Here is a 115343-nt window from a genome sequence, read left to right as displayed (position 1 = left end):
AGCTTAACTGATCGCTTATCGACACAATCCATCTCAGCAAGCCATCAGGGGGATTATGTATTAAAAATTGTAGCGCCTGCAGCAGGACAAACGCTGCGACGGGGTAGTCAATCAATTGAGGTTAGCGTTGCTTTGACGCCGAGTTTAAAAACAGGGGATAGAATCGTCTATCAACTCAATAACCAAACCTTAGCGACCATAAAAGAAACTAGCTATACTATTGCAACTACCACGCTCGATCCTAACCCTTATACCATTACTGTAAGTGTTGAAAACGTCTTAGGGGAAGTCATCGCGCAAGACACTCGCGCTATCACTCTCATCAGTAATAATGTACTGTATCAAAAAAAACGTAAAGCGATTGCGGAAGCACAAAAGAAGAAAGCCAATCAACCTTGGTATAAAAAAATACTTTAATACTTTAAGGTATCGTTAAATTTGCTTATACCATAAGGCACTACCATAACCGATGCAGCTTTATCCAATCGAAAACCATAGCTGGGTGGCTATTGATATTCACCGTAATTTGGGTGAACAGGCTACCTTATTAACCCATAAAGCAGGGTCGATGTCTTGTCGTCAATTGCTAAAAAACCTACAGCAAGCGCTCAATGTGACAGGCGAGTTAATGGATGCAAACTTTCCTTATTATTTTATAACCGCTGATGGTTATACTTGGTATGTCAGTTTTAGCCATAGCCGCCAACATGCCGCAGTATTGATTTCGCCCTATGGCAATATCGGTATTGATGTCGAAGACAGCGCAATTAGTCATCAGGTTGCTTCGCGCTTCTTTTCACCCCATGAATACCAATGGCTGAATCAAAAGCCTGCAGTCAATCAAGCAGTTTTACGAAACCTACTATGGCGACTTAAAGAATGTTCCATCAAAGTCCATCAGAATGCCGATAAGCAATTAACAAAAGAATTAAAACATGATGTGCTAGATGAATTGGGTGAGGAAGTTATCAGGCAACTTATTGGCGTCGATGAGATAAATGCTAAAGATAAGCCTAAAAATAAGTCCATACAATGTGTGCAAACCGACGCTAAAATAATTGGCAATTTTAATAGCAAACCTTGCAGTTTTATTATTGTAAACCGTTAAATAAGGCTAAAAAATCGCTGTTTAAAAAAATAACCAATTCTTACGAAATTACTTTTTTTTGTAAAAAACCCATGCTATGATTGCTATAAGAACAATTTACTATGTAAGCGAGATTGTAGAGAAATGTTTTAACAAACTATTACAAAAGCTTAACTAGTACATTATTTAGCAGGCGTAGGTAGCGAGTAAATAAACTTAACTAGGCTTAACTAGCCTTGGTTAAAAAACTACTTTAAAAACCTACCATTAATAGTGTTAAAGGAAGTTATAATATGTCAGTTCGTGAACAAGGCATTGTAAAATGGTTTAATGATTCAAAAGGTTTTGGATTTATTCAACGTAACAGCGGTGAAGATATTTTTGTTCATTTCCGCGCGATTCAAGGTGACGGCTACCGTTCACTTCAAGATGGTCAAAAAGTTGAATTCATCGTGGTTGAAGGTCAAAAAGGTCTTCAAGCTGAAGAAGTTACCAAAGTCGAATAAGTTGAGCCAAAAAGGGGTTGAAGTATTATTTTTGACCTTTTTGCAAACCAAGTTGATATGATTAACTTGGTTTTTGTTGTTTCTCATAGCCAATGATTGATTGGTCAAAATAGGTTAAATCTCTGTGTTTCAAACTTTCTCACAATTACCCCTTCATCCAGCGCTCAAACAAGCGATTGACCAACTAGGCTATCAAACGCTGACCCCTATCCAAGCGCAGATATTGCCCAATACACTTGCTGGGCAAGATGCCATTGGGCAGGCACAAACAGGTACAGGTAAGACAGCAACGTTTTTACTGACCATCATCAATGAATTGCTGAATAATCCTCTAAACCCTGAGGTTGATGGCGATCGTTTTTTGGGCGAAACCCGTGCGCTGGTGCTCGCGCCGACTCGAGAACTGGCTCAACAAATTTATCAAGATTGCCTAGAACTCACCAAGTTTACCAAACTTCATACCGTTTGTTTGCTCGGTGGCACAGACTATGACACGCAATCAAAGCAGCTTCATCAAAAGTTTGTCGATATCATCATCGCCACCCCAGGTCGTTTAATTGATTTTTGCTTTCAGCACCATGTGTATCTCGATCGTCTTGAAATTTTGGTATTGGATGAAGCGGATAGAATGCTGGATATGGGTTTTATACCTGATATCAAACGCTTGATTCGTATGATGCCTGCCAATACGCATCGGCAAACCCTACTTTTTTCCGCTACTTTTAACCAAGATGTGATGAATTTGGCTTATCGCTGGTTATATCAGCCGATTTTTGTAGAGATTGCGCCTGAACAAAAAACCAGTCAAAACATCGAGCAGCTGTTTTTTACCCTGATGGAATCGGATAAACTGACGGCGTTACAGCAAATTATTGAAAAAATTTCTCCCAATAAAATCATTGTGTTTGCCAATCGTAAAGACCAAGTCAAACGCCTGTATGACAAACTTAATCGTCAATATAAAGTAGTGATATTGTCAGGGGATGTTATACAAGCCAAACGCGAGAAGTATTTGGCACAATTTCGTCAAGGCGATGCTAATATTTTAGTGGCTACGGATGTCGCAGGGCGAGGTATTCATGTAGATGATGTGGCTTGTGTGGTTAATTATACCTTGCCAGACAGTCCTGATGATTACGTTCATCGTATCGGTCGTACAGGTCGGGCAGGCAATAAAGGCATGAGTATTAGCTTTATCAGTGAAAACGACGGATTTAACTTGCCGGCTATCGAGCAATATTTGGATGAAAGTATCAAAATGCAGCAATGGTCGAATGATACCCGTTTTTTAGAGGATTAAACTTTTTAAGTGATAAAATATTAAGGGCGCTATCAATCAATAGCGCCCTTTTTTACGGTAAAATACATTAATAAAAATAACGCTATAATCTAACGATATCGACTTTAGCAAGACCATTTGATAGATTAGCAATTCTGCTAAAAGCACCTTTTGACAAATCTAGCGTACGGCCGTATTTGCCGAACCCGCCTGTGTCAGTCACTCGTACTACCACACTTTTACCATTGGCTTTGTTGGTGACTTTAAGTAGGCTACCTAATTTGTGCACGTTGCTGGCGGCAGTCAGTGCATGTTGATTAAATTTCTCGCCAGATGCCGTGGTGCGACCATGATGCTTGCCACCATACCATGAAACAACAGCAGCATTGGCTTGCTGGGCGACTAAAGTAGTAACAAACAAACTGGCAATGATATATTTCATCGGATGTTCCTTTTATCAATTAAAGCGGTCAATAATCTGACTACTTAAAGGTATCAAGGGGCATTTCCCGTGATTTACATATTAAAAACAAAGTAATATTGTTTAATATCACTTAAGGGATGTGTATTCTAATTACAAAGTTATGTTATTTCAAACATTTTATTGTAAATAAAATCTTTAATATCCGATGTATTTTGCTAAACATATAAATTATGTAACCATATCAGCTAGTTTTTCTAACCTGTTGATTTTATGTAAAAATGCTATCTTGATTAGCTTGTTGGACATAAAAAATGCAAAAAAAAGAGAATACAGTAATCTGCATTCTCTTTTTTTATATATGGTGGAGATGGCGTTCTCTGAACAAATATCGCTAAGCCTTGATATAACTAAGGTTCGCTTATAATGTCCTAGACGGATATACAAATAGATATACAAAAAAATGATTGCTAGAATTTTATAAATAGTAGGTTTTTATCTATATGTAATGCTAAATTCTAGTTGTTTCATATCAGTCTGTCAAAAAACTAAATTCTTTAACGTGTTTAAAAAATGCCCTACGAAATTATTGTAGTGGTTCATCAGTCAAAAAAGCGACACGTTAAACCATAGCTAAAACCTCTAAGGCTATCTCTCTAAACTCATCTTTTTCCTGTTGTGTTACTGGTCTAGTGGGGTTTAAGTTAAATACTGGCGGCTCATTGTGTTTAATTGTCAATGTATCGCCTTTATCCAATCCAAGTAACTTAGCCTTTGCCATACTTGCCTGTATCATTGACGCTGGCTTTCTTTCCTCAATCGCCATTTGTCTAGCCGCTTCCAATTCCTGCAAAATATCATCTAATTTCATTGCATGACCTCAAAATAAAGTTTTGCTAGTTCAGTGGCTGATAATTCGGCTAGGTTGTCGGGTAGTGGTTGAACATAACTTACATTAACATCAATCTGCTGCGCTGGCTCTTTCGCTGGCTTATCTAGTCCAAGTAACTTAGCTTGGGCAAGGGTAGCAGCTACAAGGCTGTTGGCGTTCTCGTTTCTAATCGCTATATCTTTGGCAAGCTGTAAATCTGCGATAAGGTCGCTTAGGTTGGGTAATTTCATTTGCTCATTACTCCTATAATCTGCTGTATTAGCGTTTAAGTTTGCTTACCCATTCTAATTCAAGCCCTAGCAAGTGGTCGGCTATGCGGTCATGCTCACTGACTAATCTATCATAGGTTTTGCGGTGCATACCTTTGGGGCGGCTGCCATGTCCGTTTGCTATGCCTTGCTGCCACCCTAAGCGGTGGCGTATCTTTGCCACTTTGCGAAATAGTTTATCAATCGGCTGCATTAACTGGGTGGCATAGTTCGCACCAATGCAATGCCTGCATACATAAAGCCCTGCACAATACAAAACGCCTACTCGTTTATTGCAGTTAGGACAATTAAACCAATAGCGATAATTACCGTAATGACATGATGAAGTGGTAATTCCAACATCATAGGCGTATGGCTTGCCCTTAAATTGATAGTTCATGCTGATTGCTTTGGCGTGTTGTCCTAGCCTGTGCTTAACGCTGGTAATCGTCATCTTTGGATAATCGCTAAGGCTGGCGGTTGTGGCTAGTTTTCCCATATCTAAATCATTAAGCAAATTTAGTGTATTTTATCATACATCAGTGTTGCATATTTTGTTTGTTGAAGATTCATAAAGAATAAAAAAACCGCTTGTTAGGCGGCTTGGTGTTAATTTGAAAAGCTACTTATTTCTTTACCAATCTTTTGAATCATTATTTACTTTTAATACTTCTTGCTTGTAGTCAGCAAAAATTGAGTTAAATTTATCTCTTACTTCTTTTAAGTGGTCGTATTTTCCAAGTTGTTCAATGGTAGTATCGTATGGCTTACCACCGATAATAACTTTTGGGTTATGATGCACTAAATCGCTAAATGTAACTCGTGATTTCTCATCTTTAGCTTCAATTTTGACGGTAAAGTTAATCAAAGTGTCGGTATAGCCACCACATTGCCATGCAGTACCTTTACATGGGTAATCAATATTGCCCTTGCCTATCAATACGCCATTTTCTTTATCATCAAGTTGTATTACGTTATTTGCAGACTTAAATCTTGTGGCTATCCACTGCCTTGATGCGGCATAAATTGCGTCTTTTTTTAAGTCTTTAAAGTCCACAATCTGCTGGATTTCTGTAATCGTTTCACCTTTTTCAGCATTTGCACTGACCGCAACCAAAGACAACACACAACCTAATAATAGTTTTCTCATAATTACTCCTTTGTTTGTAAAAATTTTACTATAAATCAAACAAAGTTAAGGTTATGTTAAGTTATGTTTCTAAAAAATATCTATTGTCCATTAAGCATTAATCAAATTTTGAAGTCTTAAAATAAATAAAAATTTGAAAAGTTATGTTTTTTGGCGGAAACAATTACAACAGTTACAACACGCCAGTGCTGACAAGGGTTCGCGCTGTTGTAACGGACAAAAACGTCATTACAACAATTACAACAAAATTTGTTAATACTAACATTTGTTTATTAATTTGTTGTAACTGTTGTAACGGTGATTTTAGTGATTACAACACGGCAAGGCTAGATATATCAAGGGTTGTAGTAATTGTTGTAATTGTTTCCAAAGAAAGTTACAACATTTTATTTTTTTTCTAAAAAATACCCTCACCATTTGGCAAGGGTAGTTGACTAATAAAGCATAGGATTTAAGGTTCTAGCTCAAGAATTGCGCCTTTGATGCAGTAAAAATAACCTTTTTTGTCTCTGTCGCTAGAATTAACATTTAACTGATAGCCTTTGTTTTTATTCAATAGGTTAAGGCTGTCCAATGTTTCTGCGACTTGTTTTCTATTAAACGGTAAGCAAACTTCTTTTTCAAACAGGGACGCATAAATATAATAACAGTCATCATCTGCGCGATAAAATCCAACACGGTTTGGCAAGGTGCTGTTATATCCATCATATTTCCATTCAGAAAAACGGCTTTTACCGTTAGCATGAATAAACGCTTGCACCTGTTTAATAATTTGGCGTTGCTCGTGGTTGCCTGTGCTACCGTAATTGGATAACCAATTCTCAAAACACGCCTTTGCTGCGGCTATGGCTTGCCCTTGCTGCCAGCCTGTAATCTTGGCTTTAGATGCTAACTCGCCAGCGACTGCCACCAATGCAAAGCGATTAGCTACGCGCTTGGCTTGACCGTCTAAATCAGCATAATCAGCTAAAAAGACGCGCTTTAAATCATGCGCCTGCGCTATAACATTGTCTTTATTATCGGTTAAATACTCTAACCATGTAATGCCAGCGATACCGTAATAGCAGTCTGTGTTCTCGCGTAACAATTCGGCTTGCTTGGCTGGTGTATCTGCAAGCGTTAGACTATCAAAAATACCTAAGTTTTTACCTGCGTTCGCTTCGATACTGCAAAGCCTAACTTCTTGACCTGCTTTCACTGTTTCACCTGCTTGGCGTAAGTAGTTCTCAATAGTATATTCACCATTTGAAAGAACCATGACACGCCATGTCGCGGCTTGTTTGTTAACGCCTGTTTTAGTCATGCGGTTTTTAGCTTGACCGTTCGCCAGCATATAGATTGATTTTCCGACTATTCTAGGGTCACTTTCTCCAATTTCATCAAGGCATAACACGCTATCATTGTGAAGTAACGCGATATTCTCAAGCGCGTTATCGGTGCTACGCCATGATTTAATCATTTGGTTACCCCATACGCTGCCAGCGACTGCCAGTGTTATTGATTTACCCATACTAGACGCGCCCCAGTAATGAAAGCCGCCTCCGTGTCGTTCACCTAGTAAATGCAATAACTGACCTGCAAACGCACAAGACAAGGCAAACGCGACACGGTTTTGACCTGCTACTGGTATTGCTACATTATCGCGCCACTGTTGTAGCGTTCCTTTGGTTGAATAACCGTGTTCAATCGGTGTGGAGGTTTGCAAGACTATCGGCTCTTTAGGGTTTGCACCAATGATGTGATGCGGCAAAACATAGCTATCATCATGCCAGCCAGTTTTATTGACGCTCAAGGCGCGTCTATCGCTGTTGTAAGTCTGAATATATGCCGTTAATAAATCACGCGCTTTTCGGCTTGGTGCTATGTCTAGTCCTAAGTCGGCTAATATCTGACGATATTCTCTCGCATCACCTTGTAATAAAGATAACGGCATTGCCCATTCATGGTTATGCTGGTCTTTATCCTGCCATTGCATCAATACGCCCCATGATGTGCTGTCTTTGTTACGGATTGACGCTTTAATATGTAAGGGTGAGCATAGCTTAGTTGCGTATTGCTTGTGATACTCTGATTTTTCGCTGTCAAATTCGTAACGTACAAAATATAAGCCATCGGGATAGAGTTCAAAACGCCCATTTTCATATTTAACGGCTTTATCAAGTAAGGCATACTCATGCCATGTTTCGTAATTATCAAGTGAAGTGATAAAGGTTAGTTCAAAATCTTTCACCTGCTGCCAAGTGGTAAGGTCAAGTTCTCCAATATCACACAATGGGTAAGGCGTTTCTACCAAATCGACGTTACAACCTTTTAGCGCATTTTGGTGAACTTCTTTGTTAGTGCGACCGTGTTTGTCTTTGCTGCCGTTGGTTGTGACGGTAATAGGTCTTAACTTGGCAAACGGTCTTACGGTAGGCGCATAATAGTTAGCATTAAATGGCTGAATGATAGTGTAGTTATCAAAATCAAAATCTATCAAGGCTATGAGATAAAACGCATTTTCTTGGGTGTCTGCCGCGATAAATTCACCTGCACCAGTTCCAAAGACAAACGCACTCACGCGGCTGTCATCGTGTAGTAAAAACGGTTTCCCATTGTTGTTGTGTGCATCAAGCGGATAAAACGCTAAATTACTAGGGTATAGGTTTTCATCATACAAGATGACCGCTATTGTGTTTGCTGTTGAGCGACTGCCAGTGTCTGACGCGGTGTGACTTGTTGTTATATCGCTATTTACATATATAGGCTGGTCTAGCTGTTCAGTATTTAGTAAACTATTGACCGTCTGTAAGCTCGCTAGTTGTTTGTCGTTTAGAATGTCTGTAGCAAGCGGATAACTTGCTATTAGTTCGCGTAAGCTCATATCGTCATCGGTGTGAGCTTTCTTATTTTTCACTATCGCTAAATCAGTCATTATTCCCCCTTGCCAATGGCTTTAATTTTGCGTTGTAGGCGTTTTGCGGTATTGGTGGTATAACTGCACCACTTAAGCAAATAAAGCGCATGACGCGCCTTATTTTTACTGCTGTTATTGTTGGTTTTGTTCAAAATTTGCCCTCCCTTTCATACAGTGGGTGAGCTTCAATATCTGAATTAACATGATATTCAAATTCATCAATAAGATATTGAGCCATAAACAATGAACGCTTAACTTCACGCATCGCCCACTTGGGGTTATCCTCATGCTGGCTTAGGTCATTGATAGCGGTATTGATGATTTTTGATAGCCAATCTAAGTTACTGCTATGCAAGGTTAGCTTGTCGTAAACATCACCATTAAGGCTGTTTATCTGCTTTTGTAGTTCGGCTGGGGTGGTTGCCTGTGGGCGTGGTGAAAGGGTATTGATTGACTTAGCCATGACTGACTACTCCTATGTGATTAGTTAAATTTGTCACTTTTACCAATGGTAAAGGGTGACGGCTCTGAACTACCGCACATAAACGGCTGGGGCTATTCCCTTTCGGTCTTGTATTTACCCCCATCAAGCCGTCATAACTGATTACTTCCTCATTGTGAGAAAGTGAAAAGATATGACGTGTTTTTGCACCTGCGGCAATAGTCCGATTAGTAGTCGGATTTATTTTAGGCACAAAAATAGCCAATGAATGACGGCTTGGCTTTGCCGTTATGTGTTTAGTAGTGGTGCTATTATTATTCATGGCTGCCATATTTGGCAAGTTGTTTTTCGGATATGCTGACTGATAACTGCTAATGAGTAGCAGTAAACCAACTATGAAAAAAGCTATCAAAATGCTTTTTGCCACATCATGAAAGGTAACTTTAGTTTGGCTGTCAATTTGCCGTTTATTTTGCGCTTTTAGCGCGGTTGTCGTTTGGGTGGTGTCTTTATACTGGTTCATTTTAAAACCTCTAATTTAGGCTGTTTTGATAGCTGAATAGCATTGTCTCTAGCATCTTTTAACTGGCTGCTAAATTCTGCAAAGTAGGCTAAATGCTCATCAATGACGCTGACCGTTCTTTGAAAAATGGTAGGTGCTTCTGTCTGTATCATGGCTGGATTTGCCATTAAGAACTCAAGTAAACCTTTTCTCTTTGTCATCATGTCGCTAAAAGCATCTAGATAATTAATCATTGCCACAGTTTGCTCGCTATCCAAAATTACTATTTTTTGCTGACTAAACATTCTGATTACCTGCAATGTCATTGTGTAGCTGCTCAAGTATTTCGGCTAGTTCCTCCAACCGTTTAGCGTTCGCGCTTATGGCGTTAGCAAATACAGTCATCATGGCTTGCATAATACTAGGCTCGGTTTCGTTGTAGTTGGCTATAGCCATGCCCGTCTGCTCTAAATCTATACTTTGAAAGCCGACTTGCTCAAGCGCGTAACTTAGTGTGTTTAGTTGGTTTTGGGTGGTAGCATAGTTCATAACATAACCTCACATTTCAAACGGTGGTTTGATAATGCCAGCGTTAACGGCATCAATATAGCTTTGGTCTAACCAATGCTCTTTAACGGTTTTGCCTGTTGGCGTTTTGATATATTGGCTTTGAAGTGGTAAGCCATATTTCAGCCGTAAATCACTGAAACGCTGATTTGCGCTAAGACAATTAAATAACTTAAATACGTCTAGCGGTGTTGGTTTTGCGCCAGTCATTAAAAGATAGAAAATTCCTTTTACTTGGCTGGTGCTGTCGTCTGTACTGGTTGCGCTCAAGTTGATTTGTCGCTTTGTCATGTCGCTATACTCCCATCTGTGCGTTATGCCATTGCTTTAACGACTGGTAATCGAAATAAACAGCGCATTGACGGCTTGAACCTGCTTTATAAGGTTTTGGGAATGTAGGGTCAGTTTGGATAAGTTTGCGGATTGCTTCGCGACTGATTGATAGCAGTTCACAAGCCTGCTTTTGGGTGATGCGGATAGGTTCTAAAGTCATAGAGTAATAACTCCCATTTTCTGATTTGACAAAAAACCGCTACATAAGTAAATACATAGCTTGGGAGTTATGATAGTGATATATAAAATACTGAAAAATTGTCGTACGGCGTAACGACAATTATTTTTTTAATTCTTTTAAAGTTTCAAAGATTTCTAACTTGTAATCCCTTTTGTCGATGTTGCCTTTAGGTCTGCCTTTTTTGCCAGCTTTGATACCTTTTAGCCATTCCTTTCGTATTTGATTTGCATCTGATATTTTTTCGTTTGGATATAGATAGGATAGATAATCGTGAATGATTTCGCCGATATCTAACAGCGTTAAAATATTCTGTTTTTCTGAATCAACAATAACAATTTCTTTAGCTAATTCTATGCCTTCAGACTTAATATTATTTTTATGTACGTTGTCTGCTCTGTCACTTCTGCGCCAACCTTTTTCTTTTACTTCATCATTTGAAAAACCTTCATATACAATGATTTGACCTTTAACGAAAGTATAATTCTGATAAAATTCTAAAGATATATAGAATTGATTTTCTTGAAATGCTTTGTATGCAAGTTCAATATAGATGACTGCCTTTATAATAGTGTCTAATTTATATCTAGTTATTGGCAAGTTTTTTGATTTTTTAAATCTATCAAATTCTGAATTGTAAAAATCATAGTATGCTATCCTTGTGCTTTGGTAGTCCTTCTTATATAAAATTAAAAATTCTATCTTTTTTTGCATTTCTTCTTTAAAGAAAAAAACAAATTCCGTTGCTTCAATGCTATCTATTCCTTGTTGAAAAAATCCTAACCAATCAAGCCAGTAACTAATTCTAATATCTCTACTAATTCCAGAATGAAAATCTGTATTGATATCATCGAACATCATTCGCACCATACGCACCATTCAAGAAGGGTGCAAGGCGTTGGCTGGCTTGGTGCGACTGCCTGCCGTTCGGGTAATTACTCCTAGCCTTGCAAAACGGTTATTACTGCATCATTTACTCACTAAACTGTCTAACCAGTCTGAATACCACTGATTTAACTTTGTTCTATCGTCTAAATATTCGGCTTTGTTATAAACGCCTTTTACCCCAGCGACTTTGTGCGACAAGGCAAATTCAATCACGCGCTCATCAAATTTCTTGCCGTCATCATCGGTGAAGTTATTGAACTTGGTACTAGCAATATGTCTAAAACCGTGTAGCGTCTGTTTGCCGTCATAACCTTTACGCTTTAACGCTTGTCTAAATCGTGCGTGACGGTCTTTACCGTTTGAGCGGCTAGGGAATAGCATTTCATCATAGCCAGTGATTGCCTTAAGTTCTGTTAGCATCGCTATAACTTGGTCGGATAAAGGTACAAGGTGCGTTCTGCGCTTTTTCATGCGCTCGGCTGGTATCTCCCAAAGTCGGGCATCTAAATCAATCTCGCACCACTTACCGTCTAGCACTTCGTTGGGGCGCAAAAATAAATGGCTTAATAACTGTATGCCTAAGCGTGTAATATCGCTTGGAATAGTGGCAATGTCTTTTAATAGGGTAGGGAGTTCATTTTCACTAACGTGCGGCATCACTTGGCTTTCGTGTTTGTCTAATCGCTCGTGCAAGTGGTCTAATGGGTTTGCGGTAACGCCTGCGATACTTTCAGTAATAGCAAAGCGGTAAATGCGGTCACAGACTTGTAACGCGCGGTTAGATTGCTCAATGATAGGTTTACCAGTTTTAGGATTGACCGTTTGTTGTAGCTCGCGAAAAAAGGTAAGCCAAACTTGACGGCTGATTGTTGAAATATCTTTATTACCCATAGTTGGGAATATATGTTTTTCTAAAATACCTAAATATTTTGTTTTGGTGCTATCGTCTAGTTTTTGGATTGATGGCTCGTTATACCATTCAAGCGCAACCGTCTGAAAGGTTTTAGCGTTTGGGTCAAGCTGCTTCACTGTCAAAACATCTGCACCACTGGCAAGCTCTAAAAGTTTATCTTGATACTTCTTTCTAGCGACTGCGCCAGTTACAAGCGGATATGCGCCTAAACCATGCCAGCCCCATTGACCGCTAGACTTTTTGTAGCGCATCACCCAGCTTTTTGCCCCTGTCGGCTTGACCTGTAAATATAAGTTTTGACTATCCTTTTCACGGTAAAGCGTTGCTTCGGCTTCTAGGTTAGCAATAACGGTATCTGATAGTGGTCTTTTTTTGATATCTTGGCGTTTCATTTGTATATCTCAAAATCGAACTTGTATATCTGAAAGTCGAACTTGTATATCCGTTTTATCTAACAGCTAGATATACATATAGATATACAAAAATGAGTTTACTATAGGTATGCCAACATAGCAAATAATAGGCATAAAAAAAGCCTAAACTATTGAAGTTTAAGCCTTTTTAGTTGATGTATTGCGTTGTGTTGCAATGTGTTTTTAGGTAATTGGTGGAGATGGCGGGAGTTGAACCCGCGTCCGCCAGCACTACGCCCATGACTCTACATGTTTAGATTCTGTCTATGGCTTTAATGGTTGGCGAACCGACAGTCAGGATGCCAACCACGAGCCTCTTAAGTTTTGCTCAAATTGGCGAGACAACAATTTAAGCTATCCATCGTGCGTTCGCTTCAAGGAGAGCAACCAGACCAATGGCAATCTGTGCCGTCCCAAGCAGCCCTTAGGCTGCTAGAGCGTAAGTTTCGTCGTTTGCGACTAGTTTAAAATGTATATTTTATTTACGAGTGGACATACTCACTCGACATGCATCATTGAGTTTCATTACCAGCGTCGAAGCCAGAACATCCCCAAATGAACTGTGAATTATATAAGGTTAGTAGCTTAAAATACAAGGCTAAACGTCATAATAATTAGGTAAATTACTAAAAACACACACAGCAACCTAAAACCGTCCAAATTATCGTCATGCATTTGACGTATTGAGCTGATAAGTTAACGTGTTAAAGTGGTTAAAATTATTTTGATAAAATTATATTCATAAAACAATAGACTGGGTAAATTGAATAAGCTACAGGTAATTAATGGATGACAGGGAATAAAAAAAATTCGCCAAGCATCATGCGGATGTCACAAAATCAGCTCAAACGCCAGCGTGAATGGGTGTATTTGGCGCATTTTTTAGCCATGCTGCATTTACATCCTGCCAAAACCATCTCAGGTACGGATGATGGTAATGAGCCTGATTTTACCTGTATTTTTTATTGTGACAAAGGTGAATACGCAATTGGCATCGAATTAACCACGTTGCCAAGACTACGCGATGGACTTGGTAATGACAATTTAATGCTAAAACGTTGGTACTGGCAGTCGCTACTACAGGTGTCAACCAAATTGACACCAACACAGTTTAATGGTGCGGGCGAGATAGTAGGTACCAAAGCCAATTGGGCTAATTGGGCCAATTGGCAAAAGATTGATAACCGAAAGATTGTCAATGTGTCGCAGCAATTTATCGAGCCATCGAGTGATTGGCCACATCCTACGCTCAGTAGTAAATTACAAAACGGTATTGCCAAAACCATGCGTTGGTTACCCAGTGCGTTTTTTACGGATATGGCAGATGAAAATGAAGATTTACCGATTGATTCCTACATCAATCAAAGTGATATTGATGCGGTGATGAGCAAAAAAGCGCATAAAGTCCAAGCGTACCACAAAAAAAGAGCGTTGGATGAAGTGTGGTTATTGATTCATACCAATGAACAGCAAGAAAAGGGCGTATTAACTTTTGATACAAGTGAAGCCTTGCACCACGGTAGTGAATTTAATCGAGTATTTTTAACCTTATATCCCACCACGACACTGCTACAAATTGCTCAATAAAAAAGGCTAAATGTACATTTAGCCTTTTCTATGCTGAAAAATTTCATTTAATCATCGAGCTGTTCCATCACATCATCAGTAAAGTTGACATTGGTATAGACTTCTTGTACATCATCTAAATCTTCTAGCATATCAATCATTTTCATGATTTTTTTAGCATCTTCAACATCAGTGACATCCGCCATGGTTGAAGGGGACATGGTCACTTCTGCGTTGTCGGATTTTAAACCGGCTTTTTCTAAGGCATCCATCACGTCACCGAAATTCTCTGGCTCAGTGACCACGGTGATACTATCACCGTTATTTTCAATATCGGTTGCCCCTGCTTCAAGCGCGACTTCCATGATGGTGTCTTCTAGCGACACATCATCAAAGGTAATCTCACCGCGTTTGCTAAACATATAAGCCACTGAGCCTGATGTACCCAAATTGCCACCATTTTTGCTAAAAGCATGACGCACTTCGCCAACGGTACGGTTGAGGTTATCCGTCATGGTCTCGACAATCACCGCAACACCGCCCAAGCCATAGCCTTCATAGGTGATTTCTTGCATGTTATCATTGTCACCGCCGCCTGCACCACGTTCAATCGCCCGTTTTACAGTGTCTTTGGTCATATTAACTGAGTTGGCTTTTTCCACCGCCGCACGCAAACGCGGGTTACTCGCTGGGTCTGGGTCGCCTTGTTTGGCAGCAGAGACCAGCTCACGAATGATTTTGGTAAAGATTTTACCTTTTGCCGCATCTTGTTTGGCTTTACGGTGTTTGATGTTTGCCCACTTGGAATGTCCGGCCATGAGTGTATCCTTTATCTAACTATCTAACGTAACAATCTGATTTTCAAAATTTTGCGTGCGCTATTATAAACGAGCAACCCCGATTTTTGATAGGGGGTTGCACCTATGTCATCACAGGAAATGTTATTGAAAGTTAAAATCAAACCTAAGGGCGAGGCGAGTTGTCAGGTCGTGGCAATGTCGGCAAATCAATATAGCGGTGTATCAACTCACTTAAATCAATTTTTACCTTTAAATTTACCAAGTTCCAGTACTGTCCAGAAATAGTTCGATCAAGCATCATAGTAAGTGGGGCAGGTTGAAAGCTTTGCCAGTATTTAAGCGACTCTTTTGCTTTGGCAATCGCTTGAAAATGGGTCTGGCTGGTGGCAAAGTCATAAGGCGCATGTTTGGATAAATCAAACAACTGGGTAAAACCATACGGGGTCAAACCAATCTGCAACCAATCGTTATAAAAGTCTGTGGGCAGTGGTTCATCATTGTCTTTTTTGATGCCAATGCTGACCAAATCTTGCTCAAGCGCTGTCACATCGCCGCTCAGGCAATGAATGGCAAAGCGTTTGAATAACGCAACTTCGTCATGACTGTAAGATTTGATACCACCAAAGTCATAGGCAATGACCGAGCCATCAGGGCGAAACGCAAAGTTACCTGGATGGGGGTCACAATGCAGACGATACAGTTTGAACAATTGACCGGCACTAAAATCAAATAGGCGAGTGGCGATTTTTTGTTTGGTGTCATTGTCCCAAGTGGCAGCCACTTCGAGCTTTTCACCCAGTTCTTGTGATAGGGTTAAAATACGTTTGGTCGAATGGCTATGAAAAACTTTGGGAATAATCAGCCCATCATCATCACTGTGAAAACTGCCAAAAATTGCCAAATTATGGGCTTCTTTGCTGTAGTCAAGCTCGTCATACAGGCTATCACGGATTTCTGCAAAAATTTTATCTTGCAAAGTTTTATCCATATTGAGCACGCCAGTTATCTTAAGCGCTAAGCGAACGTGTTTTAAGTCACTATCGATACTGGTATCAACATCGGGGTATTGCACTTTGACCACGACCGCTTCACCGGTTGGCAACACCGCTTTATGGACTTGACCGATAGAGGCTGCCGCAAAAGGTGATTGATCAAACTGGGCAAATAACGCCTCAATCGGTTGCCCCAATTCTTTTTCAACCTGCTGTTTGATGACGGCAAACGGCATGGGCGGCGCGTCTTTTTGTAATTTCTCCAGCGCTTTTGAGACTTCAGGCGGGAACACATCTTTATACTGCGAGGCAATTTGACCCACTTTCATCACCGCGCCTTTCATTTCGCCTAAGGTGTCGGCGATTTGCAGCCCTACGGTTTGCAGCATTTCGCTACGGGCTGTGAGTTTATCTTCTTCAGAGCCTGCAAAAGACTTAATAGAATTTTTAGCTGCTTTCCCTGCGATACTGGCAGTCATACCGGCAAGTTTTAAAAAACGTTTTTTTGATGACATAGTGGTTGTCTTATAGCAGAATTTTTTAATTAATTTATCAGTGAAACTATCAGGTAAATTATCAAGTTTTAAGTATTGAGATTAGCAGAAAATGGCTATTTTTGCTATGTACCGTGCTGAAATTTAGCGAATTTTGTGCATACCTTGGCATAAAAAACTTGGCACAAAAAAAGGCGCCACGATGACACCTTTTTTATCCAAACCATTAAAAATTATTGTAAAAATAAGCGATAACCCAAGTTATCGGTGAGGTTTTCGCACTCATAGCCAATGTCTTGCAGCTTGGCAAGTAATTGCTCGGCGGTTTGCTCACCCATTTGAATGCCCGCTAAGATACGCCCTTCAGCCGCCCCATGATTGCGATAATGGAATAAAGAAATATTAAACTGTGAGCCCAATTTTTCAAGGAAGTTGAGCAGCGCGCCAGGACGCTCGGGAAATTCAATGCGAAATAGTTGCTCGTCTTTTAATCCCGCGTGCCCACCGATTAAATAGCGAATATGGGTCTTGGCAACTTCATCATCGGTTAAATCAATCGCGGCATCATCGGCTTCATTGAGTAACTGGTGGATTGCTTTGCGCTCTTTTTCCCCTTCTTTGAGGGCGATACCGACAAAAATATTGGCAGCGTGATGGGCGTAGTTGGGGTTGGTGTTGATGCGGTAGTTAAATTCGGTGATGTTGCGGCCTTTGAGTGAGCGGCAAAAATCCAAGAAGGCGCCTGTGCGCTCAGGAATGGTCACCCCAAAAATCGCTTCTTTTTTCTCACCAATTTCGGTACGTTCAGCGATATAGCGTAACCGGTCAAAATTCATGTTGGCACCACATAAAATCGCTACACAGTTTTTGCCCTGTAGATTATGATCTTCGATGTATTTTTTCATACCTGCGACAGCAAGCGCGCCTGCAGGCTCGACGATGGTGCGGGTTTCATCATACACGTCTTTAATCGCCGCACACACTTCGTCATTGCTACAAGTGACCACATCAGGCTCGACCACGGGACCTGAGTTATCGCTTTTTGGCATACGGCAGACGTCAAACGGTATTTCACCCAGCTGGGCGACTGCCACCCCATCGACGAACAACCCCACTTGGGGTAAGCGCTTGCGTTCACCGGTATCAAGCGCGACTTTGAGACACGCTGCTTCTTCTGGCTCGACTGCCACGACTTTGACATGCGGTGCAACTTCCCCCAAAAACGCCGCGACACCTGAAATTAAGCCACCGCCACCAACCGCAACAAACACATATTCCATTTTACGCCATTGTTGTACTAGTTCCATGGCAATGGTACCTTGACCTGCGATGACCAGTTCATCGTCATACGGCGGAATAAAGGTCAAGCCATCGGTTTGGGCGCGTTCAATGGCATAGCGGTTTGATTCATCAAAACTATCGCCATATAGCACCACATTGCCGCCCAAGGACTTGACGGCACTGACTTTGATATCGGGGGTGGTGGTCGGCATCACGATAATGTTATTGAGTCCCAAGCGGCTAGCCGAGAAGGCGACACCTTGCGCGTGGTTGCCGGCAGAGGCACAAATCACGCCTTTGGCTTTGTCTGCTTCGCTCAACTGGCTAATTCGATTGTAGGCACCCCGCAGCTTGAAAGAAAACACTGGCTGAAAATCTTCACGTTTAAAACGAATATCGTTGTTAAACCGTTCACTGAGTTTTTTGGCGGGTTCAAGCGGCGTTTGAATAGCAGCATCATACACGGTCGCTTGAAGGATAAGGCGTACCCAATCTGATAACATAATAATGACCTAAGTTTGAAAAATACGTTTGGAGATTTATTTTTACCCTCTATGTGCTTTCATAACCAAAACAAAGCAAATCGTTAGAGAAGTAAAAAATAAGTGATTAGATTAGGACTTTAGGGTTTAGCTTGCAAGTGCTTTTACGGTAAAATAAGTTGGGTAATTGATAGCATTAAGTTTTCTATCTGTTTTTTTGATAATTTCCTAACAAGGCTGGGTCTATGAGTACGATGAATGCAAGCACGCAACAACAACAAAAACAAGCCGTGGCAGCAGACGCGTTAAAATATATCGAATCAGGCATGATTTTGGGCGTGGGGACGGGCAGTACAGTCAACTGCCTCATTGAATTATTGCCAAAAGTTAACCTAAAGGGCGCTGTGGCAAGCTCAAAGGTCACCGAAGATAAGCTCAAAGCGCTCGGTATTGAGGTGATGGATTTAAATTTCACGGGTGAGTTAGACTTATATATTGATGGTGCCGATGAAGTGAACGAGCACTTACAGCTAGTCAAAGGCGGTGGTGGCGCTTTAACCCGTGAAAAAATTGTTGCCGCTGCTTCTAAGCAGTTTATTTGCATGGTTGATGAAAGTAAATGGGTGCAGCAATTAGGCGTTGGCTTTCCACTACCGATTGAAGTGTTGCCGCAAGCGCGCTCATATGTAGCGCGTGAGTTAGTGCAGCTTGGCGGTGAGCCGGTCTACCGTGAAGGGTTTGTCACCGATTATGGCAATTTAATTTTGGATGTTTATGGCTTAGATATCGGCTTGGACAGTGAGAAGGTAGCAGCGTTTGAAGCAAAGTTAAACAATATCGTTGGGGTGGTGTGTAATGGGCTATTTAGCGCACAGCGCGCTGATATCTTGCTGATGGCAACGGCAGATGGTGTAAAAAAATTGACAGCCAAGTAAGTTGCCAGTAAGTTAACGGTTGTCAGCAATGTTGTCATTCAACAAAAAAGACCAAGTCGCGATGACTGGTCTTTTTTAGTTCATAACCGATTTAGTTTATAAACGATAATGGCAAGCTTGATGGCAGGCTCATTAGTGCATGTATTGACCGCCGTTTACGTTGATGGTCTCACCTGTGATATAAGCAGCGCCATCGCTGACCAAATACATCACGGCAGCAGCAATCTCTTCCGGTTGGGCGATACGACCCATTGGAATGCCTGCTTTGATACTTTCCATCACTTTTTCAGGCACCGCCATCACCATTTTAGTACCTGTATAACCCGGTGCAACCACGTTAACGGTCACCCCAGATTTAGCGCCTTCTTGTGCCAACGCTTTACTAAAGCCGATAATACCCGCCTTGGTGGCTGAGTAGTTGGTTTGCCCAAACTGACCTTTTAAGCCATTGATTGAGCTGATACTCACAATACGCCCAGATTTTTGCTCAAGCATTTTGTTAAAAACAGGTTGGGTGACCGTGAATAGTGATTTTAAGTTGGTATCAATTACCTCTGACCATTGCTCATAAGTCATTTTTTTGAAAGTCGTATCACGGGTGATACCTGCGTTATTTACCAACACATCAATTTGACCTGCTTTTTCAATTGCATCAAGAATGGCTTTGGTGGCTGCTTCATGGTCGGTGAGATTCGTTTCAACAAAGGTGAAATCGCTGGCATTCATGCCTTCTTCTTTTAACCAAGCTTCGCCGCGGTTGACAGTGCTATCCGCTTTATGGGTGTAGGTTGCAATGATGTGATAGCCAGCTTGGATTAGCGCATGACAAATAGCAGTGCCAATACCACCTAGCGCACCTGTTACGAGGGCAATTTTTTTGTTTGCAGTTGGGTTGTCGGTTGTCATCACAGTACGCTCCTTGTTTGTTGTGATTGTTTGTTGTGATTGTTGGTTTTGATAAAAAAATTCAATGATTTAAATAGTTTATAATATAAATGTGTTGGTTTTTTTACAATGGAACATGCGGCTCAAAAATCAGTCACACGCGATTGATATCAGGGTCAAAAAAAACTATAGACCGAATATTCACATAAATTTATTGACTTTTACTTCCTTGTTTTTTTTCATCATATATGAAAATCTGATAACTACCAATATTTTTTACGTTTTTATTTCTATGACAAACATTTTGCTACGCGCAAACGAGTATTTATAGGTTTGTGTGCTAAAAAAATTTGCAACAATAGCGGTTTGTGCTAGGCTATAAGGATAACTTTAAGCAATGTAAGGTTGAGCAAAATACCCTGTATCAACTGCGCTTAATCCATGCTATTTGCAAAATATCCCGCTTGATGGTACAAACTTGGCTTAATTGTACAAACTTGATTGGACAAGTCTGATTGTATCGATACGCAAGCGTGAATGCTTAGTACTTTTATATACTACGATGAGATAGGTCTGTTTATTTAGTCTGTTTATTTATTTGCCACACGGAAATTAGAATGCCGCAACTCTTACCAACGATAGAACAAATCGCTGTATTACAGCAAGCTAGTAATTTTGGCTATCAGTATTGGCAGACTAAAACAAACGTTGCACAAAGCTTTTTAAAAAGCTATCCGCTTACCCAAACGCTCGATGTCCAACATATCAAAGATTTAATACGCGATTATACGCTTGATGAAGATTACCAATTGGCGGATGAAGCAAGCGTGATGCGGGGGCTGCGTCATCTACGCAATTTGTTGATGGTGCGCTGGATTTGGCAAGATGCATTAAATCTGATTAGCCTAGAGCAGCTGACATGGGAGTTGTCAAAATTTGCTGATTATTGTCTCATTTTTGCCAAAGACTATGTGTATCAAGATTTAATCAGTCGCTATGGCGAGCCGTATTTTTTTGATGAAAAAAATAAACCGCACAAGGATGATTTAGCCATCATCGCCATGGGTAAAATGGGGGCAGAAGAGCTCAACTTATCAAGCGATATCGATTTGATTTTTGTCCATCAGGGGCAAGGTGAGACGGTGGTTGACCCGTTAAAACAACCAGGGTCAAAAGCTGCTAAATCCATCGACAACAAGAAATTTTTTACCAAATGGGGTCAAGGCATCATCAATCTGCTTGATAAAAACACCCAAGATGGTTTTGTATTTCGCATTGATATGCGCCTTCGTCCTTGGGGTGATGGCAGTGATTTGGCAATTCATTTATCGGCACTGGAAAAATATTTTGCCCAACATGGACGGGCGTGGGAGCGATTTGCTTGGCTAAAAGCCAGAATCGTCAACCCTGTCACCTTTAGCGATAGCTTAAAAGCCCTTATCAAGCCGTTTGTATTTCGTTATTATGTTGATTATAGTGCCTTTGCCGCACTGCGTGAGATGAAATCGCTGATTCAAAACCAAGTCGAACAACGTCAAGATACCGACAATGTCAAGCTTGGGGCGGGTGGTATCCGTGATATTGAGTTTATCGTGCAGTCATTTCAGTTGATTTATGGCGGGCGTGTCAGTGATATCAAAGTAAAAAACTGCCTACAAGCGATGAGCCAATTGGAAAAACATGGCTTTATCGATGCTGTGACCCATGAGCAATTGGCACAAGCCTATCGTTTTTTACGCAGATTAGAGCATGGTATCCAAGCCATCAATGATGAACAAACCCAGCGACTGCCACAAGACGCCATGCAGCGACATCAGCTTGCCCAAGTATTGGGGTTTGCTGATTGGGCGGCATTGTTAGCCAAACTCAATGAATACCGCCAAACCGTAAAAGTGCCTTTTGACGAGCTGGTCAGTGATCGCCAACAGTCTGATGAACAGCTACAAGTGGATCATCAGCACAATTTATCTGAGCTTGAGCAAAAATTAAGCCCTGACAATAAAGATAAATTAAGCCAGTTTTGGCAAAGTAAACTCATCACAGGACTCAGTGAAGAAGCCAAGACTCGCTTAAATGCCGCCTATCCGATTCTAATCAATGGGTTGTTACATTCCGGTTTAAGCGAAGATGCAATCAATGTGGCATTACCTAGAATGTTGACATTGCTAGAGGCGGTAAGTCGTCGGTCAATTTATTTGGTCATGTTTGTCGAAAACCCAACCGCAGCCGCCAAATTGATTCCCATGTTGGCAGCAAGTCCTTGGATTGCGAGCGAATTGGTAAGTTATCCTGTTTTGCTAGATTCATTTATCCGTGAAAAATACCGTCATTTACCTGATAAGGCAGAACTTAGTGACATCTTGCGTCAGCAGTTGTTGCGGGTAGAACCTAATGATGAGGAAGGGCTACTCAATGCCTTTCGTTTTTTCAAAAAAACCCAAGTCTTGGCAGTGGCGGCGAGTGATGTGTTGGCGGATAGACCGTTGATGAAAGTCTCTGATTCACTCACCTTTATCGCTGAAGTGGTGCTTGAAAAAGCGTTGCAACGGGTATTTGGTGAATTGGTAAAAAAACATGGCTATCCTGTCAATGCCCAAGGCGAGCCTGTGAGTGAAGCGCATAATGGCTTTGCGATTATCGGTTATGGTAAGCTTGGCGGGCTTGAGATGAGTTATAGCTCAGATCTTGATCTTGTGTTCATTCATGACATTGATGAAGAAGCACAGACGCTCGGTGAAAAACCCATCAGCGGTATGAAGTTTGCCGCCCGCCTTGCCCAAAAACTGATGAATTATTTGACCACCCAAACGCGCGATGGCCGTGTCTATGAGATTGACATGCGCCTGCGTCCTTCGGGTCAAGCAGGTATGATGGTGGTATCTACCCATGCGTTTGAACTTTACCAAATGCACAAAGCTTGGGCGTGGGAACACCAAGCGTTGGTTCGCGCTCGTGCCATTTGCGGTGATAACCGCGTGATGATGCGATTTGACCAGATTCGTAAGGAAGTATTGTGTCTGCCACGTGATAAAGACAGTGTCCGTATCGAAGTATCCACCATGCGGCATAAGATGCAAGACCATTTGGGCAGCAAACCGCATACCAAGCAGCAAGGGTTATTTCATCTGAAACAAGATGCAGGCGGATTGGTTGATATTGAATTTATTGCCCAGTTTGCTGTCTTGGCGTATGCCAATAGTTATCCTGCGTTGGCCGTTTGGAGTGACAATGTGCGTATCTTTGAAGCGCTTGCCAAAACAGGTGTTATCGAAACCGAAATATGCCAACAGCTAACGCACGCTTATCTTCGCATCCGCAGTATGACGCATCGGTTGGCTTTGGCAGAGCAGCCGATACTGGTAGATGAAGCCCAGTGGCATGATCTACGTAATTTTGTTGATGCGCAATGGCATCGTTTAATCGGGCAGCGTCCAGAATAGATGTAACATCAATTTTTATTTCAAAAAAAGCACTTTTTATTTCAAACAAAAAATTTTTTATCTCAAACTAAACACTAGGAGTAATCAATGGCAACAATTCCCAGCATGGCAGACCGTGATGGTTTTATTTGGATGGATGGCAACATGGTAGACTGGCGTGATGCCAAAATCCACGTATTAACCCATACACTGCACTACGGGATGGGCGTATTTGAGGGGGTGCGAGCCTACAAAACCCATGATGGACGCACGGCGATTTTTCGTCTAGAAGACCATACCCAGCGCCTGCTAAATTCCGCTAAAATTTTCCAGCTTGCTGTGCCCTATTCGTATGAAGAAGTGTTACAAGCACAAAAAGCCGTGGTACGTGAAAATAACCTTGAATCGGCATACCTACGCCCATTGATTTGGGTCGGTTCTGAGAAATTGGGCATCGCTGCTAAAGATAATAGCATTCACACCATCGTTGCCGCTTGGGTTTGGGGTGCTTATCTGGGTGAAGAAGGCATGGCAAAAGGTATCCGGGTAAAAACCTCAAGTTTTACCCATCACCATCCAAACGTCACCATGTGTAAAGCCAAAGCCGTGAGCAACTACCCAGTATCTATCATGTCAAACCAAGAAGTCACCCGTCATGGCTATGATGAAGCGGTATTGATGGATACCCAAGGCTATGTTTGTCAAGGCTCAGGGGAAAACTTATTTTTGGTCAAAGACGGTGAGCTGCATACCCCAGATTTGTCAGGGGGTGCATTGGACGGCATTACCCGCCGTACGGTGATACAGTTTGCACAGGACTTGGGCATCAAAGTGCATGAGCGTAGAATCACCCGTGATGAGTTTTATATCGCGGACGAAATCTTTATGACAGGTACTGCCGCCGAGATTACCCCAATTCGTGAATATGATGACCATGTCATTGGCTGCGGCGCGCGTGGTAAAATCACCGAAAAACTGCAAAGTCTATTTTTTGACGTGGTACAAGGCAAAAATGATAAATATGCGCATTGGCTCAGCTACGTGGATGAATAATCGGTAAAATTGTAGATAAGTGAAAATAAGTAGATAAGTGAAAATAAAAGGATAGTTATGTTAAAATGACTATCCTTATTTTTTGAAAAATTATCGGTACTTTGGAAGTGACATGACAACATCGAGTGCAACCACCCCGCTTAAACAAATTATTTGTATCAAATGGGGCACCAAATATGGCGCAGATTACGTTAATAAACTCTATGGAATGGTAAGCCGTAATATCACCCCGCCGTTTCGCTTTGTCTGCTTTACCGACAATACCGATGGTATTCGTCCTGAAGTAGAATGTCAGGATTTGCCGCCCAGCGATATTGTGATGCCTACCAATACCCTTGGTAAATGGCCAAAGTCACGGCTTTGGAATGCACAGCTTGGCAATGTCACAGGAACGGTATTGTTTTTAGATCTTGATGTAGTCGTAGTGGGTAGCCTTGACGACTTTTTTAGTTTTGGCGATGACGATCAGACGGTGTTATCTTATAACCCAAGTAACCCTTTAGAGAAGCTAGGTCAAACCTCGTGTTTTCGCTTTAAAGTCGGTAGTTTGGTTAGTTTGCTAGAAAAATTCCGTGCCGATCCACAAGGCGTGGCGGATAAATATCGCTTTGAGCAGCGTTTTGTCACTCGCAATGCCCCTGGTGGGGTTAAGCTTTTTCCCAAAGAGTGGGTGGTGCATTTTCGCCGCAAATGCCGTCAGCCATTTCCGCTAAATTATTTTATCCCACCAAAACTGCCTCATGATGCACGCATTATTATTTTCCCTGGGGATTTGTATCCGCAAAATGCGATTGCAGGACAATACAACAAAAATTCTGCCGATAATGCTAAAGAACATTTAGGGCAGTTATTCACTGCTGAAAAAATCAAAAAACCGATTTCGCATTTACGCCATTTTATTTTGCCGACTGATTGGGTGGCAACGCATTGGCGAGAATAGAGGATAAACTATGGCGAACTTAGACCAACCTATCAAAATCTTTATCGGCTGTGACCCTAATAACAGCGACCTTGAGCAGATGATGGTGCTAGATTATAGCTTGCACAAACATACAAGCGAGCCTGTCGAGATTATCTGGATGCAGTTAAGCCGTGACCCAAGCAGCGTATGGTACTCTAATCCGCAAACAGGTGAGGGCTGGCATACCGAAAAATGGGCGACCCCGTTTTCGGGCTTTCGTTGGGCAATCCCCGAATATTGTGGCTTTAGCGGACGGGCAATTTATATGGATGCCGATATGGTAGTGTTGGACGATATCGCTAAATTGTGGCAGCACCCAATATCTGATGAGGCGATTCTTGCGGCTAAAGGCGATGGCGATTTGATGCGACTGTGCACCTGCGTGTGGGATTGCCAAAAAGCCAAGGATTATCTTGAGCCTGTCGCCCAGCTACAAGCCGATCCTGAGAGCCATAGCAAAATGATGGTAAAATTTAAAGCCAATCCGCAACTCATACAGATCTACCAAGACAGCTTTAATTGTGTGGATGGCGAAGATTTAGCGATTGAGGATATTCGGATTTTGCATTATTCGGACATGGGAACGCAGTTTAGCCATAAATATTCCTTACCGCGCTTACAAGCCGAGGGCAAAACGCATTGGTTTGATGGGCAGATTTTGCCGCACCCTCGTCAAGATTTGGTTGAGCTTTTCGATATCTATTATCAAGAGGCAATACAAGCGGGCTATAGTATTGAAAACTATCGCACTACGCCGTTTGGCGAGTTTCCAAAAAGAACTTATAAAAAAGGTTACAAGGGTAATGCGGTCACTCGCCCTGCGAAAAAACCTTCTTTATTGAGTCGTTGGTTTAAATAGTCAATAGAGTGTTAAATGGCATTGGTTCAGTCACAAAAAATCGTATTAGTGATTAATTCACTGCAAGGCGGTGGGGCAGAAAAATTTGTTTTGACCTTGGGGGAAGCCTTTTACCAGATGGGCTTTGAGGTGCATATTGTCCGATTTGACCCGATTGTCGAACATACATTAAGCGAAAATTTAATCTATCATCTTATTCCTTTTCGCAATTATCGACGCTTTCCGAAAGGTAAAATTCGGTATTTCTTTTTTGCTCGGGCAGTTGATGGCTATATCAATAAACATATTGGTCAGCCTGTGGCAATATTCGTGAACTTGTACCGTGAACATGAGGTATTTTATTATTCAAGGCAAAAAAAGGTGGCGTATGTCATCCATAATCAGCTCAGTGAAAAATTAAAACTTGCTACCTTGCCGCCCAAGCAGCTTTCTTACTTTCAACGAATTTATACCAAGTATCCTGCTATTTGTGTAAGTGGTGGGGTAGAGCAAGATTTTGTCTATCAATTTGGTGAACCGACCAAAACCACCACGATTTATAACCCCATCGACCGTGATAACATCCGTGTGTTAGCTGAGGTAGCTAACCCAGATTTACCCGCCATTACCCGACAGGGCTATCTTATTCATGTGGGCAGTTTTAAAGCCCAAAAAGGGCATGAAATTTTATTGCAAGCTTATGCCAATTCGGCACAGACATTGCCCTTGGTATTGGTGGGTAAGGGTAGTCTGCAAGCGCAAATTGAACAAAACATTATCGCGTTAAACTTGCAAGATAAAGTGATTTTAACTGGGTTTCAAAAGAATCCTTACCCATTGCTAAAGCACGCCACAGGGTTTGTGTTATCCTCGCATTTTGAGGGCTTTGCATTGGTATTGGCAGAGTCATTGGCATTGGGCGTGCCTGCGATTAGCACCGATTGTCCGTCAGGACCTAGTGAGATTTTGCCGCCGCAGAATTTGGTGGCAGTGGCAGATATCCCTGCGTTAACTGAAAAAATCAACCAATTAATGAGCCATTCTAGCCAGTTTAACGTGCCATTTAACGAAGCTTTTTTGCCGCAAAATGTTGCCCGTCAGTATTTGGCATTTATGGGGGTTAATTATGAATAAGTCCAAGCGAGAAAAGTGATGCTAAAAAATTATGTGATTAGTCTCGCTCATCATAGCAAGCGGCACAGCCATATCCAACAAGAGTTTGCTAAGCAGCACATACCTTTTACTTTTTTTTCGGCGGTCACCCCGGATGAAAATACCCAAGTCGCTCAGCGACTGGCGATTGATATCACAAAGTCGGTATCTAGTGACACCGAAATTGCCTGTTTTTTAAGTCATGCTAGCCTGTGGCAACGCTGTGTGGATGAAAATCTTGATTATATCGGTATTTATGAGGATGATGTTTTTTTAGGTCAGCAGTTCGAGCAGTTGATCCGTCAAACTGATGTTTTTCAAAGCCAAGCTATCGATATTTTAAAATTAGAAAAGGTAAGCCCAAGGGTGCATTTGGCTCATCCGATAGTCTTACCTCAGAGTAAACGGACGATTTATGAATTAAAGTCTCGCCATTTAGGTGGGGCAGGCTATCTGCTATCCCATCGCGCTTGTCAGTATCTATTACAATATATCAGAAACCTACCCCAGCTTGAGGCAGTCGATGTGATGCTATTTGATGTGGGGAAATACCCCAAAGCCCTGCCTGTATATCAGCTTGTGCCTGCGATTGTGATTCAGGAGCATCATCTATTACCGCAAGTTGCTTTGGCAAGTAGCCTACAGGCAACCAGAAGCCGAGAAATTAAACGACCTTTGACAGGGCTACAAAAAATCAAACGTGAAGTCCTGCGTGCGACACGCCCGCTATATATGACCAACCTTACCTTTGAATAAACCTAAGGAGCCACTTGTGAGCTGCAACCCCCCAAATATCATTGTGTTGGTTATCAACTGCTTGCAAGGGGGCGGGGCAGAAAAGTCAGTATTGACGCTCGCGGAAGGCTTTTATCAACTGGGCTATAAAGTCCATGTCATCCGATTTAAAGCCACGACAGAATATGAGCTTAGCCCACATATTGATTTTCATATTGTCAACTTTAAGTGGTTTAAACTAATCCCCAGTGATAGGGTGCGTTACCAACAATTTGCCAAACATTTAGATAACTATATTTTAACGCATATTGGTCAGCCATGTTTGACGATTGCAAATTTGGAACGGGCGGACAAGGTATTAAGCTATAGCCAATTACCCAATGTCATTCATGTGATTCGTAATACCCTTTCTCAAGAACTGAAATTAGCCCAAGCTCGCAACAAGCCTATGGATATAGCACAGCTAAAGACAACCTATCATGCACAGCCTTGTGTGGCGATTAGTGAAGGGGTGGCGGTGGATTTTAAGGCGACCTTAGGACTGACGAATATTACCACGATTTATAACCCGATTGATAACAAGCTTATTGAGGCAATGGCAGAGGCATACCCGCTAGAGATTGCGGAGTTTATTGTGCATGTGGGCAGCTTCAAGTACCAAAAAGCGCATGATATTCTGCTAAAAGCCTATGCCAAAACCTCGCAACGCTATCCGCTGTATTTGGTGGGTCAAGGCAAGCTGATGGCAGAAACCAAACAGCTTGCGGTTGATTTAGGGATTAGCGACAAGGTGGTATTTACTGGCTTTAAATCCAACCCCTATCCGTATATCAAACACGCTAAATGCTTAGTGTTAAGTTCCCGATTTGAGGGCTTTGGGCGAGTGATTGCCGAAGCCTTAGCCGTGGATACGCCTGTGATAAGCACTGACTGTCCGTATGGTCCTAGTGAGTTATTGCCAAGGCAAAATCTTGTCCCTGTCGATGATATTGACGCCTTAGCCCAATTATTAGAACAAGCAATGGCAAATCCATCGGCGTTTGCCGTACCGTTTGATGAGCGATTTTTACCCAAAAATATCGCTAATCAATACATTGAGCGATTCGTGACCTCTAATCTGCCCGATACGGAATAAATGTAAACAAATCCTTAGAAATGGGCGAGTGGTTATAAATTTGCACGCCTTTTTGCTGATAGTTGTGGGCTACCCAATCAAACGACGGTACGATACGGTGGGTGATAGCCTTATCAAGTTTGGTCGGGGCAGCATTTTCTTGGTTTTCATAAAACCGTGGCTGCTGGCTATTGATTAAATCAATGCCATACAGATGTATCACTTGAAATCCTAGAGAATAGGCAAGCTGTAACGCCACCAACGCTACCGTTCCCCCTTCAACAAAGCCGTAACGAATATCCCAAGACACCCCAATTTTTTTGTTGATGCTATGGTAAGGGCTATGTTTTAGGTGTTTTAGTCGGGTACGTTTATTGAGTGTGACAGCTATTTTGCCTAAAAGGCTAGTTTGCTGAAGGGCAATCAAACTATCATCAATCGGTCTATCGACTGGATAGATGATATAGATATGGTCAGCATATTGAACTAAAAAATCGGGCGCATCTTGCCATAGTTGTTCTGCCACTAAAGCACTGATATACAGCGGATAACCCCCCTGATAATACTGCAGCGGAATACTACAGTTATGTTTAATAAAGCGTGGGTCGGTGATGACATACGCCACAATCTTATCAAATTTATAGTGTTCGGTCAGGCTAATACTGCCATTTACAAATATAACCGACTCACAACCAAGCAGGTCAATGGCATTGGTTTGGATGCTTGGGCCTGACGCCAAAATATGTACCGTCGTATCAGAGACTTTTGGTAGCACAAATGCAGGATTGACAATATGTAGGGCGATTGTCTGAGTAGATCGGGTAAATATCAAAGAATGATTGGCTACCACCATGCTGATTTTTCATCCTTATGTAGTTGTTTTAATGTGGTGAATGCGCTAGGTTGGTCATGCAATCTAGCAAACACCTTGAGTAAGAGTGTGGTAGAAAAAGGGTCTTCAGCGTAAAAATGCTGATACCGCTCACGCATATGTTTTAGTGTATCGTCCTTACCTAGCCTAAAATAGGTCAAACCAGCATACAGCTGTTTATGATGCGCGTACAAAATAGCGGATTTTTCCTCATCTAGGCTGGCAGATGAACGACACAGATACTGCTGGGTTTCGTAGACTTTTACCGTATTAATCAAAGTAATAATATTGAGTAATATTGCCTTTCTAGTCGGTTTTGGATCAAAATCAATAAAGGTATCGCAGGTAGAGGCAATCCACCGTAAACTTAAATTATCCATCAAATAGTCAGTCTGCGTTTGCCAAAGGTGGGTAAAGATTTGAAAAGTTTTTTCAGGTTGAAACCGACGGCGTAATAATACAATCAGTATCGCATGGTAAAAACTAAGTTCAGATTGTCCTATAAACTCGCGTTGCAACGTGGTTAAATGCGTGTATAAATTGCGAATACGCCGTGGCTCATAGTCCTTAAGCGGGTCTATCGGTTCATCCACTTGGGTATCATCTAATAAATGGGGGTGAGCTTGAATAATCGTGTCAATGATAGAACAAGTATCACTATCAATCACACGACTTTTCATCGCCTCAATATTTTGCCCGGCATAGTGGTCAATAATTTGATTCGCCCCAAGGCGTTTTTCACTTTTAAATAATAAAATAAACTTACGATACCAGTTTGCCATTTTTTATTATTCCTAAAACCGCAAGCTTATGTGAAATTTCTTCTAAGTTTACTTATCCGATGCTCAATTATCCATTAACTATTTAAGGCTTAACTATCAAAGGTTGCATTATCGCCAATAATTCCTAATCCAGTCAGTTGGTAATACCTTACGATACCATTTACCGCTTTTACCCATGATGGCATCGGGTGGATTCACTTCCCCATGAAAAATCACCATTTTTGCCCCTTTAGGCAAAATCGGCGGTTTGACAAAACTTAAGGGAAATGGCTGCACGCATTGGTATTTAAAACTCACGCACCAAGACGCATCCCAATATTCAAGGTGATGATGTTCACGCAAATAATTGGATAGGTAAGCTTGCTCATGGCGTACTTGGCTACGAATCGTGTCAAAATTTTGCTCAAAGTTAGACAATAAATTTGGGTAGGTGTTTTGTCCAACCTTGAAACGATACACCGATGAATTACCCACCATGCGCCACGGTTTTTTCCAATCACGGATAATCACCACACTGTCATCGTGCTGCGCTTGATACGTAAAAAAGCAATCAATATTATCGACAATCACAATATCAATGTCCAAAAATAACGCCGTGCCTTTTAAATCATATAATTCAGGGCTAAAGGTGGTCAATTTTTTCCAGCCACGTTCAGGAATATTACTGGGTAAATTGAGCTCAGGAATTGGGTAGCATTTGACGTTGGCATCTATCCCTGTGCTATCATCGGTCAAACATACCATTTGAAACGGTAGTGTTAAATGTCTGTTAACCATATTGTACAGGCGATTAACGTACTCAGCACCATATTTGGTACCCCATTTCATACAAATAATGTAACGGTTTTCATCAGGCAGAGCAGGCGCTGAAGTATAATTTGGTAAAGTCATAAGTAAATGATTATCATATTAAGTAAGTGAATTGATAATATCATGATTGCCAAGTTTTGGATAACGCTGGCGAACCGCTACTGCGATGGATGGCTTGGCATTATAAATAACCGGAAATCCTGGCACACGTTTAAAGCGCTTATAGCCCCACATATATTGACTGGGGAAACGGTCAATCATTCGCTCGATGGCGTGGTTCATCGCAGTTGTCGCTGTCACCATGTTTTTATCATACAAGGTGGGGTCAGTTAACTCATCACAATAAATATCAAAGCCTTGTCCATCATCACGGCGTACACAGGTCAAACCTACCAAGCTACATTTGGTTTTACTGGCTAATTTGCTAGCAAGGGTACTGGTCAATGTCGGAATACCAAAAAACGGCACCACTTCACCGCCAGATGGGTCAGGGACATGGTCAGGCAATATGATACTAAAACCGCCTGCTTTTAGGGTTTTAAAAATCGCTTTGACCCCAGTCGCATCAGTTGGTACCAAAGTTGCATTTAGTCGCTGACGCCCTTGTAGCACAAACTGATTGGCTTGTTCACCTTTCACGGGTTTATACATGATGGTCGGTGCGCCGAACTGGTTGAGCCACGCATTCATGATTTCCCATGTTCCCAAATGCGGCACAATTGCAAGCATGCCATTGGGGTTTTGTAAGCCTTGCATTAAAACTTGTTGATGATGCACGGTATGGATTTGTTTGACCGACCACGCAGGTGGCATCGCCCAGCTTTTAGCCGATTCCACCATGTTTTTGCTTTGATTGGCAATACAGGCTCTAGCAAGCTGGTCACGCTGAGTTTCGGTGAGTTCAGGATAGACAAGTCGTAAGTTAGTATCAACGGTTTTTATGATACTTTTGTCACGACGAAGTGAAATGATAAAGCTTGCGATATGTGCCAATAGATACAGCATCCACATTGGCACATATTTGAGGAGAGTAAAGGCATTCATCTAATTAAAGGTGTGACCTTGATTAAGATTGTGGCGCTTTACTGTCTTTTTCGCGTATACGAATACCCAATTCACGCAGTTGTTTGCCATCCACAGGCGCAGGGGCTTCAGTCAGCGGACATTCAGCCGTTTTGGTTTTTGGGAAGGCGATGACGTCTCGAATCGATTGTGAGCCTGTCATTAGCATAATTAAACGGTCAAGACCGAATGCCAAACCACCGTGCGGTGGCGCACCGTATTTTAGCGCGTTAAGTAAGAATGAGAATTTCTCTTCGGCTTCGGCTTCAGAAATACCCAAGGCTTCAAATACCGCTTTTTGCATATCTAAGGTATTGATACGCAGTGAACCCCCACCGATTTCAGTACCGTTTAATACCATGTCATAAGCGATAGACAGCGCGGTTTCTGGGTTGTTTTTCATCGCTTCAACCGTGCCTTTTGGCTTGGTGAAGGGGTGATGCACCGACGTCCATTTACCGTCATCTGTTTCTTCAAACATTGGGAAATCCACGACCCAAAGCGGCGCCCACTCACAGGTCAGCATATTTAGGTCTAGACCCAATTTGACACGCAGCGCACCCATGGCATCATTGACGACTTTGGCTTTATCCGCGCCAAAGAAGATGATATCACCGGTTTGCGCCTCAGTACGTTTAATCAGCTCGACCAATACCTCATCAGTCATGTTTTTGATAATCGGTGATTGTAGACCTGATTCTTTATCGACACCGTTGTTGATGTTGCTCACATCGTTGACTTTGATATAAGCCAAACCTTTTGCGCCATAGATGCCGACAAATTTAGTATATTCGTCGATTTGTTTACGGGTAATTTCACTACCGTTTGGCACACGAAGCGCTACCACACGACCTTTTGGGTCTTGGGCAGGGGCTGAGAATACTTTAAATTCCACAGACTGCATGATGTCAGCCACGTCAATTAACTTCATAGGAATACGCAAGTCTGGTTTGTCAGACGCATAGTCACGCATTGCTTCGGCGTATGTCATACGCGGGAAGGTATCAAATTCAATGTTCATCATGGTTTTGAACAAGTCTTTTGTTAACCCTTCGGCAATGTTCATGATATCTTCATCACTTAAGAATGAGGTTTCGATATCGATTTGGGTAAATTCTGGCTGGCGGTCAGCACGTAAGTCTTCATCACGGAAACACTTAGCAATTTGATAATAACGGTCAAAACCCGCCACCATCAGCAGCTGTTTAAATAGCTGAGGCGACTGTGGCAGGGCATAAAACTCACCGTTTGATACACGGCTAGGCACCAAATAATCACGCGCGCCTTCTGGGGTGGCACGGGTCAAGATGGGGGTTTCTACATCCAAGAAACCTTGGTCATCTAGGTAACGGCGAATGGTCGAAGTGGCTTTGGCACGAAACTTCATACGCTCTTGCATCTCTGGACGGCGCATGTCTAAAAAGCGATATTTTAGGCGCAGTTCTTCAGAAACGTTGGTGAACTCATCATTGAGGGGAAATGGCGGTGTCTCAGAAGTGGCGATTGTTTCGATGTCTTTCGCTAATAATTCCACTTGACCACTGGTCATGTTTTTGTTTTCAGTACCGGCATAACGCTGACGCACACGACCGGTAATTTTGAGCACATATTCAGAACGCGCGCTATCTGCGGTAGCGAATGCTTCTGGGGTATCTGGGTCGATGACCACTTGCAGTAGGCCTTCACGATCACGCATATCCAAGAAAATGACCCCACCGTGGTCACGGCGACGATGCACCCAACCGCAAATAGTGATGGTTTGGTCGTTTAAGTTTTCGGTGACAAGCCCGCAATAGTGTGTACGCATCATAATGAAGCAATCCCAATATTTTTCGTAATGTAAGAAGTAGCAAAAATTTTTATAAACGAATATTATGCCTTGTTTACTCAAATTTCACAATATGAAACACGGTTTATCATGCATATCTACTAGCCATGCCTATCACAGACATTTCGCGAATATTGTGTGGATAAGCGATTGAAAACAGCAAAATAAACGCTATATAAAACCCATTGTGTGAATTTTTTCCTTAATTAGAGAATTATTATGCTATTTCAAAATGCCAAACATCCGGTTGAAATGAAAGTCACCCATTTAAATAAAGTCAAAGCCCAGCGCGAACAACAATTACAATTGCAAATGGTGAATGATAAAGGGTTAACCTCACTTATCAGCCGCGCATTTACAGACTTGACAAAAAAAGAAAATACCAAAAAAACCTCAAAATTTGGTCTGTTTAAAAATAAAATCGCCAACAAAAATTGTTTTGTGCTGGATTTTCATGGGGATATCAAAGCCACGGAAGTACAGCAACTGCGTGAAGAAATCAGCACGTTATTGACGGTCGCTAAAGCTGAAGATGAAGTCATTGTGCGCCTTGAATCCTCAGGTGGCATGGTACATGCATATGGCCTGGCTGCTGCCCAGTTGGCACGTATAAAAGAAGCAGGGCTACACTTAACGGTCTGTATTGATAAAGTCGCTGCCAGTGGTGGCTATATGATGGCGTGTGTGGCTGATAAAATTTTGGCGGCGCCATTTGCGGTGGTTGGCTCGATTGGTGTGGTGGCACAAGTGCCCAATTTTCATGATTTATTAGAAAAACATGACATCGATGTCGAAGTATTTACTGCAGGTAAATACAAACGCACGGTAACCGTTTTTGGTGAAAATACCGAAGAAGACAAACAAAAATTCCAACAAGAGCTGGAAGAAACGCACAAACTATTTAAAGACTTTGTGCATAAATACCGTTCAAGTTTGGATGTTGAACAAGTGGCAACCGGTGAGCATTGGTACGGTGAAGATGCGATAACACGCAATTTGGTCGATGTCCTGCAAACATCGGACAGTTATATCTTAGAAAAAATGACAGATAGCGAATTGTATGCCATTCAATCTCGCCAAAAACCGACCATCGCGCAAAAGCTAGGCATCTCACAAGCGGCACAAGCGGTGGTAGCGACAGCGATTGATAAACTACCAGATGCCTTGGCAAAGTTAGAAAGCGCTAAAATGCCGATGGTCAAAAAATAACCGTAAGATAAAATGATAAAAACCTGCGGTGATAAAACCTGTGACAAAAACCTATGATGGTTCGCAGGTTTTTAACTTTTTAATGGCGACACATTTGGGCGTATAACTATGAAACTATTTATGTTAAAAATCGGGGCACGTCCCCAAGGACGACTCATTGAACAGCATGATGTGATGTTTGTGATTGCAAATAGCCTAAGTGAAACAATTGAGAGTGTCAATCAGCACTGGCCGGCAGTCAAAAATAACTGGCACTTAGACGCATGGCGAGAAGTGAAGCGGGTGGGTGATTATCAAATTTTTTTGTCGCCAGAGAGCTTGTCAAAAGATGGATTATCAAAAGATAACGCGCTTGCAGATAATATATTGGCAGATGACAGGGTAGATAACAAATTAGATAGTCACGGCAAACAACTTTATTTTGTCAATTTAGGCGGTTATCTGCCGGGTCAATTTGAAGAATTTCATTATAAAACACTTGTGGTAGCCGAGACGCTAGGTAAAGCAACGGCGCAAGTTAAAAAAACGGCATTTTATCAAGACTATACATTTGATAATGTCGATACCGCCAAAAGCGGCGTGGCAACCAGTCATGTAGATGATAAGCATCAACTAGACTTGGATGATATTCACTGTGTGGCTGATTTACTGCCAAATGACGTGACATTAACCATTCAGCCATTAACCGAGCCTGAAAAGAATCAGCTACCTGACGATGCGCTGCATATTGGTTATTTAAGTCTCAAGCAAATCAGAACCATGATTGACTAAACGGTGAAGCATCTGATGGCGTATTTTGGTGCTGTCAATCATTGCCTTTACTCGGCTTTGCCTTTATAGTAGGCTCATTTTTAACTCGCTTTTTTTAACCCCTTCTTTTTATCTACAAAAGCTTTGTATAACCAATGAAACAAGCCACCGCCCTTGATATTCTTAAAACTGGTAAAAATGTGTTTTTAACAGGCTCAGCAGGGGCGGGCAAGACCTATACCATCAATCAGTATTTGCATTATCTGCGCGCAAGGGATGTGGCGGTCGCGGTGACGGCAAGCACAGGTATTGCTGCCACCCACATGAACGGCATGACCATTCACAGCTGGGCGGGCATCGGCATCAGTAACGAGCTAACCGCCAAAGACATCGCCCGAATCAAAAAACGCACGGTGGTTGCGGAGCGCATTGAGCGCACCAAAGTATTGGTGATTGATGAAATCTCGATGCTGCATCGACAGCAATTTGAGCTGATTAACCAAGTGCTACAAGCCATCAAAGAAAACACCTTGCCGTTTGGTGGGATACAGCTATTGGTCGCCGGGGATTTTTTTCAGTTGCCGCCGATTGGTGAGCCCCATGAGAGCAACCGCGATAAATTTGCCTTTATGGCGCAAGCTTGGCTGGATGCAGATTTTCAAATTTGCTATTTATCCGAGCAGCACCGTCAAAAAACTGACAAAACAGCGGTGGCAGGCAACAGCTATTATGGCTTGGATTTAAATGCGATTTTAAATCAGATTCGTAGCCAGCAGTTTACCCCCCATATCATGCCTGCTTTGACCGCTACGGCTGAGCATGTGCTAGCCGATAACCGTACCCGACTTTTTACCCATAATGTCAACGTGCAAGCCATCAATGAGCAGGAACTTGGCAAAATTACCACAGCGGCGCATACTTTTCGCGCTTGGGGAGAAGGCGATGAAAAGCTGGTCGAGACGCTAAAAAAATCCGTGCGCAATACCCCAGAACTGGTGCTCAAACTTGGCGCAAAAGTGATGTTTATCAAAAACAACGCCGAGCTTAATGTCTCAAATGGCACCATGGGCAAAGTAGTTGATTTTGTTGCCACAACTCTTAAACAACCAAATAAACAAACAGACGATAGTCCATCAAAAAACAGCCCATCAAACAATCACCCATCTGAGCCGCTGGATGAACAAGCGCTAGCAGCAGATGCAACTGCCTTGCTCGATGCCATCGAACAAGAACAACAAGCCGATATGGCAGACTTGCTCGATGAAGTCAATGGCGGTCAATCACAACAAACTCACCCCAGGGATGAGGAGAGGGATGAGGATGATACCACTTCGACAGACACGGCTGATGACAAACTCTCTGAGTTACTTTATCCCTTGGTTGAGCTCAATGACGGCCGCAAAGTCATCGCCGAATATGATTCATGGCGTATTGATGATGAAGACGGTGAAATACTGGCTGCCTATTACCACATCCCCTTGACGCTGGCGTGGGCGATTACCATTCACAAAAGCCAAGGCATGACGCTGGATGCGGCAGAAGTAGATTTGTCCAAAACCTTTGAAAAAGGGCAAGGCTATGTGGCTTTATCACGGTTAAAGCAGCTATCTGGGCTACAATTACTGGGCGTCAATGAATTAAGTTTACAGCTTGATCCCTTAGCGCGCGGCGCTGACCAGCGATTTCAGGCTATCAGTGCAGAGCAAGAGTGTGAATTTTTGACGCGCAGTAAAAAACAGCTCAATGACCTTCATCGTGAATTTATCATTCAATGCCGGGGTACGCTGGATAAAGAAAAAATCGCTGCGTATGAAAATCGCGCCAAACAACAGCAAAAACTGATTGAAAAACGTCGCCATGCTGTACAGCAGCTGCAATCTTTGGCGGATGATGCGGCAGGCGTTATCACCCCCACGGTGCTGGAAACTAAAGCCTTGTTGGATGAAAGTTTGACCATTGCAGAAATTGCGCAAGCCCGTAATCTAGCCCAATCAACCGTGATGGGACATATCGAGAAAATTGCTGAGCATTTTCCCCGCGCTAACATAGCGCATCTACGACCTGAGGACAAATGGCTACAGCCGATTGATAAGGCGTATCAAAAAATAGCCAAACGTGATGACAAACGCGATAAAGATAACGATGGCAAAATCAAAATTCGCGCGATTGTCGAAGAGTTAAGAAACGCCTATTCTTATAATGATGTCAAACTTGCCTTGTTGTTTTTAAAACTGCATGGCAATTGAGCACTTGTCTAGTAAGGAATATCCCTGATTGAATGCTTCTACCATCAAACCTTTTAACATTGCTATTAATGGCTTTGGTCGTATTGGGCGCAACGTGCTACGTGCTTATATCGAAAGGTTTTGTCAAAATCCTTTACAATTACAGCCGTTAAATATCGTTGCTATCAATGATATTGCTGAGCCAGCAACCCTGTTACATTTACTCAAATATGACAGTACCCATGGTCGATTATCGGCGGTCAGTAATATCCATATTGAATTAAAAACAGTAGATTTGGGTGAAAAACAACAGCATTTTTTGCTATTAAGCCAAGGGGAGTTTCGGCAAAAAATTGCATTGATACAGCAGCCCATTGCCACCAAATTACCTTGGGAAAAACTGGGCATCGACATGGTGCTTGAGAGCACCGGTCATTTTCGTAGCTATGAACAGGCGTCGCAGCATATTATCGCGGGCGCCAAGCAGGTGATGATTGGGGCTGCTCCGTTTGATTATGTCGATGCCAGTATCGTAGTGGGCGTCAATGACCATGAGCTTAGCCGTGATAAAAAGATTTTATCCAGTGTGTCGTGTACCACCCAAGCGCTCGTGCCTTTACTGTATATATTGCACCGAGCCTATGGTATCGAATCAGCAATGATGACCGAAATCCATGCGGTGACCGCTGACCAAACCGTGCTTGACCAAGTGCACCGTGATTTGCGCCGTGCACGGGCTTCTGGGCATAACATTATCCCAACCACATCAAGTAGTATCGCTGCGGTCAATCGGGTGATGCCGCATATGACAGGCAAGGTGAATGGGTATTCTATCCGCGTACCGACCATGGATGTCGCGGCAATTGATGTGACATTTACCTTTGACAAAGACACGGATGTTACCGCTATCAATCAGCTGTTAAGACATGCCAGTGAACAAGATTTATTGGGTATCATGGATTACAGCGATGAGCCATTGGTGTCCAGTGACTTTATCCATGATGCCCATTCGTTGGTGATTGATAGCTTACAAACTATGAGCGTGGGGCGGCAGTTTAAAGTGTTTGCTTGGTATGATAATGAATGGGGCTATGCCAATCGGATGCTCGATATTTGCCAAACCTTAGCCAAACTATAAGCCTTAGCTCAGCTATAAACACTAACGAAGCTATAAAAAGAAAAAAATTATCAATTAAAAAAGGCGAAACCTAGTCAGTTTCGCCTTTTTTATGTCTAACAAAAATTAATGTCTAAAATGACGCATACCGGTGAACACCATCGCAATGCCATGCTCATCGGCTGCAGCGATGGTTTCGTCATCGCGCATTGAGCCACCTGGCTGAATAATCGCCTTAATCCCCACCGCTGCGGCATTGTCAATACCGTCACGGAATGGGAAGAAGGCATCTGATGCCATCACCGCACCCACAGGCGATAGACCAGCGTGCTCAGCTTTAATCGCGGCAATACGGGCTGAGTTGACACGGCTCATTTGCCCTGCACCGACACCAATGGTACGCCCATCTTTGGCATACACAATTGCGTTGGATTTCACATATTTGGCGACTTGCCAAGTAAATAGTAAATCATCGAATTGTTGCTGAGTCGGCTGTACTTTTGTTACCACTTTTAAATCATCTAAGGTGATTAAGCCCAGATCTTGTTCTTGCACCAATAAACCCCCAGTGACGCGTTTAAAATCAAACTGGGCTTGGCGCTCACTTGGGTTTGGTAATTCACCGCAGACTAACACGCGCACATTTTTCTTAGCAGATGTGACATCGAGTACACCGTCGGCAACGCTTGGGGCGATGATGACTTCAACAAATTGCTGATCTACAATTGCTTTTGCTGTTTTGATATCCAGCTCACGGTTAAAGGCAATGATACCGCCAAACGCAGATTCTGGGTCAGTGGCAAAGGCTTTTTGATAAGCATGGGTTAAGTCGGCATCCACGGCCACACCACAAGGATTGGCGTGTTTAACAATGACACACGCAGGCATATCAAACGATTTCACGCATTCTAACGCCGCATCGGTATCTGCGATGTTATTGTAAGATAGTTCTTTACCTTGTAATTGCTTGGCGGTGGCAATACTGGCTTCTTTTTGACCATTTACCTGGGCTTTTTCGACATAAAAAGCGGCTTGTTGATGCGGGTTTTCACCATAGCGTAAGTCTTGCGCTTTATCCATTTGTACGTTAAAGGTACGCGGGAATTGGTCAGCCGATTCAAAGCTTTGCAGGCGGTTGCCTAAAAAGTTGGCAATCATACCGTCATAATGTGCGGTATGCTCAAATGCTTTTACCGCTAAATCAAATCGGGTGGTATCACTGATGCGGCCGTTTGCTGTTAGTTCGCCCAAGATTGCTGCATAATCGTTGGGGCTTGTCACAATGCTGACATGGTCATGATTTTTTGCCGCTGCACGCACCATGGTAGGACCACCAATATCAATGTTTTCGATAGCGTCTTCTTTGGTGACATTTGGGTTGGCAACGGTTTGGGCGAATGGATATAAATTGACAACCACCATATCAATGCGGTCGATACCATGTTCTTGCATAATGGCATCATCAGTGCCGCGGCGACCTAAAATACCGCCATGAATTTTTGGATGCAGGGTTTTTACCCGACCATCCATCATCTCTGCAAAACCTGTGTATTCTGCGACCTCAGTCACTGCTAAGTCATGTTGTTTGAGTAGTTTGTAGGTACCGCCCGTTGATAGCAGACGAAAACCGTGGATGATTAGACCTTTGGCAAAATCCACAATACCCGATTTATCAGAAACAGAGAGCAATGCATAAGATTGATTCATAATTGACTCGACTCGTTGACAAAAAAATACTGGGGGCAGAAAAAACAAAAAAGTCAGTTATGACGAACTGACTGATTGGCTTTCATATCCCAACTCTATAAATCCCAAAATATAGGGATATCTTACCATAAAAAAGCGGGTATTTTTATCAATTATAATAATTGGTGAGTTTTCAGTTTTTTCCGCAATGTACCGCGATTAAGTCCCAAAATCTCGGCGGTTTTGGTTTGATTGCCGCGGGTATGTTCAAGGACGACACTGATTAGCGGTTTTTCAAATTGTGACAACATAAGCTCGTAAAGCTGGGTCGGCTGTTGTTCTTTTAAATTATCGAAGTACTCTCGCACCACAAGCTCAATGTGATGAGCTAGGCTTGCGCTAGGAGAAGTTTGCGATGGGGTATGGGTAGTGTAGGGATTAGATGGGCTATCTGACATATTGGAATACTTGGCGCGATTTTGTAAAGCAACAGAATTGGGCATAACAGATTCTCAAACTAAATTTGCTGACAAATTTATTGAATAATTCGTTAGTTAATAGATTAAATAAAACTTAAATATCAAGACGAATAATAAAGTTATTGGTACTTATACTAAAACAATTATGAAAGCGATAGCAAGCTTAAGTTGTTTACAATATGTAAAATTCTGCGATAAATACTGGGTACTGGAGGCTTTTTTATCACTATTGGAATGAAGCTAAAAAGAAGCTCAATTGAATGAAGCTAAAAAAATTTAATAAATCAGCTCAATATTAGCGGCTTGAACTTTGGTTTTTGGAAAGTCAATACGCAATTTAATGGGTTTTATTTGATGCGGCATCAAATAGTTGTTACCCGCTTCTAGATAGTCTGTAGGGGTAAGTAGCGTCTGAGCGAGTATGGTGTTGCCACTGCGCAGCGAAACCTTAACACTCGGGTAGACAATATTATTATCCGTGGTATTGGTCAGAGTAAATATCATGTCAGTCTGCCCCGCTTGTTTGGGTGAATGGGCAAGCGCAAGCATCTGCACATCAATAAGCTCGGTATCAGCGATAGGCAATTGACAGGCAGGGATTTTATGGCAAATATTTGAGAGCACGGCCGCGTTTGCTTTTGAAGTGATTAGGGTGTCGATGTTAAAAATAATATATTGCGCGGCTAACAAAAAGACTAATAGTAAGCTACCTAATCCCCAAATAATGCTCATATTAAAAATTTTTGCATTCGCCAATTGCTGCGAGGAAACTTGTTGCGACAAGCGTTCATCAATCTTTTGTTGATAGGCTAACAAATCTGCTTGTTGCTCACTACGAGTATCAATCGGGATTTGGTCAAAAATATCTGTGTTAAACACCCCATCCATGCCTCGCTTGGCGCCGGCTGTGTCGTCTGCTGCTTCGTTGTCATCCGCTTGTGCCATTAAGCTTAGCAGCCAAGCCTGCTCATCGCCTAACGTCTCGTTATCTTGGGCGAGGTCTATCGCTTCAACGGCGTCCTCATCGCCAATCAATACTTTGGGATTGCTATTTTTGGCTATGGGTAGTTGGTCAAAATTGTCTATAATCTCTAAGTCATCTATGGTGCTGTTTGATTTAGCATAGGCTGATTTTGTATGAGATTGTGACAAGGGATAGGGTGAGATGGGTTTAACTGGTTCATCGACAATGAGATTGCCGGCTTCATCAATACCTGACTCATCGTCAAATAAAATCTCCTCAGATTTATCATCGATGAGCGCTGAGGGCGTCTGATTGCTTGGACTTGCCGGCGGATTGTTGTTAGTAATTTTTTGTTGTTCTAGCTGGTCGGTGGCGGAGAAAATGGTTTTGCAATGGGAACAACGAACGTACCCATGTCTAATGGCTAATTGTTCATCATTGATTTTAAATGCATGTTGGCAGTTTGGGCATTTAGCATTGTACAAATTCATCGCAACATCACTTCCCTTTTAGCATTTTTAGTTTGCGTCTTTGATTGTTAATAATGTCGTGTGTTAAATCATTTAATGACGAATAAAAAATAAAGTCAACAAATTTCCTAGCGTTTATGTTCACTATGCTGCTAGCTATGTTGTTAGGCTGTTACTAGGCTTCGACGGGGAAAAGACGACCTTACCGCCTTGTAAGGCTTTTTATACGAATTGCGACTTGTTCTACTCGCGGCGAAAACCCGAGAGGCGATGCCAATGTTTATCTTCCTGCGCGCTAAAGGTAAATTCGCCATCCATCTCAAAATAAGGCTGATAGGCAGCTTTTACATCTTCCACTTGGTTTTCAATCAGACCGGCCAACACAATGCTACCTTGAGATTTCAATAATGTCGCAAAATAAGGGGCAAGGCTCATTAGTGGTTTGGCTAGAATATTGGCGGTTATCAAGTCCACGGGCAAAATAGCCTGCTCTTTACAATAGTCACTAAATTGCTCAGGTAAAAATGCCTGAAGCTGATCGGCTACCTTGTTGCGCTCGGCATTTTGATGGGTGGCTAATACCGCTTGGGGATCAATATCAACCGCGTACACCTGTTTTGCGCCTAACAAAAGCGCCGCAATGCCCAAAATACCTGAGCCGCACCCATAGTCAATCACCACTTTATCTTGCAGCGGTTGTTCTGTTAGCCAATCGATACAAAGACGGGTGGTTGCATGGTAACCTGTGCCAAATGCCAAGCCTGGATCCATGATGATATTAATCGCATTGGGGTTAGGGGGTGACATCCATTTGGGCACAATCCAAAGTCCATTAGCACATTCAATGGGATGGTAGTTCTTCATCCACTCACGTTCCCAATCTTTATCATCCACTCGGCTGGTCCAAACTCGCGTCGCCACCACATCATTGGCGATACCTTGACTCAAAGTTTCCAAATTACAATCGCCATCAAATAGCCCAGTCACAATCACATCATCCCACAATGGCGATTCACCTGGCAATGGTTCAAATAGCGGTTGGTCACCTGCATCATCTAAACTGATACTGAGCGCATCGGCTTCTAGCATTAAGGTTTCCGCCAGTTCGGCTTGCGATTTATCGCATTGAATATGTAATTGCTGCCAAGGCATAAACAGTCCTTAAAAATAAAAAGTAAAATAAAAAGCTAAAGGGTATGGCTTGGTAGTATAAACGGATTAACCTAAAAATGCGATGTGACTCAAAAATGAAAACGCCCATGTTATTGCTTGGCGCACCCAAGCCAAAACACCTAACGGCAAGGGCAAATAACAAGGTTTGCCTGTTGTTATCCTTAAAACATTTCTTTAACCGATTTTTCTAACCAAGACTGCGAGCGCGGCGCCGCATTGAGTGGTTGGTTGGTATGGGTCGGGTCGCCGCCGTTATTAGGGGTATTGGGGTTGGTCTGGGTATTCCCCGTATTGGCACCCTCACTTTGATATGGATTGGCTGCAGGTGGGTTATTGCCAATGGTGTCTGTTTCGGTTTGTCTGCGCTCAATATTGTCATAGCGCTGTTGTTGGCTTTGTCCAAACTCACTCATTGCCTGTTGTTGCTGTGCCGCAAATCTTGCTTCTTGCTCACGTTGATAAATTTGCACCGCGCATTCACTACTATCTTGCGGTAGATTGTCGGTATCAACAGGTACATAGATGGCATTTGGACATTTTTCATGGGATAATTGTGATTTGCCGTTTTCCATCCATAGCCATTCGATATTGCCTGGCGCGATGAGATTAACCGGCGTAAGCTTTTGCTGCTTCATAAAATTCATCCACATCGGCAAAGCGCCATTACCGCCACTTAGACCTGTGGGTTTATTGTCATCTAAACCGACCCAAACAACGCTGACCACATTGCCACTATAGCCTGCAAACCACGCATCGCGATAATCATTGGTAGTCCCTGTTTTACCTGCAAGATTGAGATTGTCACCGAGCGATAGCGCCGCTTTGGCGGTACCTTGCTTGATGACCTGCTGCATCGCATAATTGGTGAGATAGGCAGCCGTGGGGTTAATGACTTGCTGATTTTTTTGTTCCATGCCTTGAACCACTCGTCCTTGGTCATCAATAATCGTGCGAATGGTATGAATCTCATGACGCAAGCCACCCGTTGCCAGTACTTGATAAATCCCCAACATATCCATGGGCGATAGATTTACTGCGCCAAGCAAGGTAGAGGGATAATTGGGCAATGGGCTACTGATACCCATACGGTATAATTGATTTAAAAAATTGGGAATACCGACTTCCATGCCCACACGCACCGCGGCTTGGTTATAGGAATTGGCTAAAGCGCTGGTGAGGGGGATAATACCATGACTGCCGCCACCGTAATTGCTGGGTGTCCATGTCTTACCATCGGTCATTTTTAGCACAATCGGGCTGTCATCGACACTACTAGATAAATTGTAACGACCCTGCTCAAATGCGGTTAAGTAAATAATCGGTTTGAGTAAAGAGCCAACTTGGCGCTTGGCATCGATGGCGCGATTGAAACCGGTAAAATCACGACTACTTCCCACCACAGCAAGCAGTTCACCGTTGTTGGGGTTGGCGCTGACTAGGGCGGCTTGCAAATTAGTGAGCTGTTTGGGATTGCTTTTTTTTAACTGATTGACGCTTTGAATGACTGCACTGGTAGCGGTTTTTTGAACATTGGGGTCAAAACTGGTAAATATTCTTAACCCCTCGTTTTTGAGATCGTTGGCATCATAGGTACGGGTAAGTTCTCGTTTGACCACATCGAGATAATCAGGAAAACGCGTTTTACCAATCACAGGATTGTAAGAAATGTTCAGTGGCTGTTGCACCGCTTCATCATATTGCTGTTGGCTGATTTTACCGGTTATCAGCATATTACTCAGTACCACGTTACGGCGTTTTAGGGCAGCATCGGGGTAGCGTAGCGGATTGTACTGAGTAGGACCTTTGGCAAGCCCTACGAGCATCGCCATTTGGTCGAGTCGAAGCTCTTTTAGCGGGCGGTTAAAGTAAAACTGCGAGGCAAGCCCAAACCCGTTAATGGAGTGATTGCCATTTTGACCTAAGTTAATCTCATTCATATAGGCTTGCAAAATCTCACTTTTGCTGTAATGCATTTCCAGCAAAATCGCCATCACCGCTTCATTGGCTTTACGTTTGATAGTACGGTCTGAGTTGAGATAGAAGTTTTTAACCAGTTGCTGGGTGATGGTCGAGCCGCCTTGGCGTGAACCGCCCATAAAATTGCTATAAATCGCACGTCCTATCCCGCGGATAGACACGCCGTGATGCTGATAAAAACTGCGGTCTTCCGTTGCCACCAGCGCATCAATTAATGGCTGCGGATAGTCATTGATAGTTAAAACGATGCGGTCTTCATTGTTGTCTGGATAGATACCGCCAATAAAAATTGGCTCAACCCGCGCCACACCCGATGGATTGGGACGGGTACTTTGTAGTTTTTCAATTTGGTTATCTTTAAGCGTGACCTTAATAATTTGCGATGGCTCAGTATCGTTGGCGGCAAATTTAAATTCGCGGGTATGAATATAGTACTCGCCATTTTTTTTAGTGAAAGTGCCGGCATTGTCATAGTTTTTGTCAGGGGCATAGGTGAGTAAATTTAACCAATTTTCCAATTCATCCGAGCGAAGTGGATTACCCACCGTCAACGTTAATGGTTGAGAGTACACTTTTGCAGGGATATTCCAGCGTTTGCCCTCAAATTTTTGGGTGATGACATTATCTTGGCGCATCAAATATAACCCGAGCAAGACCAAGCCGCCCAATACTGCCACCACAAAGATAAAGCTCAGGATAAACATCCCTTGTTGGTTTGAGCCATGCTGGAATTTAGGCGAGTTTTGGCGATTTTTAGCGGCAGAGATAACGGTTGAATTCATACAAAAATGCGTCACGATCAAGGGTATAAAAAAGTGCTTTATCATGACCCAAAATACGCCAAAATACAATGTTAACATCGTGCTATTTTGCCACGTTTATACAGGATTTTTGAACTTTAATAGACCGTTTTGGAGTACAATAACAGTCATTTTTGGGTGAGTTAGGGTTTTTGCCCTAGGGGTTTTGATGATGCCAAACAATAGCCAATTTGGGGCAAAACAATCGGATATTGAGCCGTCGGTTGTGACCGATGCGCCTAGCCGTACGCTTGTTGAAGCAGATAGCAAATTTACTACCACATATCAAGATGTGGAGCTGGTGTTGCCAGATGAAGGGCATTGTTTTCATTGTGGCGACCCGCTACCAAGCCCGCCATTTTTTACCCATGTATTGGGTGAAGATCGGGCGATGTGCTGTATGGGCTGTCAGCTTGCTTCGCAAAGTATCATCGAGGCGGGGCTTGAGCAATACTATCTTGACCGCAGTGAAATCAATCGTACTGCCAGTCTCCCTGATTCGTTATATCAGCTGCAAGCGTATGACCACGATGATATCAAATCGCAATTTATTTACCATCAGCAAGGGCACAGCGTTGCTGAGCTGTCAATCAGCAATTTGCGCTGTGCTGCCTGTAGTTGGCTGATTGAAACCCAGTTGTATCGGCTTGATGGCATGGACACTTGCCAAGTCAATCTCACCAATCAACGGATGCGCGTGGTATGGGATGACAAAAAACTGCCGATTAGCCAAATCTTGGCAAATGTGCAAGCCATTGGGTATGATGCCAAACCTTATCGCCAAGATACCCATGAGGCGATGCTCAAGCGAGATAATCGCCGTATGTTGTTTCAATTGGGCATTGCGGCATTGGGTGCCATGCAAGCGATGATGTTTGCAGTGGCGCTATATTTTGGGGAATATTCAGGTATCGGTGTCAACGATCGGCAATTTTTACGCTGGGTATCGCTGTTTGTTAGTATTCCTGTGTTTTTGATTGCAGGGTTGCCATTTTTTCAATCGGCGTGGTCAGCGATTAAAGCCCGCCAAGTCAATATGGATGTGCCGATTAGTATCGCCATTGTCATTACCTTTTTGGCAAGTTTATATGCGACATTGACTAGCACGGGCGAGACCTATTATGACTCGGTTAGTATGCTAATATTTTTCTTATTGGCGGGTAAATTTGTCGAGCACAATGCCAGGCTAAAAGCTGCCAATTTAGCCAATGATTTGGTGGTCGTCGAGCCTGTGTTGGTCGCAAAGCTGGGTCATGAAGCGCCGTTAGCGCTAGAGAATATGGATACCTCACAAGTGACGCTCTATGCCAGTCAATATAAAGACCTTTTTTATCAGTCACTTAGTGTAGACCCTGCCAATAGGGGCGATAATGAGCAAATGGTTTCGGCACAGTCGCTAAAAGTTGGTGATATTGTCCGCATTGATGCCGGTAGCAGTATCATCAGTGATGGTGTTTTGCTGTCGGATAGTGCCACGGTGTCCGAAAGTTTATTGACCGGGGAGAGTGATTTAATCGTCAAACGCTTGGGCGATAACATTGTGGGCGGTAGCCAAAATGACAGTCAGCCGTTTGTGATGCAAATCACCACATTACCCAATGACAGCCAAATGGGCGTGATTGATAGGCTAGTGAATCGCTCGCTCAGTGAAAAGCCGCAAATCGCCTTAAAAGCAGACAAACTGGCGCGCTGGTTTGTCGCGCGGGTACTGGTGATTGCCAGTATGGTGTTTTTGGCCTGGTATTTTATCGAGCCCAGTCATGCCATTTGGGCAACGGTTGCCGTATTGGTCGCTACTTGCCCCTGTGCCTTGTCATTGGCCACACCCATCGCATTAACCGTTTCTACCAATCGATTAGCGAGCCTAGGGTTTTTGGCGACGCGGGGGCATACCATTACCACACTCGCTGAAGTCACCCATGTGGCGTTTGATAAAACCGGTACATTGACGTACGGTCAACCCAATTTGATGGCGATTGAAACGCTGGATATGCCGTATGGTGTTAAACAAAATCCGTCAATGGATTTTACTGAAGATGACACCAAAAACGAAGACGAGATAAAAAACCATTTTTTAAGTATTGCAGCGAGCCTTGAAGTGGGTAGTCGTCACCCCATTGCTCATGCGTTATTGACAATGACTCGGCAAATGCATTTGCCCACTACCAGCGATTTGGTACACATTCCGGGGGGCGGTCTGCAAGCTACGATTGATGGGCTAAGTTACCGTCTAGGTCATCACGGTTTTGCAGTTCAATCAGGATTAGACGATGGGTTACTGCCAAATCTGAGCAAACACCAAGCCAGCACCAGTGTGACCTTATCAAGACAAGATAGCCTAAGCAAAAAATGGCAACCACTGGCGCATTTTTATTTTCATGATAAAGTCCGTGAAGGCGCCTTAGCTACCATTAAACATCTCAAAGACCAAGGCGCGCAGGTGCTGATGCTTACCGGTGACCCTAGTGCTCAGGCGCTTGAGGTAGCGCGCGAGCTTGGTATTGACACAGTTTATAAAGGTCTTACCCCGAATGATAAGGTACAACATTTAAAAGCCCTGCAGCAGCAAGGACACATCGTGCAAATGGTCGGGGATGGGGTAAATGATGCGCCGGTACTTGCCGCTGCCAATATCTCAACCGCCATGGCGGGTGCGGCAGATTTGGCGCAAGTCTCCAGTGACTCTTTGGTACTCAATGGTCAAATCCAAGCCGTGGCAAAAGCGCGTGAGGTGGCTTTCAAGACCGATCGCATTATTGCCCAAAACTTCAAATGGGCGCTAGGGTATAATTTTATCGTACTGATACCCGCTGCGTTAGGCTATGTGCCGCCTTGGTTGGCTGCGATTGGTATGTCATTGAGCTCACTGTTTGTGGTGCTCAATGCGTTACGTCTCAAACGCGCTTAACGGCGCAATTTATCAAAGCTTTATGCTTTTGGCTTACTAAAATCATACGCCGTGACTATTTGCGCGTTTTTGGCAAAATCGATGAAATAATAGAAGTATTTATCATTCTCATCAATCACCCGATCGCCGTTGGTATCGGCTTGGGTTGAGAAGTAAAAACGCTTGGTCTCAGGCAGCCATTTATAATGTTTAAAATATTGATTATTGGGCGTGAGTTTCAATAAATTTTTGCCATTTAAATCACTTAAATACAAGGTGAGCTGCTGATCAAGATTGGTTTTATTGTCATTATCATCAGCTATCTCTTTGACTTCATAGATAAAATAGCCTAAAAGTAAGGTATTGCCGACTTTGACTGCCAATGGGTTGATTGCTTCTTTAGCGGATTGCGGTTGGTTGGTTGGAGTTTGCGTGATGGCAGCTTTTTTCTGCGCTGTTTTGTCATCTTGGTTTAAATCTACCAAGGGCGTGTGCACCGCTCTTATCACAAAGTTATCCTGTGGAAACAGCCGGTGTACTTGCCCGGTTTTTAGCCCTTCAAACACAATATTGTAGACACTGCTTTGAAAATCATAGGGGGCAACTTCTTGAAAGTAGCTGACGGGTGATTTTTTAGCATCACTGCCATCGCTGTCATATTTGCGATTGATAGGCACTGACGGAATAATCGGATGCAGTAGGTTTGGCACACCTGCCAAATACACCGGAAAATCCATGCGTTTTAACCCGACTGTAGCAGGTGGGATACTGGCTGGGGTTTGGGCAATGATGACTTCAGGTACATTAGCGGTTGAAGGGGCAGTGTCGCTGGCTCGGGTATTTGTCTCAGGGGTGGGTTGGCAGGCGGTAAGTCCCAAGCCTAGCCCCATAGCGCTTAGGGTACTTATAGTAATATGTAATGGTCTAAAAAAATTCGCATCACGCCATTGGTTAACAAAAGACATAGAAGTCTCCATTACAAAGATAATCAAATATACTACTAAAATGATAAGACATGTACAATCTTTGGTTATATCATCGCATTCAGCGCCAAAACAGTATTGAGTGTTTTTGTCTTGACGGGTTTCAAAAGTAAACAAAAAAGATAAGTAAATTTGAAATAACCTGACATGGAGCAAAAATGGAGCAAAAGGCGCGTGAGTAGCTATTTCATAAATTTAGGTTATAATAGTCAAAATTTAGTTAGACGCTTGAATTTTTTGCTTTTAAACTTTCAAACATTGGGCGGCTAACTGGGCAGCACTATGTGTATAGTGGTTTATGATTTATTTTCAAAAAGGGATATCTTACCGATTGCGAGTGCATGAATGTCGGAACAATTAAGTCTAAACTTAAATATCAAGCAGTCCGCGAGTATCAGTGACTTTAGTGGTCCAGGCTGGGTATCAATCATCGATGTAGTGCGCCAAATGCATGTGGGGCTATTGACGCAGCTGTATCTATACGGCGAGCGCGATACAGGTAAAACCCATCTACTCAACGCTATCTGCGAATCCTTCCGTGATATCGACCAATCTGTTATTTATCTATCGCTGCGTGAACTGATAAACGCCAATATGGATGCCATGGTGTTGTCATCGCTAGAGAATACCACAGTGATTGCGCTTGATGATATGGATGAAATTCAAGGTTATCCTGAGTGGCAAGAAGCAGTTTTTCATCTGATTAATTTATCGCAAGAATACGGCAATAAAATTATTTTTGCCAGTCGTTTGCCTGTCAAAGCGTTAAATTTTGAGCTGCGAGATTTGCTATCAAGGCTTGCTCGAGCCGCGACTTTTCAATTGCCAACGGGCAGTGATAAGCTTGATAGACAGCTAATTTTGGAATCGGTATTACGCCGTCGTCATTGGCACTTTGACCCGCGCATCATTGACTATTTGCTCAATGAAGGTCCACACCGCATCGGTGCGATGTTGGCAGTGTTAAACGAATTGCAGCCATTGTTTTCTAACATGGAACGCACCCCATTAAACAAAGTGACCAAAGCCAAAATTCAAGATGCGATGAACATCATTGATAATTTAACGCTCAATTTTGAATTGGCGGACTTTGATGAAATTGCAGAAAATGAAAATTTTTTAGATTTTTGACCGGGTTTGTCATAGGAATTGCGTGATAAATGGGTTAGAATCCATTAACAGTTTGATGTAAAACAACAGGATATCCTATGAATAAACAGTACTTATGGACGGCTGCCGCGTTGACTGCTGGCGTGTTATCAATCACACAAACATTTGCCCAAGTCACCTTGAATGTTGCTGATAATACCGTCGTGACCGCTATTAATGGTCAAGAAGTCAAAAACGGCTTACTTTCAAAGCCGCAAAAAACCTACAAACTTGAGCCAGGCAAACATGTGATTACTGCCAAGTACAATCGATTGTACGAGCTGCGCGGTGACAATCACGATGTGTTACGTTCAAGCAATATTAGCGTTCCGGTAGAGCTTGCCGATAATCAAACGTATGTGTTGGATATGCTAGGCCAACCAGAAGACTATAATGCCGCCAAAGAATATGTCAAACAACCCACACTAGCGGTGCTACAAGGCAAGCAAATCATTGCAAGTCAGCAAGCTACGTCAAGCAGTAGTTCAAGCATTTTTAGCGGGTTGGGTAATGCGTTAGGCGGTGTGTTTGGTGGTAGCTCAAAAGCGGTTGAAGCCAATCAACAAACCATCAATGCCTTAGGACAATCAGGGGGCGCGATTCCCGCTATCAATCAACCTGTTGCGACCACAGTCAGTTCATCGGATAGTCTCGATCAATTTATGCAGTTATGGTTGAGAGCAACGCCAGCAGAGCGTGATAAAATTCGTCAGTGGGTGCAAAAATAATCACCCCATGCGCCCCCATGCGCCAAAATAACGATGCCAAGTGCATCGTTTTTTATGGTCTTTTACCATTAGTTAATAGATAAGACAGATTGTACTTCAAGTTTATCGAGGGCTGGCTGGTTGATTTGTAGTTGCTGGATGCGGATACCTTGTTGTTGAAACTGATTGAATATATTGGTGATTATGCTGGCCTGCGCGTGACTAAAAGCAACTTGGATAGTATTGCCATTCTCGACCACTTGCGCATTGACAATACCTGATTGGGTAAGTATTTGTTTGATAGCATCGGCTTGACTGACTGGTTGGGTTTGGTTGGGATTGATGTTACCTGCTTGACTGCGTAGCCAAAACACATCTGCCATGGTGTCATCGTATTTTTTTTGTGCTTGGTTGGCTTTGCTATGCAGCGTCCAACCACCGACACCGACCACGAAAAAAAGCAAGAACATTGCCAATATCAGCAGCGCAATCTGATCACGACGCGATAAATTTTGAAAGGCATGACCCAGAGGCGTGGTTAGTTTTTGTAGGGATTGGCTCAGTGAGGCTTGCGGTTTCATAAATTCATCTCAGTCGTAGGTTTAATCTGCCAATTCAACATCTATCATGGCAAGGGCACTGCCAGCAGAAGTTGACGCCACTGCACTGGAAACCGCACTGGCAGTATTCGAAGATATCGTAGCAGGCAGAGCGGCATCCACAGACCCCAGCTTGGCTTTTATCCCTTTGTTTACCATGTCATTGACGGCTTTGTTTAATGAATCGGCGCTTGATGATAAAAGCTGCAGTTGTAAGTGATTATTTTGAAAATTAAGCTGCTTGGCGGTCAGTTGGTATTGCTGCAATACCGGCTGTATGGACGATAATGTCTGAAGTACGCTTGGCGTGGCTGATTGCTGGGTGGTTAATTTGCCAGATAACTGTCGCTGCAGGGTAAGTTTGCTACTAAGCGGCTCATTGGGAAACCACTGGGCGTATTGCTGCGCCAGCAAAGTTGCGGCTTGTTTTTGTGCTTGGTTGTAATAATACCAACGAAGCGCATCGACCACAAAGGCTGTCAGTAGCGCACAAACCGTGATTAGGGCGATGACTTTAGCATAGGGCGCAAGCGTCGTTTTGCCTTTGATTGTCGCAAAGTTAAAAAAATGTCTGACCGGGTCTTTGATTGGGGTAGGCAACAACTCAGACGATTCTATGGATAAATTAGGCATACTGGCTAATTGCTGGGCAACGGTTTCATCGTGAAAACCCGTTAAATATAGCGTTTCTAGCATGGGTAATTTGGTGAGTACCAGCGGTAAAAAACTAACCGCCATGCCGTGATAAGTATGGAGTTTTAATAACTGGGTATCTGCATCTTGGTAGTAGACCGCGCTTGTGGTAGGCGTAACTCTCGTCTCTGTAGCCCTCGTGTTTGTGCCCGTAGCTATGCTTGTATCTATGGTCGGCAGCAATAAAAAATCTGGCACTAAAGCGCCTATCTCAATACCCGCCAACGAGGCAGCATTGATCCATGAATGAATATCGGCAGCATGAAGCCCAAATAATGCGGGTAACTCGCTGTTGGTTGAGGTTGGCTGGATTTTGACTTGTAAATCTTCTACCGACCCAATGCTGATATCTTCAAATAAATAGCGCCTGCCGGTGTCGCCCAGAGCGTTGAGCTGGCTTGTTGAAAGGTTAGGCTGGATTGTTAATAAATTGACACTAGGAAAATAGAGACAGGCTTGTAGCTTGGCTGATTGCGTGGTTTGCAGATTGGCAAGGGTCGCAAGCGTTGGCCAATCGTCAGCCGTTTGCCAAGTCTGGGTGGTTTGTTGCCATAAACGTAAGGCAGCATGCTGAGTTGGCAACCAAATATGAATCACAGAAGTGTCCTACACAAAATTGACAAATTAAATCACCTAACAGGTGGGAACAAAGCGTTTGATCTCAGCGGCAAGACTGGGTGCCAATATACCCATATCATATACACGCGCTTCAGCCAGTGCAAAACCTTCCAAGGGATCATCCGTGAGAATATGGGCAATTTTAGCAATGATATTCATATGACAAACCACCACCATGCAGTCGCCAACCAATTCGCCTAGCGCCTCCACTGCGATGTCTGCATCGTTATCAGGGGTGATGCCCTCATACGTGGTCACAGGCACATGGGGAAAAAATTGCTGGATTTGGGCAAGTGTTTGCTGGGCGCGGTTGTAAGGACTGACGATAAAATGATCGGGCTCAAAGTTTTCGGCAAGCCACGCCGCGGTCTGTGAAGCTTGGGCTTGACCCAGTGCTGATAAATTTCTTTCATGGTCTGGGAGGGTATAAGCGCCTGCATCGCCATGACGAACTAAAATTAATTGCATGTATTTACCTAAAAATATTTAAAGTTATGTTTGTCAGTTATGCATTGGCTGCACTTGATGCGGCATGACAAACTCCACATCACTTCTAAATCCTGCTTCCATTAAGTTTAACGCAACCCCAAGCGGCGCTTTGTCTTCATAGATAATATCGTGCAAGGCATGGGTAATCGGCATATAAATACCCTCTTTCATGGCTTTTTCATTCACCTGCTGGATGGTATTAATTCCTTCAGCGGTTTGCCCCAGTTTTTTGATGGCTTGGTCAAGGCTCATGCCACGCCCTAGCATATTACCAATCTGGTAGTTACGGCTTAAGGTCGATGAGCAAGTTGCATACAAATCACCCACGCCCGACAACCCCAAAAAGGTCAGCGGATTAGCCCCCGCTTGGACGCCAAATCGGCTCATCTCAGCCAATGCACGGGTTAATATCATGGCTTTGGTATTTTCCCCGATGTCATAGGCAGCGGCCATGCCCATGGCGATGGCATAAATATTTTTAAGCGCACCGCCGAGCTCCACGCCAATTAAATCATCACTGGCAAACACGCGAAAAAACGCACTGTGCAGCGCTGTCTGAACGGCAAGCCGTAGCGCTGCAGATTGGCTGGCAATCACGGTGGCAGACGGCATATTATTCATGATTTCTTTGGCGAGATTGGGACCACTCATCACGCCAAAAGCCACATTGGGCAATTCATCCGCGATCACATCACTCATTAGTGCAAAGGTATCTTTTTCCATACCTTTGGTTAAAGACACGATGGCTTGAGCGCTGATAAAAGGCGCAATTTTTTGTAAGGTTTCGCGAAAAGCAGCGCTAGGCACTGCCACAAAAATCAAATCTTTGCCTTTGACAGCTGCTTGCAAATCATGGGTAAATTGCAGGCGCTCGTCAAGCTTATGGTCTGGCAAATATTTTTTGTTGATATGGGTTTTTTGCATCGATTTGACGCTGCGCTTATCGCGTACCCAAAGTGTGACTTCGCAGCCATTTTTGGACGATAGATTTGCCATTGCCGTACCAAAACTGCCACCGCCCAGCACGGCAATTTTGAGGGGTGCAGGTTGGTTGGCGAGCTGATTGTCTAAGTCTGTCTCTAATACCGCTGGGGTGTCCGGCTTAGACTTTTTGACCGCTTTTTCAATGACGTCGGCAAACAGCTTGCTGGCTTTTTCACGATTGACATTCAGCTTTTCTAAATTTTCACTTAGATTGGTTGCTAACTGGGGTTTTTTCATTGAAAATCCTTGAATCCACTTGTCCTGCAAATACTGACAACAGGGCACCCTTTACATGAGCAAAATATAAAAACGGCTACTTTAGCCGTTAGTTTGTGCCATTATCATAAACAATAAATGGTGTGACGTCTATCTTAGAACGCGGTGGGATGGTCGACACCGCTGTGCCAACATAGACAAAGGCAATGACTTGGTTATCAGCGCTTACATTAAACAGTTGTTTGATTGCAGGTGCATTGGCAAGTGGACCGGTGCGCCATACGGTGGCAAACCCTTGTGCCATCAAGGCAAGCAGGAGATTTTGCACCGCGCAACTACTCGCCGCTATTTGTTCCCAATGGGGGACTTTATCATGGGGTTTAAAATCGGTCACACACGCGATAATCATCGGCGCACGCAGCGGCATATTTTCGGCTTTCTTGAGGGTTTTCTCATCGGTTTCACCTTGTGCTATCGCGGCATTTTTTAACGCTGTGCCTAAGGTGTTGAGCGCTTGGTTTTCAAGTACGATAAAACGGTACGGGTTTAAATCCTTGTGATCGGGGGCGGATAGGGCGACTTCAACCGCTTGTTCGACTTGTGCGTGGGTAGGCGCAGGGGCGACAAGATTGCCGATTGAACGGCGCGATTTGATAAAGTCTAAAATTTCTGAATTTGTCATTTTTCTTCCTTAAAGAGATTATTGATTAGCGTAGCCATATTATCCGCTGAAGCTGATTGCAGTTGTGTTAAACCGTCAATCACGCCTTGCTGATTATCCAGGGTTTTATTTTGGCTAAGTTTAAATTTGGCTTCAAAATTATGAATGGTCAACTTAACCCCCACAATCGCGCGGCACATGGCATTGATATAGTCACTTGGCGCATCACTTAAAGACCAAGGCTTATGACTGGGGTTAGTTTGTTTAAGCTGATGTTCAAAAAAATCCGTCATCGTCGCGACAATCTGCTGGATTTGAGTTGCGTCTGTGATTAGCTGCGGTGTCACCGAAAAAATCACCGATTGATAATTCCACGTCGGCACTTCTTTATGAGTAATCGCCTTGGTAGGATACCAATTTGGGCTGATATAATGACCTTGGCTAGTGAAAACAACTTTCCAGTTTTTAGCGTCAATCTTTACAATCGGATTTACTTTTGCTACATGCCCAATCAAATAGCCAAGCGGATTTTGTTCATCTACTTGCCAAAGTAGCGGAGCAGGGCAGATTTCAACCGAATCGCCTTTTGATGCCATTATATTTGCTAATGGCGACTGAGCAATAAAATCTTTAACGGCTTCAAAATCGGTTTGGGAAAAGTCTTTGGGAATATACATCATTAAAGCCACTCACCTGCATAACAATTAAGGCTTTGGATTATTTAAAGGGTCATATCTTCTTTATTTATCTCATCCAAACGATGTTCCGCTTTGAGATATTCTTCTGATTGCATCTCTAACAGCCGTGAGCGCGTGCGCTCAATTTCAAACGCCAATTTTTGCCCATCATACAGTTGTAAAATTGGCTGTTCTGCGCGTACCAAAAGCTTGACGCGGCGATCATAAAACTCATCGACAAGGTAAATAAAGCGCCTTGTCGGGTCAGCGATAATATCGTTGAGTATAGGCACATCATCCACTAGTACCGTGCTAAACTCATTGGCGATTTCAATAAAATCACTGGCTGAGCGCGGCTGCATACATAATGCTCGAAAATCAATGTACAAGGTGTTTTCGGTGCGACCTTTGATGGCGATATCACGACCATTGATATGAATGGGGTCTTGGATAATGTGCTGGTTGTTGCTTAGCGCGGTAAAGCGGTTGGCAAGCCAGTGGATGTTTTCTTTGGTCAACGGAGACACGTAAAGTTCGGCTTGCTGCAATACGCGCAGACGGTAGTCGATGCCACTGTCAATGTTCATGACCGTACAGTTTTTTTCGACTTCGGCAATGGCAGGTAAAAAACGGTCACGGTGAATACCATTTTTATACAAGCCATTTGGCGCGATATTTGATGTGGCAACCAAGGTGATGCCTTTTTTAAATAGCATGGTAAATAAATCACCCAAAATCATCGCATCGGAGACATTGGAGACAAAAAACTCATCAAAACAAATCACATCCGCTTCATTATGGATGATATCGGCGACCTTTTGTAGTGGGTCTTGTTGACCTTGTAGCTTGTTGAGCTCGGCGTGCACCCGCTTAATAAAGTGATGAAAGTGTTGGCGCATTTTGTTGTCGGCAGGCACCGACTCAAAAAACATATCCATCATCCAAGTCTTACCACGACCCACGCCGCCCCACATATATAGCCCTTTGGGCGGCTCAGTACGTCTTAAAAAGCTAAATAGCCCACGTTGTTTGGCGCGGTTGTCCATGATTTGTTCATAGACATTGTCCAAATAAGTCATCGCAGCCCGCTGCTGTGCATCTTCGCTAAACTCACCAGATTTTAGCGCAAGCTCATAGCGTTGTAAGGGTCGTAAATTTGAGTTGGGCATGTTATCTCTCAGCGTAAATTAAAAAGTTGTCAAAATTCCATTTCAACGTGCTTTGACGTAGGGGTATTAAATAAATAGATGCGATTAAATAGACGGCATTAAGGTGCCAAATAGCTCACGATGTCAAATACACCAAAAATCCGAATCAAAAACACAAATCAGGAACTAGGATAAAATAAAAACTGCGTTATTTGCTACTTAACGCTTCAAGCAGCTGTTTTAATTCCCCTAATTTACCATGAAAAAAATGCCCTGTATCGTCAATGATGTGCGTTTGAATACCAAAGTTTTCCCCAAATTGTTGTAGCGAGCTTGGCGCAATCACTTCATCATTCGCACCATAAATCATAAAGGTTTGTGCAGTGGGCAGTAGCAAATCTGAGGTGTCGTTTTTTTCAATAGAAGGGGCAATCAATGCCAAATCCGTGATGTCAAAATCATCGACTCCCAAAAATGCGCCTTGTTCATTGACAAGCTGAGCAAGCTTGGCGGCGACAAATCCGCCGAACGAAAATCCGCCAATCCATAGCTTGCGCGCCTCGGTTTGGCTATGAATCCATTGCAGCACGGTTAAGGCGTCTTCGATTTCACCTGTCACATTGCCGTACTCGCCCGTTGACTTGCCCACGCCGCGAAAATTAAAGCGTACCACGTGCATGTTTTGGTCGCGGGCAAAACGATACATGGTGGTCACCACCTTATTCATCATCGTGCCTTCTTGCAATGGGTTTGGGTGACAAAGAATGGCAACGCGCTCAACCGACGCGGCGTTTGGGTTAGCAACGCCCGTTGAGTCAGCTTGCCAAAGTGCGTCAACTTCAAGCTTACCGCAAGGGGCATCTATTAATTGCGAATGGGTTGATTGTGAGTGGGCAGGTGAGAGCATAATCGTCCTAATCTAAGCAAAAAACTTTAAAAAAACCACCCATCATGCTAACCAATTTCACCCAAAATAGCTAGGTTGAAAATCAATAAACCAGCCAATTGTTGCGCAGATTTTATGATTTGTAAGACCACTTGCGGCGGCTCACTTTTTACCACACACTAATACAAGCCATCAACCAGATTCTATTATGAAAATGGTGAGTTTGCATGGATTGTTGATAATTGATGAGAACTTTAACACCGCTATTGAAAAGGGACAGCCTGCAGATCATGAAATCATCTCTCAAACCGTCTTCATTAAAAATCACTACTATCGCGCTATTAGCAGCAATGAATTTATCTGCTTGTCAAAGCACACCAACTAATTTACCCGTGCTACAGCGCGCGAACAACACCCTAGAAACTACTGGGTTAGGCAAAAGTAAAAATAGCGCCAAACTAAATGCGTTACATATCGCAACCGAGCAGTGCCGCGGAAAATCGCCCATCGTGTTGACCGATAGCTACCAGTATAACGGCGTGTTGGATGAAAACATGGGACGCGCGGCTGACCAAGCCATAGGTATGATTGGCAGTGTGTTTGGTAGCAAAAAAACCCTTGCCCGCGATGATGATTACGAATATACCATGACGTTTAGATGTCCCTAATTTATACCTAAGCCCTTTATACAAGCAAAGAAGTACAAGCAAAGAAGCACAAACGTAAAAAAGCACAAATGTAAAAAGGACAGCGGTAACAACAGCACAGACATAAAAAAGGTTAGGAGTGTTCCTAACCTTTATTGTTTTGGTATCACTGACGATTTAACAAATGCTGATTAAGCTGTGCAATCACCGCTTTGTCGCCTAACTGATTGATACTGTCACGAATTTTTGGAATCGGCTCGGCAGCAATCGGTTGACTATCAAATAGCTTTAACAACCGCAGTTGTAATGCTGGCTCACCTTGCTCAATGACAATATCTACGAGGGTAGGCACGTCAAAGGGCAAATCCGAGGTTGACTGTGCCATTGCCACCGCATGATAAGCGCCATGTGGGTCTTGGTCGGTTATGATACGGGTATTTACGGCTCTATAAGCTTTTTCTGAGGTACCGCCTAAGACATTGATTTTGTGTAAACAGTTAAGCGCAGAATTATCTTGTAATTGTGCAATAGCAATGATGTCTTCAGCCTGCTCCTGCAAATAGGCACGTTTTTGTGCCAGTGCCTCTAATTGCTCCTCAGTCAGTGGCTCATCGCTTTCGGCTTTTTTTAAGTTGGCATTAAATTGAATTTCTGACATGGCTATCCCCTTGTTTATGTGGTTATTAGATAAGGGTTTTTTTTATAAAATCAAATCCACCGGTTAAACGAGCGCATTTTAATGACAATCAAGCTATTTAATCACAATCCAGTTATAATGAATCAAAATCACAAAAAGGCGTACTATGTTAGTGTTAACAGTAAATCCTGACCATATCAGTGTAACGTTGCAAGATAACCTATGGGACATTGGGCTAACTTTAAAAGTGATTGCAGAGACATTGTACGTATTGCCACCCACCGAATTGGCTTGGGAAACGGCAATTATGCGCATAGAAGATGCTATTTCACCGCTAAAACCTAGCTTGCCCAAAGATGAATTATTAAAGGTGATAGGGGCAGAGGATTTACGCTTGCTAGCGTTTGAGCAAGATGACAATGGCGGCTATATTCGGGCTGAGATACTAGAAAAAGCTTTTGCAGTGCTGGCGGGCTATCGCTCGCTGCAAGATTTGCCTGCTATGCCCAATGACCTAGCGTTTTATGCAAAGGTATTGCTATTACGAGAATGGATGCACCATTTGGATTTTGATAAGGTTTATTTGGGTTAATTTTCATCAATAAAACAATCGCCAATAAAAAACGTCAATAAAAAAATCGCCAGTACTCAACCAGCGATTTTTTAAAATAAGTAATTTAAGGCTGTTTTGAACGCTTACTAACCGGTATTTCTTAAGCCTTGGGCAATACCATTGATAGTTAAATGAACCAAGTTAAGCGCTGCGGTATAAGACGCTTCATTATCGCTAGTCGTTTCATTGGTGGTTTCAGTGGTAGAGCTTTCATCAGTAGTCGCCTCGTCAGTAGTCGCTTCGCGAAGTTGTTTTAGTAAGGCGACTTGCAACCAGTTCAACGCATTTAAATACGGCAAGCGTAGCGCAAGTGAGCGTGCCAATGTACGGTTGTCATCCAGTAGCGTTTCTTTATTGGTCAGTGTCAGCAAGGCTTTAAGGCTGCGGTGATATTCTGCAGTAATAAGTGCAAAAATAGCGTTGGCTTCAGTGGCATCGTTGGCAAGCTCAACATAGGCTTGGGCGATTTCGATATCGGTTTTTGCCATGACCTGTGCCATATTTGATAACATGGCTTGCATAAAGGCGCTGTGTTGGGCGTTGTGTTGCAGTTTTGCTAAGTTTTCTGGGTTATCTGCAATCAGTTTTTCGACTGCGGTGCCAAAGCCATACCACGCTGGTAGCATCAAGCGATTTTGCATCCAAGAAAATACCCAAGGAATCGCGCGCAAATCTTGAATACGCGCCAAAGACTTGCGGCTAGCAGGACGTGAGCCAATATTTAAACTGGCAATCTCTTTAACCAAACTTGTCTGCAAGAAATAATCAATAAAATACGGCTGAGTGATAAGCGCGCGATAGCAATTAAAGGCTTCATGCGATAATTGATTCATTAGGTCGCTATCAGGGCTTTCGCTATGGCTTGGCAATAGGCTCGCTTTGAGCGTTGCAGCAATCAGCGTCTCAAGGTTGCGTTCCGCGTTGCCCGCATCGGCATATTTTGCGGTAATAACTTCCCCTTGCTCGGTAATACGAATTTGACCATCCACTGAGCCTTCGGGTTGTGCCAAAATCGCTTCAAATGATGGGCCACCACCACGACCCACGCTACCGCCACGACCGTGGAATAAACGCAGTTGAATGCCATATTTTTCTGCCATTTCGACCAGCTGAATTTCAGCTTGGTATAGCGACCATTGACTGGTGACATAACCACCATCTTTGTTACTGTCTGAATAACCGAGCATAATCTCTTGCAGATTGTCACGACTGGCTAGCGCCGATTTGTACCAAGGTTTATCGAGTAACTCACTCATGATGCGGGTACTGTTTTGCAGCGCCTCAATGGTTTCAAACAAAGGTACGATGTTGATACGGCTCACGGGTACGCCATCTTTGACCAATAATAGCCCTGATTCTTTCAATAACAACGCCAATGCCAACAAATCACTTACTTGTTCTGCATTGGAGATAATGCTTTGGGTAATCGCTTTGTCACCAAAGCGATTTTTGATATCGGCTGCGGTCTGAAAAATCTCTAACTCACGCTGGGTCTGTGGCTCATAAGTGATATAGGGGTTGTATAAAGGACGTGCAGTTGCCAATTCACGCAGCAGCACACGTTGACGTGCGGACTCAGACAAAGAAAGATAATCTTCTAAATCGGCATGTTTGAACAAATCATGGACCGTTTCGGCATGAATCCCTGAGAATTGGCGCAAGTCCAATGGCATCAAATAAAAACCAAATACTTCCACCGCGCGGATGATATCGGTGAGTCGTTCATTAGCCAGTAACTCACTGCCATGATCCACCAATGACTGATAAACGACGTACAAATCATCTAAAAACTCGTCACAATCAGCGTAGGGCTCACTAAGTCCAAAGCGACAACCGTAAGACAAATCAAACGTATGCGAGGTAGCAACTAAACGTGACGAGATAAACCCGATGGCGCGGCGATAAGGCTCTTCTTCTCTAGAGATATTATCTTCTTTGGATTGCTCGGAGAGTGCCAGTACCGCATCACTCACTTTGACATGGCGGATAGACAGCGGCAACTCTTGGTATAGCTTGCCCAGTTGGTCACGATAAAAGTAAAACACCGTCGCTGCTTGGCGTTTGAACGCATAGCGAAGGGTATCGGCTGACACAAACGGATTGCCGTCACGGTCGCCACCAATCCAGCCACCGATATTAAGTAAGTTTGGCATGTCAGTGTCGGGGAAACGCTCTTTTAACTGATAATCTAATTTGCGATATAAATTTGGCAGGGCTTCAAAAAAACTTAAATCAAAATAGGCAATGCCATTGTCGATTTCATCTTTGACAGTAATTTTAAAATGGCGAGTTTCATTGGTTTGCCACTGCGACAATAACGTGGCTTCTAGTTGCTGCTCGATACGATGACGTTGGTAGCCAATCGCGGTGTGGTATTGCTCAAGTAAGGCACGGATTTGACGGCGCAGTGATAAAATCGTTTGACGCTGCACTTCGGTCGGATGCGCGGTCAATACCGCACTGATATAGGTATCATCAAGCTGTGCTTGCAACTCATCGCTGTCAATCCCTTGGGCTTTTAATTCATCAATCACATGGGCAAAACTACTTTTTGAGGCAGATTCGTCTTGTTCGTGGGCAAGGCGGCGGCGCTCATGGTGCATATCTTCGGCGATGTTAAACACTTGCGCAAATAAGCCACAAGCCCGAATGAGGTTCTTGCGCTGTTGATGGTTGAGTGTTGGCAAAATGGCTTGAATAGTCTGTTGGGGGTCTTCGCCATTTAACAGTTTATTAATGGTTTGTTTGACCGGTTCTGAGGTTTGCTGCTCAACGACCGTTATCAGCACGCGGCTAAGTAACTGGGTGTCCGCTAGCAAAGGAGAGTCTTTATCATTATCGATAAGCTCAACAAGTGCCGTATTTGACGGATGCGAGTTTAAAGGGGTTAAGCTTAAAACGTGAGGCGGTGCAAGGCTGTTTTCATTTTCAGCTGGGTTGGCGTTGGTCTGGCTCATGACTTTTCCCTTATTTGCTTTAGTCTAAAAAGTGTAACAGGACAATTATGTTAGCACAAACTATTATCACCATAAGAAATACTAATCGTTAAAAATTCGAAATATAAACAGCGTTAAAATTATTTTGGCAAGGCTTGACGTTAGCAAGTCTATTTGCTATATTCAAAAACGATACAAAACGTATCATTTGAATTTATGAAGTGGATTCAAGGAGTGAATTCAAAGAATGAATACAATGATAGGCTTTGCTAAACAATGAAATGTTTTGCCAACCTCTGAAAACCAAACCTGCAAGCGACTTTCACCATCCGTTAAGATTCTAGCTAAGGACAGCCAATGAATTTCTCTGACTTATACAATCAATCCATCAACGACAAACAAGCCTTTTGGGGCGAGCAAGCCAAGCGGATCTATTGGCATCAACAACCTACCCAAATCTTAGATGATAGTAAGCTGCCCTTTGCCAAATGGTTTGTCGGTGGGGAAACCAATTTGTGTTACAACATGGTCGATCGCCATCTTGAAAACCGGGCAGAGCAAGATGCCTTTGTATGGGTCTCTACCGAAATCAATGCTGAAATGATTGATAATTACCCCAATATTCAGAAAGCTTTTAAGGCACTCGGCAACCCTGTTGAACTGTATACCGACTATGCCAAACGCCGTTTAACTTACAACGATCTATACAAAGAAGTAAACTATTTTGCCGATGTGCTAAAACGTCATGGCATCGACAAAGGCGACCGTGTTGTCATCTATATGCCGATGATTTTGGAAGCAGCATATGCCATGCTCGCTTGTGTGCGTATCGGGGCGATTCATTCAGTGGTATTTGGCGGATTTGCCTCGCATAACCTTGCCGTGCGCATGGATGATGCCGAAGCCAAAATGGTGATTACGGTCGATGCAGGGCTGCGCGGTGGCAAGCTCATTAATTATAAAAACTTGGTCAATAAAGCAGTCGAAGAAGCCAAAGTCAAAACCAATGTGCTGGTGATTGACCGTGGCATTATGCCATATACAGCAGAGCCGCAGGACATCGACTATGCTACTGAGCGGGCGATAAGTGCCGACAACAATGCCAAAGTCGATTGTGTTTGGCTAGAGTCCAATGCGCCATCGTATCTATTATATACCTCGGGCACGACAGGCACACCCAAAGGCGTACAGCGTGATACAGGCGGTCATGCAGTAGCCCTTGCCACCGCGATGGATTTTGTCTATAACGGTAAGGCTGGCGAGACGTTTTGGGCGATTTCGGATATCGGTTGGGCAGTGGGTCACTCGTTTAGCATCTATGCCCCTTTACTGACAGGCATGACCAGTATCATATATGAAGGCTTGCCAACCACGCCAAACCCGGGGATTTGGTGGCGAATTGTCGAAGCCAATAAAGTCAATATTTTGTTAACTGCACCGACAGGCGTGCGGATGCTACGTAAACAAGACGAAATGTGGATGAGTCGTCACGATATCTCAAGCCTAAAATCATTCTTCTTGGCAGGTGAGCCACTCGATGAGCCAACGGCCCAGTGGCTAACAGGTCACATGGGAGTGCCAATCATTGACCACTATTGGCAAACTGAGTCGGGCTGGCCCATCCTCAGCCATGCCCCAAAATTTGCAGGCAATCCCGACCACAAGCCACACAAACAAGGCACACCCGGCTATCCGATGTTTGGATTTGACGCCAAAGTCATCAATGAAACCACAGGCGAACCCTGCCAAGCCAATGAAAAAGGCATGCTGGTGTTAACCGCACCTTTACCACCCGGTTGTTTGGCTACCGTTTGGCGAAATGACGAGCGTTTTATCAATGGCTATTTTTCATTATTTGATGGCAAACAATACGCAACATCAGACTATGCGGTAATGGATGAATACGGCTACTACTATATTTTAGGGCGAACCGATGATGTCATCAATGTGGCAGGTCACCGTTTGGGTACCAAGGAAATCGAGGAGGCTATCGGTCATCACCCCGAAGTCGCCGAATCAGCGGTTGTTGGCATCCATGACGAGCTTAAAGGAGAGCTACCCATTGCCTTTTGTATCCTAAAAAATCATGACTTAGTAGCAGAAACCGAAAACCGTTTCCGCATTGAGCAGCAAATTGTGGGTGAAGTCGCAAGACAGTTGGGCGCCCTTGCTAAACCTGCGGCTATTTATTTTCCCAAAGCTTTACCCAAAACCCGCTCAGGCAAAATCTTACGCCGTTCTATCAAGGCACTGGCGGAAGGCAAAGAAACAGGCGATATGAGTACGCTGGATGACCCAACTGCGATTGAAGCAGTCAGACAAGCGATGGCGGAATATTAATATTAATGGCAATCAATAAGTTGTCCACCAATAAGTTGTCAGGGCTTAAAAATCAGGGGTGATTGTGATGGAAAATTATGCCTTACTGGCTTTTAGGCACGCGCCCACGCCGATAGTGGTATTAAGCTATCGGCGTATCAAAGCGCTCAACGATGCCTTTGCCAATTTGTTCGGTTATGCGCACGATGAGCTACTCAATCAATCGATGCAAAAATTGTTTCCCAGTGTCGAAGATTTTGAAAAAATTGGCAAAGAAGCATTAACAGGTTTGGGATTACAGACCAACATGCATTACTGTGATGAGCGCTTTATGCGTCACAAAACAGGGGAGATATTTTGGGCAACCACCCACGGACGCACCTTAACCCCAGATGACCCCTTCAAACTGGCAATTTGGCATTTTGAAAAAAAACCGCAAGTATCGTCCGAATCGCAGCTCACCGCACGTGAAGCCCAAATCGCGCAGTATGTGGTCAATGGCTATACCTGTAAAGAGATTGGTAAGTTGCTTGGTTTATCCCCCAGAACCATTGAAGTGCATAAAGCCAACTTAATGAAAAAACTGGGCGCTCGCAGCAAAGGTGAGCTAGCCTCAAAAATTATTGTCATTAATCCTATGGCAGCCGCCCAGCAAAACCACTCTAGCAAAACTACTCCAGAAAAACTACTTAAGTAATTAAGTATTATTGACAGTATCTCCCAACTCATTCACACTGTTTTGCAACGCGTTTAACGCTATCAAACGCTATACACCCAACACGGTAAAAACAAGGATTGTTACGATGACTACCCAAACTGTAAAACAACTCATCAACGGCGAATTTGTCGAATCAACCACCGAGCAATGGATTGACTTGACCAACCCAGCTACCCAAGAAGTGATTGCCAAAGTACCCCAAACTACTAGCGATGAAATCAACCAAGCCGTCGCGGCGGCGGCAGAAGCATTCAAAACCTGGCGCAAAACCCCAATCAACACCCGCTCACGCATCTTCTTAAAATACCAACAACTCATTCGTGACAACATGGACGAGCTTGCCGCCATGCTCACCGAAGAACAAGGCAAAACCCTAGCAGACGCTAAAGGCGATGTGTTCCGTGGTCTTGAAGTCGTCGAACATGCATCAGGCATTGGCAACCTGCAACAAGGCGCATTTATCGAAAACGTGGCGACTGGCGTGGATATGTATAATATTCAGCAACCACTTGGCGTTTGTGCAGGTATTACCCCGTTTAACTTCCCCGCCATGATTCCACTGTGGATGTTCCCAATGGCGATTGCCACCGGTAACACCTTCGTATTAAAACCATCAGAACAAAACCCGATGGTCACCATGCGATTGGTAGAGCTGGCGTTAGAGGCGGGAATTCCAAAAGGCGTATTAAACGTGGTGCATGGCGGCAAAGACACCGTTGATGCCATCTGTGACCACCCAGATATCAAAGCCATCTCATTTGTGGGTTCTACTGCAGTCGGTACACACGTCTATAACCGTGCAAGTCAAGCAGGCAAACGCGTGCAATGTATGATGGGGGCTAAAAACCATGCAGTCATCCTACCAGATGCCGATAAAGAACAATGTCTTAACCAACTAGCCGGTGCTGCATTTGGGGCAGCAGGTCAGCGCTGTATGGCGTTATCCGTGGTGATTTTAGTCGGTGAAGCCAAAAACTGGGTGGGTGACATCGTAGAACGTGCCAAAAAATTGGTAGTGGCAGCCGGCAAAGATGATAAAGACTTAGGACCTGTGATTTCACAAGCAGCCAAAGCGCGTGTTGAACGTCTAATCCAAGCGGGCGCAGATGAAGGCGCACAAGTCCTGCTAGATGGTCGTGGTATCAAGGTGGAAGGGTTTGAGAACGGTAATTTTGTCGGACCGACTATTTTAGATAATGTCACCACCGATATGACGTGCTATAAGGAAGAAATCTTTGGACCGGTGCTAGATATCATGTACGCCGATAGCCTAGATGAAGCGATTGCCATCATCAATGCCAATCCAAACGGTAATGGCACGGCTATCTTTACCCAATCAGGTGCGGCAGCCCATAAATTCCAACAAGACATCGATGTGGGTCAAGTCGGTATTAATTTACCCATTCCTGTGCCACTACCGATGTTCTCATTCACCGGTTCTCGCGCCAGTAAACTGGGTGACTTGGGTCCTTATGGCAAGCAAGCGGTACAGTTTTATACCCAAACCAAAACCGTCACCGCCCGTTGGTTTGATGATGAAGCCAGTAAAGGCGTTAATACCACGATTTCATTAAAATAAATAGACGTTAATAATTAATATTTCGTGATTAAGACTGATTGAATTGGGCTATCAGGTTAAAAACGTTATAGCCAATATAGCCAAGCGTCGCGATTTTGCATTAAGTTAAAGCAACGCTTGGCAATGACTGATGGCATGGATGTAATTTAGCCATAAAAAGGAATTTACCATGAATTTTTCTCTTACCGAAGACCAACAAGCCTTTGCCGATTTGGCTGCCCAATTTGCCGCCAAATCGCTTGCCCCCAACGCTGCCGAATGGGATGCCACAGGCTATTTTCCCAAAGAGGTGTTCAAAGCCGCAGGGGAACTGGGCTTTATGGGGCTTTACAGCAACCCTGATTTTGGCGGACTGGGCTTGCCGCGCCTTGATGCGGCGATTATTTTTGAAAAACTGGCGTATGGCGATACGTCAACCGCTGCATTCATGACCATTCACAACATGGTCGCTTGGATGATTGGCGAGTTTGCCAAACCCGAGGTTGCCGAAAAATACTTGCCTGAATTATTAGCGGGCGAAAAATTGGGTAGCTACTGTTTGACAGAGCCCAATGCTGGCTCAGATGCGGGTTCATTAAAAACCAAAGCGGTCAAACAAGGCAACTATTACCACATTACTGGGCAAAAAATGTTTATCTCTGGGGCAGGGGCGACTGATGTGCTTGTGGTGATGGCACGCACCTCGGACAACGGGGCAAAAGGCGTGTCTGCCTTTATCGTCGATGCCAACAGCGATGGCATCAGCTACGGCAAAAATGAACATAAAATGGGTTGGAAAAACCAACCGACTGCAGCGGTACATTTTACCGATGTCAAAGTCCCTGCCGAAAATCTACTGGGGGAAGAAGGACAGGGCTTTACCTTTGCCATGAAAGGCTTGGACGGTGGGCGTATCAATATCGCCACTTGCGCGGTGGGTACGGCTCAAGCTGCCCTTGACCGTGCTGTGCAGTATGTACAGGAGCGTAGCCAGTTTGGCAAAACCCTTGATCAATTCCAAAACGTGCAGTTTAAACTTGCCGATATGCTCACCCATTTGGTGTCGGCTCGGCAGATGGTGCGATTGGCGGCGTATCATTTGGATAGCAAATCGCCCGATGCCACGGCGTATTGTGCGATGGCAAAACGCCTTGCCACGGATTTGAGTTTTGATATCGCCAACCAAGCGCTGCAGCTACATGGGGGCTATGGCTATCTACAAGAATATCCGCTAGAGCGTCATGTGCGCGATTTGCGCGTTCATCAAATCCTAGAAGGCACCAACGAAGTCATGCGAATGATTGTGTCTCGCAAAATGATGGAAGATGGGGCGTTGGCAAGATTGCAATAAGCCTACATTATAAAAAGCTAAATTGAAAATTTGCCATAAAACTTTGCTATGATTAACGTTTAACCATAGCAAAGGGCAAAAATATGAGTCAGCAAGTTTACGAAATCACTTCTATCCGCACCAACAATTTTACCGATGTCGAAGTGATGAAAAAGTTTGGCGAACTATGGCAAAGTACGATTTTGCAAGGTCATGGATTATCGGTGTTATATGGTGTCTATCACGATTTTGACTCAAATTACCAAGGTGATTACACCTGTAGCACCGCAAGTGAAATGCCGAATATGGGTAGGTAGTGGTTTGAAAAGTATGCTCAAAGAAAATCGTTCGCCCTGAGCTTGTCGAAGGGTAGCGATTTTCCTATGGTTCGACAAGCTCACCACGAACGGAAAATCGTATCAGCATACTTTTTAAACCGCTACCTATGGGTAAAGTCATTGAATTGCCCGATACGCCTTATCAAGTGTTCAAATGTACTCGCTTAGACATTCCACAAACTTGGGTAAAAATTTGGCAAATGGAAGACTCGGGCGAACTAAATCGTGCTTACCAACTGGATTATGAAAAATATTTGCTGGATGGCACGGTTGAAATTCATATTGGTATAGAAGAGGGATAACAAAATGGATGTAAATTATCAATTTGAATGCTTATCGCAGTCATTGAGAATGCAATTGGAACAAATCAATAAATATCCAGAGCTTGTGAAAGTTGATGAACATGAAGCAATTTTTAATGTTGAGATTATAGTTAAAAGTGTTTTAGATTGCTTCCATAATGTATTTGATGCAATTCAAACTCTCTCAAATAAGACAATTGATTTTTATCAGTATCCCGAGTTGCATTTGATTATTCAAGTAAGAAATGCAAGACATCATAATGATACCTTAACAAGTATTTTTTTCGAAAATGACGAAGTGTTTTTTGTAGATTTTTCATTTGAGGAAGATAGCTTACCATGCTTAATTTATCCATTAAAATGGCAGGATATAATTAACAAATTAAGTTCTAATAAAAAAAGTCTTCCAAAGTACCCAGATATTAGGAATTTTATTCAAGCAGATGATTTTGAGAAACATGCTAAATTGAATGGATATGTTGACGATAAAATTTATATAAACATCATACCCTTAATGTTGCAAGCAGGTAGAAAACTCGTAGAATTGTGCAAAAGTTATATACCTAACGAATTAGAAAGCGATGAAGCTAAGTTTTTTTTGAATCATTTTGAATCATTACCAGCTACAGTAGAGCCGAAAATCAGATACCCATACAATAAAGAAAAATATGCAGAAGATATTGAAAAAATCATTCAAATAACTGAAGAGATAAGCAGAATAATTTTTAATGGACAGTCAAACCCATACCTAGAAGAAATAAAATATAAACCTTTTAATTAATCAACTTCAAAGCAAGGAAGCAAAAAATGAATTACACCAATTTAAACCTAAAAATCGAAAACCATATTGCCGTTTTAACCCTAAACAATCCCCCTGCCCATACGTGGACAAAGGACAGCTTAGCCAGTTTAAAGCAGCTCATTAGCGACTTAAACGCCAACAAACAAGTCACCGCCTTGGTGATGCATGGCGATGGCGAAAAGTTCTTTAGTGCAGGGGCGGATTTGAACAGCTTTGCCAGTGGTGACAAAGGACAAGCCGCGGAGATGGCGATTGCATTTGGCGAAGCGTTTGAAGCGTTATCAAGCTTCCGTGGCGTGTCGATAGCCTGTATCAACGGCTATGCGATGGGCGGCGGTCTTGAGTGTGCGTTGGCGTGTGATATCCGCATTGCTGAGAGCCATGCCCAAATGGCACTTCCTGAGCTATCTGTTGGTTTGTTGCCATGTGCAGGCGGTACGCAAAACTTGCCGTGGCTAGTGGGTGAAGGCTGGGCAAAACGGATGATTTTATGCGGTGAGCGTATCAAGGCAGATAAGGCGCTGCAAATTGGTTTGGTGGAAGAAGTCGTGGAAAGTGGCAAAGGGTTAGAAACGGCTTTAGAATTGGCTCAAAAAGTGGCGAAGCAATCCCCCGATGCGATTGCGTCGAGTAAAACCTTGATTATGTCGGCACGTTATCAGCCACCAAGTTTTAACTGGATAAAGGAACGTGAGTTGTTTATCAAGCTATTTGATGGCGAAAACCAACAAGAAGGCGTCAATGCGTTCTTAGAAAAACGCTCTGCGGTTTGGAAATAATATTTAATGAATGCGTTTCACTTATTGCAAATATTGCTCCCTGATTTGACGCCTAAAAATAGTAAACTGCATTTCGCAATAACTAATGGGAAAGAAAATCCGCTTGATGTTTATTATCAAGGGGATTTTCAAGAATGGCAACGCCAACAGCTTAAACGTAATTTTGACCGAAAGTATGTGGTTAGTTTTATCGCAATGCCAACGCCAAATTTATGGTTATTTGCAGGCGTACATTTATCTGACATACCTACGCAAAGAGAAGATTGCATTTATTATCCGCTAGTTGAAATACAAGAAACCAAAGAGCTAGACGGTAGATTAATTATTAGTTTTGATAAAAAAAATGTTGATAATAAATTCGTCCGCCAATCCTATTTACTTACAGAAAATTGGGTTGAAAAATTAAATGTAGCCGAAGTTTTAGCACAAGCATTAGACTTTGCAAAATTTCCAAGTTTTAAGTCGGTGCATATTAGTTTTTCTCAGTTAAAAACTATAGTTAAAAAATCTTTGTCCGATTGGCAGTCAGCATTATCATCAGTCGCAGGGGTTTATTTAATTGCTGATAAAAGCAGTGGCAAACTCTATGTAGGTAGTGCAACAGGTGAAGGGGGTATTTGGCAGCGTTGGGCTGAATACGCAACCAATTTACATGGTAATAATCGCCAATTAATTGAATTAAAAAAGCAATTTGGTGACGTGCCTTTTGAGAATTTTTACTTTTCGATTTTAGAAATAGCAGATACTCATAGCAGTGAAAATGAAATTTTAGTCAGAGAAAGCCACTGGAAGAATGTGCTGCTTACTCGACAATTTGGATATAACGATAATTAATGAGGAGTATTATGACAGACATCAGTCAAGACCAACCTGTAATATTTGAAACGATAGCCACCCACTGCGGTCATCACATCGGCACAATGACCCTAAACGACCCGAAATCCCTAAACGCCCTAAGCGTTGATATGTGCAAACTGATGGCAAATCAGCTCACCAAGTGGGCAACTGATGACAACATCGTCGCCATTTTGCTAAAGGGCAGTGGCGACAAAGCGTTCTGTGCAGGCGGTAATATCCGCAAACTGTATGACAGCATGATTGACACCCCGCCACAAGTGCCTATGCAGCAGCCCAATCCGTACGGGGTTGAATTCTTCGAAAACGAATACAGCCTATACCGGCAAATGCACTTTTACCCAAAACCGATTGTCTTGTGGGGTAACGGTATCGTCATGGGCGGTGGTATGGGCTTGATGGCGATGTGTAGCCATCGTATCGTCACCGAAACCACCCGTTTTGCCATGCCAGAGATTACCATCGGCTTATACCCTGATGCCACAGGTTCATGGTTTTTGGCGCGCATGCCTGCCAAAATTGGGCTGTTTTTGGGCTTGACAGGGGCGAACTGCAACGCCAACGATGCGATTTTCTCTAGCCTTGCTGAGTATGCTGTGGCAAGTAGCGAATACGACAAAGTGCTTGACGCGCTAAAACAAGCCAATTGGCAAGCTGACAACAATTTACATGATATCGCAAGCCATGCCTTAGCCAAAATTCATCATACCGAGCATTTAGCAGACAGTCATTTGATGAAGCATTTTAATACCATCCAAGCGCTAGTAAACAAAGGCTCAGTGCATGATATAGATGCAGCCTTGCGCAATGACAACTTCACCAAAGTCAACGGCGAAGCGGATAAATGGCTCGCCAAAGCGGTCGAGACTTATCAGCATGGTTGTCCCGTCAGCGCAGCATTGACGGTTGAGATGTTTAAACATGCCAGCAAATTATCGCTTGAGCAAGTGCTCTATATGGAGATGAATGCGTCGCTACATTGTGTCAATTACCCCGATTTTCGTGAGGGTGTACGCGCCTTACTGATTGATAAAGACAAATCGCCAAAATGGCGTAAAACCCTTGATGAATGCGATGCCAGCTATATCCAGTCACATCTTGCGTCAGCTTTCCCCAATAGCGAACATCCATTTGAGTCTTGGTTGGGTAGCGATTCGCTCTCAGCAAAATTAGCCAAACTTGCTGTATAAAGTTTACAAACACCACAACATACAAGGATTGTATATGCCAAATAATCAACAAACAGCCATTAAAAAAATTGCTTTTATCGGGCTTGGTAACATGGGCAAACCGATGGCAGAAAATCTTATCAAAAATGGCTTTGCCCTCAACGTATTTGACCTAAACACCGCCGTGCTAGACGACCTTGCCAAACAAGGGGCAAACGTGGCGACTTCACCTGTGGACGCAAGCAAAGAGGTGGATATGGTCATTACCATGTTACCTGCAGGTCAACATGTCAAAGATGTGTATCTGGGTAAAGACGGTAATCTAGGCTTGCTCGATGTGGTGGGTAAAAATACCTTGCTGGTGGATAGTAGCACCATCGCAGCGAGTGATGCGCGTGAAGTTGCCCAAGTCGCGGCAGAAAAAGGTATTCAGTTCATGGATGCGCCCGTATCAGGCGGTACGGCAGGGGCAGCAGCAGGGACACTCAGCTTTATCGTGGGCGGGCAAGCTGAGCAATTTGAGCAGGTCAAACCCGTTTTAGAGGCGATGGGAAAAAATATCTTTCACGCGGGCGAGGTCGGTGCAGGTCAAGTTGCCAAAATCTGTAATAACATGCTGCTTGGCGTGATTATGACAGGGACAGCCGAAGCCATGAATTTGGGCGCCAAAAACGGATTAGACCCAAAAGTATTAGCCAGTATTTTGTCAGCCAGCACCGGTCGTAACTGGGCGCTGGAAGTGTGTAATCCGCATCCCGATGTTGGCGACGCCATGCCATCAAGCCGTGGTTATACCGGTGGATTTATGAGTAAACTTATGCTCAAAGACATGAACCTTGCCAAACAAACAGCCAATGATACCAAGGTTATGACACCAATGGCAGACCAAGCGACGGCGCTTTACACCAAACATAGCGAGCAACATGGGGATAAAGATTTCTCAAGCATTATGGCGCATTATGATGCGAATGTTCTGCAATAAGTTTTGGCATTTAGTAAAAAGCTAGGATTTTTTCTGGCTTTTTTCTGGTCGTTAATTCAAAAGTTAACCCAAAAATAGGGTAGAATTAGCGTCAATCCCAATTTATCGCATTAGTTTTATTATGTCTAAGCCAACAGCACGCCCCAAAAAACCAAAAATTGTCTTTTTTGATATTGATGACACGTTGTACATCAAGCAGCAAGAAAGGGTGCCACAATCCGCGATTGAGGCACTCAAACAATTAAAGCAGCAAGGCATTATGGTTGCTATCGCTACGGGTCGGGGTCGTGCTGTTTTTCCCAAAGCTGTGTATGAGCTCATTGAAACCGTGGGTATCGATGTGCTGGTCACCATCAACGGTCAATGCAGTCATCACCAAGGTGAATTATTAGCGCATTATCCGATGACCACTGCGCAAATTAAACTCATTACCGATTATGTTGAATCAAACAATTTATCCTATGCCTACATGACCGATACGGAAATTATCGCGTTAGCGGAGGATGATGCGCTGTCAGAAGCGTTGAATTCACTTAAAATAGCTTACCGTACTGCCCGTCATGGTGACATTGATTTGTCGATACCTATTTATCAAGTTGTGGCATTTCATTCTGACAACACGCAGGTGAATTTTGAATTTCCCTCGACTTTAAAAATCATGCGCTGGCATAAAAACGGTATCGATATTCTAGATGCGACAGGCTCGAAAGCACGAGGAATTGCGCAGGCGCTCAATAAACTGGGGCTAGATTTTGAAGATGCGATGGCATTTGGCGATGGGGTGAATGATATCGAAATGTTACAGACCGTCGGCTTTGGCGTGGCGATGGGGAATGCTCATCCCGATGTGAAAGCGGCGGCTGACTATGTATGTCCAGCTGCGTGGGAAGATGGTATCTATCAAGGCTTACAACATTTGGGTTTGTTGCCACATTCGTGAGCCAGCAAATGATTAAGCCCCGCCATACTATATAAAATCTATCAACAAAATTGCTTTGAGCGTTTTAACTTTACCTTGTCAAAAGTGCCAAGGATAACCTTTAAATTTCCCCAAAAAACGCATCACGAATATCATCGGCAGCTTTTTGCATATCAGGTACAAACCCAATCAAGTCCTCGAGGGATTTGCGCGTTTTAGGTGCGGTTGTGTACAGTGAGCCGATGTAACGACCTTGGGTGTCATTGATTGCCACAGCAATTGAAACCGCTTGGGCGATATATTCTTCATCAGAAATTGCATATCGCTGCTTGGCTACCTGTTCAAGGCTTTGATTGAGCGCATCCCTATCGGTAATCGTGGCAGGGGTGATAGCGGTTAACGATAAATTTTTTAGCAGCGTCGCCCTATCGTCTTTTGTGAGCGTACTTAGGTAGATTTTACCAGCCGCCGTACACCAAATGGGTGCTTGCGAATCAGTGGGCATATACACTTGTAAGGCAGAAGGACAAGGTACGCGGTCGGTATATACCATGTTGACGTAATAAGGTACCGCCATGCCACAGGTTTCACCGATTTTATCCACCAGTCTTTGCAAAATCGCAAAGCGCTGAATCGCCACTTGCTGGCTTTGCCATAGATGAATCGCCATATGCCGCGTACGCGACGCAGGCACAATCGTACCATTGATATCGACCCGCACAAAGCCTTCCTCTTGCAGCTGCTGTATCAGTCGGTGCATGGTTGGTTTTGGAATATCCAAAATCTCAGACAAATCCAGCGGGGATAAAGGACGCTGCGCCGCAGACACGGCTTCGATGATTTTTAAAACACGGGTAATAGAAGAAACTCGAGCCATATATTGTCTTTTTAAGTCTAGGGTCAGCACGTCGCCAGAAAAATTTGAAAAAAATATTTTGCAAAGTTGGCAGTGATTAAAGTGCAAGGTTTTTTGATTATACCAAAATTTTTTTAAACTTCACCTGCTATTTGCGGGTTCATCATGCATAACCTCAGTGTTGCAGAGCCAATTTGCTTTCAAATTGAGCTTGCGGGCAATATCCGCTAATATAGTCGGCATTTAACGCTTAACCAAGCCACATTTATCAATACCAAGACATATTTATCAATTTGGGGAAAACACATGCCGCGTTTTGTCAGTTTTAATATCAATGGATTGCGGGCGCGCCCACACCAGCTTGAAGCCATTCGCGATATCATCGCGCCCGATGTCATTGGGCTACAAGAAACCAAAGTACATGATGACGCATTTCCGCTACAAAGCGTGCAGCAATTGGGCTATCATGTCGAGTTTTTTGGGCAAAAATCTCACTATGGCGTGGCGTTATTATCGCGACAAAAACCTATTTTTGTACAAAAAGGCTTTCCAACCGACAGCGACGATGCGCAGCGACGGTTTATCCATGCGCGCTATGATTTTAATGGCAAATATATTGATGTGCTCAATGGCTATTTTCCGCAAGGCGAAAATCGCAAGCATGAAACCAAATTTCCGATGAAGCGCAAATTTTATGCCGATTTAACGGCTTATATCTTGCAGCTTAAAGCAGAAAATCGCAGTATGATTTTGATGGGGGATATGAATATTGCGCCGCTTGATTTTGATATTGGCATTAGCGAGGATAGTGTCAAACGTTGGCTAAAAAATGGCACGTGCTCGTTTTTGCCAGAGGAGCGAGAGTGGTACCAAGCCCTGCTTGCGACAGATTTGCATGATACTTATCGGGCGTTATATGCCGACGGTCAAGCCCTGAGCTGGTTTGATTATCGCAGCAAGGGATTTGACGATGAGCCAAAGCGGGGGCTGCGGATTGACCATATTTTGATGACGCCTGATTTGGCGGATAAGCTCAACGGTGCAGGCGTCAGCTATGACTTGCGTGCCATGGAAAAACCCAGCGACCATGCCCCGATTTGGGCAGATTTTTTGGATTAATCAATTAAACAACAGTAAGGAGCGCTCTCATGCCAGTTGGCAATGTTGAACTTGTAAAATTAAACCCAGTGAAAGGGATAAAAATTGGCATCACCGAAGCCCATGTACGCTACGCAGGGCGCAAAGACTTAACGGTTTTTGACATCATAGCGGGCGCAAATACCGCGGTTGTCACCACGCAAAACCAATTTTGTGCCGCGCCTGTGCAGTTGTTGCGAGAATTTATCGCTAAAGACAGCCCCCGTTATTTGATTGTCAATACAGGCAACGCCAACGCTGCCACGGGTGAAGACGGTAAACAGCGTGCCAAAACAACTTGTGTGGCATTGGCAGAAAAAACCGGTGTCGCAGCCGAGCAAGTATTGCCTTATTCCACCGGGGTGATTGGGGAAACCTTGCCGGCGGATAAAATCATCGCGGGGTTAGACAGCGCCTTAGCCAATTTAACCGACGATAATTGGCTTGGCGCCGCCCACAGCATCATGACCACTGATACCACCCCAAAAGGGCATAGCGAACAAGTCACGATTGATGCCATCACCTATACCGTGACAGGTATCTCAAAAGGGGCAGGCATGATTCGCCCCAATATGGCGACCATGCTTGGCTTTGTGGCAACCGATGCCAACATTGAGAAATCATTGCTACAAAATATCTTGACCGACACGGTGAATCAGTCATTTAACCGCATCACGGTGGATGGCGATACCTCGACCAATGACTGCTGTACGTTGATTGCCACAGGACAAGTTGGGGAGGTGATTGACAGTGAAAATCACCCGCATTATCAAGCAATCTATGAGGCAATTAACAAGGTGATGATTCGAATCGCTCAATTGATTGTACGCGATGGTGAAGGGGCAACCAAATTTATCACGGTCAAAGTGACAGGCGGTGAAACCTCTGAAGAATGTGCCAAAATCGCGTATGAAGTGGCGCATTCACCGCTGGTAAAAACCGCATTTTTTGCCAGTGACCCAAATTGGGGGCGTATTTTGGCAGCAGTAGGCAAAGCGGGCGTGCTGCTCGACCAGTCAAAAGTGGCGGTATCACTCGATGATGTGCGTATCTGCGAGCGTGGCGGCTTGGCACATGACTATACCGAGGCGCGTGGCAGCGAGGTGATGAAGCGTCCAGAAATTACCATTCATATTGAATTGGGTCGCGGGCAGGCGAGTGATACCGTCTATACCTGTGATTTATCATACGAGTATGTCAAAATCAACGCCGATTATCGTTCTTAAAGTCAATCTTAAAGTCAATTAAAGGTAACGAATGAAAAAACTAACCACCCTGCTTTTTGTGCTGACCACCGCTGTTATCTTACAAGGGTGTGTACATAAAGTTGTCACTGTCCCTGTTAAAGTTGCCTATAAGACCACCAAAGGGGTGGTCAAAGGCACGGTAGCCGTCGCTAAAGCGGTAATACCAGGTGATAGTGACGACAAAAAAGACTAAACACAGGCTGTCTAGTCATTTATGTCACACTTATTTATTGATGGCATTGATGGCAATTATTTATGGCAATCATGCGTAGTGTCTTTGCCGTAACATTTCATACAGACACAGTGACCCTGCTATCGCCACATTTAGGCTTTCTTGACCATTGGGCTGGGGTAGGGCAATCGGGGCAGATTGACTAAGTAACCTCTCATCCACGCCTTGTCCTTCATGCCCCATAATTAAGGCTAACGGTTGTCTCAAATCGGTCTGATAAATAATATGATCGGTATGTGAGCTCGTGGCAAACATCGGCACTTTGACCTTCATCAAAATCTCATCTACGCTGATGCCTTCAAAAATCGTTAAACTAAAATTCGCCCCCATGCCCGCTCGCAAGGTTTTGGGCGACCACGCCGATGCTGTGCCCATCGTACAAATCACCGTCTTTATGCCCACGGCGGATGCGGTGCGAAATAGTGTGCCTAGATTGCCATTATCCTGCACGCCATTGATGATTAAGCAATCGCTGGTGATGGACTGATTAAAGTCTAAATGCGGCATGTCAATCATCGCCATGATGGGCAGGCTCTCGCCCAGCGTGCGAATCTCTTTATACAGATTATCGCTAACCGTTAACGTTTTTACCTGGTTAAGCCGACCGAGCAGGGCGTTGATTTCGTCATTGTGCAAACCACTTTCACTGACAATCACGGTCTCGGGCGTGAAGCTAGCATTGAGATAGCTTTCAAGCAAATGCGTGCCTTCAATCACGGTTTTGCCCAGTTTTTTACGCTGGCGCGACCCAGTGAGAAGGGCATGGGTAGTTTTAATAGTTGGGTTGTCTTTTGAAGTGATAAGCATTATTTGACTTCTTCATGCAACTTTTTAACATACTCCACTTCGTTTTTTGCCCCCAGCACCACAGGCACCCGCTGGTGGATACTGGTCGGCTCGATATCCAAAATACGATTGACTGCATCGGTACTCAAACCACCCGCTTGCTCAATCAGCAAGCTCATCGGATTGGCTTCATACATCAGACGAAGTTTACCCGGTTTATCAGGGTGTTTGGTGTCAAATGGATAGCTAAAAATCCCCCCACGGCACAAAATACGGTGAATATCGCCCACCATCGCCGCCACCCAGCGCATATTAAAGTCTTTACCACGCACGCCAGTTTTACCCGCCGTAAACTCGTCAATATAACGCTGCATCGGTGGCAACCAATAGCGATAGTTGGAGGCATTAATCGCATACTCTTTGGTATCTGCGCTGATTTGCACTTGGTCTTTGATTTGCACAAACGCTTTGGTATCTGGGTCAAGACTAAACATGGCGACACCCTTGCCAAGTGTTATTGACATCACAGTTGACGTGCCATACAAAATATAACCCGATGCCAACTGCGCAGTCCCTTTTTGCAAAAAGTCCTCATCCGTCGCAGGATGCCCTTGATTGTTGTAAGGTAAAATCGAGAAAATTGTACCGACTGCCATATTAATATCGATATTGGATGAGCCATCAAGCGGATCAAACAGTACCAACACGTCGCCATCTTGATTGGCAGGAGTGGCGTTATCTAATTCTTCCGAGGCCACACCCGCACAATGCGGATTGCTGCTCAAGGCGTCTAGCAACAAATCATTGGCAATGACATCGAGTTTTTTTTGCTCTTCGCCCTGCACGTTTTGGTTGCCCGCTTCGCCCAAAATATCCGCGAGCGCGCCGCGTTTGAGCAAGTCGCTGATTTGAATGCCGACTTTGGTAATTGTGGTAATGATGTCGGCAACAGCAGGTTGGGCGTTTTGCGCGGCAAGATAAGTTTCAAGATTTGACATAGTAGACCTTATTATAAAATTATAAATTAACAACCTAACCCAATCACCTACGATTAAGCAGGGTGAATTTAGACCTCATGAATTGAAAAAATATAGACAATTTGCCGCAAATTGTAGCACTTTTTGACCCGTCGTATCAGCGATAATCGCAAAATATTGGCGTATTTATTCCAGCCGATTTACGGTAAAATAGGCAAAATTTATACAAATAACAACAAATCTAGGTGGCTGATGAATATTTTAAATACCCAAACCCTATCCAACGAAGCGCTACAGAGCAAGCTTGATCAGGCGATGGCAAAGCCAGAACTGACCGCAGCAGGTGATTTGCGGCATTTTATCGGCGTAGAAGGGTTATCCAAAGCCCAGCTGATGGCCATCATCGAAAAAGCCAATGGTTACTTAACTGACAATGTCGGTCGCCCCAACAGCATTCGCAATAGTGATGAGCTTGAAGGCTGTACGGTGATGAATTTGTTCTTTGAAAACTCTACCCGTACCCGCACCACCTTTGATGTAGCTGCCAAACGTCTTGGCGCCAGTGTCATCAGTATCGATATTGCCAAATCCAGCACCCAAAAAGGCGAAAGCTTACGCGATACGCTGTGGAATCTTGAAGCCATGACAGCGGATATCTTTGTGGTGCGTCATTCATCGAGTGGGGCTGCGCATTTTATGGCAACCGAAGTCACCCCAAACATTGCCATCATCAACGGTGGTGACGGCTGGCACGCGCATCCGACCCAAGCCATGCTCGATATGCTTACGATTTATCGTGAAGCGCCAAGACCTTTTGAGGAATTAACGGTAGCGATTATCGGCGATATCAAGCATAGCCGCGTTGCCCGTTCGGATATTGCGGCGCTCAAAACCTTGGGGGTCAAAGAAATTCGCGTCGTGGCGCCCAAGACATTATTACCAAAAGGCATTGAGCGTTATGGTGTCAGTGTCTATAACGATTTAGACGCGGCGGTGGTTGACTGTGATGTCATTATTGGTCTGCGTATTCAAAATGAGCGTATTGGCTCGCCGCTGTTACCATCGACATCCGAGTATTTTAAAGCGTATGGCATCACCACCGAACGCCTTGCCCTTGCCAAACCTGATGCGCTTGTCATGCACCCAGGACCGATGAATCGCGGCGTTGAAATCTCATCAGCTGTTGCCGATGGTGAGCAGTCAGTGATTTTAAAACAAGTCAATAACGGCATTGCGATACGTATGGCAGTGTTGGCACTGGCTATGCAAGGGCAACGTGCCGCACGCAGCGCATCTTAAAATTTAGCAAAAAAAATGACAAAGTAGGCAAAACCATGACGCTTCAAAATCTTTTACCTGCCAATTGGCAATTTGATACCACGCAGCTTAACCCTATCGACAGCGATGGCAAATGGCTATTACCGCCGCTGGTGGATTTATGTGCGCGCCTGCGTGAACCTGGGCACCAGTCGCATGGCACACTAAAATCAGAAGGCGCCGCGGCTCGAAAAAACGGTTTTTTGCATGTCGTTATACCACCTGATACCAATCCCGTGCTTGAGAATGGCTCATTACTGGCAGGCTTGCGAGAGCGGGCTTATCAAGATGGTGGTATTCATCTGCATGTGCTAGGGGCGATGACCGCAGGTCTTGAAGGTGAAAAACCCGCCAATATGCTTGGCCTGAAGCAAGGTGGCATCATTGGGGTCAGCAATGCTCGCCGCAAATTCGCCAATGATGACGTACTACTGCAAGCCCTTGATTATGCGGCGACTTATGACATCAAAGTATTTTTTTACCCTGATGAACCCAGTTTATCCAAAAACGGCGTCGCCCATGATGGCTACATCGCATCTTATCACGGCTTGGCAGGGATTCCTTGGATTGCTGAAACGGTGGCATTATCCAAGCAGCTGTTGATTGTCGAAGAAACAGGCGTATCGGCACATTTTGGTCAGCTGACCACCAAATCATCGATTGATTTGATTCGCTGGGCGAAACAAAGGGGCTTGCCGGTGACCTGTGATGTGGCAATGCACCAATTACATTTAACCGATGATGCCTTGATTGGTTTTAATGCCTTGGCGTATGTGTTGCCGCCCCTGCGTTCCAATACCGACAAAAAAGCGCTGCAAGAAGGCTTGCAAGATGGCACGATTGATGCGATTTGTAGCCACCATGAGCCATTGGCAAAAACCGCTAAACAAGCGCCATTTGCGGAGTGCAAACCCGGCATTAGCAATTTTGATACTTTTATGGGGCTCGCTTGTCAATTGGTCAAAGAGGGTATTTTGACCCCAGAGCAGCTGGTAGAAAAAATTGCACTCAACCCTGCAAAAATCGCTGGAATTGAAGCTAGCTATCATCAAACGGGCGGGGCGGTGCTAGTTGACCCCAATCTGACTTGGACCGTGACAAAAGAATCGATGATATCACAAGGCAAAAATACGCCATTTATCAATAGCGAACTGACAGGGAAAGTCGAGCAAGTCTATTTTTAGGCTTGTTTGAAGCTTGTTTTAAGATTGGATACGGTAATGAATCATGCCAAAGGCGTTTAAGCAGATAGCCCCGACAGTGCCTAATAGGCATCATGCCAAGAAGGCCATCATCATGGTCGCTATCTATGAGCTGTTAAAAGGATTGGTAGCGCTAGGAGTGGCGGCTATTATTTTTGTAGGGCATGATAAATTGCAATGGATTGCGCGGGTGGTTTCGCAGGCGCTGCATCGTATCATGGGTATGGCACTGCACCACCAAATAGAAGCACTGAATCACTATGCTTGGGTAGCTAACCAAAATTGGCAAAAAGCCTTTTGGATAGTCGTGGGCTATGCGCTGCTGCGTTTTGTGGAAGCCTATGGTCTTTATCGAGATAAGATATGGGCGTATTGGTTTAGTGTTTTGGGCTACGGCGTGTTTTTGCCGCTTGAAGTTTATGAGTTATTTAGCCATCGGTTTAATTGGCTTAATATTTTAATACTGCTAGTCAATATCGTCATTGTGGTGGTCTATCGCAATATGCACGCCAAAGGGTTATTGGGTAAAAAGATAACACAGGCTTAAGCTATCGATAAAAAAAGCGAGTAAAAAAGGGCAGATTCTGCCCTTTTTTACTCGCCAAACTAGCTGTCTGGTCTATCTTTTTCCGTAATGATACGCGGGGATTTTTTGCTCGCATTGGCTGCAATTTTTGATTTGATAAAATTAAAAGGATTGTACGGGCTATCGAGTACGCTAGCCGGGACAATCTGACGAATTTTAGCCATTACCGCTGTATTATCACCTTTCGCTTTGTCCTCATCCGCTAGGATTTTTGACTCGACTGTTTGGGTGGTGGTAATTTCATTGCTAAAACTCGTGTCGTCTAGGTTACTGATGTCCCAATGCATATTGTCAAAATTATTGGCATTCAAATAATTATCAATCGCAAATTTATGCTCGTCTGTGGCATTGCCATTTTGTGGGGATGAGGGCGTCGCTTTATTTTCGCCATGACTGTCGTATTCACTGTTACTTTCTTCAAGCGTTTTTAGCGGATGTTTATCATCTAACCCGTTATCGGTTGACAAGTGTTTTTGATTATCATGACCTTGCTTAGCAACTGATGATTTATGTGATAATTCATCCGATAACTCATCGTTATTTAAGGCATTAAAATCACGCGGTTGACTCGATAAGCTACCCTGACCTTTAAAATCAAGCGTACCATCAAAGCCAGTCGCTTGCTCGGCGTCAGTTTCTTTGATGCGTTTATCTTCATTGACCACGTCACTGACTTGACCCCCTGATAGTCCTGAGCCTTCGCGTTGACCGGCTAGTTTGTTACCTTTCCCTTTTTTTCCCTTATCTGGCTCAATATCTTCGGTATTTGGGGTTTGACGCGGCGCGATACTATCAAAAATACTTGCCATAGACACATCAAAATTATATTTGAGCATGGCTTCACCACGGGCTAAGGTATTAATCCATTGCACAGTCCAAGGCGCGTTATTTTTAAGTTTTCGCAAATCCTTTTCATGCGGCAAAGGATAGGGCATATTTTGGTAAAACTCCCAGAAACTATAATCATCGAGCGAGCGTTTGAGCACATATTCATCTTTGTCGCTGGTGGTGATGAGATTGTTATCTTGTAAAAAGCTAATATAAGTGTACCAATTTGGCATCTCTTGGCGACCTAACACATCACGCAGACCGGCTTCGGTGACGACATTGCCTTTTTTATGCTCACGGTACAACACGTTTAGCATATCCATCAAGCTAAACAAGGCGTGACGGGGGAAGATTTCTTTGGTCTCAAAAATGGTCAAACAGTAGCTGATTTGCACCCCAAGCAGGATAATATTCCAAGAAATATAAATCCAAAGTAAGAACAACGGCAAAATCGCAAACGCCCCATACACCGCTTTATAACTGGTAAAGTTGTCAACAATTGCGCCAAAGGTGAGTTTTAGGATTTCAAAGATAATCCCAACCACAACACCGGCAACCAACGCATGTTTAAAACGTACTTGGCAGCGTGGGATAAACCAATACATGGCCACCAGACCCATCAGCATAATTGCAATGGAGCCGATTTGTACCCAAATCGCCCAGTCAATCCCATAACCACCAATCTTTTGATTTAAAAAACTCAAACTTTGAACGGTACTCGAGACAATCATCGCTAACGCAAGCACAATAGGCAACAGGGTAATAATCACCCAATAACGCACAAGATTGAGCCAGCTGGTCTCTTTTTTTTCAACGCGCCAAATTTGGTTAAACGCGGTTTCAATCGTCATTAAAGTGGAAATGGTGGTAAAAAATAAGATACCCACACCGATGATGGTTAAATTGGAGGAATTACTGGTAAATTGGTTAAGATACTTGGTGACCTGTAATCCGGTACTGGGCAAAATATTGCTAAAAATTAAGTTTTGAATCTGCTCACGCGCTTCTGCTAACTGCGGGATGGTGGAGAGAATCACCACCAACAAGGTTAAAATCGGTACAATAGACAGCAGCGTGGTATACGTCAGTAATGCAGCTTTTTGGCTACAATTATCATCGATAAAATTTTTGATAAGGTACATCAAAAACTGCACCCATTTATGTTTAAAAATGGATAATTTTTTTAGTTTGGCAATCAGTTCATTCATAGTAGTTCTTATTGATAAAAAATTTCAAAGTTTGACCATCAAATCGGCGAAAAAAGCAGTGATTGTATGGCAGTATGGTATCATATTCAAAAAAAATGTTTATTGAATTACTGTGAACAGTTTTGGTGTTTTGCAATTGGCAATCTGGCTGGTAGATTGCCTTGACCCTACCATCAAAATTCATCCATCAAAATTTATTCACCTAGACTAGCTTGACGTAACAATTATCAAAAGTGATGTGAGAAAAAACCATGAGTCAACCTTATATTTTAGTCTTGTACTACAGCCAAAATGGCTCTACCAAAGATTTGGCGTATCTGGTCGCACAAGGCATTGAAGATAGTGGCACAGGCATAGCCGCTCGGATTCGCACCGTACCCAAGGTCAGTAGCGAGACTGAAAAAGTTGCGCCAAGTATTCCTGATGAGGGTGACCTGTACGCCACCATGGATGACTTAAAAAACTGTGTGGGACTGGCACTCGGCAGCCCCACCCATTTTGGCAATATGGCAGCATCGATGAAGTATTTTTGGGATAATAGCGTCACAATTTGGCTAGCGGGGGATTTGCAAAACAAACCGGCATCTGTATTTACCAGTACGGGTACCATGCACGGTGGGCAGGAGACGACGTTAACTAGCATGATGACGCCGCTACTGCATCATGGTATGGTGATTGTGGGAATTCCCTATAGTGAGCCTGCACTCAATACCACGAGCCAAGGTGGAAGCCCGTATGGTGCAAGCCATGTCAGTGGGGCAAAGCATGACCACATCATGAGCGCGGATGAAAAAACGTTAGCCATCGCCCAAGGCCAACGTCTAGCCAAAATTGCCAAGGCATTACAAGCGTTATGAGAAAACAAGCGTTATGAGAAAAAAAGACCCGCACTCACTATCTGCGCCCAAACCCGTATATCCCATCCACCGCCGCTTAACCATAGCCTGGTGGGTTTGGCTGGGGTTTCGATTGCTGGCAGTACCGCTATTGACGCATTGGTTGGCAAGTGCAAAGCCTGCTATAGTCGGCGGGATTGCTTGGCAAGCTCTGTGGTTGATACCTGCGCTCTTATCAACGCCTTATATCGTGAAAGGCAAAAGCCCATACGCGCTATTGCTGCTAAGTATGCTCACTTTTGTATATTTGGGGGGCAGTGGTATGGTTGCACTAAAATATGGCTATCAAACGCATTGGGGATTGATGGCTGTGTGGTTGGTGGATTTTGTTTTGCTAGGATGGGTGAATTACTGGCTATTTATTTTGTTAAAACGACTGCCAAAGATGAATGGCTAATTGCCAAAAGAGCGTACCTAAGTCAGGTACGCTCTTTTTATGCTAAAAAATTATGCTAAAACATCGTTAGGCCAACACATCATTTAGCCATTTACCGATAATTTTGAGTTGCGGCATACATACTTGGTGCGCCATCGGATAGCTGTAAAACTGCGGCTGATAACCTTTTGACTCAAGCCATGCTTTGGCTTCTTGCCCAAGCTGTACTGGGACGACAGGGTCTTGTGTGCCATGATGAATGGCAATGTTTAGATTTTTATTGGCATCACTTAAAGTTAGGCTGTCTTTGGTCGCTAAATAAGTCGATAGGGTTAACAGTCCGGCTAATGGTTTGTCATAGCTTAACGCCGTTTGATACGCCACCGCACCGCCTTGTGAAAATCCTGCAATTACGATATGCGCTGGCGATACACCGCGCTCGGCTTCACGTGCGATTAAATCTCCAATCGAGCGGGCGGATTGTTCAATCTGTGCCGTGTCGATTTTGCGGTCCAGTGACATTTCTAAAATATCATACCACGCTGGCATCACATAGCCTTGGTTGATGGTTACAGGAATGGCGGGGGCATGGGGAAATACAAACCTTATGCCATGGTTGCCATCGAGTCCCAAGTCAGGGACGACCGGTTCAAAGTCATGACCATTTGCGCCCAGTCCATGTAGCCAAATCACCGCTCTGTCAATCGGCAAGTTATTAGGGTTGTGAATGACTTCAACCGTTTTTAATAAACTCATAAATTCTCCTTTCATGTGAAACACAAATGTCATAAAAATTAATTGTCATAAAAATAATTAGCTGATAGCTTAAAAATAGGGATAACGCTTGATTTTAGCTTATTCATACCACATTATCTAGGCAATGTTTACCATAAGAATAGCCTAAGTGAATGAAAGAACTTATATCGACTACTGTACCATTAAATGATCCTCAACTAGACAAGCCTCAGAATGTGAAATTACCTGTCATGGCAAAAGACAGCTATTATCTGTCACGCCTTGCCCAACAATTAAAACAAATCAAAGACAAAGAAAGCGAAGACTATACGTCAAGATTTGATCGCTACCAAAAACAACTCAAACACTCGCAAGACAGAGTGCAAAGCCGTATCGCCAGTCTGCCAACGATACACCTAAACGAAGACTTGCCCGTCAGCCAACAAGCCGATAGACTCATCAAAGCCATCCAAGACCACCAAGTCATCATCGTGGCAGGGGAGACAGGCTCAGGCAAAACCACCCAATTACCTAAGATTGCCATGCTCGCCGGGCGAGGGATAACAGGGCAAATCGGACACACACAGCCAAGACGATTAGCGGCGCGTAGTGTGGCAAATCGTATTGCTGAAGAACTAGGGGAAACGCTCGGACAGACAGTGAGCTTTAAAGTGCGTTTTACTGAGCAAGGCTCATCCGATTCCATTGTCAAACTGATGACCGACGGTATTTTGCTTGCCGAAATGGCGCATGACAAGTTTTTGAGCCGTTATGATACCATTATCATTGATGAAGCCCACGAGCGCAGTCTTAATATTGACTTTATCATGGGTTATCTCAAACGCCTATTGCCAAAACGTCCCGATTTAAAGGTGATTATCACATCGGCAACGCTCGATACAGCAAGGTTTAGCCAGTATTTTTCTAGCGTTGATGGTAAAACCAAAAAAGCGACGCCCGCGCCTGTATTTGTGGTTGAAGGTCGCAGTTATCCCGTGGAAGTGCGCTACCGTCCGTTGACGGAGGAGATTGTCACAGGTTCGGATGATGACAGCTTTGATGATGTCGAAGAAAACTTACCCCGAGCGATTACCGCAGCGGTCGAAGAGTGCTACCAAGACGCTGCCAGTAAAGGGCATGCTGACCAAGCGGATATTTTGATTTTTGCGGCGACAGAAGCACAAATTCATGATTTGGCAGATATTTTAAACCAATATGCCCCCCGTCATACCCAGATTTTGCCGTTATTTGCCCGTCAAAGTTTTGCCGAGCAGCAGCAGATTTTTCACCCGACAGGCGGCCGTCGCATTATCATCGCCACCAACGTGGCCGAAACTGCCTTGACCGTGCCCAATATCCGCTACGTCATTGATTTGGGATTTGCTCGGATGTCACGCTATGACTATCGCTCGCGGGTACAACGCTTGCCGATTGAAGCGATTAGCCAAGCGGCCGCCAATCAACGAAAAGGTCGCTGTGGACGTATCGCGGCGGGCGTGTGTATCCGTTTATATTCAGAAGAAGACTTTACCAGCCGCCCCGAATTTACCGAGCCTGAAATTTTGCGTACTAACTTGGCATCGGTGATTTTGCAAATGGCAAACTTGGGGCTGGGCGAAGTAGAAAACTTCGACTTTATCCAGCCACCCGACAATCGACTGGTCAATGATGGGCGTAAACTGTTAGAAGAATTGGGTGCGATTGCCACTAAAAAATCTGAAAATAGCCTAAGCATAGCTAATGACAGTGGCAAGGGCAAAGGCCAATCCAAACGCCATCCAAATCAACTCACCAAAGTCGGTCAAATGATGGCAAAAATGCCCATAGACCCTCGTTTGGCACGTATGCTGATTGCAGGTGAGCAATATGGTTGTCTCAAAGAGCTATTGGTGATTGTATCGGGCTTGTCAGTGCAAGACCCTCGAGAACGCCCGAGCGATAAGCAAACCCAAGCTGACCAAAAACACGCATTATTTCGCCAAGCCGACAGCGATTTTTTATTTTATCTCAGTCTTTGGCAGTCAATTCATGGGGCTTTATTTAAAAGCGGTGGATTTAAAAGTAGTGAATTTAAAACTAGTGGATTTAAAAGCAGTGATCTTGACCGTCAAAAAAATGCAACGCTAGATGATGAAGCCGCTCCAATCGCGCAAAGCCCGTATGAAAACGACAAATTAACCAACAGCCAACGTAAAAGCTTTGCCAAAAAACATTTTTTAAGCTCGCCGCGTTTACGTGAATGGCAACAAACCCATAGCCAGTTGCTGCAAATGGTGGATGGCTTAAAATTAACAATCAACCAAGAGCCAGCCAGTTATGTGCCTATTCACCGAGCATTGCTTACAGGTCTGCTGTCGTTTATTGCCCAAAAAGTCAATGATGTCGACAAAAGCGGTAAGCTAATCAAAGCCAAACGCGGGGAGTATGTCACCGCGCGTCAGCACAAAGCCAAGATTTTTCCTGCCAGTACCTTGTTTAAACAAAATCCGCTATGGGTGATGGCGTTTGAGGTGGTTGAGACCTCGCAGGTGTTTATGCGTACCGCTGCCAAAATCGAGCCAGAATGGATTCTGGCGATGGCAGGGGATTTGCTCAAATACCATTATTTTGAGCCGCATTGGTCAGCCAAAACGGGGCATGTCAAGGCATACGCCCAAATCAGCCTGTTTGGTTTGATTGTGGTACACAAACAATTGATGAATTATGAGCGGGTCAACCTTACCGAGTCTCGAGAAATCTTTTTGCGAGATGCCTTGGTCTTGGGCAATCTAAATGCCCCGTCCACAGGCGATGGTAAAAAGGGCAAATTGCCGCCATTTTTGCAGCATAATATAGATAAAGTCGCTGATGTATCCTTGATTGAAGATAAGCTGAGACGTCGAGATTTGCTGGTCGATGAAGAGCAATTATACGACTTTTATGCCAAGCGAGTGCCTGAGCATATCGCTAGCCGTAAAGTATTTGAAGATTGGCGAAAAGAAGTAGAAAAGACGGAGCCACAGTTTTTATTTTTTAGTGATAAAGATGTGCTCAACGAACAAGCACCCGCTACCCAAGCTTTCCCAGAAACGTGGCAACTGGGTAATCTGAAACTACCCCTGTCGTATATTTTTGACCCGACCAGCGATGATGACGGCGTGACCATTAAAGTCCCGCTCGTTGCCTTACCACAGGTTGATGCGGTTGAATTATTATGGGGTATTGCAGGGTGGCGCTATGAGCTGGTTTTGCAGCTATTAAAGACGTTGCCAAAAGATATTCGTCGTCAAATCGTGCCCGTGCCCGATACCGCCAAACAAATTTTTGACACGCTTGAAAAAAACCACCATGGCGGACTGCTAAGGCAACTGTGCCAAGCCTTAAACCAGCGCGGTGTGCGTGGGGCAAACAATCAATTTGTAGAGCCAAAAGACTTTAATCCAAGTGAGGTTGAAACCTATTTGCAGCCACAAATTGCGCTGGTCGATGACAAAAACCGCCTGATTGAAAAAGGGCGAGATATTGACGCATTAAAACTGCGTCATCAAGTCACCACAAGCCAAGCTGTCGCCAGTGGTAAAGGCGTACATAGCGAGTTTCCCGAGCATTTTAACTTTATGCAAAACCGCCACAGTGCAGGCGTGATAATCAAGCAGTTTTCGGCACTGGTTGCCGATGGACAGTCAAGCTATAGCGATAAAAAGAGCGTGTCTATTCAGCAATTTACCGATGTCAGTGTGGCACTCAACATACACCGTCAAGGCTTGCTTGCTTTAATCGGTAATGAGCTCGGAGCGAAAGCCAGACAGCTTACCAGCCAAATTGATAAAAACTTTAAACTTGCCTTTGCGCCACTTGGTGAGCTTGATAGACTCAAAGATTTACTGATTCATGCCACGCTTGATGCCACTTTTGAAAAATTTGTTGCAGAGTTTGACCATGAAAAACTCACGGCAGGGATTCATGATAAAGAGTTGGTGATTGCCATCAATCAGTTGCCTTTGACGTTGGATGAATTTAACCAAGCCAAAGCCGTGGTGCTTGCCAATTTCTTGAGCGTTGGGCAAAGTGTACTAGCCCAGCTAAAATCGGTGTATGAACAGTGGCAACAAGTTCGGCAAAAACTGCTGCTACTTGACCGTGATATTTTTGAAGAAAGTATCGAAGATATCGAAGACCAGCTCGATGATTTGAGTTTGTCGGACTTTGTGTATCGCATGAGTTATCAAGATTGGCAGCAATATCCGCGTTATTTGCAGGCGTTGTTGGTGCGACTTGATAGGCTTGAGCACAATTTGGATGCCGATCTTGATGCCGTGTATCAGCTTGATAAACACATGGAGAGGCTGTCTGTTAAGGGTAATGATGAGACAATTATGCCGTATCGTTGGTTGGTTGAGGAGTTTCGGATTCAGCTGTTTGCCCAGCCGATGAAAACCCGTGTGCCAGTCTCAGATAAACGCCTAGAAAAATTGTGGGATGAGTTGAATGGTTAATAAAAAAATCCGTCAAAATTTGGCGGATTTCTTATAAAATATTGATTTTAAATAATTTTTTTATAAAGTTTGATTGAACTAAAATCATCGCCAATAGTGTTTTTTGCAGGGTATGGCTCATATTGAGTAGTCATGATGGGGAGTGCTACAGTTGATAGGGGTTTTACGAACAATAGGTTATGAACAATAGATTAATTTTTTTAGCATTTGAAATTTTTACCTATACAGTTAATTTGAGTCGATGAAAAATTAAAAAGTTGATTTGGTAAAAACAGCAAAACTTAGTAAAATAGTCAGATTAAATTTTTTAAAAGTGAAAGTCATGCCAAGCCAACCGCAAGTTTTTAATCCCCAGTCTACCAATAAACCCGCCACCCACCACCAAGCCAATCATAATGAAAACCGTACTGTAGGTCAAAGCGCCAGCCAAACTGCGCACCAACTGGCTCAAGATATCGCAACGACAAAAGCGCCTAAGATTGGTTTTGTGTCGCTTGGCTGCCCCAAAGCCTTGGTGGATAGTGAGCGCATTATCACCGAGCTTAGCCGTGATGGCTACCAAGTCGCCAGTGACTATGATGGTGCAGATTTGGTGGTGGTCAACACTTGCGGCTTTATCGAATCTGCGGTGCAAGAATCGCTTGACGCCATTGGTGAGGCAATTACCAAAAACGGCAAGGTGATTGTCACCGGCTGCCTTGGCAAAGATGCCGAAAAAATCAAAACCATGCACCCAGCCGTGCTTGCGGTGACTGGCGCCCATGCCTATGAAGAAGTCGTCAATGCCGTGTCGCATTATGTGCCTAAACCTGCACCATCAAAAACGTACGACCCAAAAATCGACCTAATCAATGATGCGGGCATTAAGCTTACGCCAAAACATTATGCTTATGTCAAAATATCCGAAGGCTGTAACCACCGTTGCACATTCTGTATTATCCCAAGCTTTCGTGGTGACCTCGTTAGTCGCCCGATTGACAGTATCATGACTGAAGCAGCTGCGCTCAAAAACGCAGGTGTCAAAGAGCTATTAGTCATCTCGCAAGATACCTCAGCCTATGGCGTAGATCTTAAATACAAAACCAGTTTTTGGAATGGCATGCCCATCAAATCCAAATTTTACGATATGTGCGAGGCACTGAATCGACTGGGCATTTGGGTGCGTTTGCATTACATCTATCCTTACCCGCATGTCGATGCTGTGGTGAAACTGATGAGTGAAGACAAACTACTGCCATACCTTGATATCCCATTCCAACATGCCAGCCCTAATGTGCTCAAAGCCATGAAGCGCCCCGCGCATAGCGAAAACGTACTAGAGCGTATCAAAACTTGGCGCTCGATTTGCCCCGATATTGTCATTCGTTCCACCTTTGTGGTGGGTTTCCCTGGGGAGACGGAAGAAGATTTTGAATATTTGCTTGACTGGCTCAAAGAGGCGCGATTAGACAGAGTAGGGGCGTTTACCTATTCAGAAATAGAAGGCGCGGCGGCAAATGATTTGCCGAACCCTGTGCCAGAAGCTATCAAACAACAACGCTATGAACGACTGATGGCGCTACAGCAACAAATCAGTGCCGAAAAACTGGCTGAGAAAGTCGGTAAAACTTTAAAAGTGCTGGTGGATGAGATTGATGAAGAAGAAAATATCGCCATTTGTCGTAGCTATGCTGATGCGCCAGAAATTGATGGTCACGTGTATGTAGATAATATTGATGCATCGGTTAAAGTCGGTGAATTTTTAACCGTCACCATTGATGAAGCCAATGAGTATGACCTTTTTGCCAGTTTTACCGGTGAACTCTTATAAAGATAAGGATTGTCATGTCTCAATCAATGTTAGCGTATGGTCTTTTAGCGATTGCGATTGTCAGTGAGGTTACTGGTTCAACTTTTTTGGCAAAATCAGAGGGGTTTAGCAAACCGTTGCCCACTATCATTACCATGATTTGTTTTGGCATTGCTTTTTATCTTCTTTCACAAGTCATAAAAATCATACCATTGGGGATAGCTTATGCCATTTGGTCAGGGGTGGGTATTGTGTTAACCGCTATCATTGGGTACTTTATTTTGGGTAATAAACTGGATTTACCCGCCATCGCGGGTATGAGCCTAATAGTATTGGGTGTGATTGTGATTAATCTGTTTTCTCATTCAGCCACGCATTAATCACGCTTTAATATAGTACCTTGAATATAGCGACTTGATAGTTTGATGGCTAAAGCCGATTGAATTGTCAAGGTGAGAGCAGGGTAAAAATTAAAATGACTGTTGAAATTATCTTTACACTATCTAAAAACCGTTAATTTTGTTAAAATTTCGCCATTTGCATTATTTGTTATCCAACAGCCAACAAGAGGTCAACCATGTCTGATAAAGCTCCCCGTTACCAACGTATTTTGCTCAAACTCTCTGGCGAGGCCCTGGCAGGCAAAAATGATATGGGGATTGATTCAGGCGTATTAGACAACATGAGTCTTGCGATTGCGCACTTAGTAGGATTGGGTGTGCAAGTGGGTATCGTGGTCGGTGGTGGCAACTTGTATCGCGGCGCTGCGCTACAAAAACAAGGCTTGGTGGGCCGTGTCACAGGCGACCAAATGGGTATGCTTGCGACTGTGATGAATGGCTTGGCGATGCGTGACGCTCTAGAGCGCCGTAATATCAAATGCCGTTTGATGTCAGCCTTGCCAATTGGCGAAGTGACTGAAAACTACAGCAGCCGCAACGCCATTCGCTATTTACAAAACAATGAAGTGTGCGTGTTTGTCGCAGGTACCGGCAATCCATTTTTTACTACGGATACCGCAGCGTGTTTACGTGGCATCGAGATTGAAGCCAATTTAATCCTAAAAGCGACCAAAGTCGATGGCGTATACAACAAAGACCCAAATAACCATGATGATGCCGTCAAATACGACGAACTCACCTTTGACCAAGTGCTGGATCAAAAGTTAGGTGTGATGGATTTGACTGCGATTGCCTTGCTGCGTGAGCATAACGTACCGCTGCAAGTATTTGATATGGCAAAACCCAACGCGCTACTTCATGTGGTGATGGGCGAGTCAGAAGGCACCAAAGTTATCAATCACTAATTTCTAAATTTGACATACAGAGTTTTAAAAGGACACAACATGATTAACGATATTAAAAAACAAGGCGAAGACAAAATGAAAAAGGCGATTGAAGCCTTAGAAAATGCCTTTGGTAAATTACGTACGGGCCGCGCCCATCCTGGTATTTTGCAGGGTGTGATGGTGTCTTACTATGGTTCTGAGATGCCACTTAATCAAGTGGCGAGTATCAACGTTGAAGACTCGCGTACCCTGTTAGTGCAGCCTTTTGACCGTAGCATGGTGCAGGCAGTGGACAAAGCAATTCGTGAATCAGATTTGGGTCTTAACCCAATGAGCGCAGAAGTGATTCGAGTGCCACTACCCGCATTGACGGAAGAAACCCGTAAAGATATGCAAAAGTTGGCACGTCATGAAGCCGAAGAGCGTCGTGTATCTGTGCGTAATGCCCGCCGTGATGCAAACAACGCCTTAAAAGCCTTGGTAAAAGACAAGCAAATCTCAGAAGACGATGAACGCCGCGCCAATGACGACATCCAAAAAATGACTGATAAATACATTGATAGCATTGATAAAATGCTCTCGAGCAAAGAAGCAGAGTTAATGGCCGTTTAATCGTTATTTATCCAATAAAAGAACCAATTCATAAGAAGTAGGTCATGGTTGAGTCAAAGGCAGCAATGCCACAACATATTGCCATCATTATGGATGGCAATAACCGCTATGCCAAAGCACATGGGCTACCAACCGGTGGTGGGCATATTGCCGGCAAAGATAATTTAGACCCTTTGGTTGAGCATTGTATGGATATTGGTATACGTGCGTTGACGGTGTTTGCTTTTTCTAGCGAAAATTGGCAGCGCCCAGCCAATGAAGTAGCGTTATTGATGAAGCTGCTTGAGCAAACCGTCCATGACCAATTACCGCGGATGCTGCGTCATCAAATTTCTTTGCGCTTTATCGGCGATAGAGGTGCCTTGACGCCGCATTTACGCGCGATTATGCAAGATGCAGAAGAGCAAACTGCCCATTTTACTAAAATGAGTTTAGTGATTGCCATCAGCTACGGCGGTCAGTGGGACATCGTCAATGCCTGCCGCCAAGTTGCCAAGCAAGTGGCACAAGGCGCGCTTACTGCCGATGCCATTACCCAAGATGATTTTGCACGCCACCTGTCGTTATCGGATTTACCAGCCGTTGATATGTTAATCCGTACAGGGGGCGATTACCGCATTTCTAATTTTTTACTGTGGCAATGTGCGTATGCTGAGTTATTTTTTACCGAAACGCTTTGGCCAGATTTCAAGGCGGCTGAATTAGACCAAATGATTGATATTTTCATGGGTCGTGAGCGTCGATTTGGTAAGACCAGCGAGCAATTATTAGGTTTGAGCTTTTAGTTAATCAATAGGAATTGTCATGTGGGAACGCATTAGAACCGCCATTATTTTGTTAGTGATTGTTGGCGTTGCGATGTTTGCTACCCGCGAGCCTATTTTGATGTTGCCGCTATTGTTAATCGGTGCAGGCTTTGGGGCTTTTGAGTGGTCAAAGCTCATGCCGTCACTTGAACAAAATCCCGGCAGTTATGTACCGCCTACCACCCAAATTCCCACCAAACCTGCCAAACCAATCGATTATAGCTATACCCTTGTGATGCTAGGGATTGTCAGTGTGTTATTGGTACTAGCAAAGCTAACTGGCAGTATAGCCTGTTGGGTGTTTTTTTGGCTGGTTGCGGCGCTGATTTGGTTGGTAGCGATTGGCTGGATTCGCCGTTATCCCAATAATACTCAAGCTTGGTATGGTAAGCATTTATACGTCATCGGTATGATTATACTGTCATCCGCCATTACGGCGATGTATTATCTGTGGTCACTTTCAGCTTGGTGGCTGTTATATGTGTTTGTATTGGTGTGGTGCGCGGATAGCGGTGCTTACTTTGTCGGACGAAAACTTGGTAGACGCAAAATGTCCCCGCACGTCTCACCCAATAAAAGTGTGGAAGGCTTATTAGGCGGACTTGCCACGGGTACGCTAGTGGTGATTGGTGTATCCTTTGGGTTGTTAAACGATTGGTCGATGATGGCTATTGGGTTGTTTTTGCTGTTATCGTTGCTCACTATCATCATGTCCGTGTTCGGTGATTTGTTTGAAAGTATGCTAAAGCGCCATGCTGGTGTGAAAGATGCCGGGGCATTGTTGCCAGGGCATGGGGGTATTCTTGATCGTATTGATTCGCAGCTTTCAGCCGTGCCAATTTTCGCGTTGGGGTTTTGGGCGATGAAATTTTACGGATTAATTTAATGCTACATTGGGTTTGGCTTTCACAAATTTTCACATCTGCTTCATATTAATCTGTTTAATACCCATCTAGCCCATATCAATTTATTCAATCTGCTAATAAATACAAGCTTGTTTTTCATTCAATCTTTTTTGCGCAACTGCTTGTTGATTGATGCTTAAAAATCTTCTCGCATGTTAATATGCTTACCACAGTGGCAATTTGCCGCTGTAAATGTAAAATGTTAGGTTTAACTGCTGTCTGCCCGCAACTTACTAGGTCATTGTAATGCTATCTTCAACTCACACTATACCGCAAAAAAACATTGCTATTATGGGCGCAACAGGCTCTATCGGCGATAGTACGCTATCGGTCGTCAGTCAGCATCCTGATTTGTATAACGTGGTCGGGGTGACAGGGTTTTCGCGGCTGGATAAACTGTTGAGCATTTGCCAGCAATTTGAGCCAACTTATGTTTGTGTTGCTAAAGAAAAGGAAACAGCGTTTGCGCAGATGCTTAGCGAGGCTCAGCTAAGCTGCAAGATTTTGATTGGTGAACAAGGTCTGGTTGAGCTTGCCACGCTAGCAGAAGTGGACATGGTGGTTGCGGCTATCGTCGGCGCTGCAGGCTTGCAATCAACGCTGGCAGCGGCTAACGCGGGTAAAACTATTTTGCTTGCCAATAAAGAAGCGTTAGTGATGGCAGGTGAGCTGATGATTAAAGCCGTCAAGCAGTCAAATGCCAAATTGCTGCCAATTGATAGCGAGCACAATGCCATTTTTCAATGTTTGCCTACCGCGGTGCAACAACAGCGCAATGCTATTCATTACGATAACCATGGTATTAAAAAGCTTTGGTTAACGGCATCAGGCGGGCCATTTTTACACAAAACACTCGATGATATGAAACGCGCCAGCGTTGCAGAAGCTGTCAAGCACCCGAACTGGTCCATGGGGCAAAAAATATCGGTAGATAGTGCTACTATGATGAATAAAGGCTTGGAGCTGATTGAAGCAAGTTTTTTATTTGATATGCCGGTCTCTGAGATTGAAGTGGTCATTCATCCGCAAAGCATCGTGCACTCTATGGTTGAATACAACGATGGTAGTTTTTTAGCGCAGCTTGGCAGTCCCGATATGCGTACCCCCATTGCCCATGCTATGGCATACCCCAATCGTATCAGCAGTGGGGTGCAGCGATTAGATATTTTTAAGTTAAGTAATTTAAATTTTGTCCGACCTGATTTAGCAAAGTTTAAATGCCTAGGGTTAGCCTATCAAGCCATGCAACAAGGCAGCTATGCGTGTATCGCATTAAATGCCAGTAATGAGATAGCCGTTCAAGCGTTTTTGGATGGCGACATCCGTTTAACCGATATTGCCGATATCAATGAAAAAGTACTATTGCAAGCCGAAAAACAGCCGATTGGGTCATTGCAAGCGATTTTGGCGGTCGATAAAATAAGCCGCGAACAAGCACACCAATGTATTGCCGATTTAAACGCTTAAATAATGCTTAAAAAAGCTTAAAAATAGTTGGCAACACTGGTTGATAATCGTTAAAAATGGCTACATAACTTATTAAGATACCGATAGTTAAATTATTTTTAGCCTGTGATTTTGTCAAAAGGATAGCCATGAATTTCATCTTGACCGTTTTAGCTGCGATTGTGGTACTAGGACCTTTGGTTGCGCTACATGAGTGGGGGCATTATATTGTTGCTCGGCTATGCGGTGTCAAGGTATTGACCTATTCAATTGGGTTTGGTCCGAAGCTGCTAAGCTGGACCAGTAAAAAAACGGGGATTAATTATGCTGTCTCTGCAATTCCGCTTGGCGGCTATGTCAAAATGCTCGATGAGCGAGAAGGCAAAGTCAATCCAGCTGAACGTCATTTAGCCTTTAATACCCAACAACCTTGGAAAAAAATCGCCATCGTCGCAGCAGGTCCGGTGATGAACTTATTGATTGCGATTTTTTTATATTGGCTGTTATTTATCACGCCAACCCAAGTATTGGCGACCAAAGTTGGCAGTATTTTGCCCAATTCACCCGTCAGTCAAACCAGTCTGACAGTCGGTGACGAAATTGTTGCGGTTGATAATAAACCCATCCAAAGTTGGCAGGATATTAACTATGCGTTAGCCGATCGCATGGGCGAGTCGGGACAAGTTAATTTAACGGTGAATGGCGCGCAAGGTCAAACCAATGTTGCCGTGCCGATACAGCGCTTTATGAAAGTAGAAGTGGGTAAAGCAACCAACCCCATTGATAGTCTAGGTGCGATTCCGTGGCAACCAAAAATTCCGGCGGTGGTCGGTGAAATTGTCCCAAATAGCGCTGCCGCCCGTCAAGGTCTGCAAGTCGGTGATACCATCACCCGTGTCAACGGTCAACCGGTGAGCGATTGGCTGGCGTTTTCGCAAGTTGTCAAATCAAGCCCCGAGCAGTTATTAACCCTTGAAGTACAGCGCCAAGGCAAAATCATCCCCTTAAAAGTCATGCCACAAGCAAAAAAAGATACCATGGGCAATCGATTTGGACAAATTGGCGCAGCGGCAGCGGCATCTAAGGTTACGCCGCCCCCTGAGTATATAAAAACCATTCAATATACGCCCATCCAAGCGGTCGAAAAATCCGTGCATCAAACTGTCGATTTAAGTGCCATGACCCTCAAATCAATGGGTAAAATGTTGACAGGCACCATTGGGGTTGAAAACCTATCAGGTCCCATTACCATTGCCAAAGTCGCCAATCAAAGTTTTAGCATTGGTTGGGAAGCGGTATTGTCGTTTATGGCGATTATCAGTTTAAGCCTTGCTGTGCTCAATTTATTACCCGTACCGGTGCTTGATGGCGGTCATATTGTCATGTATGCCTATGAGGCTATTTTTGGTAAACCCATGCCCGAAAAGATACAAATGATGGGAATGAATATTGGTTTAGTTTTGCTTGCAGGTTTCATGCTGTTGGCGATTGGTAACGATATCTCACGGTTGTTTTAACCGACCCAAATTTGGCTAAAATATTGATTTGTAGTTTTGTTTTTTCGCTAGACTTTACGCAAAATTTAGCTTACCTTATGCCAGTAAAATTTATTTACGGATCTCTTGTACTTTGATAATACAAGTTACCCATCAAAGACAAACTATTACTAGAAGTTTAATCAAGTCACCCTTTTTGATAGCATTTGTCATTTTTAGCTAACTAAATTTAGATTACCCAAACTTAGATACAAACCTAGATAAAGACCTTTGGATAACTAATTTTGGATACCTAAAAGTGACAGGTTTCATGCATTATCTTTGGGCAGTCGTCAATTCGGAAACAAGTTATATGCGAAATTCAGCGTTATTTTTGGTTGCACCGTTAGCACTCGTTACCTCGTATGCACAAGCGGCAAATTTTACCGTGAGCGATATTCAATTTAATGGATTGACACGGGTATCCGCTGATAACCTCTATCCCGTGCTTGCTGTCAATACCGGTGAAGTAGCAAACGATACCAATATCGCAGCTAGTATCAAAGCCCTCTATGAAACTGGCAATTTCTCAGACGTTAAAGCATCCCAATCAGGCAATAAGTTGGTATTTGACGTTGTAGAGCGCCCAATTATCGCAAATGTCACTTATGACGGTAATAAACTCATTCCAAAAGAAGCATTGACCGAAGGCCTAAAACGTATTGGCATTGTAGAAGGCAATGTGTTAAAACAGGCGACGGTTGAGCAAGTCCAAAATGAGCTAAAACAGCAATACAATCAGCAAGGTTATTATAATAGCGAAGTTAAGGTGACCCAAACGCCCTTAGACAATAACCGCGTTGCCCTTAAATTTAATTTTGTTGAAGGTAAAGCGGCGCGTGTTGTCGATATCAAGGTGATTGGTAACAAACATTTTAGCGACAAAGAAATCAGACAGGCGATGAGCATCAAAGAAAGCTCATGGGTCAATGTGATTAGCAAATCTGACCGCTATGCCAAAGAAAAGCTTGCGGCAAGTTTAGAAAATGTCACTGCCATGTACCAAAATGCGGGCTTCGTCAAATTCACCATCAATGATGCCACCATTAATTTAAGTCCAGAAAAAGACAAAGTGTTTATTGAGCTCAATCTTACCGAAGGTGAACAATATAAATTTGGCAATGTCAACTTTATGGGTACGCCCAACTACGACACCGACAAGCTTCGTAAGCAGGTGGCATTTAAGCCAGGTGAGCGTTATTCACAACGTCAAATGACGACAACCTTACAAAATCTTGGCACATTATATGGTAACGATGGCTACTATTTTGCCCAAATCCGCCCAGTGCCGCGTATCAATGAAGACACTCGCACCGTAGATGTCGATTTCTTTATTGATCCTGTGCGTCCTGTATATGTGCGCCGTATCAATTTTACCGGTAACAATAAAACCGCAGATGAAGTATTGCGCCGAGAAATGCGCCAAATGGAAGGTACATTAGCCGCCAATGAAAAAATTGATTTGTCGCGCACGCGTTTGATGCGTACAGGCTTCTTCAAAACTGTCAACATGGATGTCAAACCTGTCCCTAACACCCCCGATCAGGTAGATATCAATGTCGCAGTAGAGGAGCAACCATCAGGTACCAGTACCATTGCGGCTGGTTATTCACAAAGTGGCGGTATCACTTTCCAAGCAGGTTTAAGTCAATCTAACTTTTTGGGTACAGGTAATCAGGTCAATATTTCGTTATCGCGTTCTGAGACGTTAGATAGTTATAATTTGGGCTATACCAACCCGTACTTTACCCCAGATGGGATATCGCAAAGTGCCAGTATCTATGCACGCAAAACCAAATATGACAGCAAAAACATTTCAAACTACGTAACAGATTCGTATGGCGGCACGTTAGGTTTTAGCTATCCGATTGATGAAAATAAGAGTTTAAGTGCCGGTCTCACACTTGATAGTACCAAAATCAAAGCAGGCGCTTTGTTAGCGGTATCAAACTATCAGTACTTAAAAGACGAGGGTAATCTGCAAGTAGGTTCAGACTCTGATGGCAATGAGTCATTTGAATCAGACCCATTTAATACCGCGAGCCTAAATTTAGGCTGGAATATGAACACGCTTGACCGTGGACGTTTTCCAACCAAAGGTATGTCACATAACGTCAATTTAGAACTGGCCTTTGGCGATGCCACTTACCAAAAACTGGTCTATCAAGGCAACTACTATCGCCCATTCCTAAAAAATACCGTACTACGCGGTTATACCAAGTTAGGATATGGTAACGATTTACCTTTCTGGGAAAACTTCTTCGCAGGGGGTTATGGCTCAGTGCGTGGTTATGAGAATGCCACTTTAGGTCCTACCAGTAATCGTTATTACCCAGTGAAGAATAATAATGGGGTCGATAATTACCCAGAAGAGATTGGCGGTAATGCACTCGCGCAAGTAGGTACTGAATTAATTTTGCCGATGCCGTTTAAAGGCGATTGGGCAGACCAAATCCGTCCCGTGTTATTTGTTGAAGGGGCACAAGTATTTGACACCACCAATAAATATGACCAAAAAGTCACAGTGGGTGACAATACCGTATCGCTATTAAATGAAAAAGACAATGACATGCGTTTTAGCGCGGGTGCTGGTTTCACTTGGATTACCCCAATTGGTCCAATCTCATTAAGCTATGCCGTTCCGCTCAATGATAAAGATAAAGATAAAGTCGACAATGTACAGTTCGAAATTGGACGTACATTCTAAAAGGTCTATGTATATGAAAATAATGACTCAGTTAGCCACAGCAAGCATTTTGAGTGTATTGGCAATGCCAGTATTTGCCAATACCGTTGCGGTTTGGAATTCCCAAGTTGCCATCAATAATACTAACATCGCCAAAACCAAAATTGGCGTGGTGCAAGCGGCTGTCAAACCAAAGCAGCAGCAGCTTGACAGCTATAAAGCGACCATTGAGCGTTTGCAAAAACAATATGCCACGCAAAACGCTCAGATGACCCAAGCACAAAAGGATGATTTGCGTAAGCAAATTCAAACCAACCTACAAAACTATGAACAGGTTGCCGGTCAAATCCAGTCCATCATTGATGCTAATGAGGCAGAAGTGATGCAGCGAATTGCCCCCAAAATCCAAGCCATTAAAGAAAATATTGTGCGTCAAAAAAATATTGATGTGCTCATTGATAATCGTGATAGAACCGTTAGTTATGTCAAACCTGAATGGGACGTAACGGCAGATTTTACTAAAGCGATTAACGATCAAGTAAAATAATATTTTTTAAGCTCAGAGGTTTTAGCAAAAACGCAATATTCGACTATTGCGTTTTTTATTTTCTGTGTAAAATTAAGGCAAATTTTAAGCAAACGATTGGAGTAATCAAATGGCGTTCACCATCGCACAAATTTTGGATTTTTTAGCTAGTGACGTCATTGACCAAGGGGAGGCGCAAACGAGCCAAAATTTGCAGAAACAAATTTCCAAAATCGCCGCCCTTGAGGATGCCATCGACACCGATATCACGTTTATCGCCAATCCTTTATTTGAATCAAAATTGCAAACCACGCGCGCTGGCGCCGTGCTAGTCCCCGCATCTTTGCAGGAAAAATGCCCAAGCCATAGCGTTGTCATCGTGGTCAAATCACCTTATGCCGCGTATGCCAAACTGACCGCATTGTTTGAACCCACCCAAGCGTATCATCAGACAGTCAATCTTAATTTATCGGACAGTTTGATTCACCCGACAGCCATTTTGGGTAACAATCTGCAATTGGGCGACAATGTGCGTATTGGGGCGTATAGTCAAATCGGCGATAACTGCGTCATTGGTGATGGCGTCAAGATTGATGCCCAAGTCAATATTCAGCCCAATGTCGTGATTGGCGAAGGTAGCTTAATTGCGCCGCACGTGTACATCGGGCATGATTGTGTACTGGGTAAACATGTCAGCTTGCACAGTCATGCCAGCATTGGCAATGACGGCTTTGGCTTTGCCCCTAAGGGCAGTACAGATGAAGCAGGTTGGCAAAAAATTCACCAATTGGGGCGAGTGATACTGGGCGATCATGTCAGCGTAGGCAGCCATACCTGTATCGATCGCGGCGCGCTGAATGATACGATTATCGGTAATCATGTAATTATCGATAATTTGGTGCAAATTGCCCATAATGTAAAAATTGGTGCTGGCACGGCGATTGCAGCGTGTGTAGGGATTGCTGGCAGCACAGAAATTGGTAAACGCTGCATGATTGGTGGCGCATCAGGTTTTGCAGGTCATATCAAAGTTTGTGATGATGTCACGATTACTGGCATGACGATGGTAACCAAATCGATTCACCAACCGGGTGTATATTCTTCAGGCATGCCAGTGATGCCCAATAGCTTATGGAAAAGAGCGTATATTAATTTTAAGCAACTTGGCAAACCAAAAAGTTAATCGTTACCTTTATCCATCAAATAATTTGAGAAAACAACTGTAAACTCAGTATTAAAACCGTTACAATGGTTGTTTTTCACAAATCTATTTTTTTGATAAAGATGATTTAAAAGTATAAAGGATATATCCATGGATTTTGATAAGTTGATTGATGAAGACATCGCTGGCCTTGCACAGATTGGGGTGACATTACCTCTCAATGCCGTTGTATTACGTGATTATCTGCCTCACCGTTATCCTTTTATGCTATTAGACAGAGTTACTGCGGTAAAACCGAACGAGTGGATTACCGGTCTTAAAAACATCACCATTAATGAGCCTTTTTTTAACGGTCATTTCCCTGAAGAGCCTATCATGCCAGGCGTGTTAATGATTGAAGCCATGGCGCAGGTAGCGGGTGTACTGGGTTTTATCAGCAAAAATGTCAAACCAAGAGATGGTTATATTTATCTGTTTGCTGGGGTCGATAAAGTGCGTTTTAAACGTCAAGTCATCCCCGGTGATCAGCTCATTTTACGTGCCGAAAAGACCATGGAGCGTCACAGTATCTATAAATTTAGTTGTACAGCGTGCGTGGGCGATGAGTTGGCAGCCAGTGCAGAAATCACCATTGCAGAGCAGCGTACCCAATATTACCAGTCATGACTTTTACATAACTTGAATAAGGCGCGTTTGAGTAAGCTATACCGATAAAATCTGTTTAAGTTAAGCAAAATCCTTGATAAAAATGGCATACTTTAGTAAAAATGCTATAATGTCGTTTTTATTTTAACCTGCTGTTTATAGTTAGCTTTGCCTATGGGTTCAGCTAAACCTGTATTTTTAATTCTTCTTGAATAGTGGGCTGGTATAAGGATTTTTCATGACGATTCACCCAACGGCGATTATTGATGCCACTGCAACGATACACCCGTCGGTCAAGATAGGGCCGTATTGCATTATTGGTGAACATGTCACAATTGGGGCGCAGACCGTGCTTCACCCCCATGTCGTCATTAGCAAGTTTACCCGTATCGGTGAGCGTAACCAGATTTTTCAATTCGCTAGCATTGGCGAAGACTGCCAAGATCTCAAATACCAAGGCGAGGAGACGTGGCTAGAAATTGGCGATGACAATCGCATTCGCGAAGCCTGTAGCATTCATCGCGGCACGGTACAAGATAAAGGCATTACACGCGTTGGTAGCCGTAATCTGTTTATGGTCAATACCCATATTGCGCATGATTGTGTAATTGGCAACGACAACATTGTGGCTAATAATGTGGGGATTGCAGGTCATGTCCGCATCGGTAACCATGTGATTGTCGGTGGTAATTCAGGTATTCACCAATTTTGTAGTATTGATGATTATAGTTTGATTGGTGGTGCGAGCTTGATTTTAAAAGATGTTGCGGCTTTTAACATGGTATCCGGCAACCCTGCCAAAAGCCATGGTCTTAATATCGAAGGCATGCGCCGTAAAGGTTGGTCAAAGCAGACTATTGATTATCTGCGCCAAGCTTATCGGGTGATTTTTCGTTCAGGACTGACCAAGGAAGAAGCCATTGTCGCGGTGAGCGAGCAGCTATTACCCCAAGAACCTTTGGTACAATTACTATTAGATTCCCTGATTCATAGCGAACGTGGCTTAGTCAGATAAGGTATTAAGACAAGATATTAAGAAAGGATAGCATTGCTATTTAGCGTATCAACAGCAGCTTATAAAAAGTAAAAAAGAGCCAAATTGGCTCTTTTTTTATGTGTTTTTTTATGTGGTTTTTAGGTCAAATACAAATCAGGTTTTGGTAAGTTTTGCTGCTGATAAAAAGTATCGACAAACGCATCAAACTTATCATCCTCAATGGACTGACGGATATCTGCCATCAAGCGCTGATAGTAACGCAAATTGTGTATGGTGCCCAACTGTGCCGATAGCATTTCATTGCATTTAAACAAATGATGCAAATAGGCGCGGCTAAAATTCTGACAAGTATAACAATCACATTCGCTATCAAGCGGACTTTGGTCAAAACGGTGCACCGCATTTTTAATTTTAACGGCGCCAAAAGTGGTGAAATAATGACCATTTCGTGCATTACGTGTTGGCATCACGCAATCAAACATATCAACACCGCGGCGTACCGCTTCCACGATATCTTCAGGCTTACCCACGCCCATTAAATAACGGGGCTTGTCGGCGGGCATATCATCGGGTAAGTAATCAAGCACCGCCATCATTTCTTCTTTTGGCTCACCGACTGACAGCCCACCAATGGCATAACCATCAAATCCAATAGCGAGCAACCCTTCTAAGGATTTTTCGCGAAGGTTGCGATACATACTGCCTTGGATAATACCAAACAAAGCATTCTTGTTACCCAGTTTTTCATGCTCATTTTTACAGCGCTCACCCCAACGCAGCGATAATTCAAGCGATGTATCCGCTTCGCTAGGGGTCGCAGGATAGGGCGTACACTCATCAAACTGCATGACGATGTCTGAGTTCAGTGAGTATTGAATTTGCATCGATATTTCAGGGGATAAAAACACCTTTGCACCATCAATCGGCGAGCGAAAATGCACACCTTCCTCGACGATTTTACGCATTGCGCCTAGACTAAAGACTTGGAAACCGCCCGAATCGGTCAAAATCGGTTTGTTCCAACCGATAAAGTCATGTAAGCCGCCAAATTTGTCAATGACATCGGTCGTTGGGCGCAGCCACAAATGAAAGGTATTGCCCAAGATGATTTCGGCGCCGATTTCGTGGATATCCCGCGGCAGCATGCCTTTGACGGTACCATAAGTACCGACAGGCATAAAGGCAGGGGTTTGCACATCGCCATGCGCTAAATGAACCGTACCACGGCGAGCACGGCTCTCGCCTACAGCGTTTTTATGTAAGGTAAATTGCATAATCTAAAGTGTCTGTAACAGGTTTTTTAAAAAGTTAAAATCATAAAAGGTTGAAATTATACCATTTTTTCCAACAACATCGCATCACCGTAACTAAAGAAACGATATTGTTGCTCGATGGCGTGCTGATAAGCCTGTTTGATAGGCTCACTGCCTGCAAACGCTGACACCAGCATCAATAGCGTGGATTTCGGCAAATGAAAATTGGTGATGAGCTTATCAATCACCCCGAACCTAAATGATGGATAAATAAAAATATCGGTGTCACCTGACCAAGCCGATAGCATCGGGTTTTCAAAACTGGCGGTTTTTTGAAACGCCGTTTCTAACACCCGTGTCACAGTGGTACCGACTGCAATCACTTGCCCGCCACGGGCTTTGGTTTGGTTAATCAAATCGGCAGTCGCTTGGGGCAACTCAGCATATTCTGAGTGCATTTTATGGCGCAAAATATCCTCTGTCTTGACAGGGGCAAATGTGCCTGCACCGACATGCAAGGTGACAAAGGCGCTATTGATGCCCTTGGACTTGAGTGCAGCCAATACGTTATCATCAAAATGCAAGCTTGCCGTCGGTGCGGCTACGCTGGCAAGTTTGGCTGGGTCATGGAATACCGTTTGATAGCGGGTTTCATCATTGTCATCGGCATGGCGCTCAAAATAGGGCGGAATCGGCAGTTCACCATAGTGCTCAAGCACAGGCAATATCGGCTGGTCAAACGCTAGTAAAAATAAATTTTCCTCACGCCCCATTACTGTGACATGAATGTTACCATCAGCAAGGCTCAACGTTTGCCCCTCTTTTGGGCTGCGGCTGGCGCGTACATGACACAAAGCGGTGTGCTTTTGGCTGCTAGTAGCATCATCGGGCAAAATACGTTCGACCAATACTTCGACCGCGCCGCCACTGGCTTTTTGCCCAAACAGCCTTGCTTTCATGACCTTGGTGTCATTAAACACCACCAAGTCACCACGATTTAACAACTCTGGCAAATCCACAAATTGTTGGTCTTTGGGTTGACCATGGGCAGGCAAATACAGCAATCGAGAGGCGGAGCGCACCGCTAACGGATAGCGGGCAATGAGTTCATCGGGTAGTTGATAATCAAAATCATCTAAAGTTAAAGGCATTTATTTACTCGTTGATAGCAGAATCTTTGGCAAGGTGGACATTGGCTTTAGGAAATGGGCGGATTTTATCGGCGTCTGACCAAGCTTTGACCCAGTCATCGGGTGGCATATTGATATCTTTATAATCCAATGCGCTGAGCACTTGCTCAGTCGGCAAAACCTTGCCTGTCACGATGTTAGTGATACCAGTGCGCAGCAGCGCAGAGCAAGTCGGCTGACCTTTGACCCACATACTTTGTTCAATATAAAACCAGCGCTCATCAACGGCTATCAGTCGGGTTTTGATGGTGACCTTATCAAATAAACGAACACGCTTACGATATTGAATGGTACTACCAGCGACCACCAGCCCCCAGCGATGCTTGAATAATTTTTTGGCAAGCCCGGAGCGAATGGCAAGATCGTTTCGCCCCAAATCAAATAGCGTAAAAATACGCCCATTGTTCATTTCAAAGAAATTGTCAATGTCGTTGATATTAGCGGTCAAGGTGATTTCGCTGGTATCGGTTAATTGAAGCGAATGACCTTGCTTTTGTTTAATCGCGCTTTTGATGGCATGGGTGCCAAGTCGTAAAAAAGGATACATGGTTGTTCTCAATCTAAATTTGTGCCACATTATAGGTAAATCGCGCTTGTTTAGCAAAATTTGTCACTATAATTAACCTACAAAAGGAAAGCAAATGACCATTCAATCACAGGTAGCAGCGCAACCCTTATCAGCGGAGGCTAAAAAGGTATTAGACTTTTGGTTGCAGGAAAATACTAAGCCATTTTGGTTTGCCAAAGATGAGGATTTTGATAAAACCGTAACGGCTAAATTTTTAGCCACACTTGAGCAAGCCAAACGAGGCGAGTTAGGGGATTGGCGAGCCAGTACAAAAGGGCGACTGGCAGAAATCATTGTATTGGACCAGTTTTCGCGCAATATTTTTCGAGATTCTTCACAGGCTTTTGCCCAAGATGGCATGGCGTTAGTATTGGCGCAAGAAATCGTCAAACAGCCAGATTTTGACAAGTTGAATCAAGACGAACGCAATTTTGCTTTAATGCCTTTTATGCATGCGGAATCGGCAAACATTCATCAGCAGGTGTTGCCATTGTTTAAAAAATACGCCAGTGACGATACATTAGCGTTTGAATATAAGCATCAAGTCATTATTGAAAGATTTGGGCGTTATCCGCACCGCAATGCGATTTTGGGTAGACAATCGAGTGATGAGGAAATTGCCTTTTTACAACAACCCAACTCATCATTTTAACTTTTACTAAGTTGTTGCTGGATCGCCCAATCAATATGTTCTTGTGTGTTTTCGCTTAGCATTGGGCGTTTTTGTTGCAATTTGTCAATAATTGCTTGGCTAAATGGTGCATTTCCCAAGGCTACCGCCACATTGCGCATAAAATTGTCGTAGCCCGTGCGGCGAATTGGCGAGCCTTCGGTTTTTGTCAAAAAATCCTGTGCATCCCACGCCCATAGCTCAAGTAGTGACACCTCATCTAAACGGTGACGGGGATTAAAATCTTCAATCGTCGCTAATCTAGCAAATTTATTCCAAGGACAAATCAACTGACAATCATCACAGCCAAAAATGCGATTGCCGATTTTGGGGCGAAGTTCTACAGGGATTTTGCCATCTAGTTCAATGGTTAAATACGAAATACACAGCCGTGCATCGACATCATAATGCCCGGTGGGTGTTTTGCGGATGGCATGGGTAGGGCACACATGAATACAAGCACGGCAACTGCCACAATGCGATGATATGGTTTCGATTTGTTTTTTATCCTCTGCCAAAGGCAAGCTGGTGAATAATTCCCCCAACACAAAAAATGACCCCGCTTGTGGATGAATCAGCAAGGTGTGTTTGCCTGTCCAGCCCAAACCTGCTTGCTCAGCCAACGCGCGCTCAAATATAGGCGCGGAATCGCTAAAGGGACGAAATACAAAGTCGTTGGCATATTGCGGATAATCGGTGGTTAGTTTGTCTTGAATCAGTCGGGCTAGGGTTTTTAGTAACCCTCGCATGGTTTTATGATAATCACGTCCTCGAGCATAGCGGGCAATAATCGCTGAGTTGGGGCGCTCGTTGTCTGGCACACTGCGTTTGGGCGGCGGCGTGACCAGATAATCTAAACGCACGCTAATGATACTTTGCGTCTTGTCAACTAACAGGGCAGGGTTAGCACGTTTATCATGATTGTCTTCAAAAAACAGCATATCGCCATGTTTACCTTGTGCTAGCCAGGTTTGCAAGGCATCAAGCTGTTTTACAAAGATGGGATTGGTGGGATGGACAAAGCCACAATCAGCAAACCCCAACGCCTTGGCTTGCGCCTTTATCCAGCCCTTGAGTGCATTGAGTTCGTTTGTAGTGTCCAACATGCCAACAACCAGATAAAATTAAAATGCTATTATAACAAAATAACCACCTATCATATCATTGGATCATCTTATGCAAAGTAATGCACAGACGGATAAAAATACTGTGATGCAAAACGCCATTGCCTTATATACCCCCAAACAAATTTATGACCTTGAAAAAAACTGGTTTAGCAAAAATGACAGTTTTGCCTTGATGCAACAAGCTGCATGGCAACTTGCACACATCATCAAGCAGGAAAGTAGCAATCAAAAAGGCAGTTACCTTCAAAAAAGCAGTCACCCTCAAAAATCGGTATTGGTAGTGGCAGGCGCGGGTAATAATGGCGGCGATGCTTGGTTGGTGGCGCATTATGTCAACCGGCTCTGTCCACATTGGTCAGTTACTGTAGTACAAGTCGCAGCGCCTAGCACCCTCGACAGCCAAACAGCAAAGCACCTGTACCAGTCAAACTGTGCAAATGCGCCAAAATATCTGACGTTGACGGCATTTTTACAGCCATTCTATGAGCTTGGTTTAAGCTATCATTATGATGTGGTGATTGATGGGTTATTGGGTATTGGGCTCGATGGCAAGCCTAGCGGTGATTATCAGACAATCATCAATTGGATTAATCAATACCGCAAGCAAGTTCACGCTTGTCAAGTCATCAGCATCGATGTACCCAGCGGACTTAATGCCGCTACGGGCGAAGTATATGATGATACTGCGATTAAGGCAGACAAGACACTTTGTTTAATTGGGCGAAAAGTCGGGCTGCATATGGGGGATAGTAAAGATTATGTTGGCACCGTTATCGATGTGCCTTTGCTCCCTATTGAGCAATCGGGTATCTTGTTACACACGAATCTACCTAATTTGCCACAACGTCAGCAGGTGAGCCATAAAGGTACGTATGGTCATGTACTCATCATCGGTGGCAATCGATTAGAGGATGGGCATGGCATGGCAGGGGCAGCGATATTGGCCGCCAGTGCAGCATTGAGCAGTGGTGCAGGCAAAGTCACCGTTGCTTGTCATCGTGATTTTCATTCATCTATTGTCACCGCTTTGCCCAATGCCATGACCGCGGATTTACACAATATCGCTAGCGTCATCGAGCTGATTAACACTGTGGATGTGGTTGCTATTGGCATGGGTCTGGGTAGGGATAAAGCAACGTTGGAGTTATTTAACCAGTATCTTACGGCCATCAAACAATCAGAGAAGTTATGTGTCATTGACGCTGATGGTTTATACCATTTGGCAGATTGGGCAGGCACGAGTGACGGTTTAAATGCTCCAATTCAACTACGATTGGGACAGTCAAACCAACGGTTTTACCTAACGCCGCATTCAGCGGAAGCAGGACGTTTGCTCAATCAACCCTATGCCGACATCGATCGAGACAAAATCAGCGCGATTCGGGCATTAGCTCACCACTATGGGGGCAATTGGCTTATCAAAGGGGCACAAACGGTTGTTCTTGAAGGTGCCAGTCTTGAAGGTGCCAGTCTTGAACGAGACTGTCTTGATATTTGTGGCTTGGGTAATGCCGGAATGGCAACGGCTGGGATGGGCGACTGCTTGGCAGGTCTGATGGCGAGCTTATTGGCGCAAGCAATTGGCGCACCCATGCTAACCTCCGTGCTCATACATGCCAAAGCGGGTGATACGTTGGCAGAAAAAATGGGTGAATATGCGCTGCAAGCCAATCACATGGCATCGGCAATCGGCGACATCATCCATCAAATCACGCAAGATTAAAATCACGGCAGGTTAAGCAGGTTCAATAGAAAAAAGGTGAGAATTCACTCACCTTTAACCTTTACATATCTTTAATCTTTACACGCCTTTAACCTTTGATTGAACGCTAAAGTTATATAGCATGCAAAATTATTTACAGTATTGGCTCACTGTTTGCGCGACTTGCTGACGGCGTAGCTCAATTTCACGACCATCTAGATATTTACGTTCACCTTTATTGTCCATCTCATAGACGCGTCCGCCTTGGTTTAAGTTGGCCAGGGTATTTTGTAAGGATTTACAGCGCTCCGCATCTTGCTGTTTTTTGAGTTGCTGATTTTGTGCTTCAAGT

At 43.7% G+C, this 115343-nt stretch carries 108 protein-coding genes and 1 other RNA gene (2 of these 109 running past the window's edge); 58 read left to right on the top strand and 51 right to left on the bottom strand.

Annotation, left to right across the window (positions count from 1 at the left end):
• The 4 genes from RT034_RS01445 to RT034_RS01430 form a co-directional block, all read left to right on the top strand.
• Positions 1 to 417 carry the 3' portion of a DUF4124 domain-containing protein gene (locus RT034_RS01445; protein ID WP_313012783.1) on the top strand. 360 nt of this gene lie to the left of the window's left edge, so the window shows 417 of its 777 coding nt (coding positions 361-777); its start codon lies beyond the left edge, outside the window; the stop codon is at positions 415 to 417.
• 52 nt (positions 418 to 469) lie between these two features.
• Complete coding sequence (locus RT034_RS01440) at positions 470 to 1108, top strand: 4'-phosphopantetheinyl transferase superfamily protein (protein WP_313012782.1); 639 nt, start codon at positions 470 to 472, stop codon at positions 1106 to 1108.
• 272 nt (positions 1109 to 1380) lie between these two features.
• A complete protein-coding gene (locus tag RT034_RS01435; protein WP_007116878.1) occupies positions 1381 to 1593 on the top strand; it encodes a cold shock domain-containing protein in 213 nt (70 codons plus the stop codon).
• Between the two features lie 118 nt (positions 1594 to 1711).
• A complete protein-coding gene (locus RT034_RS01430; protein ID WP_313013295.1) occupies positions 1712 to 2893 on the top strand; it encodes a DEAD/DEAH box helicase in 1182 nt (393 codons plus the stop codon).
• Between the two features lie 82 nt (positions 2894 to 2975).
• Here the strand turns inward: RT034_RS01430 and RT034_RS01425 are convergent, their stop codons facing one another.
• The 16 genes from RT034_RS01425 to ssrA all read right to left on the bottom strand — a co-directional run bounded on the left by RT034_RS01425 (position 2976) and on the right by ssrA (position 13268).
• Complete coding sequence (locus tag RT034_RS01425) at positions 2976 to 3314, bottom strand: septal ring lytic transglycosylase RlpA family protein (RefSeq protein WP_313012780.1); 339 nt, start codon at positions 3312 to 3314, stop codon at positions 2976 to 2978.
• A gap of 601 nt (positions 3315 to 3915) precedes the next feature.
• Positions 3916 to 4164: a hypothetical protein gene (locus RT034_RS01420; protein ID WP_313012779.1), complete on the bottom strand. Its 249-nt coding sequence runs from the start codon at positions 4162 to 4164 to the stop codon at positions 3916 to 3918.
• Positions 4161 to 4415 carry a hypothetical protein gene (locus RT034_RS01415; RefSeq protein WP_313012777.1) on the bottom strand — a complete coding sequence of 85 codons (255 nt, stop codon included), beginning with the start codon at positions 4413 to 4415 and terminating at the stop codon, positions 4161 to 4163. The genes RT034_RS01420 and RT034_RS01415 overlap by 4 nt, the downstream gene beginning before the upstream one ends.
• Before the next feature lie 28 nt (positions 4416 to 4443).
• Complete coding sequence (locus RT034_RS01410) at positions 4444 to 4932, bottom strand: hypothetical protein (protein ID WP_313012774.1); 489 nt, start codon at positions 4930 to 4932, stop codon at positions 4444 to 4446.
• Between the two features lie 135 nt (positions 4933 to 5067).
• Positions 5068 to 5583 (bottom strand): DUF4468 domain-containing protein, encoded by a 516-nt coding sequence (locus RT034_RS01405; RefSeq protein WP_313012773.1) that lies wholly within the window; start codon positions 5581 to 5583, stop codon positions 5068 to 5070.
• A 451-nt stretch (positions 5584 to 6034) separates the two neighbouring features.
• Complete coding sequence (locus RT034_RS01400; protein WP_313012772.1) at positions 6035 to 8497, bottom strand: DUF927 domain-containing protein; 2463 nt, start codon at positions 8495 to 8497, stop codon at positions 6035 to 6037.
• A complete protein-coding gene (locus RT034_RS01395; RefSeq protein ID WP_313012770.1) occupies positions 8497 to 8631 on the bottom strand; it encodes a hypothetical protein in 135 nt (44 codons plus the stop codon). The genes RT034_RS01400 and RT034_RS01395 overlap by 1 nt, the downstream gene beginning before the upstream one ends.
• Positions 8628 to 8942, bottom strand: coding sequence for a hypothetical protein (locus RT034_RS01390; protein ID WP_313012768.1), 315 nt, complete (start codon positions 8940 to 8942; stop codon positions 8628 to 8630). Before RT034_RS01390 ends, RT034_RS01395 begins: the two co-directional genes overlap by 4 nt.
• The gene (locus RT034_RS01385) at positions 8935 to 9444 is read right to left on the bottom strand and encodes a hypothetical protein (protein ID WP_313012767.1); all 510 of its coding nucleotides are present in this window, start codon (positions 9442 to 9444) and stop codon (positions 8935 to 8937) included. Before RT034_RS01385 ends, RT034_RS01390 begins: the two co-directional genes overlap by 8 nt.
• The gene (locus RT034_RS01380) at positions 9441 to 9728 is read right to left on the bottom strand and encodes a hypothetical protein (RefSeq protein ID WP_313012765.1); all 288 of its coding nucleotides are present in this window, start codon (positions 9726 to 9728) and stop codon (positions 9441 to 9443) included. The genes RT034_RS01385 and RT034_RS01380 overlap by 4 nt, the downstream gene beginning before the upstream one ends.
• Positions 9721 to 9972, bottom strand: a complete 252-nt coding sequence (locus RT034_RS01375; protein WP_313012762.1) for a hypothetical protein — start codon at positions 9970 to 9972, stop codon at positions 9721 to 9723. The genes RT034_RS01380 and RT034_RS01375 overlap by 8 nt, the downstream gene beginning before the upstream one ends.
• A 9-nt stretch (positions 9973 to 9981) precedes the next feature.
• The gene (locus RT034_RS01370; protein WP_313012759.1) at positions 9982 to 10281 is read right to left on the bottom strand and encodes a hypothetical protein; all 300 of its coding nucleotides are present in this window, start codon (positions 10279 to 10281) and stop codon (positions 9982 to 9984) included.
• A gap of 4 nt (positions 10282 to 10285) precedes the next feature.
• On the bottom strand, positions 10286 to 10483 hold the full coding sequence (locus RT034_RS01365; protein ID WP_076774219.1) for a helix-turn-helix transcriptional regulator: 198 nt from the start codon (positions 10481 to 10483) through the stop codon (positions 10286 to 10288).
• Positions 10484 to 10603: 120 nt separating this feature from the next.
• Positions 10604 to 11359, bottom strand: a complete 756-nt coding sequence (locus tag RT034_RS01360) for a hypothetical protein (protein ID WP_313012755.1) — start codon at positions 11357 to 11359, stop codon at positions 10604 to 10606.
• 111 nt (positions 11360 to 11470) lie between these two features.
• Positions 11471 to 12694 carry a tyrosine-type recombinase/integrase gene (locus RT034_RS01355; protein ID WP_076774217.1) on the bottom strand — a complete coding sequence of 408 codons (1224 nt, stop codon included), beginning with the start codon at positions 12692 to 12694 and terminating at the stop codon, positions 11471 to 11473.
• Positions 12695 to 12907: 213 nt separating this feature from the next.
• Positions 12908 to 13268, bottom strand: a transfer-messenger RNA (tmRNA) gene (gene ssrA, locus RT034_RS01350).
• A 275-nt stretch (positions 13269 to 13543) separates the two neighbouring features.
• On the opposite strand from ssrA, the gene RT034_RS01345 reads away from it, so the two are divergent.
• Positions 13544 to 14302, top strand: coding sequence for a hypothetical protein (locus RT034_RS01345; RefSeq protein WP_313012749.1), 759 nt, complete (start codon positions 13544 to 13546; stop codon positions 14300 to 14302).
• A gap of 47 nt (positions 14303 to 14349) precedes the next feature.
• Here the strand turns inward: RT034_RS01345 and RT034_RS01340 are convergent, their stop codons facing one another.
• The 3 genes from RT034_RS01340 to ilvA form a co-directional block, all read right to left on the bottom strand.
• On the bottom strand, positions 14350 to 15099 hold the full coding sequence (locus RT034_RS01340; protein ID WP_007116874.1) for a YebC/PmpR family DNA-binding transcriptional regulator: 750 nt from the start codon (positions 15097 to 15099) through the stop codon (positions 14350 to 14352).
• Positions 15100 to 15244: 145 nt separating this feature from the next.
• On the bottom strand, positions 15245 to 16588 hold the full coding sequence (locus tag RT034_RS01335) for an ABC1 kinase family protein (protein ID WP_313012743.1): 1344 nt from the start codon (positions 16586 to 16588) through the stop codon (positions 15245 to 15247).
• Between the two features lie 212 nt (positions 16589 to 16800).
• The gene (ilvA, locus tag RT034_RS01330) at positions 16801 to 18351 is read right to left on the bottom strand and encodes a threonine ammonia-lyase, biosynthetic (RefSeq protein WP_313012740.1); all 1551 of its coding nucleotides are present in this window, start codon (positions 18349 to 18351) and stop codon (positions 16801 to 16803) included.
• A 224-nt stretch (positions 18352 to 18575) separates the two neighbouring features.
• Here ilvA and rpiA point away from each other — a divergent pair, with 224 nt between their 5' ends.
• A complete protein-coding gene (gene rpiA, locus RT034_RS01325) occupies positions 18576 to 19265 on the top strand; it encodes a ribose-5-phosphate isomerase RpiA (protein ID WP_309596385.1) in 690 nt (229 codons plus the stop codon).
• A gap of 132 nt (positions 19266 to 19397) precedes the next feature.
• Here rpiA and phbB read toward each other — a convergent pair whose 3' ends face one another.
• Entirely contained in the window at positions 19398 to 20171 is a 774-nt protein-coding gene (gene phbB, locus RT034_RS01320) for an acetoacetyl-CoA reductase (protein WP_313012736.1), read from the bottom strand.
• A 596-nt stretch (positions 20172 to 20767) separates the two neighbouring features.
• Here phbB and glnE point away from each other — a divergent pair.
• The 7 genes from glnE (at position 20768) to RT034_RS01285 (ending at position 29443) form a co-directional block, all read left to right on the top strand.
• The gene (gene glnE, locus RT034_RS01315) at positions 20768 to 23590 is read left to right on the top strand and encodes a bifunctional [glutamate--ammonia ligase]-adenylyl-L-tyrosine phosphorylase/[glutamate--ammonia-ligase] adenylyltransferase (RefSeq protein WP_313012734.1); all 2823 of its coding nucleotides are present in this window, start codon (positions 20768 to 20770) and stop codon (positions 23588 to 23590) included.
• Between the two features lie 87 nt (positions 23591 to 23677).
• Positions 23678 to 24622: a branched-chain amino acid transaminase gene (locus RT034_RS01310; RefSeq protein ID WP_313012732.1), complete on the top strand. Its 945-nt coding sequence runs from the start codon at positions 23678 to 23680 to the stop codon at positions 24620 to 24622.
• A 112-nt stretch (positions 24623 to 24734) separates the two neighbouring features.
• A complete protein-coding gene (locus RT034_RS01305) occupies positions 24735 to 25562 on the top strand; it encodes a hypothetical protein (RefSeq protein ID WP_036604325.1) in 828 nt (275 codons plus the stop codon).
• Between the two features lie 10 nt (positions 25563 to 25572).
• Positions 25573 to 26442, top strand: coding sequence for a glycosyltransferase (locus tag RT034_RS01300; protein ID WP_313012729.1), 870 nt, complete (start codon positions 25573 to 25575; stop codon positions 26440 to 26442).
• Between the two features lie 15 nt (positions 26443 to 26457).
• Positions 26458 to 27555 (top strand): glycosyltransferase, encoded by a 1098-nt coding sequence (locus tag RT034_RS01295; RefSeq protein ID WP_313012725.1) that lies wholly within the window; start codon positions 26458 to 26460, stop codon positions 27553 to 27555.
• An 18-nt stretch (positions 27556 to 27573) separates the two neighbouring features.
• Complete coding sequence (locus RT034_RS01290) at positions 27574 to 28329, top strand: glycosyltransferase family 25 protein (RefSeq protein WP_313012722.1); 756 nt, start codon at positions 27574 to 27576, stop codon at positions 28327 to 28329.
• Between the two features lie 16 nt (positions 28330 to 28345).
• A complete protein-coding gene (locus tag RT034_RS01285; protein ID WP_313012720.1) occupies positions 28346 to 29443 on the top strand; it encodes a glycosyltransferase in 1098 nt (365 codons plus the stop codon).
• Here the strand turns inward: RT034_RS01285 and RT034_RS01280 are convergent.
• The 5 genes from RT034_RS01280 to aspS all read right to left on the bottom strand — a co-directional run bounded on the left by RT034_RS01280 (position 29421) and on the right by aspS (position 34757).
• Positions 29421 to 30275: a hypothetical protein gene (locus tag RT034_RS01280; protein WP_313012718.1), complete on the bottom strand. Its 855-nt coding sequence runs from the start codon at positions 30273 to 30275 to the stop codon at positions 29421 to 29423. The genes RT034_RS01285 and RT034_RS01280 overlap by 23 nt on opposite strands.
• Complete coding sequence (locus RT034_RS01275) at positions 30266 to 31075, bottom strand: hypothetical protein (protein WP_313012716.1); 810 nt, start codon at positions 31073 to 31075, stop codon at positions 30266 to 30268. Before RT034_RS01275 ends, RT034_RS01280 begins: the two co-directional genes overlap by 10 nt.
• Before the next feature lie 108 nt (positions 31076 to 31183).
• Positions 31184 to 31966 (bottom strand): glycosyltransferase, encoded by a 783-nt coding sequence (locus RT034_RS01270; RefSeq protein ID WP_409566270.1) that lies wholly within the window; start codon positions 31964 to 31966, stop codon positions 31184 to 31186.
• Between the two features lie 18 nt (positions 31967 to 31984).
• Entirely contained in the window at positions 31985 to 32929 is a 945-nt protein-coding gene (locus RT034_RS01265; RefSeq protein WP_313012713.1) for a lysophospholipid acyltransferase family protein, read from the bottom strand.
• 22 nt (positions 32930 to 32951) lie between these two features.
• Positions 32952 to 34757: an aspartate--tRNA ligase gene (aspS, locus tag RT034_RS01260; RefSeq protein WP_313012711.1), complete on the bottom strand. Its 1806-nt coding sequence runs from the start codon at positions 34755 to 34757 to the stop codon at positions 32952 to 32954.
• A 237-nt stretch (positions 34758 to 34994) separates the two neighbouring features.
• Between aspS and sohB the strand changes: the two genes are divergently transcribed.
• From sohB to RT034_RS01240, 4 genes are all read left to right on the top strand, one after another.
• Positions 34995 to 35984: a protease SohB gene (gene sohB, locus RT034_RS01255; RefSeq protein ID WP_313012708.1), complete on the top strand. Its 990-nt coding sequence runs from the start codon at positions 34995 to 34997 to the stop codon at positions 35982 to 35984.
• A 108-nt stretch (positions 35985 to 36092) separates the two neighbouring features.
• Positions 36093 to 36755: a DUF1543 domain-containing protein gene (locus RT034_RS01250; RefSeq protein WP_313012706.1), complete on the top strand. Its 663-nt coding sequence runs from the start codon at positions 36093 to 36095 to the stop codon at positions 36753 to 36755.
• 134 nt (positions 36756 to 36889) lie between these two features.
• Positions 36890 to 38980 (top strand): AAA family ATPase, encoded by a 2091-nt coding sequence (locus RT034_RS01245; protein ID WP_313012703.1) that lies wholly within the window; start codon positions 36890 to 36892, stop codon positions 38978 to 38980.
• Positions 38981 to 39008: 28 nt separating this feature from the next.
• Positions 39009 to 40097 (top strand): type I glyceraldehyde-3-phosphate dehydrogenase, encoded by a 1089-nt coding sequence (locus tag RT034_RS01240; protein ID WP_313012701.1) that lies wholly within the window; start codon positions 39009 to 39011, stop codon positions 40095 to 40097.
• A 105-nt stretch (positions 40098 to 40202) separates the two neighbouring features.
• On the opposite strand, the gene purH is transcribed toward RT034_RS01240, so the two are convergent.
• The 5 genes from purH to mrcB all read right to left on the bottom strand — a co-directional run bounded on the left by purH (position 40203) and on the right by mrcB (position 47607).
• Positions 40203 to 41783: a bifunctional phosphoribosylaminoimidazolecarboxamide formyltransferase/IMP cyclohydrolase gene (gene purH, locus RT034_RS01235; RefSeq protein ID WP_313012697.1), complete on the bottom strand. Its 1581-nt coding sequence runs from the start codon at positions 41781 to 41783 to the stop codon at positions 40203 to 40205.
• Positions 41784 to 41935: 152 nt separating this feature from the next.
• Positions 41936 to 42265 (bottom strand): helix-turn-helix domain-containing protein, encoded by a 330-nt coding sequence (locus tag RT034_RS01230; RefSeq protein ID WP_286130508.1) that lies wholly within the window; start codon positions 42263 to 42265, stop codon positions 41936 to 41938.
• Positions 42266 to 42517: 252 nt separating this feature from the next.
• Positions 42518 to 43696 carry a DUF3426 domain-containing protein gene (locus tag RT034_RS01225; RefSeq protein ID WP_313012694.1) on the bottom strand — a complete coding sequence of 393 codons (1179 nt, stop codon included), beginning with the start codon at positions 43694 to 43696 and terminating at the stop codon, positions 42518 to 42520.
• A gap of 222 nt (positions 43697 to 43918) precedes the next feature.
• Entirely contained in the window at positions 43919 to 44827 is a 909-nt protein-coding gene (prmA, locus tag RT034_RS01220) for a 50S ribosomal protein L11 methyltransferase (protein WP_313012692.1), read from the bottom strand.
• 182 nt (positions 44828 to 45009) lie between these two features.
• Positions 45010 to 47607 (bottom strand): penicillin-binding protein 1B, encoded by a 2598-nt coding sequence (mrcB, locus tag RT034_RS01215; protein ID WP_313012690.1) that lies wholly within the window; start codon positions 47605 to 47607, stop codon positions 45010 to 45012.
• A gap of 187 nt (positions 47608 to 47794) precedes the next feature.
• On the opposite strand from mrcB, the gene RT034_RS01210 reads away from it, so the two are divergent.
• Positions 47795 to 50533, top strand: coding sequence for a heavy metal translocating P-type ATPase (locus tag RT034_RS01210; protein WP_313012688.1), 2739 nt, complete (start codon positions 47795 to 47797; stop codon positions 50531 to 50533).
• Positions 50534 to 50553: 20 nt separating this feature from the next.
• On the opposite strand, the gene RT034_RS01205 is transcribed toward RT034_RS01210, so the two are convergent.
• A complete protein-coding gene (locus RT034_RS01205) occupies positions 50554 to 51477 on the bottom strand; it encodes a hypothetical protein (RefSeq protein ID WP_313012687.1) in 924 nt (307 codons plus the stop codon).
• A gap of 363 nt (positions 51478 to 51840) precedes the next feature.
• Here RT034_RS01205 and RT034_RS01200 point away from each other — a divergent pair, with 363 nt between their 5' ends.
• Both RT034_RS01200 and RT034_RS01195 read left to right on the top strand, forming a co-directional pair.
• Positions 51841 to 52626, top strand: a complete 786-nt coding sequence (locus tag RT034_RS01200) for a DnaA ATPase domain-containing protein (protein WP_313012685.1) — start codon at positions 51841 to 51843, stop codon at positions 52624 to 52626.
• A gap of 77 nt (positions 52627 to 52703) precedes the next feature.
• A complete protein-coding gene (locus RT034_RS01195; protein ID WP_313012683.1) occupies positions 52704 to 53372 on the top strand; it encodes a DUF2057 family protein in 669 nt (222 codons plus the stop codon).
• Between the two features lie 68 nt (positions 53373 to 53440).
• On the opposite strand, the gene gspM is transcribed toward RT034_RS01195, so the two are convergent.
• The 8 genes from gspM to RT034_RS01155 form a co-directional block, all read right to left on the bottom strand.
• Positions 53441 to 53932, bottom strand: coding sequence for a type II secretion system protein GspM (gene gspM / locus RT034_RS01190; protein WP_313012680.1), 492 nt, complete (start codon positions 53930 to 53932; stop codon positions 53441 to 53443).
• A 21-nt stretch (positions 53933 to 53953) separates the two neighbouring features.
• Positions 53954 to 55240: a type II secretion system protein GspL gene (gene gspL, locus RT034_RS01185; RefSeq protein WP_313012677.1), complete on the bottom strand. Its 1287-nt coding sequence runs from the start codon at positions 55238 to 55240 to the stop codon at positions 53954 to 53956.
• Between the two features lie 36 nt (positions 55241 to 55276).
• Complete coding sequence (gene sixA / locus RT034_RS01180; protein ID WP_144917531.1) at positions 55277 to 55729, bottom strand: phosphohistidine phosphatase SixA; 453 nt, start codon at positions 55727 to 55729, stop codon at positions 55277 to 55279.
• 33 nt (positions 55730 to 55762) lie between these two features.
• Complete coding sequence (locus tag RT034_RS01175; RefSeq protein WP_313012673.1) at positions 55763 to 56971, bottom strand: NAD(P)H-dependent glycerol-3-phosphate dehydrogenase; 1209 nt, start codon at positions 56969 to 56971, stop codon at positions 55763 to 55765.
• A gap of 88 nt (positions 56972 to 57059) precedes the next feature.
• Positions 57060 to 57632, bottom strand: a complete 573-nt coding sequence (locus RT034_RS01170) for a nitroreductase family protein (RefSeq protein WP_313012671.1) — start codon at positions 57630 to 57632, stop codon at positions 57060 to 57062.
• Positions 57629 to 58291, bottom strand: a complete 663-nt coding sequence (locus RT034_RS01165; RefSeq protein WP_313012669.1) for an FMN-binding negative transcriptional regulator — start codon at positions 58289 to 58291, stop codon at positions 57629 to 57631. The genes RT034_RS01170 and RT034_RS01165 overlap by 4 nt, the downstream gene beginning before the upstream one ends.
• Positions 58292 to 58332: 41 nt before the next feature.
• Complete coding sequence (gene zapE / locus RT034_RS01160) at positions 58333 to 59457, bottom strand: cell division protein ZapE (protein ID WP_313012667.1); 1125 nt, start codon at positions 59455 to 59457, stop codon at positions 58333 to 58335.
• 187 nt (positions 59458 to 59644) lie between these two features.
• Positions 59645 to 60343 carry an alpha/beta hydrolase gene (locus RT034_RS01155; protein WP_313012664.1) on the bottom strand — a complete coding sequence of 233 codons (699 nt, stop codon included), beginning with the start codon at positions 60341 to 60343 and terminating at the stop codon, positions 59645 to 59647.
• 269 nt (positions 60344 to 60612) lie between these two features.
• Between RT034_RS01155 and RT034_RS01150 the strand changes: the two genes are divergently transcribed.
• Positions 60613 to 60990 (top strand): hypothetical protein, encoded by a 378-nt coding sequence (locus tag RT034_RS01150; RefSeq protein WP_313012662.1) that lies wholly within the window; start codon positions 60613 to 60615, stop codon positions 60988 to 60990.
• A gap of 145 nt (positions 60991 to 61135) precedes the next feature.
• Here RT034_RS01150 and RT034_RS01145 read toward each other — a convergent pair whose 3' ends face one another.
• Positions 61136 to 61627: a hypothetical protein gene (locus RT034_RS01145; protein ID WP_313012659.1), complete on the bottom strand. Its 492-nt coding sequence runs from the start codon at positions 61625 to 61627 to the stop codon at positions 61136 to 61138.
• Positions 61628 to 61772: 145 nt separating this feature from the next.
• Between RT034_RS01145 and RT034_RS01140 the strand changes: the two genes are divergently transcribed.
• Positions 61773 to 62198, top strand: a complete 426-nt coding sequence (locus RT034_RS01140; RefSeq protein ID WP_313012656.1) for a hypothetical protein — start codon at positions 61773 to 61775, stop codon at positions 62196 to 62198.
• A 107-nt stretch (positions 62199 to 62305) separates the two neighbouring features.
• Here RT034_RS01140 and ppc read toward each other — a convergent pair whose 3' ends face one another.
• Positions 62306 to 65176: a phosphoenolpyruvate carboxylase gene (gene ppc, locus RT034_RS01135; RefSeq protein ID WP_313012654.1), complete on the bottom strand. Its 2871-nt coding sequence runs from the start codon at positions 65174 to 65176 to the stop codon at positions 62306 to 62308.
• 336 nt (positions 65177 to 65512) lie between these two features.
• Here ppc and RT034_RS01130 point away from each other — a divergent pair, with 336 nt between their 5' ends.
• From RT034_RS01130 to RT034_RS01075, 12 genes are all read left to right on the top strand, one after another.
• A complete protein-coding gene (locus RT034_RS01130) occupies positions 65513 to 67495 on the top strand; it encodes a propionate--CoA ligase (RefSeq protein WP_313012652.1) in 1983 nt (660 codons plus the stop codon).
• Between the two features lie 67 nt (positions 67496 to 67562).
• Positions 67563 to 68171: a PAS domain-containing protein gene (locus RT034_RS01125; protein WP_313012650.1), complete on the top strand. Its 609-nt coding sequence runs from the start codon at positions 67563 to 67565 to the stop codon at positions 68169 to 68171.
• 106 nt (positions 68172 to 68277) lie between these two features.
• Positions 68278 to 69771 carry a CoA-acylating methylmalonate-semialdehyde dehydrogenase gene (locus tag RT034_RS01120; RefSeq protein WP_313012648.1) on the top strand — a complete coding sequence of 498 codons (1494 nt, stop codon included), beginning with the start codon at positions 68278 to 68280 and terminating at the stop codon, positions 69769 to 69771.
• Between the two features lie 169 nt (positions 69772 to 69940).
• Positions 69941 to 71101 (top strand): acyl-CoA dehydrogenase family protein, encoded by a 1161-nt coding sequence (locus RT034_RS01115; RefSeq protein WP_313012646.1) that lies wholly within the window; start codon positions 69941 to 69943, stop codon positions 71099 to 71101.
• Positions 71102 to 71184: 83 nt separating this feature from the next.
• The gene (locus RT034_RS01110; RefSeq protein ID WP_219298657.1) at positions 71185 to 71397 is read left to right on the top strand and encodes a hypothetical protein; all 213 of its coding nucleotides are present in this window, start codon (positions 71185 to 71187) and stop codon (positions 71395 to 71397) included.
• Positions 71398 to 71525: 128 nt separating this feature from the next.
• Positions 71526 to 71720: a hypothetical protein gene (locus RT034_RS01105; RefSeq protein WP_219298656.1), complete on the top strand. Its 195-nt coding sequence runs from the start codon at positions 71526 to 71528 to the stop codon at positions 71718 to 71720.
• Between the two features lie 4 nt (positions 71721 to 71724).
• Positions 71725 to 72501, top strand: coding sequence for a hypothetical protein (locus RT034_RS01100; protein WP_219298655.1), 777 nt, complete (start codon positions 71725 to 71727; stop codon positions 72499 to 72501).
• Positions 72502 to 72527: 26 nt separating this feature from the next.
• Positions 72528 to 73301 (top strand): enoyl-CoA hydratase, encoded by a 774-nt coding sequence (locus RT034_RS01095; RefSeq protein ID WP_313012639.1) that lies wholly within the window; start codon positions 72528 to 72530, stop codon positions 73299 to 73301.
• A gap of 6 nt (positions 73302 to 73307) precedes the next feature.
• A complete protein-coding gene (locus RT034_RS01090; RefSeq protein WP_313012636.1) occupies positions 73308 to 74135 on the top strand; it encodes a GIY-YIG nuclease family protein in 828 nt (275 codons plus the stop codon).
• A gap of 11 nt (positions 74136 to 74146) precedes the next feature.
• Positions 74147 to 75346 (top strand): enoyl-CoA hydratase/isomerase family protein, encoded by a 1200-nt coding sequence (locus RT034_RS01085; RefSeq protein WP_313012635.1) that lies wholly within the window; start codon positions 74147 to 74149, stop codon positions 75344 to 75346.
• 34 nt (positions 75347 to 75380) lie between these two features.
• Positions 75381 to 76307 carry a 3-hydroxyisobutyrate dehydrogenase gene (gene mmsB / locus RT034_RS01080; protein ID WP_313012632.1) on the top strand — a complete coding sequence of 309 codons (927 nt, stop codon included), beginning with the start codon at positions 75381 to 75383 and terminating at the stop codon, positions 76305 to 76307.
• 121 nt (positions 76308 to 76428) lie between these two features.
• On the top strand, positions 76429 to 77247 hold the full coding sequence (locus RT034_RS01075; protein ID WP_313012629.1) for a Cof-type HAD-IIB family hydrolase: 819 nt from the start codon (positions 76429 to 76431) through the stop codon (positions 77245 to 77247).
• A gap of 100 nt (positions 77248 to 77347) precedes the next feature.
• Here RT034_RS01075 and RT034_RS01070 read toward each other — a convergent pair whose 3' ends face one another.
• Positions 77348 to 78103, bottom strand: coding sequence for an IclR family transcriptional regulator (locus tag RT034_RS01070; RefSeq protein ID WP_313012624.1), 756 nt, complete (start codon positions 78101 to 78103; stop codon positions 77348 to 77350).
• 285 nt (positions 78104 to 78388) lie between these two features.
• On the opposite strand from RT034_RS01070, the gene xthA reads away from it, so the two are divergent.
• The 3 genes from xthA to RT034_RS01055 are packed head-to-tail and all read left to right on the top strand — an operon-like array spanning position 78389 to position 80659.
• Entirely contained in the window at positions 78389 to 79201 is an 813-nt protein-coding gene (xthA, locus tag RT034_RS01065) for an exodeoxyribonuclease III (protein ID WP_062330230.1), read from the top strand.
• Positions 79202 to 79230: 29 nt separating this feature from the next.
• The gene (gene argJ, locus RT034_RS01060) at positions 79231 to 80445 is read left to right on the top strand and encodes a bifunctional glutamate N-acetyltransferase/amino-acid acetyltransferase ArgJ (RefSeq protein ID WP_313012619.1); all 1215 of its coding nucleotides are present in this window, start codon (positions 79231 to 79233) and stop codon (positions 80443 to 80445) included.
• Between the two features lie 31 nt (positions 80446 to 80476).
• Complete coding sequence (locus RT034_RS01055; RefSeq protein WP_076775972.1) at positions 80477 to 80659, top strand: NF038104 family lipoprotein; 183 nt, start codon at positions 80477 to 80479, stop codon at positions 80657 to 80659.
• Positions 80660 to 80728: 69 nt separating this feature from the next.
• Here the strand turns inward: RT034_RS01055 and RT034_RS01050 are convergent, their stop codons facing one another.
• Together RT034_RS01050 and RT034_RS01045 are read right to left on the bottom strand one after the other, a co-directional pair.
• The gene (locus tag RT034_RS01050; RefSeq protein WP_313012613.1) at positions 80729 to 81505 is read right to left on the bottom strand and encodes a TrmH family RNA methyltransferase; all 777 of its coding nucleotides are present in this window, start codon (positions 81503 to 81505) and stop codon (positions 80729 to 80731) included.
• Positions 81505 to 82482, bottom strand: coding sequence for a class 1 fructose-bisphosphatase (locus tag RT034_RS01045; RefSeq protein ID WP_313012609.1), 978 nt, complete (start codon positions 82480 to 82482; stop codon positions 81505 to 81507). Before RT034_RS01045 ends, RT034_RS01050 begins: the two co-directional genes overlap by 1 nt.
• A gap of 294 nt (positions 82483 to 82776) precedes the next feature.
• Here RT034_RS01045 and RT034_RS01040 point away from each other — a divergent pair, with 294 nt between their 5' ends.
• From RT034_RS01040 to RT034_RS01030, 3 genes are read left to right on the top strand one after another with little or no spacing between them, the layout of a single operon-like run.
• The gene (locus RT034_RS01040; RefSeq protein ID WP_409566281.1) at positions 82777 to 83760 is read left to right on the top strand and encodes an aspartate carbamoyltransferase catalytic subunit; all 984 of its coding nucleotides are present in this window, start codon (positions 82777 to 82779) and stop codon (positions 83758 to 83760) included.
• A gap of 35 nt (positions 83761 to 83795) precedes the next feature.
• Positions 83796 to 84962 carry a dihydroorotase gene (locus tag RT034_RS01035; RefSeq protein ID WP_313012602.1) on the top strand — a complete coding sequence of 389 codons (1167 nt, stop codon included), beginning with the start codon at positions 83796 to 83798 and terminating at the stop codon, positions 84960 to 84962.
• A 43-nt stretch (positions 84963 to 85005) separates the two neighbouring features.
• Positions 85006 to 85527, top strand: coding sequence for a DUF2127 domain-containing protein (locus tag RT034_RS01030; RefSeq protein ID WP_313012599.1), 522 nt, complete (start codon positions 85006 to 85008; stop codon positions 85525 to 85527).
• Between the two features lie 59 nt (positions 85528 to 85586).
• Here the strand turns inward: RT034_RS01030 and RT034_RS01025 are convergent, their stop codons facing one another.
• Positions 85587 to 87602, bottom strand: coding sequence for a YihY/virulence factor BrkB family protein (locus RT034_RS01025; RefSeq protein WP_313012595.1), 2016 nt, complete (start codon positions 87600 to 87602; stop codon positions 85587 to 85589).
• A 251-nt stretch (positions 87603 to 87853) separates the two neighbouring features.
• Between RT034_RS01025 and wrbA the strand changes: the two genes are divergently transcribed.
• Both wrbA and RT034_RS01015 read left to right on the top strand, forming a co-directional pair.
• A complete protein-coding gene (gene wrbA, locus RT034_RS01020) occupies positions 87854 to 88459 on the top strand; it encodes an NAD(P)H:quinone oxidoreductase (RefSeq protein WP_060995109.1) in 606 nt (201 codons plus the stop codon).
• 13 nt (positions 88460 to 88472) lie between these two features.
• Positions 88473 to 88895, top strand: coding sequence for a hypothetical protein (locus RT034_RS01015; RefSeq protein ID WP_313012591.1), 423 nt, complete (start codon positions 88473 to 88475; stop codon positions 88893 to 88895).
• 66 nt (positions 88896 to 88961) lie between these two features.
• On the opposite strand, the gene RT034_RS01010 is transcribed toward RT034_RS01015, so the two are convergent.
• Positions 88962 to 89630 (bottom strand): alpha/beta hydrolase, encoded by a 669-nt coding sequence (locus tag RT034_RS01010; RefSeq protein ID WP_313012588.1) that lies wholly within the window; start codon positions 89628 to 89630, stop codon positions 88962 to 88964.
• Positions 89631 to 89860: 230 nt separating this feature from the next.
• On the opposite strand from RT034_RS01010, the gene hrpA reads away from it, so the two are divergent.
• The 14 genes from hrpA to lpxA all read left to right on the top strand — a co-directional run bounded on the left by hrpA (position 89861) and on the right by lpxA (position 108499).
• Positions 89861 to 94084, top strand: a complete 4224-nt coding sequence (gene hrpA, locus RT034_RS01005; RefSeq protein WP_313013286.1) for an ATP-dependent RNA helicase HrpA — start codon at positions 89861 to 89863, stop codon at positions 94082 to 94084.
• Positions 94085 to 94406: 322 nt separating this feature from the next.
• Complete coding sequence (gene rimO, locus RT034_RS01000; RefSeq protein ID WP_313012585.1) at positions 94407 to 95894, top strand: 30S ribosomal protein S12 methylthiotransferase RimO; 1488 nt, start codon at positions 94407 to 94409, stop codon at positions 95892 to 95894.
• A gap of 14 nt (positions 95895 to 95908) precedes the next feature.
• Positions 95909 to 96253, top strand: a complete 345-nt coding sequence (locus RT034_RS00995) for a DMT family transporter (protein WP_060995106.1) — start codon at positions 95909 to 95911, stop codon at positions 96251 to 96253.
• A gap of 197 nt (positions 96254 to 96450) precedes the next feature.
• The gene (gene pyrH / locus RT034_RS00990) at positions 96451 to 97179 is read left to right on the top strand and encodes a UMP kinase (protein WP_313012579.1); all 729 of its coding nucleotides are present in this window, start codon (positions 96451 to 96453) and stop codon (positions 97177 to 97179) included.
• Between the two features lie 39 nt (positions 97180 to 97218).
• Complete coding sequence (frr, locus tag RT034_RS00985; RefSeq protein ID WP_313012576.1) at positions 97219 to 97773, top strand: ribosome recycling factor; 555 nt, start codon at positions 97219 to 97221, stop codon at positions 97771 to 97773.
• A gap of 44 nt (positions 97774 to 97817) precedes the next feature.
• Positions 97818 to 98558: a polyprenyl diphosphate synthase gene (gene uppS / locus RT034_RS00980; RefSeq protein WP_313012573.1), complete on the top strand. Its 741-nt coding sequence runs from the start codon at positions 97818 to 97820 to the stop codon at positions 98556 to 98558.
• Between the two features lie 19 nt (positions 98559 to 98577).
• Positions 98578 to 99465: a phosphatidate cytidylyltransferase gene (locus RT034_RS00975; protein WP_313012571.1), complete on the top strand. Its 888-nt coding sequence runs from the start codon at positions 98578 to 98580 to the stop codon at positions 99463 to 99465.
• Between the two features lie 265 nt (positions 99466 to 99730).
• A complete protein-coding gene (gene ispC / locus RT034_RS00970) occupies positions 99731 to 100951 on the top strand; it encodes a 1-deoxy-D-xylulose-5-phosphate reductoisomerase (RefSeq protein WP_313012567.1) in 1221 nt (406 codons plus the stop codon).
• 128 nt (positions 100952 to 101079) lie between these two features.
• Positions 101080 to 102447 carry an RIP metalloprotease RseP gene (gene rseP, locus RT034_RS00965; RefSeq protein WP_313012564.1) on the top strand — a complete coding sequence of 456 codons (1368 nt, stop codon included), beginning with the start codon at positions 101080 to 101082 and terminating at the stop codon, positions 102445 to 102447.
• A gap of 331 nt (positions 102448 to 102778) precedes the next feature.
• Entirely contained in the window at positions 102779 to 105172 is a 2394-nt protein-coding gene (gene bamA / locus RT034_RS00960; protein ID WP_313012560.1) for an outer membrane protein assembly factor BamA, read from the top strand.
• Positions 105173 to 105185: 13 nt separating this feature from the next.
• A complete protein-coding gene (locus RT034_RS00955) occupies positions 105186 to 105698 on the top strand; it encodes an OmpH/Skp family outer membrane protein (RefSeq protein ID WP_313012558.1) in 513 nt (170 codons plus the stop codon).
• 109 nt (positions 105699 to 105807) lie between these two features.
• Entirely contained in the window at positions 105808 to 106860 is a 1053-nt protein-coding gene (gene lpxD, locus RT034_RS00950) for a UDP-3-O-(3-hydroxymyristoyl)glucosamine N-acyltransferase (protein ID WP_313012555.1), read from the top strand.
• Between the two features lie 129 nt (positions 106861 to 106989).
• On the top strand, positions 106990 to 107505 hold the full coding sequence (fabZ, locus tag RT034_RS00945; protein ID WP_313012552.1) for a 3-hydroxyacyl-ACP dehydratase FabZ: 516 nt from the start codon (positions 106990 to 106992) through the stop codon (positions 107503 to 107505).
• 217 nt (positions 107506 to 107722) lie between these two features.
• Positions 107723 to 108499: an acyl-ACP--UDP-N-acetylglucosamine O-acyltransferase gene (gene lpxA / locus RT034_RS00940; RefSeq protein WP_036598919.1), complete on the top strand. Its 777-nt coding sequence runs from the start codon at positions 107723 to 107725 to the stop codon at positions 108497 to 108499.
• 119 nt (positions 108500 to 108618) lie between these two features.
• Here the strand turns inward: lpxA and tgt are convergent, their stop codons facing one another.
• From tgt to RT034_RS00925, 3 genes are read right to left on the bottom strand one after another with little or no spacing between them, the layout of a single operon-like run.
• Positions 108619 to 109755 carry a tRNA guanosine(34) transglycosylase Tgt gene (tgt, locus tag RT034_RS00935; RefSeq protein ID WP_313012548.1) on the bottom strand — a complete coding sequence of 379 codons (1137 nt, stop codon included), beginning with the start codon at positions 109753 to 109755 and terminating at the stop codon, positions 108619 to 108621.
• 56 nt (positions 109756 to 109811) lie between these two features.
• Positions 109812 to 110885, bottom strand: a complete 1074-nt coding sequence (queA, locus tag RT034_RS00930; protein ID WP_313012546.1) for a tRNA preQ1(34) S-adenosylmethionine ribosyltransferase-isomerase QueA — start codon at positions 110883 to 110885, stop codon at positions 109812 to 109814.
• 4 nt (positions 110886 to 110889) lie between these two features.
• Entirely contained in the window at positions 110890 to 111471 is a 582-nt protein-coding gene (locus tag RT034_RS00925; RefSeq protein WP_313012544.1) for an acyl-CoA thioesterase, read from the bottom strand.
• Between the two features lie 94 nt (positions 111472 to 111565).
• On the opposite strand from RT034_RS00925, the gene RT034_RS00920 reads away from it, so the two are divergent.
• Positions 111566 to 112144, top strand: a complete 579-nt coding sequence (locus RT034_RS00920; protein ID WP_313012539.1) for a DUF924 family protein — start codon at positions 111566 to 111568, stop codon at positions 112142 to 112144.
• Here RT034_RS00920 and queG read toward each other — a convergent pair.
• Positions 112141 to 113268 (bottom strand): tRNA epoxyqueuosine(34) reductase QueG, encoded by a 1128-nt coding sequence (queG, locus tag RT034_RS00915; RefSeq protein ID WP_313012535.1) that lies wholly within the window; start codon positions 113266 to 113268, stop codon positions 112141 to 112143. The genes RT034_RS00920 and queG overlap by 4 nt on opposite strands.
• Before the next feature lie 70 nt (positions 113269 to 113338).
• Here queG and RT034_RS00910 point away from each other — a divergent pair, with 70 nt between their 5' ends.
• Positions 113339 to 115012: an NAD(P)H-hydrate dehydratase gene (locus tag RT034_RS00910; RefSeq protein ID WP_313012532.1), complete on the top strand. Its 1674-nt coding sequence runs from the start codon at positions 113339 to 113341 to the stop codon at positions 115010 to 115012.
• 129 nt (positions 115013 to 115141) lie between these two features.
• On the opposite strand, the gene RT034_RS00905 is transcribed toward RT034_RS00910, so the two are convergent.
• Positions 115142 to 115343: the end of a DUF4124 domain-containing protein gene (locus tag RT034_RS00905; RefSeq protein ID WP_312114562.1), read on the bottom strand. The gene runs 275 nt beyond the window's last position; 202 of the gene's 477 nt are visible here — the last part of the coding sequence; the start codon falls outside the window, past its right edge; the stop codon is at positions 115142 to 115144.

It is taken from the genome of Moraxella sp. CTOTU48841, assembly GCF_032061225.1.
GTDB classification, from domain to species: Bacteria; Pseudomonadota; Gammaproteobacteria; order Pseudomonadales; family Moraxellaceae; genus Faucicola; species Faucicola cinerea.
The sequence above is the reverse complement of the archived record's forward strand: the minus strand, read 5'-3'. Positions and strand labels throughout refer to the sequence as shown.

What these genes read in the sequence shown, in the direction of transcription:
- sohB (WP_313012708.1), top strand. Translation starts at nt 34,995, where the DNA reads ATGCTATTTCAAAATGCCAAACATCCGGTTGAAATGAAAGTCACCCAT.
- pyrH (WP_313012579.1), top strand. Translation starts at nt 96,451, where the DNA reads ATGTCTGATAAAGCTCCCCGTTACCAACGTATTTTGCTCAAACTCTCT.
- rimO (WP_313012585.1), top strand. Translation starts at nt 94,407, where the DNA reads ATGCCAAGCCAACCGCAAGTTTTTAATCCCCAGTCTACCAATAAACCC.
- RT034_RS00955 (WP_313012558.1), top strand. Translation starts at nt 105,186, where the DNA reads ATGAAAATAATGACTCAGTTAGCCACAGCAAGCATTTTGAGTGTATTG.
- RT034_RS01230 (WP_286130508.1), bottom strand. Translation starts at nt 42,265, where the DNA reads ATGCCCAATTCTGTTGCTTTACAAAATCGCGCCAAGTATTCCAATATG.
- RT034_RS01370 (WP_313012759.1), bottom strand. Translation starts at nt 10,281, where the DNA reads ATGACAAAGCGACAAATCAACTTGAGCGCAACCAGTACAGACGACAGC.
- tgt (WP_313012548.1), bottom strand. Translation starts at nt 109,755, where the DNA reads ATGCAATTTACCTTACATAAAAACGCTGTAGGCGAGAGCCGTGCTCGC.
- lpxA (WP_036598919.1), top strand. Translation starts at nt 107,723, where the DNA reads ATGACGATTCACCCAACGGCGATTATTGATGCCACTGCAACGATACAC.
- RT034_RS01010 (WP_313012588.1), bottom strand. Translation starts at nt 89,630, where the DNA reads ATGAGTTTATTAAAAACGGTTGAAGTCATTCACAACCCTAATAACTTG.
- frr (WP_313012576.1), top strand. Translation starts at nt 97,219, where the DNA reads ATGATTAACGATATTAAAAAACAAGGCGAAGACAAAATGAAAAAGGCG.
- wrbA (WP_060995109.1), top strand. Translation starts at nt 87,854, where the DNA reads ATGAGTCAACCTTATATTTTAGTCTTGTACTACAGCCAAAATGGCTCT.
- lpxD (WP_313012555.1), top strand. Translation starts at nt 105,808, where the DNA reads ATGGCGTTCACCATCGCACAAATTTTGGATTTTTTAGCTAGTGACGTC.
- RT034_RS01200 (WP_313012685.1), top strand. Translation starts at nt 51,841, where the DNA reads ATGTCGGAACAATTAAGTCTAAACTTAAATATCAAGCAGTCCGCGAGT.
- RT034_RS01115 (WP_313012646.1), top strand. Translation starts at nt 69,941, where the DNA reads ATGAATTTTTCTCTTACCGAAGACCAACAAGCCTTTGCCGATTTGGCT.
- RT034_RS01130 (WP_313012652.1), top strand. Translation starts at nt 65,513, where the DNA reads ATGAATTTCTCTGACTTATACAATCAATCCATCAACGACAAACAAGCC.
- phbB (WP_313012736.1), bottom strand. Translation starts at nt 20,171, where the DNA reads ATGACAACCGACAACCCAACTGCAAACAAAAAAATTGCCCTCGTAACA.
- RT034_RS01150 (WP_313012662.1), top strand. Translation starts at nt 60,613, where the DNA reads ATGAAATCATCTCTCAAACCGTCTTCATTAAAAATCACTACTATCGCG.
- RT034_RS01070 (WP_313012624.1), bottom strand. Translation starts at nt 78,103, where the DNA reads ATGGCTCGAGTTTCTTCTATTACCCGTGTTTTAAAAATCATCGAAGCC.
- RT034_RS01290 (WP_313012722.1), top strand. Translation starts at nt 27,574, where the DNA reads ATGCTAAAAAATTATGTGATTAGTCTCGCTCATCATAGCAAGCGGCAC.
- ilvA (WP_313012740.1), bottom strand. Translation starts at nt 18,351, where the DNA reads ATGTTATCAGATTGGGTACGCCTTATCCTTCAAGCGACCGTGTATGAT.
- RT034_RS01410 (WP_313012774.1), bottom strand. Translation starts at nt 4,932, where the DNA reads ATGGGAAAACTAGCCACAACCGCCAGCCTTAGCGATTATCCAAAGATG.
- RT034_RS01225 (WP_313012694.1), bottom strand. Translation starts at nt 43,696, where the DNA reads ATGAATTTGTACAATGCTAAATGCCCAAACTGCCAACATGCATTTAAA.
- RT034_RS01305 (WP_036604325.1), top strand. Translation starts at nt 24,735, where the DNA reads ATGACAACATCGAGTGCAACCACCCCGCTTAAACAAATTATTTGTATC.
- RT034_RS01095 (WP_313012639.1), top strand. Translation starts at nt 72,528, where the DNA reads ATGAATTACACCAATTTAAACCTAAAAATCGAAAACCATATTGCCGTT.
- RT034_RS00925 (WP_313012544.1), bottom strand. Translation starts at nt 111,471, where the DNA reads ATGTATCCTTTTTTACGACTTGGCACCCATGCCATCAAAAGCGCGATT.
- RT034_RS01390 (WP_313012768.1), bottom strand. Translation starts at nt 8,942, where the DNA reads ATGGCTAAGTCAATCAATACCCTTTCACCACGCCCACAGGCAACCACC.
- RT034_RS01335 (WP_313012743.1), bottom strand. Translation starts at nt 16,588, where the DNA reads ATGTCATCAAAAAAACGTTTTTTAAAACTTGCCGGTATGACTGCCAGT.
- RT034_RS01140 (WP_313012656.1), top strand. Translation starts at nt 61,773, where the DNA reads ATGTTAGTGTTAACAGTAAATCCTGACCATATCAGTGTAACGTTGCAA.
- uppS (WP_313012573.1), top strand. Translation starts at nt 97,818, where the DNA reads ATGGTTGAGTCAAAGGCAGCAATGCCACAACATATTGCCATCATTATG.
- bamA (WP_313012560.1), top strand. Translation starts at nt 102,779, where the DNA reads ATGCGAAATTCAGCGTTATTTTTGGTTGCACCGTTAGCACTCGTTACC.
- glnE (WP_313012734.1), top strand. Translation starts at nt 20,768, where the DNA reads ATGCCGCAACTCTTACCAACGATAGAACAAATCGCTGTATTACAGCAA.
- RT034_RS01205 (WP_313012687.1), bottom strand. Translation starts at nt 51,477, where the DNA reads ATGTCTTTTGTTAACCAATGGCGTGATGCGAATTTTTTTAGACCATTA.
- RT034_RS01015 (WP_313012591.1), top strand. Translation starts at nt 88,473, where the DNA reads ATGAGAAAAAAAGACCCGCACTCACTATCTGCGCCCAAACCCGTATAT.
- RT034_RS01440 (WP_313012782.1), top strand. Translation starts at nt 470, where the DNA reads ATGCAGCTTTATCCAATCGAAAACCATAGCTGGGTGGCTATTGATATT.
- RT034_RS01110 (WP_219298657.1), top strand. Translation starts at nt 71,185, where the DNA reads ATGAGTCAGCAAGTTTACGAAATCACTTCTATCCGCACCAACAATTTT.
- RT034_RS01075 (WP_313012629.1), top strand. Translation starts at nt 76,429, where the DNA reads ATGTCTAAGCCAACAGCACGCCCCAAAAAACCAAAAATTGTCTTTTTT.
- RT034_RS01210 (WP_313012688.1), top strand. Translation starts at nt 47,795, where the DNA reads ATGATGCCAAACAATAGCCAATTTGGGGCAAAACAATCGGATATTGAG.
- RT034_RS00910 (WP_313012532.1), top strand. Translation starts at nt 113,339, where the DNA reads ATGCAAAGTAATGCACAGACGGATAAAAATACTGTGATGCAAAACGCC.
- RT034_RS01415 (WP_313012777.1), bottom strand. Translation starts at nt 4,415, where the DNA reads ATGAAATTACCCAACCTAAGCGACCTTATCGCAGATTTACAGCTTGCC.
- fabZ (WP_313012552.1), top strand. Translation starts at nt 106,990, where the DNA reads ATGGATTTTGATAAGTTGATTGATGAAGACATCGCTGGCCTTGCACAG.
- RT034_RS01380 (WP_313012765.1), bottom strand. Translation starts at nt 9,728, where the DNA reads ATGTTTAGTCAGCAAAAAATAGTAATTTTGGATAGCGAGCAAACTGTG.
- RT034_RS01050 (WP_313012613.1), bottom strand. Translation starts at nt 81,505, where the DNA reads ATGCTTATCACTTCAAAAGACAACCCAACTATTAAAACTACCCATGCC.
- RT034_RS01245 (WP_313012703.1), top strand. Translation starts at nt 36,890, where the DNA reads ATGAAACAAGCCACCGCCCTTGATATTCTTAAAACTGGTAAAAATGTG.
- RT034_RS01195 (WP_313012683.1), top strand. Translation starts at nt 52,704, where the DNA reads ATGAATAAACAGTACTTATGGACGGCTGCCGCGTTGACTGCTGGCGTG.
- xthA (WP_062330230.1), top strand. Translation starts at nt 78,389, where the DNA reads ATGCCGCGTTTTGTCAGTTTTAATATCAATGGATTGCGGGCGCGCCCA.
- RT034_RS01090 (WP_313012636.1), top strand. Translation starts at nt 73,308, where the DNA reads ATGAATGCGTTTCACTTATTGCAAATATTGCTCCCTGATTTGACGCCT.
- RT034_RS01165 (WP_313012669.1), bottom strand. Translation starts at nt 58,291, where the DNA reads ATGATGTATATTCCCAAAGACTTTTCCCAAACCGATTTTGAAGCCGTT.
- RT034_RS01125 (WP_313012650.1), top strand. Translation starts at nt 67,563, where the DNA reads ATGGAAAATTATGCCTTACTGGCTTTTAGGCACGCGCCCACGCCGATA.
- RT034_RS01280 (WP_313012718.1), bottom strand. Translation starts at nt 30,275, where the DNA reads ATGGTGGTAGCCAATCATTCTTTGATATTTACCCGATCTACTCAGACA.
- mmsB (WP_313012632.1), top strand. Translation starts at nt 75,381, where the DNA reads ATGCCAAATAATCAACAAACAGCCATTAAAAAAATTGCTTTTATCGGG.
- RT034_RS01085 (WP_313012635.1), top strand. Translation starts at nt 74,147, where the DNA reads ATGACAGACATCAGTCAAGACCAACCTGTAATATTTGAAACGATAGCC.
- RT034_RS01250 (WP_313012706.1), top strand. Translation starts at nt 36,093, where the DNA reads ATGAAACTATTTATGTTAAAAATCGGGGCACGTCCCCAAGGACGACTC.
- RT034_RS00995 (WP_060995106.1), top strand. Translation starts at nt 95,909, where the DNA reads ATGTCTCAATCAATGTTAGCGTATGGTCTTTTAGCGATTGCGATTGTC.
- sixA (WP_144917531.1), bottom strand. Translation starts at nt 55,729, where the DNA reads ATGCAATTAATTTTAGTTCGTCATGGCGATGCAGGCGCTTATACCCTC.
- RT034_RS01300 (WP_313012729.1), top strand. Translation starts at nt 25,573, where the DNA reads ATGGCGAACTTAGACCAACCTATCAAAATCTTTATCGGCTGTGACCCT.
- RT034_RS01340 (WP_007116874.1), bottom strand. Translation starts at nt 15,099, where the DNA reads ATGGCCGGACATTCCAAGTGGGCAAACATCAAACACCGTAAAGCCAAA.
- RT034_RS01420 (WP_313012779.1), bottom strand. Translation starts at nt 4,164, where the DNA reads ATGAAATTAGATGATATTTTGCAGGAATTGGAAGCGGCTAGACAAATG.
- RT034_RS00920 (WP_313012539.1), top strand. Translation starts at nt 111,566, where the DNA reads ATGACCATTCAATCACAGGTAGCAGCGCAACCCTTATCAGCGGAGGCT.
- hrpA (WP_313013286.1), top strand. Translation starts at nt 89,861, where the DNA reads ATGGCAAAAGACAGCTATTATCTGTCACGCCTTGCCCAACAATTAAAA.
- RT034_RS01405 (WP_313012773.1), bottom strand. Translation starts at nt 5,583, where the DNA reads ATGAGAAAACTATTATTAGGTTGTGTGTTGTCTTTGGTTGCGGTCAGT.
- RT034_RS01385 (WP_313012767.1), bottom strand. Translation starts at nt 9,444, where the DNA reads ATGAACCAGTATAAAGACACCACCCAAACGACAACCGCGCTAAAAGCG.
- purH (WP_313012697.1), bottom strand. Translation starts at nt 41,783, where the DNA reads ATGAATCAATCTTATGCATTGCTCTCTGTTTCTGATAAATCGGGTATT.
- RT034_RS01120 (WP_313012648.1), top strand. Translation starts at nt 68,278, where the DNA reads ATGACTACCCAAACTGTAAAACAACTCATCAACGGCGAATTTGTCGAA.
- RT034_RS01265 (WP_313012713.1), bottom strand. Translation starts at nt 32,929, where the DNA reads ATGAATGCCTTTACTCTCCTCAAATATGTGCCAATGTGGATGCTGTAT.
- RT034_RS01360 (WP_313012755.1), bottom strand. Translation starts at nt 11,359, where the DNA reads ATGTTCGATGATATCAATACAGATTTTCATTCTGGAATTAGTAGAGAT.
- RT034_RS01345 (WP_313012749.1), top strand. Translation starts at nt 13,544, where the DNA reads ATGTCACAAAATCAGCTCAAACGCCAGCGTGAATGGGTGTATTTGGCG.
- RT034_RS01045 (WP_313012609.1), bottom strand. Translation starts at nt 82,482, where the DNA reads ATGTCAAATCTTGAAACTTATCTTGCCGCGCAAAACGCCCAACCTGCT.
- RT034_RS01270 (WP_409566270.1), bottom strand. Translation starts at nt 31,966, where the DNA reads ATGACTTTACCAAATTATACTTCAGCGCCTGCTCTGCCTGATGAAAAC.
- RT034_RS01025 (WP_313012595.1), bottom strand. Translation starts at nt 87,602, where the DNA reads ATGAATGAACTGATTGCCAAACTAAAAAAATTATCCATTTTTAAACAT.
- zapE (WP_313012667.1), bottom strand. Translation starts at nt 59,457, where the DNA reads ATGCCCAACTCAAATTTACGACCCTTACAACGCTATGAGCTTGCGCTA.
- RT034_RS01310 (WP_313012732.1), top strand. Translation starts at nt 23,678, where the DNA reads ATGGCAACAATTCCCAGCATGGCAGACCGTGATGGTTTTATTTGGATG.
- ppc (WP_313012654.1), bottom strand. Translation starts at nt 65,176, where the DNA reads ATGAGCCAGACCAACGCCAACCCAGCTGAAAATGAAAACAGCCTTGCA.
- ispC (WP_313012567.1), top strand. Translation starts at nt 99,731, where the DNA reads ATGCTATCTTCAACTCACACTATACCGCAAAAAAACATTGCTATTATG.
- RT034_RS01375 (WP_313012762.1), bottom strand. Translation starts at nt 9,972, where the DNA reads ATGAACTATGCTACCACCCAAAACCAACTAAACACACTAAGTTACGCG.
- RT034_RS00975 (WP_313012571.1), top strand. Translation starts at nt 98,578, where the DNA reads ATGTGGGAACGCATTAGAACCGCCATTATTTTGTTAGTGATTGTTGGC.
- RT034_RS01425 (WP_313012780.1), bottom strand. Translation starts at nt 3,314, where the DNA reads ATGAAATATATCATTGCCAGTTTGTTTGTTACTACTTTAGTCGCCCAG.
- RT034_RS01355 (WP_076774217.1), bottom strand. Translation starts at nt 12,694, where the DNA reads ATGAAACGCCAAGATATCAAAAAAAGACCACTATCAGATACCGTTATT.
- queG (WP_313012535.1), bottom strand. Translation starts at nt 113,268, where the DNA reads ATGTTGGACACTACAAACGAACTCAATGCACTCAAGGGCTGGATAAAG.
- RT034_RS01275 (WP_313012716.1), bottom strand. Translation starts at nt 31,075, where the DNA reads ATGGCAAACTGGTATCGTAAGTTTATTTTATTATTTAAAAGTGAAAAA.
- RT034_RS01145 (WP_313012659.1), bottom strand. Translation starts at nt 61,627, where the DNA reads ATGTCAGAAATTCAATTTAATGCCAACTTAAAAAAAGCCGAAAGCGAT.
- RT034_RS01040 (WP_409566281.1), top strand. Translation starts at nt 82,777, where the DNA reads ATGGCAAAGCCAGAACTGACCGCAGCAGGTGATTTGCGGCATTTTATC.
- argJ (WP_313012619.1), top strand. Translation starts at nt 79,231, where the DNA reads ATGCCAGTTGGCAATGTTGAACTTGTAAAATTAAACCCAGTGAAAGGG.
- RT034_RS01170 (WP_313012671.1), bottom strand. Translation starts at nt 57,632, where the DNA reads ATGACAAATTCAGAAATTTTAGACTTTATCAAATCGCGCCGTTCAATC.
- prmA (WP_313012692.1), bottom strand. Translation starts at nt 44,827, where the DNA reads ATGCCTTGGCAGCAATTACATATTCAATGCGATAAATCGCAAGCCGAA.
- rseP (WP_313012564.1), top strand. Translation starts at nt 101,080, where the DNA reads ATGAATTTCATCTTGACCGTTTTAGCTGCGATTGTGGTACTAGGACCT.
- RT034_RS01030 (WP_313012599.1), top strand. Translation starts at nt 85,006, where the DNA reads ATGCCAAAGGCGTTTAAGCAGATAGCCCCGACAGTGCCTAATAGGCAT.
- RT034_RS01400 (WP_313012772.1), bottom strand. Translation starts at nt 8,497, where the DNA reads ATGACTGATTTAGCGATAGTGAAAAATAAGAAAGCTCACACCGATGAC.
- RT034_RS01100 (WP_219298655.1), top strand. Translation starts at nt 71,725, where the DNA reads ATGGATGTAAATTATCAATTTGAATGCTTATCGCAGTCATTGAGAATG.
- RT034_RS01055 (WP_076775972.1), top strand. Translation starts at nt 80,477, where the DNA reads ATGAAAAAACTAACCACCCTGCTTTTTGTGCTGACCACCGCTGTTATC.
- gspM (WP_313012680.1), bottom strand. Translation starts at nt 53,932, where the DNA reads ATGAAACCGCAAGCCTCACTGAGCCAATCCCTACAAAAACTAACCACG.
- mrcB (WP_313012690.1), bottom strand. Translation starts at nt 47,607, where the DNA reads ATGAATTCAACCGTTATCTCTGCCGCTAAAAATCGCCAAAACTCGCCT.
- RT034_RS01175 (WP_313012673.1), bottom strand. Translation starts at nt 56,971, where the DNA reads ATGAAAAAACCCCAGTTAGCAACCAATCTAAGTGAAAATTTAGAAAAG.
- RT034_RS01035 (WP_313012602.1), top strand. Translation starts at nt 83,796, where the DNA reads ATGACGCTTCAAAATCTTTTACCTGCCAATTGGCAATTTGATACCACG.
- RT034_RS01295 (WP_313012725.1), top strand. Translation starts at nt 26,458, where the DNA reads ATGGCATTGGTTCAGTCACAAAAAATCGTATTAGTGATTAATTCACTG.
- RT034_RS01155 (WP_313012664.1), bottom strand. Translation starts at nt 60,343, where the DNA reads ATGCTCTCACCTGCCCACTCACAATCAACCCATTCGCAATTAATAGAT.
- aspS (WP_313012711.1), bottom strand. Translation starts at nt 34,757, where the DNA reads ATGATGCGTACACACTATTGCGGGCTTGTCACCGAAAACTTAAACGAC.
- rpiA (WP_309596385.1), top strand. Translation starts at nt 18,576, where the DNA reads ATGAGTACGATGAATGCAAGCACGCAACAACAACAAAAACAAGCCGTG.
- RT034_RS01435 (WP_007116878.1), top strand. Translation starts at nt 1,381, where the DNA reads ATGTCAGTTCGTGAACAAGGCATTGTAAAATGGTTTAATGATTCAAAA.
- queA (WP_313012546.1), bottom strand. Translation starts at nt 110,885, where the DNA reads ATGCCTTTAACTTTAGATGATTTTGATTATCAACTACCCGATGAACTC.
- RT034_RS01365 (WP_076774219.1), bottom strand. Translation starts at nt 10,483, where the DNA reads ATGACTTTAGAACCTATCCGCATCACCCAAAAGCAGGCTTGTGAACTG.
- RT034_RS01105 (WP_219298656.1), top strand. Translation starts at nt 71,526, where the DNA reads ATGGGTAAAGTCATTGAATTGCCCGATACGCCTTATCAAGTGTTCAAA.